The 108,911-nt window shown below is 68.6% G+C and carries 115 protein-coding genes and 2 tRNA genes (2 of these 117 running past the window's edge); 59 read left to right on the top strand and 58 right to left on the bottom strand.

Going from position 1 to position 108,911, the window contains the following annotated elements:
• Positions 1-1,005, top strand: the 3' portion of a protein-coding gene (locus IQ292_RS05135; protein WP_420853650.1) for a hypothetical protein. It extends 627 nt beyond the left edge of the window; 1,005 of the gene's 1,632 nt are visible here — the last part of the coding sequence; its start codon lies off the left edge, out of view; it ends in the stop codon at positions 1,003-1,005.
• Here the strand turns inward: IQ292_RS05135 and IQ292_RS05130 are convergent.
• From IQ292_RS05130 to IQ292_RS05115, 4 genes are all read right to left on the bottom strand, one after another.
• On the bottom strand, positions 986-2,122 hold the full coding sequence (locus IQ292_RS05130) for a GNAT family N-acetyltransferase (protein WP_203309223.1): 1,137 nt from the start codon (positions 2,120-2,122) through the stop codon (positions 986-988). The genes IQ292_RS05135 and IQ292_RS05130 overlap by 20 nt on opposite strands.
• Positions 2,123-2,230: 108 nt before the next feature.
• Positions 2,231-2,695, bottom strand: coding sequence for a RidA family protein (locus IQ292_RS05125; RefSeq protein WP_203309222.1), 465 nt, complete (start codon positions 2,693-2,695; stop codon positions 2,231-2,233).
• A gap of 169 nt (positions 2,696-2,864) precedes the next feature.
• Complete coding sequence (locus IQ292_RS05120; RefSeq protein WP_203309221.1) at positions 2,865-3,506, bottom strand: HAD family hydrolase; 642 nt, start codon at positions 3,504-3,506, stop codon at positions 2,865-2,867.
• Positions 3,506-3,778, bottom strand: coding sequence for a DUF3572 domain-containing protein (locus IQ292_RS05115; RefSeq protein WP_203309220.1), 273 nt, complete (start codon positions 3,776-3,778; stop codon positions 3,506-3,508). Before IQ292_RS05115 ends, IQ292_RS05120 begins: the two co-directional genes overlap by 1 nt.
• A 38-nt stretch (positions 3,779-3,816) precedes the next feature.
• Between IQ292_RS05115 and IQ292_RS05110 the strand changes: the two genes are divergently transcribed.
• Complete coding sequence (locus IQ292_RS05110) at positions 3,817-4,179, top strand: response regulator (RefSeq protein WP_203309219.1); 363 nt, start codon at positions 3,817-3,819, stop codon at positions 4,177-4,179.
• 35 nt (positions 4,180-4,214) lie between these two features.
• On the opposite strand, the gene IQ292_RS05105 is transcribed toward IQ292_RS05110, so the two are convergent.
• Both IQ292_RS05105 and rpmG read right to left on the bottom strand, forming a co-directional pair.
• Complete coding sequence (locus IQ292_RS05105) at positions 4,215-4,958, bottom strand: MauE/DoxX family redox-associated membrane protein (protein WP_203309218.1); 744 nt, start codon at positions 4,956-4,958, stop codon at positions 4,215-4,217.
• A 567-nt stretch (positions 4,959-5,525) separates the two neighbouring features.
• Positions 5,526-5,693: a 50S ribosomal protein L33 gene (gene rpmG / locus IQ292_RS05100; protein WP_007407030.1), complete on the bottom strand. Its 168-nt coding sequence runs from the start codon at positions 5,691-5,693 to the stop codon at positions 5,526-5,528.
• 194 nt (positions 5,694-5,887) lie between these two features.
• Here rpmG and IQ292_RS05095 point away from each other — a divergent pair, with 194 nt between their 5' ends.
• The 4 genes from IQ292_RS05095 (at position 5,888) to IQ292_RS05080 (ending at position 7,627) form a co-directional block, all read left to right on the top strand.
• On the top strand, positions 5,888-6,217 hold the full coding sequence (locus IQ292_RS05095; protein ID WP_203309217.1) for a hypothetical protein: 330 nt from the start codon (positions 5,888-5,890) through the stop codon (positions 6,215-6,217).
• Positions 6,218-6,224: 7 nt separating this feature from the next.
• A complete protein-coding gene (locus tag IQ292_RS05090) occupies positions 6,225-6,791 on the top strand; it encodes a TMEM165/GDT1 family protein (protein WP_203309216.1) in 567 nt (188 codons plus the stop codon).
• Between the two features lie 107 nt (positions 6,792-6,898).
• Positions 6,899-7,390 (top strand): Dps family protein, encoded by a 492-nt coding sequence (locus tag IQ292_RS05085; protein WP_203309215.1) that lies wholly within the window; start codon positions 6,899-6,901, stop codon positions 7,388-7,390.
• A gap of 51 nt (positions 7,391-7,441) precedes the next feature.
• Positions 7,442-7,627 (top strand): DUF1328 family protein, encoded by a 186-nt coding sequence (locus IQ292_RS05080; protein WP_203309214.1) that lies wholly within the window; start codon positions 7,442-7,444, stop codon positions 7,625-7,627.
• On the opposite strand, the gene IQ292_RS05075 is transcribed toward IQ292_RS05080, so the two are convergent.
• A complete protein-coding gene (locus IQ292_RS05075) occupies positions 7,608-8,480 on the bottom strand; it encodes a metallophosphoesterase (RefSeq protein WP_203309213.1) in 873 nt (290 codons plus the stop codon). The genes IQ292_RS05080 and IQ292_RS05075 overlap by 20 nt on opposite strands.
• Before the next feature lie 50 nt (positions 8,481-8,530).
• On the opposite strand from IQ292_RS05075, the gene IQ292_RS05070 reads away from it, so the two are divergent.
• Together IQ292_RS05070 and IQ292_RS05065 are read left to right on the top strand one after the other, a co-directional pair.
• The gene (locus IQ292_RS05070; protein WP_203309212.1) at positions 8,531-10,120 is read left to right on the top strand and encodes a cisplatin damage response ATP-dependent DNA ligase; all 1,590 of its coding nucleotides are present in this window, start codon (positions 8,531-8,533) and stop codon (positions 10,118-10,120) included.
• A gap of 68 nt (positions 10,121-10,188) precedes the next feature.
• Positions 10,189-10,815: a DUF5946 family protein gene (locus tag IQ292_RS05065; RefSeq protein WP_338057586.1), complete on the top strand. Its 627-nt coding sequence runs from the start codon at positions 10,189-10,191 to the stop codon at positions 10,813-10,815.
• 6 nt (positions 10,816-10,821) lie between these two features.
• On the opposite strand, the gene IQ292_RS05060 is transcribed toward IQ292_RS05065, so the two are convergent.
• Together IQ292_RS05060 and IQ292_RS17765 are read right to left on the bottom strand one after the other, a co-directional pair.
• The gene (locus IQ292_RS05060; RefSeq protein WP_203309210.1) at positions 10,822-11,619 is read right to left on the bottom strand and encodes a glutaminyl-peptide cyclotransferase; all 798 of its coding nucleotides are present in this window, start codon (positions 11,617-11,619) and stop codon (positions 10,822-10,824) included.
• 77 nt (positions 11,620-11,696) lie between these two features.
• Positions 11,697-12,521: a cold-shock protein gene (locus IQ292_RS17765; RefSeq protein WP_203309209.1), complete on the bottom strand. Its 825-nt coding sequence runs from the start codon at positions 12,519-12,521 to the stop codon at positions 11,697-11,699.
• A 298-nt stretch (positions 12,522-12,819) separates the two neighbouring features.
• Between IQ292_RS17765 and IQ292_RS05050 the strand changes: the two genes are divergently transcribed.
• The 5 genes from IQ292_RS05050 (at position 12,820) to rpoN (ending at position 17,182) form a co-directional block, all read left to right on the top strand.
• The gene (locus IQ292_RS05050; RefSeq protein ID WP_203309208.1) at positions 12,820-13,440 is read left to right on the top strand and encodes a ribonuclease D; all 621 of its coding nucleotides are present in this window, start codon (positions 12,820-12,822) and stop codon (positions 13,438-13,440) included.
• Positions 13,441-13,448: 8 nt separating this feature from the next.
• Entirely contained in the window at positions 13,449-14,087 is a 639-nt protein-coding gene (gene lptC / locus IQ292_RS05045) for an LPS export ABC transporter periplasmic protein LptC (protein WP_203309207.1), read from the top strand.
• A 6-nt stretch (positions 14,088-14,093) separates the two neighbouring features.
• Positions 14,094-14,642: an LptA/OstA family protein gene (locus IQ292_RS05040; RefSeq protein WP_203309206.1), complete on the top strand. Its 549-nt coding sequence runs from the start codon at positions 14,094-14,096 to the stop codon at positions 14,640-14,642.
• 163 nt (positions 14,643-14,805) lie between these two features.
• Positions 14,806-15,582: an LPS export ABC transporter ATP-binding protein gene (gene lptB / locus IQ292_RS05035; RefSeq protein ID WP_203309205.1), complete on the top strand. Its 777-nt coding sequence runs from the start codon at positions 14,806-14,808 to the stop codon at positions 15,580-15,582.
• Between the two features lie 124 nt (positions 15,583-15,706).
• Positions 15,707-17,182, top strand: a complete 1,476-nt coding sequence (rpoN, locus tag IQ292_RS05030; RefSeq protein ID WP_203309204.1) for an RNA polymerase factor sigma-54 — start codon at positions 15,707-15,709, stop codon at positions 17,180-17,182.
• A gap of 19 nt (positions 17,183-17,201) precedes the next feature.
• Here the strand turns inward: rpoN and IQ292_RS05025 are convergent, their stop codons facing one another.
• Together IQ292_RS05025 and IQ292_RS05020 are read right to left on the bottom strand one after the other, a co-directional pair.
• Positions 17,202-18,149, bottom strand: coding sequence for a bifunctional helix-turn-helix transcriptional regulator/GNAT family N-acetyltransferase (locus tag IQ292_RS05025; RefSeq protein ID WP_203309203.1), 948 nt, complete (start codon positions 18,147-18,149; stop codon positions 17,202-17,204).
• Between the two features lie 63 nt (positions 18,150-18,212).
• Positions 18,213-19,226, bottom strand: coding sequence for a ligase-associated DNA damage response exonuclease (locus IQ292_RS05020; RefSeq protein WP_203309202.1), 1,014 nt, complete (start codon positions 19,224-19,226; stop codon positions 18,213-18,215).
• A gap of 74 nt (positions 19,227-19,300) precedes the next feature.
• On the opposite strand from IQ292_RS05020, the gene IQ292_RS05015 reads away from it, so the two are divergent.
• From IQ292_RS05015 to IQ292_RS05000, 4 genes are all read left to right on the top strand, one after another.
• On the top strand, positions 19,301-19,483 hold the full coding sequence (locus IQ292_RS05015) for a hypothetical protein (RefSeq protein WP_203309201.1): 183 nt from the start codon (positions 19,301-19,303) through the stop codon (positions 19,481-19,483).
• 61 nt (positions 19,484-19,544) lie between these two features.
• Positions 19,545-21,959 (top strand): ligase-associated DNA damage response DEXH box helicase, encoded by a 2,415-nt coding sequence (locus IQ292_RS05010; protein ID WP_203309200.1) that lies wholly within the window; start codon positions 19,545-19,547, stop codon positions 21,957-21,959.
• Positions 21,960-22,122: 163 nt separating this feature from the next.
• Complete coding sequence (locus IQ292_RS05005) at positions 22,123-22,797, top strand: glutathione S-transferase family protein (protein WP_203309199.1); 675 nt, start codon at positions 22,123-22,125, stop codon at positions 22,795-22,797.
• Positions 22,784-23,131, top strand: coding sequence for a tRNA-binding protein (locus IQ292_RS05000; RefSeq protein WP_203309198.1), 348 nt, complete (start codon positions 22,784-22,786; stop codon positions 23,129-23,131). Before IQ292_RS05005 ends, IQ292_RS05000 begins: the two co-directional genes overlap by 14 nt.
• A 52-nt stretch (positions 23,132-23,183) precedes the next feature.
• On the opposite strand, the gene IQ292_RS04995 is transcribed toward IQ292_RS05000, so the two are convergent.
• Positions 23,184-23,621, bottom strand: coding sequence for a DUF1810 domain-containing protein (locus IQ292_RS04995; RefSeq protein WP_203309367.1), 438 nt, complete (start codon positions 23,619-23,621; stop codon positions 23,184-23,186).
• Positions 23,622-23,662: 41 nt separating this feature from the next.
• On the opposite strand from IQ292_RS04995, the gene IQ292_RS04990 reads away from it, so the two are divergent.
• Entirely contained in the window at positions 23,663-24,181 is a 519-nt protein-coding gene (locus IQ292_RS04990; protein ID WP_203309197.1) for a hypothetical protein, read from the top strand.
• Between the two features lie 7 nt (positions 24,182-24,188).
• Positions 24,189-24,809, top strand: a complete 621-nt coding sequence (locus tag IQ292_RS04985) for a YbhB/YbcL family Raf kinase inhibitor-like protein (RefSeq protein ID WP_203309196.1) — start codon at positions 24,189-24,191, stop codon at positions 24,807-24,809.
• Between the two features lie 453 nt (positions 24,810-25,262).
• Here IQ292_RS04985 and IQ292_RS04980 read toward each other — a convergent pair whose 3' ends face one another.
• Together IQ292_RS04980 and IQ292_RS04975 are read right to left on the bottom strand one after the other, a co-directional pair.
• Positions 25,263-26,312 (bottom strand): GGDEF domain-containing protein, encoded by a 1,050-nt coding sequence (locus IQ292_RS04980; RefSeq protein ID WP_238940797.1) that lies wholly within the window; start codon positions 26,310-26,312, stop codon positions 25,263-25,265.
• Between the two features lie 77 nt (positions 26,313-26,389).
• Complete coding sequence (locus IQ292_RS04975) at positions 26,390-26,926, bottom strand: peroxiredoxin (protein WP_203309194.1); 537 nt, start codon at positions 26,924-26,926, stop codon at positions 26,390-26,392.
• Positions 26,927-26,995: 69 nt separating this feature from the next.
• On the opposite strand from IQ292_RS04975, the gene IQ292_RS04970 reads away from it, so the two are divergent.
• A complete protein-coding gene (locus IQ292_RS04970; RefSeq protein WP_203309193.1) occupies positions 26,996-27,802 on the top strand; it encodes an inositol monophosphatase family protein in 807 nt (268 codons plus the stop codon).
• 43 nt (positions 27,803-27,845) lie between these two features.
• Here IQ292_RS04970 and IQ292_RS04965 read toward each other — a convergent pair whose 3' ends face one another.
• From IQ292_RS04965 to rpmI, 7 genes are all read right to left on the bottom strand, one after another.
• Positions 27,846-29,372, bottom strand: a complete 1,527-nt coding sequence (locus tag IQ292_RS04965) for a peptide chain release factor 3 (protein ID WP_203309192.1) — start codon at positions 29,370-29,372, stop codon at positions 27,846-27,848.
• 154 nt (positions 29,373-29,526) lie between these two features.
• Positions 29,527-30,408, bottom strand: a complete 882-nt coding sequence (locus tag IQ292_RS04960) for an aldose 1-epimerase family protein (RefSeq protein WP_203309191.1) — start codon at positions 30,406-30,408, stop codon at positions 29,527-29,529.
• A gap of 153 nt (positions 30,409-30,561) precedes the next feature.
• Entirely contained in the window at positions 30,562-32,928 is a 2,367-nt protein-coding gene (gene pheT / locus IQ292_RS04955) for a phenylalanine--tRNA ligase subunit beta (RefSeq protein WP_203309190.1), read from the bottom strand.
• Between the two features lie 142 nt (positions 32,929-33,070).
• Positions 33,071-34,207 (bottom strand): phenylalanine--tRNA ligase subunit alpha, encoded by a 1,137-nt coding sequence (pheS, locus tag IQ292_RS04950; protein ID WP_203309189.1) that lies wholly within the window; start codon positions 34,205-34,207, stop codon positions 33,071-33,073.
• A complete protein-coding gene (locus IQ292_RS04945) occupies positions 34,204-34,548 on the bottom strand; it encodes a GIY-YIG nuclease family protein (protein WP_420853649.1) in 345 nt (114 codons plus the stop codon). The genes pheS and IQ292_RS04945 overlap by 4 nt, the downstream gene beginning before the upstream one ends.
• A 218-nt stretch (positions 34,549-34,766) precedes the next feature.
• Complete coding sequence (rplT, locus tag IQ292_RS04940) at positions 34,767-35,138, bottom strand: 50S ribosomal protein L20 (protein WP_203309188.1); 372 nt, start codon at positions 35,136-35,138, stop codon at positions 34,767-34,769.
• An 11-nt stretch (positions 35,139-35,149) separates the two neighbouring features.
• The gene (gene rpmI / locus IQ292_RS04935; RefSeq protein WP_066489358.1) at positions 35,150-35,353 is read right to left on the bottom strand and encodes a 50S ribosomal protein L35; all 204 of its coding nucleotides are present in this window, start codon (positions 35,351-35,353) and stop codon (positions 35,150-35,152) included.
• Positions 35,354-35,519: 166 nt separating this feature from the next.
• Here rpmI and IQ292_RS04930 point away from each other — a divergent pair, with 166 nt between their 5' ends.
• Positions 35,520-37,625: an AsmA family protein gene (locus IQ292_RS04930; RefSeq protein WP_203309187.1), complete on the top strand. Its 2,106-nt coding sequence runs from the start codon at positions 35,520-35,522 to the stop codon at positions 37,623-37,625.
• A gap of 132 nt (positions 37,626-37,757) precedes the next feature.
• On the opposite strand, the gene IQ292_RS04925 is transcribed toward IQ292_RS04930, so the two are convergent.
• Together IQ292_RS04925 and IQ292_RS04920 are read right to left on the bottom strand one after the other, a co-directional pair.
• Positions 37,758-39,008 carry a spinster family MFS transporter gene (locus tag IQ292_RS04925; RefSeq protein ID WP_203309186.1) on the bottom strand — a complete coding sequence of 417 codons (1,251 nt, stop codon included), beginning with the start codon at positions 39,006-39,008 and terminating at the stop codon, positions 37,758-37,760.
• A gap of 89 nt (positions 39,009-39,097) precedes the next feature.
• Positions 39,098-41,524: a TonB-dependent receptor gene (locus IQ292_RS04920; protein ID WP_203309185.1), complete on the bottom strand. Its 2,427-nt coding sequence runs from the start codon at positions 41,522-41,524 to the stop codon at positions 39,098-39,100.
• Positions 41,525-41,669: 145 nt separating this feature from the next.
• On the opposite strand from IQ292_RS04920, the gene IQ292_RS04915 reads away from it, so the two are divergent.
• Complete coding sequence (locus tag IQ292_RS04915) at positions 41,670-42,317, top strand: TetR/AcrR family transcriptional regulator (protein WP_203309184.1); 648 nt, start codon at positions 41,670-41,672, stop codon at positions 42,315-42,317.
• Between the two features lie 51 nt (positions 42,318-42,368).
• Here the strand turns inward: IQ292_RS04915 and IQ292_RS04910 are convergent, their stop codons facing one another.
• The 6 genes from IQ292_RS04910 to IQ292_RS04885 form a co-directional block, all read right to left on the bottom strand.
• Positions 42,369-42,731: a MerR family transcriptional regulator gene (locus IQ292_RS04910; RefSeq protein ID WP_203309365.1), complete on the bottom strand. Its 363-nt coding sequence runs from the start codon at positions 42,729-42,731 to the stop codon at positions 42,369-42,371.
• 65 nt (positions 42,732-42,796) lie between these two features.
• Positions 42,797-43,096 (bottom strand): integration host factor subunit alpha, encoded by a 300-nt coding sequence (locus IQ292_RS04905; RefSeq protein WP_203309183.1) that lies wholly within the window; start codon positions 43,094-43,096, stop codon positions 42,797-42,799.
• A gap of 124 nt (positions 43,097-43,220) precedes the next feature.
• Positions 43,221-44,189 (bottom strand): beta-ketoacyl-ACP synthase III, encoded by a 969-nt coding sequence (locus IQ292_RS04900; protein ID WP_203309182.1) that lies wholly within the window; start codon positions 44,187-44,189, stop codon positions 43,221-43,223.
• 9 nt (positions 44,190-44,198) lie between these two features.
• Positions 44,199-45,227, bottom strand: a complete 1,029-nt coding sequence (plsX, locus tag IQ292_RS04895; RefSeq protein WP_203309181.1) for a phosphate acyltransferase PlsX — start codon at positions 45,225-45,227, stop codon at positions 44,199-44,201.
• A gap of 36 nt (positions 45,228-45,263) precedes the next feature.
• Entirely contained in the window at positions 45,264-45,443 is a 180-nt protein-coding gene (rpmF, locus tag IQ292_RS04890) for a 50S ribosomal protein L32 (RefSeq protein ID WP_198354171.1), read from the bottom strand.
• A 788-nt stretch (positions 45,444-46,231) separates the two neighbouring features.
• Positions 46,232-46,897 (bottom strand): MBL fold metallo-hydrolase, encoded by a 666-nt coding sequence (locus tag IQ292_RS04885; RefSeq protein ID WP_203309180.1) that lies wholly within the window; start codon positions 46,895-46,897, stop codon positions 46,232-46,234.
• Positions 46,898-46,976: 79 nt separating this feature from the next.
• Between IQ292_RS04885 and pabB the strand changes: the two genes are divergently transcribed.
• From pabB to msrA, 4 genes are all read left to right on the top strand, one after another.
• Complete coding sequence (gene pabB / locus IQ292_RS04880) at positions 46,977-48,749, top strand: aminodeoxychorismate synthase component I (protein WP_203309179.1); 1,773 nt, start codon at positions 46,977-46,979, stop codon at positions 48,747-48,749.
• Between the two features lie 36 nt (positions 48,750-48,785).
• Positions 48,786-49,985, top strand: coding sequence for a pyridoxal phosphate-dependent aminotransferase (locus IQ292_RS04875; protein ID WP_203309178.1), 1,200 nt, complete (start codon positions 48,786-48,788; stop codon positions 49,983-49,985).
• 177 nt (positions 49,986-50,162) lie between these two features.
• Positions 50,163-50,321, top strand: a complete 159-nt coding sequence (locus tag IQ292_RS04870; protein ID WP_203309381.1) for a hypothetical protein — start codon at positions 50,163-50,165, stop codon at positions 50,319-50,321.
• 57 nt (positions 50,322-50,378) lie between these two features.
• Positions 50,379-51,032 carry a peptide-methionine (S)-S-oxide reductase MsrA gene (msrA, locus tag IQ292_RS04865; RefSeq protein ID WP_203309177.1) on the top strand — a complete coding sequence of 218 codons (654 nt, stop codon included), beginning with the start codon at positions 50,379-50,381 and terminating at the stop codon, positions 51,030-51,032.
• A gap of 36 nt (positions 51,033-51,068) precedes the next feature.
• Here the strand turns inward: msrA and IQ292_RS04860 are convergent, their stop codons facing one another.
• Together IQ292_RS04860 and pdeM are read right to left on the bottom strand one after the other, a co-directional pair.
• Complete coding sequence (locus tag IQ292_RS04860; RefSeq protein ID WP_203309176.1) at positions 51,069-51,866, bottom strand: COG4705 family protein; 798 nt, start codon at positions 51,864-51,866, stop codon at positions 51,069-51,071.
• An 80-nt stretch (positions 51,867-51,946) separates the two neighbouring features.
• A complete protein-coding gene (pdeM, locus tag IQ292_RS04855; protein ID WP_203309175.1) occupies positions 51,947-52,609 on the bottom strand; it encodes a ligase-associated DNA damage response endonuclease PdeM in 663 nt (220 codons plus the stop codon).
• A gap of 139 nt (positions 52,610-52,748) precedes the next feature.
• Here pdeM and IQ292_RS04850 point away from each other — a divergent pair, with 139 nt between their 5' ends.
• On the top strand, positions 52,749-54,713 hold the full coding sequence (locus IQ292_RS04850) for a potassium transporter Kup (RefSeq protein ID WP_203309174.1): 1,965 nt from the start codon (positions 52,749-52,751) through the stop codon (positions 54,711-54,713).
• Between the two features lie 127 nt (positions 54,714-54,840).
• On the opposite strand, the gene IQ292_RS04845 is transcribed toward IQ292_RS04850, so the two are convergent.
• The 5 genes from IQ292_RS04845 to IQ292_RS04825 all read right to left on the bottom strand — a co-directional run bounded on the left by IQ292_RS04845 (position 54,841) and on the right by IQ292_RS04825 (position 64,365).
• On the bottom strand, positions 54,841-56,244 hold the full coding sequence (locus tag IQ292_RS04845; protein WP_203309173.1) for a M20/M25/M40 family metallo-hydrolase: 1,404 nt from the start codon (positions 56,242-56,244) through the stop codon (positions 54,841-54,843).
• A 179-nt stretch (positions 56,245-56,423) separates the two neighbouring features.
• A complete protein-coding gene (gene gltB / locus IQ292_RS04840; protein ID WP_203309364.1) occupies positions 56,424-60,938 on the bottom strand; it encodes a glutamate synthase large subunit in 4,515 nt (1,504 codons plus the stop codon).
• Between the two features lie 81 nt (positions 60,939-61,019).
• A complete protein-coding gene (locus IQ292_RS04835; RefSeq protein ID WP_203309172.1) occupies positions 61,020-62,453 on the bottom strand; it encodes an NAD(P)-dependent oxidoreductase in 1,434 nt (477 codons plus the stop codon).
• Positions 62,454-62,606: 153 nt separating this feature from the next.
• Positions 62,607-63,410, bottom strand: a complete 804-nt coding sequence (locus IQ292_RS04830) for an undecaprenyl-diphosphate phosphatase (protein ID WP_203309363.1) — start codon at positions 63,408-63,410, stop codon at positions 62,607-62,609.
• 22 nt (positions 63,411-63,432) lie between these two features.
• Positions 63,433-64,365, bottom strand: coding sequence for a complex I NDUFA9 subunit family protein (locus IQ292_RS04825; protein WP_203309171.1), 933 nt, complete (start codon positions 64,363-64,365; stop codon positions 63,433-63,435).
• A gap of 109 nt (positions 64,366-64,474) precedes the next feature.
• Here IQ292_RS04825 and IQ292_RS04820 point away from each other — a divergent pair.
• Together IQ292_RS04820 and IQ292_RS04815 are read left to right on the top strand one after the other, a co-directional pair.
• Positions 64,475-64,561 (top strand) — tRNA-Leu (locus IQ292_RS04820).
• 92 nt (positions 64,562-64,653) lie between these two features.
• The gene (locus IQ292_RS04815; protein WP_203309170.1) at positions 64,654-65,136 is read left to right on the top strand and encodes a Ros/MucR family transcriptional regulator; all 483 of its coding nucleotides are present in this window, start codon (positions 64,654-64,656) and stop codon (positions 65,134-65,136) included.
• 139 nt (positions 65,137-65,275) lie between these two features.
• On the opposite strand, the gene IQ292_RS04810 is transcribed toward IQ292_RS04815, so the two are convergent.
• The 13 genes from IQ292_RS04810 to IQ292_RS04750 form a co-directional block, all read right to left on the bottom strand.
• Positions 65,276-66,181 carry a flagellar motor protein MotB gene (locus tag IQ292_RS04810; protein WP_203309169.1) on the bottom strand — a complete coding sequence of 302 codons (906 nt, stop codon included), beginning with the start codon at positions 66,179-66,181 and terminating at the stop codon, positions 65,276-65,278.
• A gap of 57 nt (positions 66,182-66,238) precedes the next feature.
• A complete protein-coding gene (motA, locus tag IQ292_RS04805) occupies positions 66,239-67,102 on the bottom strand; it encodes a flagellar motor stator protein MotA (protein WP_203309168.1) in 864 nt (287 codons plus the stop codon).
• 249 nt (positions 67,103-67,351) lie between these two features.
• Entirely contained in the window at positions 67,352-68,248 is an 897-nt protein-coding gene (locus IQ292_RS04800; RefSeq protein WP_203309167.1) for a flagellin N-terminal helical domain-containing protein, read from the bottom strand.
• Positions 68,249-68,256: 8 nt separating this feature from the next.
• Positions 68,257-69,597, bottom strand: a complete 1,341-nt coding sequence (flgK, locus tag IQ292_RS04795) for a flagellar hook-associated protein FlgK (protein WP_203309166.1) — start codon at positions 69,595-69,597, stop codon at positions 68,257-68,259.
• Positions 69,594-69,956: a rod-binding protein gene (locus tag IQ292_RS04790; RefSeq protein ID WP_287980874.1), complete on the bottom strand. Its 363-nt coding sequence runs from the start codon at positions 69,954-69,956 to the stop codon at positions 69,594-69,596. Before IQ292_RS04790 ends, flgK begins: the two co-directional genes overlap by 4 nt.
• Complete coding sequence (locus IQ292_RS04785) at positions 69,953-71,053, bottom strand: flagellar basal body P-ring protein FlgI (RefSeq protein ID WP_203309165.1); 1,101 nt, start codon at positions 71,051-71,053, stop codon at positions 69,953-69,955. The genes IQ292_RS04790 and IQ292_RS04785 overlap by 4 nt, the downstream gene beginning before the upstream one ends.
• Before the next feature lie 59 nt (positions 71,054-71,112).
• Positions 71,113-71,844: a flagellar basal body L-ring protein FlgH gene (locus tag IQ292_RS04780; protein WP_203309164.1), complete on the bottom strand. Its 732-nt coding sequence runs from the start codon at positions 71,842-71,844 to the stop codon at positions 71,113-71,115.
• A 14-nt stretch (positions 71,845-71,858) separates the two neighbouring features.
• Positions 71,859-72,647 carry a flagellar basal-body rod protein FlgG gene (flgG, locus tag IQ292_RS04775; RefSeq protein WP_203309163.1) on the bottom strand — a complete coding sequence of 263 codons (789 nt, stop codon included), beginning with the start codon at positions 72,645-72,647 and terminating at the stop codon, positions 71,859-71,861.
• Between the two features lie 13 nt (positions 72,648-72,660).
• A complete protein-coding gene (locus IQ292_RS04770) occupies positions 72,661-73,413 on the bottom strand; it encodes a flagellar basal body rod protein FlgF (protein ID WP_203309162.1) in 753 nt (250 codons plus the stop codon).
• A gap of 29 nt (positions 73,414-73,442) precedes the next feature.
• Positions 73,443-74,762 carry a flagellar hook protein FlgE gene (locus IQ292_RS04765; RefSeq protein WP_203309161.1) on the bottom strand — a complete coding sequence of 440 codons (1,320 nt, stop codon included), beginning with the start codon at positions 74,760-74,762 and terminating at the stop codon, positions 73,443-73,445.
• A gap of 46 nt (positions 74,763-74,808) precedes the next feature.
• Entirely contained in the window at positions 74,809-75,516 is a 708-nt protein-coding gene (locus IQ292_RS04760; protein ID WP_203309160.1) for a flagellar hook capping FlgD N-terminal domain-containing protein, read from the bottom strand.
• Positions 75,517-75,518: 2 nt separating this feature from the next.
• Positions 75,519-75,929, bottom strand: a complete 411-nt coding sequence (flgC, locus tag IQ292_RS04755) for a flagellar basal body rod protein FlgC (RefSeq protein ID WP_203309159.1) — start codon at positions 75,927-75,929, stop codon at positions 75,519-75,521.
• Between the two features lie 3 nt (positions 75,930-75,932).
• The gene (locus IQ292_RS04750; RefSeq protein ID WP_203309361.1) at positions 75,933-76,280 is read right to left on the bottom strand and encodes a flagellar basal body rod protein FlgB; all 348 of its coding nucleotides are present in this window, start codon (positions 76,278-76,280) and stop codon (positions 75,933-75,935) included.
• Positions 76,281-76,544: 264 nt separating this feature from the next.
• Here IQ292_RS04750 and IQ292_RS04745 point away from each other — a divergent pair, with 264 nt between their 5' ends.
• From IQ292_RS04745 to IQ292_RS04710, 8 genes are all read left to right on the top strand, one after another.
• Positions 76,545-77,192, top strand: coding sequence for a motility protein A (locus IQ292_RS04745; RefSeq protein WP_203309158.1), 648 nt, complete (start codon positions 76,545-76,547; stop codon positions 77,190-77,192).
• Positions 77,189-77,701 (top strand): hypothetical protein, encoded by a 513-nt coding sequence (locus IQ292_RS04740; protein WP_238940795.1) that lies wholly within the window; start codon positions 77,189-77,191, stop codon positions 77,699-77,701. The genes IQ292_RS04745 and IQ292_RS04740 overlap by 4 nt, the downstream gene beginning before the upstream one ends.
• The gene (locus IQ292_RS04735; protein WP_203309157.1) at positions 77,698-78,204 is read left to right on the top strand and encodes a flagella basal body P-ring formation protein FlgA; all 507 of its coding nucleotides are present in this window, start codon (positions 77,698-77,700) and stop codon (positions 78,202-78,204) included. The genes IQ292_RS04740 and IQ292_RS04735 overlap by 4 nt, the downstream gene beginning before the upstream one ends.
• Before the next feature lie 93 nt (positions 78,205-78,297).
• Positions 78,298-78,621: a flagellar biosynthesis anti-sigma factor FlgM gene (flgM, locus tag IQ292_RS04730; protein ID WP_203309156.1), complete on the top strand. Its 324-nt coding sequence runs from the start codon at positions 78,298-78,300 to the stop codon at positions 78,619-78,621.
• Positions 78,608-78,922: a flagellar protein FlgN gene (locus tag IQ292_RS04725; protein ID WP_203309155.1), complete on the top strand. Its 315-nt coding sequence runs from the start codon at positions 78,608-78,610 to the stop codon at positions 78,920-78,922. Before flgM ends, IQ292_RS04725 begins: the two co-directional genes overlap by 14 nt.
• Positions 78,923-79,046: 124 nt before the next feature.
• The gene (locus tag IQ292_RS04720) at positions 79,047-79,901 is read left to right on the top strand and encodes a lytic transglycosylase domain-containing protein (RefSeq protein ID WP_203309154.1); all 855 of its coding nucleotides are present in this window, start codon (positions 79,047-79,049) and stop codon (positions 79,899-79,901) included.
• Between the two features lie 4 nt (positions 79,902-79,905).
• A complete protein-coding gene (flhA, locus tag IQ292_RS04715) occupies positions 79,906-81,978 on the top strand; it encodes a flagellar biosynthesis protein FlhA (RefSeq protein ID WP_203309153.1) in 2,073 nt (690 codons plus the stop codon).
• Positions 81,975-82,784: a sigma-70 family RNA polymerase sigma factor gene (locus IQ292_RS04710; protein WP_203309152.1), complete on the top strand. Its 810-nt coding sequence runs from the start codon at positions 81,975-81,977 to the stop codon at positions 82,782-82,784. Before flhA ends, IQ292_RS04710 begins: the two co-directional genes overlap by 4 nt.
• Positions 82,785-82,830: 46 nt before the next feature.
• Here the strand turns inward: IQ292_RS04710 and IQ292_RS04705 are convergent, their stop codons facing one another.
• Complete coding sequence (locus tag IQ292_RS04705; protein ID WP_203309151.1) at positions 82,831-83,439, bottom strand: NAD(P)-dependent oxidoreductase; 609 nt, start codon at positions 83,437-83,439, stop codon at positions 82,831-82,833.
• A 253-nt stretch (positions 83,440-83,692) separates the two neighbouring features.
• On the opposite strand from IQ292_RS04705, the gene IQ292_RS04700 reads away from it, so the two are divergent.
• On the top strand, positions 83,693-84,067 hold the full coding sequence (locus IQ292_RS04700) for a winged helix-turn-helix transcriptional regulator (RefSeq protein WP_203309359.1): 375 nt from the start codon (positions 83,693-83,695) through the stop codon (positions 84,065-84,067).
• 114 nt (positions 84,068-84,181) lie between these two features.
• Here IQ292_RS04700 and IQ292_RS04695 read toward each other — a convergent pair whose 3' ends face one another.
• Positions 84,182-85,078 (bottom strand): flagellin N-terminal helical domain-containing protein, encoded by an 897-nt coding sequence (locus IQ292_RS04695; RefSeq protein ID WP_203309150.1) that lies wholly within the window; start codon positions 85,076-85,078, stop codon positions 84,182-84,184.
• A 276-nt stretch (positions 85,079-85,354) separates the two neighbouring features.
• Here IQ292_RS04695 and IQ292_RS04690 point away from each other — a divergent pair, with 276 nt between their 5' ends.
• The 18 genes from IQ292_RS04690 (at position 85,355) to IQ292_RS04605 (ending at position 102,157) form a co-directional block, all read left to right on the top strand.
• Entirely contained in the window at positions 85,355-86,683 is a 1,329-nt protein-coding gene (locus IQ292_RS04690; protein WP_203309149.1) for a sigma-54 interaction domain-containing protein, read from the top strand.
• On the top strand, positions 86,680-87,051 hold the full coding sequence (gene fliE, locus IQ292_RS04685) for a flagellar hook-basal body complex protein FliE (RefSeq protein ID WP_203309148.1): 372 nt from the start codon (positions 86,680-86,682) through the stop codon (positions 87,049-87,051). The genes IQ292_RS04690 and fliE overlap by 4 nt, the downstream gene beginning before the upstream one ends.
• Before the next feature lie 6 nt (positions 87,052-87,057).
• Entirely contained in the window at positions 87,058-88,755 is a 1,698-nt protein-coding gene (gene fliF, locus IQ292_RS04680) for a flagellar basal-body MS-ring/collar protein FliF (protein ID WP_203309147.1), read from the top strand.
• Positions 88,752-89,762, top strand: a complete 1,011-nt coding sequence (gene fliG, locus IQ292_RS04675; RefSeq protein WP_203309146.1) for a flagellar motor switch protein FliG — start codon at positions 88,752-88,754, stop codon at positions 89,760-89,762. The genes fliF and fliG overlap by 4 nt, the downstream gene beginning before the upstream one ends.
• Positions 89,755-90,525, top strand: a complete 771-nt coding sequence (locus IQ292_RS04670) for a FliH/SctL family protein (RefSeq protein WP_203309145.1) — start codon at positions 89,755-89,757, stop codon at positions 90,523-90,525. The genes fliG and IQ292_RS04670 overlap by 8 nt, the downstream gene beginning before the upstream one ends.
• 11 nt (positions 90,526-90,536) lie before the next feature.
• Complete coding sequence (locus tag IQ292_RS04665) at positions 90,537-91,865, top strand: FliI/YscN family ATPase (protein ID WP_203309144.1); 1,329 nt, start codon at positions 90,537-90,539, stop codon at positions 91,863-91,865.
• On the top strand, positions 91,858-92,274 hold the full coding sequence (locus IQ292_RS04660) for a hypothetical protein (protein WP_203309143.1): 417 nt from the start codon (positions 91,858-91,860) through the stop codon (positions 92,272-92,274). The genes IQ292_RS04665 and IQ292_RS04660 overlap by 8 nt, the downstream gene beginning before the upstream one ends.
• A 72-nt stretch (positions 92,275-92,346) precedes the next feature.
• Positions 92,347-94,872 carry a flagellar hook-length control protein FliK gene (locus tag IQ292_RS04655; RefSeq protein WP_203309142.1) on the top strand — a complete coding sequence of 842 codons (2,526 nt, stop codon included), beginning with the start codon at positions 92,347-92,349 and terminating at the stop codon, positions 94,870-94,872.
• 34 nt (positions 94,873-94,906) lie between these two features.
• Positions 94,907-95,527 carry a flagellar basal body-associated FliL family protein gene (locus IQ292_RS04650; RefSeq protein ID WP_203309141.1) on the top strand — a complete coding sequence of 207 codons (621 nt, stop codon included), beginning with the start codon at positions 94,907-94,909 and terminating at the stop codon, positions 95,525-95,527.
• A gap of 4 nt (positions 95,528-95,531) precedes the next feature.
• On the top strand, positions 95,532-96,503 hold the full coding sequence (locus tag IQ292_RS04645; protein WP_203309140.1) for a flagellar motor switch protein FliM: 972 nt from the start codon (positions 95,532-95,534) through the stop codon (positions 96,501-96,503).
• On the top strand, positions 96,500-96,802 hold the full coding sequence (gene fliN / locus IQ292_RS04640; protein WP_203309139.1) for a flagellar motor switch protein FliN: 303 nt from the start codon (positions 96,500-96,502) through the stop codon (positions 96,800-96,802). The genes IQ292_RS04645 and fliN overlap by 4 nt, the downstream gene beginning before the upstream one ends.
• Positions 96,803-96,817: 15 nt before the next feature.
• The gene (locus tag IQ292_RS04635) at positions 96,818-97,081 is read left to right on the top strand and encodes a flagellar biosynthetic protein FliO (RefSeq protein WP_203309138.1); all 264 of its coding nucleotides are present in this window, start codon (positions 96,818-96,820) and stop codon (positions 97,079-97,081) included.
• Entirely contained in the window at positions 97,078-97,956 is an 879-nt protein-coding gene (gene fliP, locus IQ292_RS04630; RefSeq protein WP_203309137.1) for a flagellar type III secretion system pore protein FliP, read from the top strand. Before IQ292_RS04635 ends, fliP begins: the two co-directional genes overlap by 4 nt.
• 64 nt (positions 97,957-98,020) lie before the next feature.
• Positions 98,021-98,290 (top strand): flagellar biosynthesis protein FliQ, encoded by a 270-nt coding sequence (gene fliQ / locus IQ292_RS04625; RefSeq protein ID WP_203309136.1) that lies wholly within the window; start codon positions 98,021-98,023, stop codon positions 98,288-98,290.
• Between the two features lie 32 nt (positions 98,291-98,322).
• Complete coding sequence (gene fliR / locus IQ292_RS04620; protein ID WP_203309135.1) at positions 98,323-99,093, top strand: flagellar biosynthetic protein FliR; 771 nt, start codon at positions 98,323-98,325, stop codon at positions 99,091-99,093.
• The gene (gene flhB / locus IQ292_RS04615) at positions 99,093-100,211 is read left to right on the top strand and encodes a flagellar type III secretion system protein FlhB (RefSeq protein ID WP_203309134.1); all 1,119 of its coding nucleotides are present in this window, start codon (positions 99,093-99,095) and stop codon (positions 100,209-100,211) included. Before fliR ends, flhB begins: the two co-directional genes overlap by 1 nt.
• A gap of 48 nt (positions 100,212-100,259) precedes the next feature.
• A complete protein-coding gene (gene fliD / locus IQ292_RS04610) occupies positions 100,260-101,759 on the top strand; it encodes a flagellar filament capping protein FliD (RefSeq protein WP_203309133.1) in 1,500 nt (499 codons plus the stop codon).
• Positions 101,759-102,157 (top strand): flagellar export chaperone FliS, encoded by a 399-nt coding sequence (locus IQ292_RS04605; protein WP_203309132.1) that lies wholly within the window; start codon positions 101,759-101,761, stop codon positions 102,155-102,157. Before fliD ends, IQ292_RS04605 begins: the two co-directional genes overlap by 1 nt.
• 228 nt (positions 102,158-102,385) lie before the next feature.
• Here the strand turns inward: IQ292_RS04605 and IQ292_RS04600 are convergent, their stop codons facing one another.
• Genes IQ292_RS04600 through argH form a run of 5 tightly spaced genes read right to left on the bottom strand, consistent with a single transcriptional unit; the run spans position 102,386 to position 106,985 of the window.
• Positions 102,386-103,339, bottom strand: coding sequence for a CorA family divalent cation transporter (locus tag IQ292_RS04600; protein WP_203309131.1), 954 nt, complete (start codon positions 103,337-103,339; stop codon positions 102,386-102,388).
• Positions 103,336-104,091 carry a precorrin-2 dehydrogenase/sirohydrochlorin ferrochelatase family protein gene (locus IQ292_RS04595; protein ID WP_203309130.1) on the bottom strand — a complete coding sequence of 252 codons (756 nt, stop codon included), beginning with the start codon at positions 104,089-104,091 and terminating at the stop codon, positions 103,336-103,338. Before IQ292_RS04595 ends, IQ292_RS04600 begins: the two co-directional genes overlap by 4 nt.
• Entirely contained in the window at positions 104,088-105,362 is a 1,275-nt protein-coding gene (gene lysA / locus IQ292_RS04590; RefSeq protein WP_203309129.1) for a diaminopimelate decarboxylase, read from the bottom strand. The genes IQ292_RS04595 and lysA overlap by 4 nt, the downstream gene beginning before the upstream one ends.
• A gap of 16 nt (positions 105,363-105,378) precedes the next feature.
• On the bottom strand, positions 105,379-105,621 hold the full coding sequence (locus IQ292_RS04585) for a hypothetical protein (RefSeq protein WP_203309128.1): 243 nt from the start codon (positions 105,619-105,621) through the stop codon (positions 105,379-105,381).
• On the bottom strand, positions 105,618-106,985 hold the full coding sequence (gene argH / locus IQ292_RS04580) for an argininosuccinate lyase (RefSeq protein WP_203309358.1): 1,368 nt from the start codon (positions 106,983-106,985) through the stop codon (positions 105,618-105,620). The genes IQ292_RS04585 and argH overlap by 4 nt, the downstream gene beginning before the upstream one ends.
• Here argH and IQ292_RS04575 point away from each other — a divergent pair.
• Positions 106,912-107,604, top strand: a complete 693-nt coding sequence (locus tag IQ292_RS04575) for a TlpA family protein disulfide reductase (RefSeq protein ID WP_338057585.1) — start codon at positions 106,912-106,914, stop codon at positions 107,602-107,604. The two genes, argH and IQ292_RS04575, sit on opposite strands and share 74 nt — an antisense overlap.
• Positions 107,605-107,606: 2 nt before the next feature.
• On the opposite strand, the gene IQ292_RS04570 is transcribed toward IQ292_RS04575, so the two are convergent.
• A complete protein-coding gene (locus IQ292_RS04570) occupies positions 107,607-108,164 on the bottom strand; it encodes a hydrolase (RefSeq protein WP_203309126.1) in 558 nt (185 codons plus the stop codon).
• 71 nt (positions 108,165-108,235) lie between these two features.
• On the opposite strand from IQ292_RS04570, the gene IQ292_RS04565 reads away from it, so the two are divergent.
• Positions 108,236-108,312: transfer RNA gene (locus IQ292_RS04565), tRNA-Arg, on the top strand.
• A 30-nt stretch (positions 108,313-108,342) separates the two neighbouring features.
• Complete coding sequence (locus tag IQ292_RS04560) at positions 108,343-108,777, top strand: hypothetical protein (RefSeq protein ID WP_203309125.1); 435 nt, start codon at positions 108,343-108,345, stop codon at positions 108,775-108,777.
• A gap of 94 nt (positions 108,778-108,871) precedes the next feature.
• Here IQ292_RS04560 and IQ292_RS04555 read toward each other — a convergent pair whose 3' ends face one another.
• On the bottom strand, positions 108,872-108,911 hold the 3' portion of the coding sequence (locus IQ292_RS04555; protein ID WP_203309124.1) for a helix-turn-helix domain-containing protein. It continues 404 nt past the right edge of the window; the window shows 40 of its 444 coding nt (coding positions 405-444); its start codon lies off the right edge, out of view; the stop codon is at positions 108,872-108,874.

Here is a 108,911-nt window from a genome sequence, read left to right as displayed (position 1 = left end):
TGGGCGCGGGCGTTCGTTCGCGCGGGGCTGGGCTGCCTGCCGCTGTCGCTGCCCTTCCTGCTGATGGCCTTCTGGCGATCCGGCGACCATGTCACCGGCCAGACCACGGACTGGTTCAACTGGCAGGCGAAGATCAACTGGGTGACGATGGTGCTGCGCGATCGCTGGATGGCGTTCGACATCGTGTCCGTCACGATCCTCTTCGTCATCCTGCTGAAGGGGGTGCGCGATTCGCGGGTCGAATATTCGCGCAACCTCGGGCTGTCGGCGCTGTTCCTGCTCGCCGTCTATCTGCTGCTGCCGCGCATCGTCTTCGGCTCGGCCTATGCCGACATGCGGCTCGCGCCGTTCGTGCTGGCGATCGCGGTGATCGCGCTGCGGCCGAAGCGGGGCCTGTCGCTGCGCGGTGCCTCGACCTTCGCGGCGCTCGGCCTCGCCTTCTTCGGCGTGCGCGTCGCGGCGCAGACGGCAAGCTATGGGCTCTACGCGCAAAGCTACGACCGGACGCTCACGGCCCTCGACCACGTGCCGGTGGGCGCGCGCCTGGTGACGATGGTCGGCCGCCATTGCTATGACGACTGGACCTATTCGCGGTTCGAGCACATCCCCGGCATCGCGCTGGTCAGGCGGCATGCCTATGCCAACGACCAATGGTCGATGGCGGGCGCCCAGTTGCTGACCGTGCGCTACACCCCGGCCGGCCGCTTCGCGCACGATCCGTCGGAGATCGTCACCGACCGGCGCTGCCGCGGCGAATGGTGGCGGCCGCTGAAGCTCTCGCTCGCGATCCTGCCGCGCCAGGCCTTCGACTACGTCTGGCTGATCAACCCGTCCGACTATGGCCCGGAATTCGTCGCCGGCATGACCCCGATCTGGCGCGAGGGCCGCTCCGTGCTCTACCGCATCGACGACCGTCGCCAGCCGGCGATCCCGATCGATCCGGCCTGGCTGCCGCCGCGGCGCAGGCCGCTCGCCGCCCCCTCGCCTATTCTGCCGCGCGCCTGAACGGCGCCAGCTCCGCCAGATAGGCCTGGTCGCTCTCGACCGCGGCACGTTCGCGCACCAGGAAGTCGGACACGGCACGGCGAAAGCCCGCATCGGGGATGTAATGCGCCGACCAGGTCGGCACGGGGACATAGCCGCGCGCGAGCTTGTGCTCGCCCTGTGCCCCGGCCTCGACCGTGCGCAGGCCGCGCGCGATCGCGGCATCGATCGCCTGATAATAGCAGAGTTCGAAGTGGAGGAACGGCACCTCCTGCGTGCACCCCCAATATCGGCCGTAGAGCGTATCGGCGCCGATCAGGTTGAGCGCCCCGGCGATCGGCACGCCGTCACGCTCCGCGAGGATCAGCAGCACCTTGTCCCCCATCGTCGCGCCGAGCAGGTCGAAGAAGGCGCGGGTGAGATAGGGTTGCCCCCATTTGCGGCTGCCGGTGTCCTGATAGAAAGCCCAGAAGGCATCCCAATGCGCCGGCTGTATCGCCGCCCCGGAAAGATGGCGGATCGTCAGCCCCTGCACCGCCGCCGCACGTTCCTTGCGAATCGCCTTCCGCTTTCGGCTGGCGAGCGCATCGAGGAACTCGTCGAAGCTGGCGTAGCCCTGGTTCGCCCAATGGAACTGCGTTCCCTCGCGCACGAGCCAGCCCGCCTGTTCGAACAGCGGGATCTGATCGGGCGCGACGAAGGTGGCATGCGCGGACGACAGGTCGTGCCGGTCGGTGACCGCCTCCAGCGCGGCGATCAACGCCGGTGCCGCCGCCGGATCGCGCAGCAGCAGCCGAGGCCCCGGCACCGGGCTGAACGGCGCGGCGACCTGAAGCTTGGGGTAATAGCTACCGCCCGCGCGTTCCCACGCATCGGCCCAGGCATGGTCGAAGACATATTCGCCCTGGCTGTGCGCCTTGGCATAGGCCGGCGCGATCGCGGCGGGCAGACCGTCGGCGCCGTCGACGACGATCGGGATCGGCTGCCACCCCGAGCGCCCGCCGACGCTGCCCGAATCCTCGAGCGCGAAGAGGAAGGCATGGCTGACGAACGGATTGGCCGTGCCCGCGCAGGCATCCCATTGCGCAGCGGGAATGGAACGGACGCCGTCGGCGAGGCGCGCGACGAGGTCGGTCATGCGGCGAAGGGGCTCGGATTCATCGCGTGCCGATATAGGGTCGTGGGGAAGGCATTCCAGCGCTCCCCACGCTTTGACCGTCGCAGCACAACCCGCGACGCCCGAGCGTCACCCCAGCTGCACGATCGCGTCGATCTCGACTGCGGCACCAAGGGGCAGGACCGGCACGCCGACCGCGCTGCGCGCGTGGCGACCCTCGTCGCCGAACAGCGCGACCATCAGCTCCGACGCGCCGTTCGCGACCTTCGGCTGGTCGGTGAAGTCGGCATGCGAGTTGACGAAGACCCCCAGCTTCACGATCCGCTTCACGCGCGAAAGATCGCCGTTCAGATACTTCTTCAGCTGTGCGACGATCATCAGGCCGCAGGCCCGCGCCGCCGCCTGACCGTCCTCGAGCGAGACGCCGTCGCCCAGCCGGCCGGTGATCAGCTGCCCGTCCCTGAACGGCAGCTGCCCCGACAGATGCAGCATGCCGCCGGCCTCGACGATAGGGACGTAGGCGGCGACGGGCGCGGCGGCCTCCGGCAGCGAAAGGCCGAGTTCCTCGAGCTTGCGGGCGATACGGTCGGTCATCACGGGTCCTTTGCTAAAGTCTGATCCACGTGCGTGGAAGCGGTGCTGGCCCTCACCCCCACCCGACCGCCCACCCCGCATACACTGCGTGGCGGCCGGGTGGAGGTGAGGGCCGGCACCGCTCCAGCTTCGCTGGATCGCACACCAGATTGCTGCGCCCGTAGCGGGATCAGGCCTCGGCCGGCAAGACCGGCGCCGCCGGCACGCCCGCCGCGAAGCGCGCCGCGATCCAGTCGGCCGCCTCGCGCCAGTCGTCGATCCGCGCATGCGCATGTGGCGCTGGCGGCACGGCTGGCGCCATTGCCGGTTCCGCGATCAGGTGCAGGCGATGGACCTGCGGCGCATGCCGCGCGACCGATTCGTGGTGCACCGCCAGATCGTCGACGAAGACGGTGACGGGATCGCCATGCTCGGCCACCAGCCGCGCGACCGGATCGCCCTTGCCGCCTTGGTTGCATTCGACGCGATGGTCGATGCCGAACTGTGCGAGCTGGTCGATGCGGGCGGTACGGCAATCGTCGGTCAGATTGGTGAGGATGACGATCTGTGCCTGCTGCGACAGCCGCGCCAGTGCCTCGGCGGCATGCGGCACCAGCGTCTGCCGGTGCATCTCGCGGGGGAAGAAACCGCCGAGCAGCCCCCACATCTCCTCGCGGGTCGGGGCACTGCCGTCGGCGCGCCGCATGGAATTGGCGAAATCGGCACCATCGGGGGTGAAGGCGATGTCATGCGACTCGCGCAGCCACACGCCGAAATGCCGCACCATGTGCAAAAGCACCTCGTCGCAATCGCAGATCAGAAGCGGCTTCATCACGTCTCCAGCTGTTCGCGTGCGCGTACCAGCGCCGCCGGTGGCACGCCGATCGCCGCCGCGCAGGCGACGAGATCGGGCTCGTGCGATTCGAGGAAATTCAGCGTCGCGGCGAGGACCGCCGGATCGCCCGCCCGGCCGCGCAGGTCGTCGGGATCGAGGCCGGTGACGGCCAGCAGACGTCCCGCACGGTCGCCGTCGCCCAGCGTCCAGACCAAGGCCTGCAGCGCCAGCGTCGCGGGTTCGGGGATGTTTGTGTCGGACGCGCGCATTGCCTACACGGTGTTCAGTGGAAAGGACGGTGTGCGAGGTGGCAAAAAGGATTCTCGTTGTCGAGGACAACGAGCTGAACCTGAAGCTGTTCTGCGACCTGCTGCGCGCGCATCAGTTTGCCGCCGAGCCGGTGCGCGACGGGCGCGAGGCGGTGGCGCGCGCACGCGACTTCGCCCCCGACCTGATCGTCATGGACATCCAGATGCCGCACGTCACGGGTTACGAGCTGATCCTGGAACTCAAGGCGGACGAGGCGCTGCGCCAAATCCCCGTCATGGCGGTGACCGCCTATGCCGGCCGCGACGACGAGGATCGCATCCGCGCCGCGGGTGCCGCCGCCTATGTCTCCAAACCCATCAGCCTGATGCGCTTCATGGATGCGGTGAACGCGCTTCTCTGATGGTCCTGCCGCGCCGGCCGGCGCCCGCCGAGCCATCAGCGCACCAGCATCCATATCGCCATCGCCACCATCATCAGATTCTCGGTCAGCGACAGCGCGCCGAGCGGCACGTTGCTGTCGCCGCCGACGCAGGCGCATTTGAGGTCGCGACCGTCGACATAGACCGCCTTGATCACGGACACCGCGCCGATGCCGCCGATCACCAGCGCCACCGGCACCGACAGCCAGCGCGCCGCCCCCGCGATCATCAGCACGCCCGCCAGCCCCTCCAGATAGGGGTAGAGATAGGCATAGGGCACCCATCGGCGCGCGAGCAGGTCGTAGTTGAGGAACATGGTCGAGAACCGCTCGACATCCTGCAGCTTGAGCAGCGCGAGCACCGCCATGCTGAACGAAACGAACCATTCGCCGGCCCGCATCGTACACGGCGTCCCGAAGGCGGCGGTGCTGGCGGCGAGCGCCATCAGCGCCGTCATCACGAAGACGACGACGACCGGCCGATAGGTCGTCGCCTTCGGATCGGCCACCCGCTTGCCGAAGAACCGCCGCAGATCGTCGAAGCCGCCGACCCGCGCGCCGTCGATGAACACCTGCGGCGTGGTCCGGACATCGTGCGCGGCCTTGAACGCGTCGGTTTCCGCCCGCGTCGTCAACCAATGGTCCTCGACCGCGAAGCCCCGCCGCCGGAGCAAGTCGAGTGCCTTGAGGCCGAACGGACAGACATGCCCGGGCATCACCATCCTGTAGAGGACGGCACTCGGGCGTGAGGCTCGTGACATGGATCGGCTCCTGGCGACGCTGGCACCGACCATGTGGGAGGCGGCCCCGCCGCTGCCAACAGCGGTCGGGCACGATCGGACATCGGCGACGACCAGCCCAAAAACCAAGGGCGGCGGCCTCGATCGAAGCCGCCGCCCCCAGCCCGTAGTGACGCGATACAGGGCGACCGGACGTTCCGGCCGCCGCAGCCCTCTTTGCCCGCAAAAGATGAACGCAACCTGTCCGCAACCGCACCGAATTAAGGCAAAGCGCACTTCATGCGGCGCCCGCGTCCGGGTCGCGCGCCTCCGGCCAGAGTCTGATTCACGTGCGTGGAAGTGGTGCCGGCTTTCACCCCACCGGCCGCTCATCCAGGATACGCTGTGTAGCCGGCCGGGCGGGGGTGGGGCCGGTACCGCGCTGATCCAGCTTTGCTGGATCGCACCCTAGCCGGAAGCAGACGGCGCGTAACGCGCCTGCGGCCCGCATGGTCGACATCACGACGAAAGCCGCCGGCACCAACACGGCACCGGCGGCTTTCGTCGATCCGACACGTCGGCGAGGGCGGTGGACCGCCCGCGACGCGCTTACTTGATCTTGGCTTCCTTGAACTCGACGTGCTTGCGCACGACGGGATCATACTTGTTGAAGCTCAGCTTCTCGGTCTTGGTGCGCGGGTTCTTCTTCGTGACGTAGAAGAAGCCGGTGTCGGCGGAGCTGACGAGCTTGATCTTGACGGTAGTCGGCTTGGCCATGGCCTGTATTCCTGAAAACGCATAAGAGCGGCGGCACGGACGCCACCGCTCGATCAGCCGCGGCGCATGGCGGATAGCGGCGCCAAAGTCAACCGCGGCGACACGCGGCGACAAGGGCACGGTCGCTTAACCATGAGGTTACTACCGTCGTGCGACCATGCACCCACAAGGATAGACGAAGCAGGGGGTGGATCATGGCAGGCACTATGGAGGCGTCGCATCTCGCCGCGGTCAGGGCGGATCTCGCGGCGCGAATCGCGGCGCTCGACGATCGGGCATCGCGCAGCGCGGCATGCGAACTGGCGCGTGACGTGGACGCGATCCGGCTGATCGCGCATCGCAACGGTCTGGCCCCGGCGGTGACGGTCGCGCATTTCCTCGATTCGGCGCTCGCGCGCGGCGAACATGGCGCGCTGGTGCATGGCTGGCTGGCCATCCTCGGCGATGCGGTCGCGTGCGAGCGACAGGACCTCGCCGCCTGCGACGCCTTTGCCGCAGCCTGCTCGGTCCGCCTGGCGCACTGATCGGCGCATGGACGCATTGATGGCGGCGCTGCTCGCGGCGGCCCTCGGCCAGATCGGCGACCGGCCCGCACGACTCGCGGCGATCCTTGCCGACCGCCACGCACGCGCCGGCGCCGTCATCGTCGCGAGCCTGGTGGCGCTGGCTGTCGCGTCGGGCATAGCCGCGACGCTTGGCGCGCTGCTCGCCCCGAGGCTGACGCCGGAGGCGCGTGCGCTGTTCGTGGCGCTCGCGCTGGCACTGCAGGGTGCCGGGATGCTGTTCGTCGCCAAGGCGCCCGACCGGCTCGAACGGTGGCGGCTCGGCGCCTTCGGCACCAGCCTGGCCGGACTGTTCATCCTCGCCTTCGGCGACGGCGTCCAGTTCGTCATCCTCGCGCTGGCGGCGCGCGCAGGCGAGCCGCTGTTTGCGACGATCGGCGCCACCATCGGCGGGGTCGTGCCGCTTGCCGCCGCCGCGACACTCGGCGAGGCGGCGTGGCAGGCGCTGCCGCAGCAGTTGTTCCGCCGCATCGCCGCCGTGGCCTTCCTGGGCGCCGCGGCCTGGCTGGCACTCAGCGCGCTTCGCCTGATCTGACGCGTCGATCAGACAGGACGGGAATTCTCCCTCGACCCAAAGGGAGCCATCGGGCCATCGGATCGTTGCCGCAACGATTTTAAAACCCCAGTCTCGGGAGACCCTTGATGGCCGATACCGATCCGGCGCTGCGCACGCCGACCGACCTCAGCAACACGCGATCCGTCGCCGACGCGCTCAATACCGCGCTCGCCGATTGTTTCGCGCTCTACCTGAAGACCAAGAATTTCCACTGGCACGTCTCGGGCCCGCATTTCCGCGACTATCACCTGCTGCTCGACGATCAGGCGGCGCAGATCCTCGGCGTCACCGACGCGATCGCCGAGCGGGTTCGCAAGATCGGCAACACGACCCTGCGGTCGATCGGCGACATCAGCCGCCGTCAGACGATCGCCGACAACGACAAGGATTTCGTCGACGCGCACGCGATGCTCGCGGAATTGCGCGACGACAATCTGAAGCTGGTCGAGGCGTTCCGCGCGGTGAAGGACGCCGCCGAGGATGCGAAGGACAATGCCACCAGCGGCATCGTCGACGAATGGACCGACCAGGCGGAAGAGCGCGCCTGGTTCCTGTTCGAGGCGAGCCGCAAGGGCTGATCCGCCGGAACATGGCGGCCTCCCACCGGTTCACCCGGCCAGGAGGCTGCCATGCTGAAGCTTGCGCTCATTTTCCTCGTCGTCGGCGTGCTACTGGGCGTGCTTGGGTTCGGCGGGATCGGTGGTGCGTTCATCGGGATCGCAAAGATCCTGTTCTTCATCGCGCTCGCGCTGTTCCTGATCTTCCTCGTCCTGGGCCTGATCGCCGGCAAGACGGTCAGCGACGCGATCGACTGACCCCGCCGCCGACGGTAATCAGCCACCAGTCGGGCGGCGCTCCGAGGCGGATCGGCGCGGTGCCGCCACCGACCCCCGCGGTCACGATGACCGTCCGCCCCGGATCCTCGATCCGCCCGCATCGATACCGCGGATCGTACAGCCGCTGGCCGTTGGTCGGGCTGATTGTGATCGCGCCCCGCCCCGTCGGCCACACGACCTGGCCGCAATGCGTGTGGCCCGCCAGCAGAAGCGGCGCCTGCCCCGCGGGGAGGCGCGGGATCACGTCCGGCGAATGCGTGACCGCGACCATCGCACCTGTGCCCGTGCCGGCAAAGGCGCGCGCGACGTCGTCGTGCCCGCTATACGCATCGTCGATGCCCACGATCGTCACCGGTCCGGCCCTGACGCTCTGATTGGCCAGCGTCGCAATGCCCGCCGCGCGCAGCGCGTGCCGGACGTGGTCCGCGCCCGTCCAATGATCGTGGTTGCCGAGCACCGCATACCGCCCGATCCGCGCGCGCAGCTTCGACAGCGGCACGGTCAGGCGCGCTGCCAGGCCCGCCCCGCCGGCCGCGTCATGGCCGATGACGAAATCCCCCGCGAGCAGGACCAGATCGGGACGGCGGCCATTCACCTGGTCGACGATCCGCGCCAGCCTGTGCGCGTCCATCGCGCGATTGCCGATATGGATGTCGCTGATCAGGGCGACGGTGAGCGGCGGCGCGCCCGCGGGCCAGTGCGGCAGCGCGACGCGGGTCGTCCGCACGATCGGGTCGGCGACGATCTCGCGCGCGCCGATACCGCCCAACAGCGCGAGCGACAGCGCCCCCGCCAGCAACGTCGCCCAGACCGTCCGCCTCCGCCATCCCATCGAGGCGACGATAGCGGGAGCGCTTGGCCACGCCTATGCGTTCAATGGCCATGCACGCCTTCGCCGCGCTCCTCGACTCTCTCATCTACACGCGCGGCCGCAACGCGAAGCTCAAGCTCATCGTCGACTATCTCCACACGACGCCCGATCCCGATCGCGGCTGGGCGATGGCCGCGCTGACCGGGGATCTCGACATTCCGGGTATCAAGCCCGCCGTCGTGCGGGCGCTGATCGAGGCGCGGGTCGACCCCGTGCTGTTCCGCATGAGCCGCGACTATGTCGGCGACACCGCGGAGACGGTGGCCCTGCTCTGGCCCGCCCCCGTACCCGCCCCCGCCGGGCCACCGCTGACGGTGGCGACGGTGGTCGAGACGCTGCTCCACCTCTCGCGCTCGGACGCGCCCGCCGCGCTCGCCGGCATGCTCGACCGGCTCGATGCGGAGGAGCGGTTCGCACTGCTCAAGATGGCGACCGGCGCCTTGCGCATCGGCGTCTCCGCGCGCCTCGCCAAGACCGCGCTCGCCCAGGCCTTCGACCTGGACGTCGATGCGGTGGAGGAGGTGTGGCACGGCCTCGCGCCCCCCTATGAGCCCCTGTTCGCCTGGGCTGCGGGCGGCGCGCAGCCAACCGCCGCGGACGTGCCCGTGTTCCGCCCCTTCATGCTCGCGCACGGGCTCGAGGATGCGCAGGTCGACCTCGCCGATTATGCGGCGGAATGGAAATGGGACGGCATCCGCGTCCAGATCGTCCACACCGCCGGCCAGACGCGCCTCTACAGCCGCACCGGCGACGACGTCACCGCCAGCTTCCCCGACGTCGCGGCGGCCTTCTCCACCCCCGGCGCGGTCGACGGCGAACTGCTCGTCAAGGGCGAGGCGCAGGGCGGCACGCTGGAGGATGGCGGCGGCGCGGCGAGCTTCAACGCGCTGCAGCAGCGACTCGGGCGCAAGCAGGTGTCGGCGAAGATGCTCGCCGACTATCCCGCCTTCGTCCGCCTCTACGACATATTGTTCGACGGCGCGGAGGATCTGCGGCCACTGCCCTGGACCGAGCGCCGGGCGCGGCTGGAGGCGTTCGTCCCGCGCCTCGACCCCGATCGCTTCGACATCAGCCAGATCATCGCCGCCGACAGCTTCACCGCGCTGGAGGCGATCCGCGCCGGCGCGCGCGACGCGGCGATCGAGGGCGTGATGCTCAAGCGGCGCGACAGTCCCTATGTCGGCGGCCGCCGCGCCGGCCTGTGGTACAAATGGAAACGCGATCCGCTCACCGCCGATTGCGTGATGATGTACGCGCAGCGCGGCAACGGCCGCCGCTCCTCCTATTACAGCGACTATACCTTCGGCTGCTGGACCGAGGAGGGCGAGCTGCTGCCCGTCGGCAAGGCCTATTCGGGGATCACCGACGAGGAACTGCGGATGCTCGACAGCTTCGTCCGCCGACACACGGTGCAGCGCTTCGGCCCGGTGCGGGAGGTGGAGAAGACGCTCGTGCTGGAGATAGCGTTCGATTCGATCCACGCCTCCAGCCGGCACAAGTCCGGCGTCGCCATGCGCTTCCCGAGGATCGCCCGCATTCGCACGGACAAGCCGGCGGCGGAGGCGGACCGGGTGGAAACACTGCGGCGGCTGGTGACGTAGGACGACATCGGATCGCCCCCGCTTTCAAAGGACTTGAAGCGTGCGCGGCACCCCCAGGATGGCACAGGATGCCGCTTCCGCTGAATTGCCCGATCGGCCAGCCAATCCTAGGTCCACGGCGCGGTCGCGGAGCGCCCGCCGCGCGTGTATACCGCACGAAGAACACGGCGTTGCGACGGGAAAGGCCAGGCATGCCCGACGTTGGCGAGGAGCCCTGCTTCGGTTGCGGCGGACGTTTTCCAGCCAAGTCCGGGCCGAAGCACAGCTATATGCTGTCGACCCCCGGTTGCTGGGCTTCCTACGGTCGCCTGCTCGCGCGTGAATACGAGAATCCGGCCTTGTTCGGGGCCGTTCACAGGCTGACCGTCGACGCTTTCGCGTTGCAGCATCCCGGTGATGCCAACGACCGCCGCGCGGTACAGTCTGTATGGGTACATTATGCCGCCTTGCGGCTCGCTTTCGAACACGGGCGTGCGCACACCGAAATCACGCGAATCATGCAGACGCTGGCGCGGGCCACGTTCGCTCCCTTGCCGGAAGCGCCGAAGGGGTTCGATATGACCCACGCCGACGTGATCGCGGCAGCGGAAACACTGCACGCCTCGATGGTTCGGGACTGGGCGCGGTGCGCCTATGCCGCATGGGCGGCCCTGAGCCGTCCGACCGACATGCTGCTCGAACGGCTCGGCGTATAGCTGGCGCTACCCCGCCGCAGGTTCCAGCTTCACCTCGAAGATCGTCGGCCACAGCTTGCCCGTGATGAACAGCCGACGGCCCTTCTCGTCCCAGGCGATGCCGTTCGGCACGGCTTCCGGATCGGTCGCCTTCACTTCCGCGACGATGGGCCGGAGATCGACGACCGCGTCGACCTTGCCGCTGGTGGGGTCGATCCGCACGATCCAGGGCGTGCGCCATACGTTGGCGAGGATCCGGCCGTCGACGACCTCCAGCTCGTTGAGCTGGTCGACCGGCTTGCCCCGGATCGTCACCGCCAGCCGGCCGGTCACGCGCATCGTCGCCGGATCGAAGCGCTTCAGCGTCGCGCTGCCGTCGGATTCGATCAGGCTCTTGCCCTCGTTCGCGAGGCCCCAGCCCTCTCCCGGGAAACGCGCGGTGCCGATCGGGCGGAGCGTCTTGCGGTCCCAGCGGTGTGCGACACCGTCGTGCCAGGTGAGGCTGATCAGCTGGTCGCCCCAGCGGGCGAGCCCCTCGCCGAATTGCGCGGGCGGGATGGTCGCACGGGCCAGCACCTTGCCGTCGGCGAGCCGTACGCGCCGTACCTCCGATTCGCCTTCACGACCGACGCTTTCATAGAAGCCGCCGTCGGCGAAGATCAGCCCTTCGGTAAAGGCGCGCGTATCGTGCGGGTATCGCGCGACGACATGCGCGGCCAGCAGCGGGACGGGTGCGTCGGCGGCAGGCGGCGCGGCTTGCGGCACCGGCGCGGCGGCACCGGCAAGCAGCACGGGAAGTGCGGACAGGATCGACCAGATACGCATTGGCAGGCCCCCAGAACACGAACGGCCCGCCCGGACAATCCGGACGGGCCGCCGTCATCACATCAGGATCGGTTCGATCAGCTCGCCGAGGACAGGTTGACCGCAGCGTACTTGCCGCGACGATCCACCTCGATCTCGAACTGCAGACGGTCGCCCTCGTTCAGCGTCGGCATGCCGGCGCGCTCGACGGCCGAAATGTGGACAAACGCGTCAGGCTGGCCGTCATCGCGCTGAATGAAGCCGAAGCCCTTCATCGCGTTGAAGAACTTGACGGTGCCGGTCGCCTTCTCGCCGGTCAGCTGGCGCTGCGGGCCACCCGCGCCGCCGCGCGGACCGCGGTCGCCGCCGCCGAAGCCACCCTCGCGCGGTTCGCGCGGCGCGCGCTCCTGCACGGGCATCGGCTCGCCGTCGATCTTGAGCTCGGTCGCCGAAATGCGGCCGCCACGGTCGACGAGCGTGAAGCCGAGCGGCTGACCCTCGGCGAGACCGGACAGGCCGGCCTGCTCGACGGCCGAGATGTGGACGAACACGTCCTCGCCGCCGTCGTCGCGAACGACGAAGCCGAAGCCCTTCTGCGCATTGAAGAACTTGACGACGCCGGTGCCCTCGCCGACGACCTGCGGGGGCATGCCGCGGCCGCCGCCGAAGCCGCCACCACCGCCGCCGCCGCCGCCGAAGCCGCCACCGCCGCCGCGGTAACCACCGCCGCCGCCGCCGAAGCCGCCACCGCCGAAGCCGCCGCGGTCGCCACCACCGAAGCCGCCGCCGCCGAAGCCGCCACGGTCACCGCCGCCGAAACCACCGCCACCGAAGCCGCCGCCGAAATCGTCGCCACCGAAGCTGTCGCGCTTGTCGCGACCACGTCCGCCACGATTGCCGCGGCCACCCTTGTCGTAACTCATAAACCTGTTCGTCTTCCCGGTTCGCCCGCATCCGATCCTGTCGAAGAACCCGTGCGCCGGACGACGAACGCGAGCCTTCGGGCGCGAAACCTTTTGCGCCATGCCCGAACCCATAGCGCACAAAGCAAGCCCCTGCGAACAAATTCGTCGCGTCCGGGGTGCGTTTGGTGTCAATACTTGCGCGGGCGTGGCCGGAACGGCACAGCCTGGGATAATCTTGCCGCTTTCCCTATCGATCGCAACGCGCGCACGCCTCGCCCATTGAGCCGGCTGGCCGCACGGCGTAGGGGCGATTCGCATGACCGTTTACTTCCACGAGGAAGACCTCCCCGCCGACGTCTTCGCCCCCGGTGCCGCGATCGCGGTCGACAGCGAGACCATGGGTCTCATCACGCCGCGCGACCGCCTGTGCGTCGTCCAGCTGTCCGACGGCGGCGGCGACGAGCATCTCGTCCGCTTCGCGCCGGGCAGCGATTATGCCGCGCCCAACCTGAAGGCGGTGCTCGCCGACCCCGCCCGGCTCAAGCTGTTCCATTATGGCCGCTTCGACGTCGCGGCGATCCAATATTATCTCGGCATCCTGGCCGCACCCGTCTGGGACACGAAGATCGCGTCGCGCCTGGTGCGTACCTACACCGACCGCCATGGCCTGAAGGAGCTGGTGCGCGAGCTGCTGGGGCAGGATCTGTCGAAGCAGCAACAGTCGTCCGACTGGGGCGGCCCCGAGCTGAGCGATGCGCAAAAGGATTATGCGGCCAGCGACGTGCGCTTCCTTCACCGGCTGAAGGACGAACTGGAGCGGCGGCTGGTCCGCGAGAACCGGATGGCGCTCGCCCAATCCTGCTTCGACTTCCTGCCGACCCGGGCGGCGCTCGATCTCGCCGGCTGGCCGGAGATCGATATCTTCGCTCACGCGTAATAGCCGCCATGTCCGACGTCGCCATCCGCGCCCGTACCGCCCGCCAGCGCTGGGCCGCCCCCGGCAGCCGTCACGACCGGCTGATCCGGGTGCTCGGCACCAGCCTGCCGATCGCGATCGGGGTGCTGGCGGCGTTTCTCGTGATGGCACCGCTGACCGCGGGGAGCGAGGTGTCGTTCGTGCTCGACAAGAACAAGGTCGAGGTCGCGCACGAGCGGATGAAGCTCCAGGCGGCGAGCTATCGCGGCCTCGACGACAAGGGGCAGGCGTTCCGTCTCGACGCCGGCTCCGCGGTCCAGCAGTCCTCGTCGGTGCCGATCGTGCAGATCAACCGCATGGCCGCCGACCTGCAGCTGGCCGATGGCCCCGCCACCCTGCGCGCCGACAAGGGCAATTACGACCTCAACAGCGAACAGCTGCGCGTCCAGGGTCCGATCGCGGTGCGTGCGCCGAACGGCTACAGCCTCGACACCACCGACGCGGTGGTCGACCTCAAGTCGAAGACGGTGGAGAGCGATCGGCCGGTGACGGGCACGCTGAGCAACGGCCGCTTCCGCGCCGACAGCCTGCGCGCCAATCTGGATGATCGGCGCGTGCGGCTGGACGGCAATGTGCGCTTGCGGTTCTCGCCCGCAGGGGCGAAATAGCGCGCCATGCGATTTTCCGCCCAGATCCCGCTGTTGCTCCTCGCCGTCGCCACGCCGCTGGCGGCGCAGCAGCGTCACAACTCGGACGCCCCGGTCAACGTATCCGCCGACAGCGCGGAACTGCAGGACAAGCAGCACCGCAGCGTGCTGTCGGGCCACGTCGTGATCCAGCAGGCGGAAATGACGCTGAACGCCGCGCGCGTGACGCTGGCGCTGACGGGCGAAGTCGTCGGCGGCAACCCGCAGATTTCGCGCGTCGACGCGGCTGGCGGCGTCTTGGTCCGCCGGCCGGGGCAGACCGCGCGCAGCCAATATGCGATCTACGACCTCAACCGCCGCGTGATCACGATGATCGGTGCGGTGACGCTGACGCAGGGCGGCAATACCGTCAACGGCGGCCGGCTGACGATCAACCTCGACACGGGTCGCGCGGTGATGGATGGATCGTCGGTTGCGGGCGGCACGGCGTCCGGCAGCGGGGGCGACACGGGCGGCGTCGTGACGCAGGGCGGCGGACGCGTCACCGGCACCTTCTCGGTGCCGAAGCGCAACTGAGCGGCGATCGATCGGAATGCCGCCGCGTTTCGTCCGCATCGGCACACGCGGGGGCTTTCCTCCCGACGCTTAACGGGTCATGACGGCCACCGACGCGTCAGGGCATGCACGAATCCTGCCAAGCGATCGGCATGCGCGGTAAAGCGACGAGGATGTAAGGACGATGGACGCCGTTTCCGACCTTCACGCCGCCGGGGCGATCCACGAGGCACCGACGTCGCGCGGCCTTCAGGTCGTGTCGATCGCCAAATCCTACGACAAGCGCGTCGTGCTCACCGACGTGTCGGTCAGCGTCGACCGCGGCGAGGTGATCGGCCTGCTCGGACCGAACGGCGCCGGCAAGACGACCTGCTTCTATTCGGTGATGGGGCTGGTGAAGCCCGATTCGGGCCGCATCATGCTCGACGGGGAGGATATCACCCGCCTGCCGATGTATCGCCGCGCGATCCTGGGCCTCGGCTATCTGCCGCAGGAGACGAGCATCTTCCGCGGCATGTCGATCGAGAAGAACATCTCCTCCGTCCTCGAGCTCGCGGAGCCCGACCCGGCGGAGCGCACGCGCAAGCTCGACCGGCTGCTCGACGAATTCGGCCTCACCCGCCTGCGCGCCGCGCCGGCGATGGCGCTGTCGGGCGGTGAGCGGCGGCGGGCGGAGATCGCGCGCGCGCTGGCGGCGGAACCGTCGATCATGCTGCTCGACGAGCCGTTCGCGGGCATCGACCCGATCTCGATCGCCGACATCCGCGACCTGGTGAAGGACCTGAAGCGCCGCGACATCGGCGTGCTGATCACCGACCACAACGTCCGCGAGACGCTCGACATCGTCGATCGCGCCTACATCATCTATGACGGGCGGGTGCTGTTCACCGGCAGCCCCGAGGAACTCGTCGCCGACGCCAATGTGCGCCGCCTGTACCTGGGCGAGGGTTTCTCGCTCTAGTCATGCGCGAAGGGCGGTACCCCTTCCCCTCTCCGGTCGGCAGAGGGACCAGCCGCCAGGAGGCGCGGGGCCATGCCGGGCGCGGCGCGATGTCCTTCGGGCCCAACCCGATGCCGGGCATGCCATGAGCCTCGCGCCACGCCTCGACCTGCGCCAGTCGCAGTCGCTGGTGATGACGCCGCAGCTGCAGCAGGCGATCAAGCTGCTGGCGCTGTCCAACCTCGAGATCGAGGCGTTCATCGCCGAGGAGATCGAGAAGAATCCGCTGCTCGAGGCGCCGCAGACCGACGAGATCGTGCGCCCCGAACGGCCCGAGGCGGAAGAGCCGGCGGGCGCCGACGCACTGGTCACCGGGGCGGCGGCGGCCGACCCGCTCGACGTCGACTATGCCACCGAAAGTCACCAGCAGGACAGCGTGGCGGACGGGGGCGGCGGCTTCGACGGCGCGCTGTCCATGAACGGCGGCAGCGGGGGCGGTCTCGGTGGCGAGGACGCTCCCGATCTCGACAGCTTCGCTGCCGCCGACATCAGCCTTGCCGACCATCTCCTCGCGCAGGCGGGGGCGGTGGTCGACGCCGCCGACTGGTTCATCGCGCAGCATCTGATCGACCAGCTCGACGAGGCCGGCTATCTCACGGTGCCGCTGCTCGACGTCGCGAACCGGCTTGGCACGCCCCGCGCCCGGGTCGAGCGCGTGCTCGCGCAGATCCAGTCGCTCGATCCGACCGGCGTCGGCGCGCGCGACCTGGCGGAATGTATCGCGCTCCAGGCGAAGGAGGCGGACCGTTACGACCCGTGCATGGCGCGGCTGATCGACAATCTCGACCTGCTCGCGCGCGGCGAGATCGCGCGGCTCAAGCGCATGTGCGGCGTCGACGACGAGGACATGGCGGACATGATTCGCGAGCTGCGGAGCTACGATCCCAAGCCCGGATGCCGTTTCGGCGGCGAGCCCGCGCCCGCGGTGACTCCGGACCTCTTCGTGCAGAAGACGAGGAACGGCTGGGGCATCGAACTCAACGCCGCGACGCTGCCGCGCGTGCTGGTCAACCGGCGCTATTACCACGAGCTGGCCCATGGCCCGCAGGACAAGGCGTCCAAGGCGTGGCTGACCGACGCGCTCGCTTCGGCCAATTGGCTGATCAAGGCGCTCGATCAGCGCCAGCGCACGATCATCAAGGTCGCGGCCGAAATCGTGAAGCAGCAGGAGGCGTTCTTCCTGCACGGCGTCGCGCATCTCCGGCCGCTGACGCTCGCCAAGGTCGCCGAGGCGATCGAGATGCATGAATCGACCGTCAGCCGCGTCACCAGCAACAAATATCTGAGCTGCGCGCGCGGCGTCTTCGAACTCAAGTACTTCTTCACCAGCGCGATCCAGGCGGCGGACGGCGGCGATGCCGTGTCGGCGGAGGCGGTGAAGAGCGCGATCCGCGCGCTGATCGCGAACGAGGGCGCGAAGATCCTGTCCGACGACACGCTGGTCGAGCTGCTCCAGGCCAAGGGCTTCGACATCGCCCGCCGCACCGTGGCGAAATATCGCGAGGCGATGGGCATCGGCAGCTCCGTCCAGCGCCGCCGTGCCAAGGCACTCGGAGGCTGACCCCGCCTCGCGGGCTGGCTCATGCCGGAAAGCGGTATCGCATCGCGACGTCGCAGCGGACATAACGTGCCCCGTGATCGCGCATGATGTCGGCATCGTGCGCAAACCCGACTTTCTCGTACAAGTGGATCGCCGGCGCGCAGCGCGCATTGGTCAGTAGGTACAAGGTTTCGGCGCCCATTTCCCTGGCCCGCGCGATCATCGCGCGCAGCAGGAACTCGCCCGCCTTGCGGCCGCGCGCCTCGGGCAGCACGCCCATCTTGGTCAATTCGAAGCGCCCCTCGCCGGTCTTTTGCAGAGCGCACGCCCCGACGACGCCCAGCCCCTCCGCCGCGACGAATCGGATGTCGCCGCCCGGCGCGATGATGCGCGCCCGCGGATTCTCCAGCACCTCGCGATCGGTCGGCTCGAGCGTGAACATCGTCTCGATCCATTGCGCGTTGATATCGTGGAAGGCCGGCGCGAGATCGTCGGAGAACGGCAGCACCGTCAGCGACGGCGCGCGTTCGTCGAGCGAGGCGGCGTCGAGTCCGCGCTCCAGCCGCGCCAGCAGCGCAAGCAGCGATGGAGCGCCGTCGCCGCACACTTCCGCGACCGCCGCCTCGACCCGTGGCCAGATGGTCGCCGCGGACTGCGCCAGCACCGCCTGCGCCTGTTCGGTGAGCGCGACCGTCTTGTGTCGTTGGTCGCGATGGATTCGGGTCGTCGCGACCAGGCCGAGGTCGGCAAGCCGCGCGACGCTGCGTGTCACGGCGGGCTGGCTGAGCCCCAGCGCCTGTGCCATCGCCCCGATGGTCATCGGCCCCTCGCGGGCCAGCGTCACGAGCAACGGATAATGGCTGGGCTGGAGCGGCAGTCCCGCCTGCTCGATAATCCGGGCGACGTCGGCCTGCATCCGTTCGCCCAGCCGTCGCATACGACTGCCGAGAAACAGCAGCCCGCGCTCGCTGATGACATCCCCCGCCATTCCCGGCTCTCCCGACAGTTACATGCACGGGCATATAAGCGTGCATATTTCCCTGCAAGCCGCTTAGTCGTCCTCGTCCTCGAACCCCACCAGCGCCAGTGCGCGCGCCTTCATCTGGCGCTGCTCGCACCAATGGACCAGCGCCTCCTCGCGACCGTGCGTCACCCAGACCTCGCGGGGCGCGATCTCGGTCAGCGTTTGAGTCAGTTCGTCCCAGTCGGCGTGGTCCGACAGGATCAGCGGCAGCTCGACGTTCTTCTGTCGCGCGCGCTGCCGCACCCGCATCCAGCCGCTCGCCATCGCGGTGATCGGGTCGGGCAACCGCCGCGACCAGCGGTCGTTGAGCGCGCCGGGCGGGCACATCACGACATGGCCTGCCATGTCCGCCTTCTTCGCATCGGCCACGGGGCGCAATTCGCCTAGGCGAACGCCGTGTTCGGCATAGAGGTCGCACAGGCGCTGCAACGCTCCATGCAGGTAAATCGGCGCCTCATGCCCACGTGCGCGCAGCTCGGCGATGACGCGCTGCGCCTTGCCCAGCGCATAGGCACCGACCAGCACGCAGCGGTCAGGATTGGCGTGCAAGCGCTCCAGCAGCTTGTCGATCTCGTCGCCGGTATCGGGGTGGCGAAACACGGGCAGCGCGAAGGTCGCCTCGGTCACGAACACATCGCACGCCACCGGCTGGAAGGGCGTGCAGGTCGGATCCGGCCGACGCTTGTAATCGCCCGATACGACGACGCGCTCGCCGCGATGGTCCAGCACGATCTGCGCGGAGCCGAGCACATGGCCCGCCGGCACGAAGCCGACATCGACTTCGCCGCCCTTTCCGTCGGACAGTCGGATCGTCTCGCCATACGCGACCGGCGCACCCGCCTGCGGGCCGTAGCGCGCCTCCATGATCGCCAGCGTTTCCGGCGTCGCCCAGACGATGCCGTGGCCGCCGCGGGCGTGATCGGCATGGCCATGCGTCACCAAGGCGCGCGCGCTCGGTTCCGACGGATCGATCCACGCATCCGCCGGCCGCACGTAGATCCCGTGCGGATGGGGTTCGAGCCAGTCTCCGAGCCGTGCCATGCCCGCTTCTACGCGCAAGCGGATCGATTCGCCGCATCGCCTCGTTGAGCCCGCTCGGTTTCGGGAGAGTGCAAATGGCCGACAATCCCTCCGACGGGCTCTGGGCCTTCGTCGTGATCGGCGGCTTCGTCATCCTGGGTCTAGCGATCGCCTTCGCCAAGTTTCGCAATCGCGCCAGTGCCGCCGACAAAGGACGTACCGAACAGGCGACACGCGACGTCTATGCCGCGGAAGAGGCGGATCGGCGGCGATCCTGAGCCGATCGTGCCAGGGGCTGACCGGCTGACGACCTGGGTGCGGCTTCCTACATAGGCCGGGATGCTCGACCCCATCCTTCCCGCGCCGCTCGCCGGCTGGTTTGCCGACAGGGGCTGGCGGCCGCGGCGGCACCAGCTCGACATGCTGCGCGAAGGGCGAGCCGGGCGTCATGCGCTGCTCGTCGCGACCACCGGTGCCGGCAAGACGCTCGCGGGTTTCCTGCCGACGCTCGCCGAGTTGATCGATCATCCGCGCGAGGGGCTGCACACGCTCTACGTCTCGCCGTTGAAGGCGCTCGCCGTCGACATCCAGCGCAACCTCGTCACGCCGATCGACGAGATGGGCCTCGACATCCGCGTCGAGACCCGCACCGGGGATACGCCGTCCGACCGCAAGGCACGCCAGCGCGTGAGGCCGCCGCAGATCCTGCTGACGACGCCCGAATCGCTGTCGCTGCTGCTCAGCTATCCCGACGCGGCGACGATGTTCGAGGGACTGCGGACGATCGTCGTCGACGAGGTCCATGCCTTCGCCACGGGCAAGAGAGGCGATCTGCTGTCGTTGTGCATGGCGCGGCTGCAACGGCTTGCGCCCGGCTGCCGCCGCGTCGCCCTGTCGGCCACGGTCGCCGATCCCGACGCCTACCGTGCCTGGCTGGCACCCGACGGCGACATCGACCAGGTTTCCCTGGTTCACGGCGAGCCGGGCGCCGACCCGAACATCGCGATCCTCCTGCCCGAGGGGCGCGTGCCATGGAGCGGCCATTCGGGGCGCTATGCCGCAAGCCAGGTGATGACGGAGATCGCGGCGCATCGCACCACGATCGTCTTCTGCAACACGCGCAGTCTCGCCGAGCTGATCTTCCAGGACCTTTGGAAGGAGAATGCCGACAGTCTGCCGATCGGCGTCCATCATGGCAGCCTCTCGCTCGAAGCGCGCCGAAAGGTGGAAGGCGCGATGGCGTCGGGCCGGCTTCGTGCGCTGGTCGCCACCGCCAGCCTCGATCTGGGCGTCGACTGGGGCGATGTCGACTGCGTGATCCAGATGGGGGCTCCCAAGGGATCGAGCCGTCTGCTCCAGCGCATCGGCCGCGCCAACCACCGGCTCGACGAATCGTCCGAAGCGATCCTCGTCCCCGGCAACCGTTTCGAATATCTGGAGGCGCGGGCCGCGCTGGATGCCGTGGAGGAGGGTGCGCTCGACGCCGATCCCTTTCGACCCGGCGCCCTCGACGTGCTTGCGCAGCACGTCATGGCCTGTGCCTGCGCCGCGCCCTTCCGCCGCGACGCGCTGCTCGACGAGGTTCGCGGGGCAACCCCCTATTCGGCGCTGCCCGACGAGACGTTCGACCGCGTGCTCGGCTTCATTCGCGACGGTGGTTATTCGCTCAAGGCCTATGATCGGTTCAAGCGGCTGACGGAGGAGGCGGACGGCACCTGGCGCGTCAGCCATCCTCGGTTCGTCCAGCAACATCGACTCAACGCGGGCATCATCGTCGAGGCGACGATGCTGACCGTGCGCTTCAAGAACGGCCGCAGCCTGGGCAAGGTCGAGGAGGGCTTCGCCGCGACGCTGACACCGGGGGACACGTTCTTCTTCGCCGGTCTCAGCCTGGAGGTGGAGCGGATCGATACGGAGGATCTCGTCGTCCGCGCATCGTCGCGGCCCGCGCGCATCCCAACCTATGGCGGTGCTCGCATGCCGCTCTCGACGAATCTAGCGGATCGGGTTCGCGCGTTCCTTGCCGAACCTGACGAATGGGCGCGTTTTCCCGACGATGTCCGCGAATGGCTGGAGGTGCAGGCGCGCCGGTCCGCGCTCCCCCGTCCGGGCCAGCTGCTCGTCGAAACCTTCCCGCGCGAGGGGCGACACTATATGGTCGCCTACAGTTTCGAAGGCTGGAACGCTCACCAGTCGCTCGGCATGCTGGTAACGCGGCGGATGGAGGCGCAGGGGCTCAAGCCGCTCGGCTTCGTCGCCAACGACTATGCGATCGCGACCTACGGGCTCGAACCGGTCACCGATCCGGCGGCATTGTTCAGCCCCGACATCCTCGAGCATGAATTCGTCGAATGGGTGGAGCGCAGCCATCTGCTCAAGCGTGCCTTCCGCGAGGTCGCCGTGATCGGCGGCCTCGTCGAGCGGCAGCATCCCGGCAAGCGCAAGACCGGGCGGCAGGTGACCTTTTCCACGGACCTCATCTACGACGTGCTGCGTAAGTACGAGCCGACCCATCTGCTGCTGCAGGCGGCGTGGGAGGATGCGCGCGCGAGAATGACCGACGTCGGACGCCTCGCGGATCTGCTCGATCGCGCCGCCGACACGATGCTGCACGTCGACCGTGACCGCGTGACGCCGCTTGCGGTCCCGGTCCTGACGCTGATCGGGCGCGAGCGGGTGGCGACGAACAGCGCCGACGATGCGCTGCTCGTCGAGGCGGAAGCGCTGGCCGCCGAAGCGATGCGGATGGATTGAGACGCCTCCGTCATGTCCGCAACGGCGGGAATCTAGAGGCGCCGACGCCGCGGCGCCATCGATACGTCAGCGTCTCTAGATCCCCCCCTTGCGCGGGATGACGAAGAAAGGGGCAAGCAAACCCTTCACCTTCCCCGCCCGCATCGCCTAAGGGACATGAACCATGTGGCAGCTCTACCAATTCCCCCTATGCCCCTTCAGCCGCAAGGTGCGGCTGCTGCTCGGCGAGAAGGGCGTCGGCTACGAGCTCGTGCGCGAATCGCCCTGGGAACGGCGCGACGAGTTCATGGACATGAACCCCGCCGGGCAGACGCCGGTCATGGTCGATGCCGGTCGCCCGGGCGCGCCGCTGATCGATTCGATGGCGATCTGCGAATATTTCGAGGAAACCGTCGACAAGGCGGCAACGATAAACGGCACCGCCGCCAACCGCGCCGAGATCCGCCGGCTGGTTGCCTGGTTCGACACGCATTTCTACCGTGACGTGACCGGGCCGCTGCTCCACGAACGCGTCGTGAAGCGGCTGGCACACCGCGCGGCGCCGGATGCCAAGGGGCTGCGCGAGGCGATGAAGGCCGCGGTCAGCCATCTCGACTATACCGACTATCTGCTCGACCATCGCAACTGGCTCGGTGGCGCGACGTTGAGCCTCGCCGACCTTGCCGCCGCGGCGCAGATCTCGGTCGCGGACTATCTCGGCGGCATCGACTGGAAGGGGCATGAGCAGACCGCGCGCTGGTATCGCGGGCTGAAGAGCCGCCCCTCCTTCCGCCCGCTGCTGTCGGAGCGGATGGAAATGATCGGACCGCCGGCCCATTACGACAATGTCGATTTCTGAGCCGATCGCCTTCGCCGACTTCGAGCGGGTCGATATCCGCGTCGGCACGATCGTCGCGGCCGAACCCTTTCCGGAAGCCCGCAAGCCCGCGATCAAGCTGCGCATCGATTTCGGTGCGGAATTGGGCGTGAGGAAATCCTCCGCCCAGATCACCGACCATTACACGCCCGACGCGCTGATCGGCCGGCAGGTCGCCGCGGTCGTCAATTTCCCGCCACGCCAGATCGGACCGTTCATGTCGGAGGTGCTGACGCTGGGCTTTCCCGATGCCGACGGCAAGGTCGTGCTGATCGGTCCCGGCCTGGCGGTCCCGAACGGCGGTCGCTTGTTCTGATCATCGCCCGCATTCGTCCTCTAACGATCGCGACCGGGACATCCCCTCCCCATCAGGCTCGGGACGGTTCGTCCGCCGCCAGCAGGTTCAGCGTCGCCGGGTCGCCCATGCCGTCGTAGAATCGCGTGAGTACCGCCAGAAATGGCGCGGGGTCGTCCGCCACGGCTGCGAACAAGGTTATCGACGACCGCAGCTTGATCGCATCGATCCCGCCGAAAATGGCTTCGGCCGAAGCCCCGGCGGCTGTCGCGGCGCGTGTCGCCTCGATCAGTCTGGGTCCCAGCACCGGATGCGTGAGATAGGCGCGCGCCGCTTCTGCCGACGAAATCGCATAGAAGCGCGCGGTCTCGCTCCGCCCCAGCCCCGCGAGCTGCGGGAAGATGAACCACATCCAATGGCTGGTCTTGCGCCCGCGCCGCAGCTCGCCGAGCGCGGCGGCGTAGGTCGAGGCCTGTGCCGCGAGGAAACGGTCGGGATCGAAGCCGGTCATCATCGAGGCAACCGCCGGAGCGGCTGCTGCGTTCCAACGACATGACCCGCCTGCGCCCCGCCCTCGCGCTCCCGTTGCTTCTCGTGGTCGCCGCCTGCGGCAGCCGCGACAAGGCCGCCGCCAACAATACCGTCGCGCCAGCGGGTTTCGTGCCGCCGCCGATGCAAAAGGCAAAGCCGTTGCCGGGACAGGAACAGCGACCGCCGCTCGGCGACTATGTCGGCAAATATCCGACCGATGCGGTATCCGGCATCGCGTTCTTCGACCGCACCGAGGTCGCGCAGGCACTTGTCGACGCCGTCGGAGACGAAGCCTTGCGCCACCGCATCGTGGCGCGCGATTCGGTGACGGTGCCCATCTTCCGCCTGCCCGATGGCCGGATCGCCGCGCACGGTTGCACAGCCCACGATTGCGGCGACCAGAACTGGACCTTCATCATCCAGCCGGACGGCAATCGCGGCGAGGCGTGCTGGCATGACGCGGACAAGGCGCGGGATGCGAGCTTCTGGTATGCCGGCAGCACCGCGATGCGGCGGCCCGGCGATTGTCCGCAGGGCTGAGGCACCGATGCTCGAACACATCCCGCATTGGCTGGGCAAGGCGCTGTCGGGGCTCCGGGCGGGCGCCGACAAGCTCGTCATCGCACGGCCCGAACTGGGCGGCGGCTATCCGGCGCTCACCCTCTCCAGTCCCGCGTTCGCCGACGGCGGACGCCTGCCGCCGCGGTTCACCGCCGACGGCGAGGGTATATCGCCGCCGCTGACCTGGGGAGAAGTCCCGGCTGGGACGGCCAGCCTCGTGCTGATCGTGGAGGATGCCGACGCCCCGACGCCACAGCCGCTCGTCCATGCGGTCGTCTGGCACCTTCCCGCCGATGCGGGACGGCTGGCGGAAGGAGCGATCGTCGCCGACGGCGGCGGAGAGGCCGCACGCGACGTCGGACGCAACAGCTATTTCGCGGAGGGCTGGCTGCCACCCGATCCGCCGACCGGGCACGGCGCACATCGCTATGCCTTCCAGCTCTTCGCGCTGGATGCGGACGCGGGCGATCCTGGCGAAATGCCTGGCCGCAGCGCGGTGGTAACCGCCATGGCGGGGCATGTGTTGGCGGCGGGGGTGCTGATCGGTACCTACGATCGCGGCGAGGAGGCTCCCGTGGGGCCGTCAGGCGCGGCGGCGATCGCTTGAGGCGGCGGACCGGCCCGGCATCATGCCGGGCCCGGTGTCGCCAGACGGGCGTCAGGCCCGGTGGTTAAGCGAAGTGGACGCCGCCCTGGCTGGCGATGACGAGGACGGTGGTCGCGAACGACGCGACGGCGATGAACAGGCTGCGATACATCGTGTCTCTCCCAGGCATGGGTGCGATCAGGCGATCGGCAGGACGGGGACGGCGGCGCTGACCGCCAGTGCGGCAAAGGCGACGGCGACGATCATCGAGACGGCGGTGCGCTGGGCGGCTTCGAAACGGAGGAACATGGTGGCAATCCCTTTATGTGGCCCGCGGTCCATTCCGCGGTGACGCATTGGGCTTTGCAGCCAGCGTGCCAGATTTGCTAAACCCCTGTTTTTGCCGGCTTTTCGATCGTAACGAACGAACGTTTAGCGTATCACGCCAACCTTGCCTGGGAAATCACGCCATTGTCAGGCGGCACATACCCTGTCGCGACCTTCCGCCTTGGCGGTGTAGAGCAAGCGGTCCGCCCGATCGAAGGCGGCGGCGCTGTCTTCGCCGAACTGCACCGCGGTAACGCCGATCGACATCGTCACCGAGCCGAGCGGCTGATCGCTCTCGCGTATGCGGAAGCGCTTCGCCGCCATCATCGCACGGACGCTGTCGAGATGATCCGCCGCCTGCGCCAGCGTCATGCCGCGCAACAGGATCGCGAATTCCTCGCCGCCGTGCCGCACGACCAGCTGGCCCGCGCACTCTTCGACGAGCAACCGCCCGACGGCGCACAGGACGCGATCGCCGACCGGATGGCCATGGATGTCGTTGATCCGCTTGAACCGATCGATATCCGCGACGGCCAGGCAATAGGGCCCGTCATGCTCGGGCCGGGTCACGAACGACTCTTCGAACGCGCGGCGGTTGGGCAGGCCGGTCAGCGCATCGCGTCGTGCGGTGTCGTTCGCCTCGTCAAGCTTGGCGCGCAGCGCCTCCGCCTCGCGCGTCGCGGAGGCAAGCCGCGCCTCCGCATCGCGAACCCGGGCGAGCATCGTGCCGGTGATGCGCGCGATCGCTTCCAGTCCTACCGCATGCCCGACCTGGGGCGCGGCGATCGCGGCAGCGCTTTCGGCGAGGTCGCGGCCGAATCCCCGCGTTTCATTCTGCATCGCCTGCATCATCGTCGTGAAATCGGCGACCTGGGCCTGGGTTTCCGCGACGAGACGAGCAGCGTTTTCTTCCAGCGCATCCGCGTGGCTGATATCCGGTTGCCGGGTCTGAACGGCTTCCGCGGCGGCGGATGCGCCCAGCGAAACCTTGCCGCCCAGCGACTCGATGTCGCCGCGCTGCAGCCGGAATCCGCCGTCGGTGAGCCGTCGCACGGCCTGGGCGATCACGCCGTCGGGTTCGGTGACGATGGAATAGGCGAAACTGTAATGGGAGGGCTCCGGACTCAGCCCCTGCTCGGACAGGAAAGCGCCAATGCGGGCGAACACGTCGCCCTCACCGCCCTTTCTCGCCGTCATGGGTCCGCGCATGCCTGTCCCCCGGATAGATAGGCAGAGCGCTTACCCGCCATTGGTTATCATCACGTGAAATCCGGTCAGCGCGGGCGGCGCAATTTCTCGACCGCCGCGAGCGTCAGCGCGACGTGACGCGACGGATCGAGGTCGTCATGAACGAAAGCGACCCGGCCATCCTGACCGATGACATAGCTCGTCCGCGACGTCAGGGCGCGGCCGGCCGGGCCGTTCTTGAGCGCCACGTCATACCCCTGCACCACCTTCGGCCCGGCGCTCGCCACCGCGAACTGACCCGCACATTTCTCGCTCGAGAAGCGCTGCAGCGTCGGCACATCGTCCGCCGACATGCCGATCACCATCGCCCCAGCCTTCTTGAAGGCGGGAATGGCCTCGGCAAAAGCGTGCGCTTCGGCGTTGCAGCCGCCGGTGAACGCCGCCGGGAAGAAATAGAGGACCACCGGGCCCTTCTTCAGCGCTTCGGCGAGATGGACGGGAATGACCTTGCCGGCCATGGCGCCACGCGTCGTGAAATCGGGTGCGGCGGCGCCGACGGTCAGCGCAGCGGTGGCCGGGGCGGCGACCAGCGCAATCGCCAAGGCGGCAGAAAACAGGCGCATGGACACGATCCTTTCCTTTGACGACGCGCAGCCTAGCGCGATCCGGCTGGGCGCGATAGGCACGGTCGGATGCCGGTATCTTCCGCCGATCTTGCCCTTGCCCAGCGCCTCGCGGATGCCGCCGGCGCGGTCATCCGCCCGTATTTCCGCCGTGACTTCGGTGGCGAGACCAAGGCCGATCACAGCCCCGTCACCCGTGCCGACCGCGAAGCCGAGGCCGCGATGCGGCGTTTGCTCGACGCGGAGGCCCCGGGCGACGGCATCGTCGGCGAGGAATATGGCGACAAGCCGGGCGTCACCGGGCGACAGTGGGTGCTCGATCCGATCGACGGCACGCGCAGCTTCACTGTCGGTCGTGCGATCTTCGGCACGTTGATCGCCCTGGTCGAGGACGGATGGCCCGTGCTCGGCATCATCGACCAGCCGGTGCAGCGCGAACGCTGGGTCGGCGTCGCAGGCCGGCCGACCCTGTTCAACGGTCAGGCCGCGCGTACCCGTCCGTGCGCGCAGCTGGAGGGCGCGATCGTCGCCACGACCAGCCCGCACCTCTTCGCCGATGGCGACGTGCCGCATTACATGGCGCTCGTCGCCGCCGCTTCGGGCGGCCGCGCGCGACAGGGTCCCGTTTATGGCGGCGACTGTTACAATTACGGGCTGCTCGCCAGCGGCCATCTGGACATCGTCGCGGAAAGCGGCCTGCAGCTCTACGATTTCGCCGCGCTGGTGCCGGTGGTCGAGGGCGCCGGCGGGCGGATGTGCGACTGGAACGGAGAGCCGCTGACCGCGTCGAGCGACGGCCATGTGCTCGCCATCGGCGATCCCGCGCGCACCGACGACGTGCTGGAGGCATTGCGCGCGACGCATCACGACCATTGATCGGCGCGACGCGCGCGCGACGCCAAAACGGCCGATCGACGCCCTATCGCTCGCGCGTCGCGAGGAAGCGCACCTTGGGATAACGGTCGGCGACATAGCCGACCTCCCACGCGCTCTTGGCGAGAAAGACGGGGTTGCCGTCGCGATCCTTGGCCATGGCCGAGCGGTTGAGATCCATGAACGCCTTGAGGTCGGCCGGATCGTCCGCCGCGATCCAGCGTGCGGTGTCATAGGGCGCGGGCTCCAGCCCGGCCGCCACCTTATACTCCGCCTCCAGCCGGCTCAGCAGCACGTCGAGCTGCAACTGCCCGACGACGCCGATGATCCAGTTGCTGCCGATCTCCGGATAGAAGACCTGGGTGACGCCCTCTTCGGCCATGTCGTCCAAGGCCTTGCGCAGCTGCTTGGTCTTGGTCGGATCCTTGAGCGCGACGCGGCGCAGGATCTCGGGCGCGAAATTGGGCAAGCCGGTGAAGCGTACGTCCGCCTTCTCGCTGAGCGTGTCCCCCACCCGCAACGTGCCGTGATTGGGAATGCCGATGATGTCGCCCGGAAAGGCTTCGTCCGCCACTTCCCGGTTCTGCGCGAAGAACAGGATCGGCGAATGGACCGCGATCGGCTTGCCATGGCCCGTCGGCGTCAGCTTCATGCCGCGCTTGAAGGTTCCCGAGCACAGCCGCATGAACGCGATGCGGTCGCGATGATTGGGGTCCATGTTCGCCTGGACCTTGAAGACGAACCCCGTCACTTCGCCATTCTCGGGGCTGACCGGCGCGGGCTCGGCGGGCTGCGCGCGTGGCGGCGGGGCATGTTCGGCGAGTGCGGCGATCAGTTCGGCGGGCCCGAAATCCTTGAGTGCCGAACCGAAGAAGACCGGGGTCAGGTCGCCATGGCGATAGGCGGCGGCGTCGAAGGCAGGATAGCCGATCTGCGCCAGTTCGATCTCCTCCGCGATATCGTCGGGAAGCGCGGGGTCCTCTTCGACCTTGCCCTGGAACGTGCGGCTGTCGCCTTCGGGACGGGTGATCCGCTTCGTGGCGAGGTCGAGGATGCCCTGGAACGTGCCGCCCATGCCGACCGGCCAGGTCATGGGAGATACGTCGAGCGCCAGCATGTCGGCGATCTCGTCGAGCAGCTCGAAGACCGGCCGTCCCTCGCGGTCGACCTTGTTGACGAAGGTGATGATCGGCACCGATCGCAGCCGGCAGACCTCGAACAATTTGCGCGTCTGCGGCTCGATGCCCTTGGCGGCGTCGATCACCATGATCGCCGAATCGACCGCGGTCAGCGTGCGATAGGTATCCTCCGAGAAATCCTCGTGCCCCGGCGTGTCGAGCAGGTTGAAGGTGATGCCGTCATGCTCGAACGTCATCACCGACGAGGTGACGGAGATTCCGCGCTGCTGTTCGATCTTCATCCAGTCCGATCGCGCGCGCCGGTTCGCACCCCGCGCCTTGACCTCGCCGGCGAGATGGATGGCGCCGCCGAAATAGAGCAGTTTCTCGGTCAGCGTCGTCTTGCCCGCATCGGGGTGGGAAATGATCGCGAAGGTGCGGCGGGGGGATGTCATCACTGGGTCCGGTCAGAAGGCGTCATCCCCGCGCGGGCGGGGATCCAGATACTCAGGCGTTCGGGCAGGAGTCGCTGGGGTTGCGTCGATGGAGTCCCGCCTACGCGGGAATGACGAAAATGGGAATTGCCGCGTTGCGCGACCAGCCCCGCGCTTATGCGGTCAGCGTCACACGCATGCGGATACTCTTCGTGTCGCCCGGCGCAATCTCGAAGACGCCGGGCTTGTCGCGGAAGTCGCCGGTGAAACCCTCCGGATCGGCGATGCCGTGCCAGGGCTCGACGCAGACATAGGCGGCGCCCGGCTTGGTCCAGATGCCGAGTTTCGGCGTGTCGGGGAAGGCGATGTCGAGCTGCGGGCCATCGCTCGCGCCGTAGGTCACGCGCTGCGAGCGGATATGATCCCAGACGAGCGCATCGTCGGTAAACAGGTCGTCGCGCAGGACGAGCGTACGACCTTCGAGTGGCGAAGGCCGCGTGGCAGCCGCGATCAGGCCATCCGGCGCGATCTCGCGCAGCGGATCGGGCTCTTCGCGTTCGAAGACGATGCGATGATCGGCGCGGCCCCGGCCATACGGCAGCGGCCAGGCGAACGCGGGGTGGAAGCCGAAGCTGGCCGGCATCGGTCCTGCGTTGCGGTTGGTGATCCGCGCCTCGACCGACAGCGTCGTATTCTCAACCGAGAAGGCGATTTCGAGCCGGAAGCCGAAGGGATAGGCGGCGCGCGTCTGCTCGCTATCCTCGAGCGCGAAGACCGCGCGACTGTCGGATAGTTCCGCAACGTCGAATAGCGAGTGGCGCGCGAAGCCGTGCTTGGGCATCGGATAGGTCGTGCCGTCCAGCCGGATCTGCAGGCCGTTGGTGACGCCGATCACCGGGAACAGGATCGGCGCGCGGCCAGTCCAGAAGGCGGGATCGGCGTTGGTCATCAGCTCGCGCCCCTCGCCGTCCTCGAGGTGCGAGAGTTCCGCGCCGAAGGGGTTGATCGCGGCGGTGAGCTGGTGCGAGCGGATGCGGATCATCTGGCGGTCGGTCATGATGCGGCGTGTAACGCATGTGCCGGCCAAAATCCTCCCCTGCCTTCGCAGAGGAGGCGGTGGAGGGGCAGCCAAGCAGAGCCAGCGCCCGTGGCTGCCCCTACATCATTCGGCTGCGCCGAACGGTCCCCCTCCCCGCCCAGCGAGGAGGATCTAGGCGCGCAGCATCGCGCCCTGTTTGGCGGCCGCGGCGACGATCTTGTCGCCGATGGCCTTCAAGGCCTCGTCGGTGAAGCTCTTGTCGGTCGGTTGCAGCACCACCTCGACCGCCACGGACTTCATGCCCGGTTCGACACCGGTGCCGGTGAAGACGTCGAAGACGCGCGCGCCGGTGATCGCTGCCTTGTCCGCACCCCGGACGCTGCGCACCAGCGCATCCGCCGAGAGCGACGCGGGGACGAGGAAGGCGAAGTCTCGGCGCACCGCCTGCAACGCGGGCGGCGCAAAGGCGGGCCGCATGAAACCGCCGCCGCCGCGCTTCGCAGGCAAGGCATCGAGGTAGAGTTCGACCGCGGCGACCGAGCCATCCAGGTCGAACGCCTTGAGCAGCGCCGGGTGCAGCATGCCGAAGCGCGCGAGGATCGTCTTCGGGCCAAGGCGCAACGTTCCCGACTGCCCGGGGTGCCAGGCATCGCCGGCCTCGCCCATGACCTGCAGATTGTCGACCGGCGCGCCGGCGGCGGCGAGCAGCGCGACCGCCTCCGCCTTGGCGTCATAGGCGTCGAAGACCGCCGCCTTTCCCGCCTTCCAGCCGCGTTCGCGCGCGTTGCCGGCAAGCACGACGCCGAGCGTGGGATGCTCGCCGTCCGCGAGATAGCGGCGGCCGACCTCGAACAGGCGCACCTGCGCGGCGCCGCGCGCGACATTGCGGCGGGTCGCCGAAAGCAGGCCCGGCAGCAGCGAGGGCCGCATGACCTTGAGGTCCTCGCTGATCGGATTGGCCAGGGTGAAGGCGCCGCCGCCGAAGGGTGCGGCCTCGGCTTCGGAAACGAAGCTCCACGTCACCGCCTCGTCGAGGCCGCGCGCGGCGGCAGCGCGGCGGACGCGGCGTTCCAGCTTCTGCTGCGGGGTGGCGGTCGGCTTCGCCACGCCGGGAACGCGCGGCAGCGGGACCGGCGCGACCTTGTCGATCCCCTCGATCCGGATCACCTCCTCGACCAGGTCGGCGGGGCCGTCGATATCGCGGCGCCAGGTCGGCGGCGTCACCTGCCAGTCGGTGGTTACGGTGAAGCCGAGCGACGCGAGGATGGCGCGCTGACGCTCCGCAGGGATGCCGAGGCCGCCCAGCGTCTCCGCCAGATCGGGATCATAGGCGTAGCTGCGCATCGCCAGCGGCGGCTGGCCGGCCCGCGTCACGGCGCTGGCGGTGCCGCCGCAATATTCGAGCACGAGGAAGGTCGCGATGGCGAGGCCATCGTCGAGGAACGCGGGATCGACGCCACGCTCGAACCGCTGCCGCGCGTCGCTGGTCAGCGCCAGCGCCTGACCGGTGCGCGCGATCGCGTCGGGCGCGAAATAGGCGCATTCGATGATTACGTCGGTCGTCCCCTCCGACACGCCCGAATGCGCACCGCCCATGATGCCGCCGATATCGTGCACCGCGACATCGTCGGCGATGACGGTCATCCCCTCGCTGAGCGCGTAGGTCTTGCCGTTCAGCGCCTCGACGGTTTCGCCGGCGCGGGCATGGCGCGCGACGAGGCCGCCCGACAGCTTCGCCCGGTCGTAGACGTGCAAGGGGCGGCCGAGGTCGACGGTCAGGTAATTGGTGATGTCGACCAGTGTCGAGATCGGCTTCTGTCCGATCGCGGTCAGCCGGCGACGCATCCATTCCGGCGACTCGCCGTTGGCAAGGCCGCGAACCTCCTGCGCGTAGAAGGCGGGACAGCCGGCAGCATCCTCGATGCGTATGTCGGGGCCGGGGCCTTCGCCGGGGACGGACGGGACGGTCGGGGGCACGAGCGTCCCGAGCCCGGTGGCGGCGAGGTCCCGCGCGATGCCGTGGACGCCCATGCAATCCTGGCGATTGGGGGTGATCGACACGTCGATGACGGGATCGTTCAACCCCGCATAGTCGGGGAAGGGCGTGCCGACCGGCGCATCGCCCGGCAGCTCGATGATGCCGTCATGCCCCTCGCCCACCTGGAGCTCGCGGGCGGAGCACATCATGCCGTTCGATTCGACGCCGCGAATCGCCGCGACCTTGAGCGTCACGTCGAGTCCGGGGACATAGGCACCGGGCGCGCCGAATACCCCGACCAGACCGGCACGCGCATTCGGGGCGCCGCAGACGACCTGCATGGGGCCGTCACCCGCGTCGACGGAGAGGACCTGGAGCTTGTCCGCCTGCGGATGGCGCTCGGCCGACAGGATGCGCGCGACACGGAAGCTCGCCAGCGCCGCGCCGGGATTGTCGACGCCCTCGACCTCCAGCCCGATGCGGGTCAGGCCGTCGAGGATCTCCTCGAGGCTCGCGTCGGTGGTCAGGTGATCCTTGAGCCAGGAAAGGGTGAACTTCATGTCCGGTACCTTCGTCATCCCGGCGAACGCCGGGACCCATGGGTGCGGGCGGCTGATGGTAGCCGCCCCGTGTCCTCACCCCCCGCGCCGTGTCCGTGGGTCCCGGCTATTGCCGGGATGACGGAGGGGATGGGTGTTCGTGTCAGGCCGCGACGCCGACGCCGCCCGACAGCGTCGGCACGTCCAGCGCGGCGAAGCCATAATGCTTCAGCCAGCGGATATCGCCGTCGAAGAAGGGGCGAAGGTCGTCCATGCCGTATTTGAGCATGGCGAGCCGGTCGATGCCGCAGCCGAAGGCGAAGCCCTGCCATTCGTCGGGGTCGAGGCCGCAGGCGGCGATGACCTTGGGGTGGACCATGCCGCTGCCGAGCACCTCCATCCAGCCGCCGCCCCCCTCTCGTCCGGGGTGGCCGCCGATGACGCGCTTGCCCTTCTCGATCGTATAGCCGACATCGACCTCCGCCGACGGTTCGGTGAAGGGAAAATAGCTGGGGCGCAGGCGCAGCACGATATCGTCGCGCTCGAAGAACGCCTTCAGGAAGGTCTCCAGCGTCCATTTGAGGTGGCCGAGCGTGATGCCCTTGTCGATCACCAGCCCCTCGACCTGGTGGAACATCGGCGTGTGCGTCGCATCCGAGTCGGACCGGTAGGTGCGGCCCGGCGCGATGATGCGGATCGGCGGCTTCTGCTCCAGCATCGTGCGGATCTGCACCGGCGAGGTATGCGTGCGCAGCAGCGAGAAGGTGGCACGCTCGTCGAACGTCCCGGCCGCCTTCGCCTCCTGTCCCTGGGTCAGGTAGAAGGTGTCGTGCATCGCACGCGCCGGATGCGTCTCCGGAATGTTGAGCGCGGAGAAATTATGCCAGTCGGTCTCGATCTCCGGCCCCTGGGCGACGGCGAAACCGAGGTCGGCGAAGATCTCCGCCAGTTCGTCCATCACCTGGCTGACCGGATGGACGGTCCCGGCGAGCGGCGCGTCGGCGGGTAGCGTCATGTCGAGCGTCTCGGCGGCGAGGCGCGCATCGAGCGCCGCCTTCTCCAGCGCCGCCTTGCGCGCCGCGATCGCGTCGCCGACCGATTCGCGCAGGGCGTGGATGCGGGGACCCTGTAGCTGACGCTCCTCGGGGCTCATCTTGCCGAGCGTCTTGAGCAGCTGGGTGACGCTTCCGTTCTTTCCCAGGGCGTCGATGCGCAGGGATTCGAGAAGCTCCAGGCTGGACGCTTCCGCAATCTGCGGCAGGTAGGACCTGATATGGCTGAGGTCGTCGGTATCGGTCACTTCATCACTCCCGGACGGGGGCTATCAGGCAAAGGCGGAAGGCCCAACCCGATCGCGAGATCGTCCCAATGCTCGTTGTGCGCTTCGATCAGGTCGATCTTCCACGCCCGCCGCCATTCCTTCAGCCGCTTCTCGCGTGCGATCGCGGCCTCCATCGTGTCGTGGACCTCGTACCAGACGAGGCGCTTGACGCCGTATCGGCGAGTGAAGCCCGGGATCAAGTCTTCTCGATGCTGATGGATGCGTTGGATGAGGTTCGAGGTCACGCCGATGTACAGCGTCCCATGGCGGCGGCTGGCGACAAGGTAGACGCAGGGACAGAAGTCGATACGGACCATCATCCTGTTCCCTCAATCGTCATCCCGGCATACGCCGGGACCCATGGAAACGGTTGGCCGACATTTGCGTGCTGCCTTTGACCGAGTCGGGTCCATGGCTCCCGGCATGCGCCGGGATGACGAGGGGGCGTACAGCTGGCCACCTTGACGCGCCGCCAAACCAAAACGGGCGCCGGTGTTGCCACCGGCGCCCGCTGATCGGTCGCGTCGCGAGGGAGCGGTTAGGCCGCCTGCTCCTGCGGCAGCGCCGCCTTCGCCTGCGCGATGATGGCGCTGAACGCCTCACCCTCGTGCATGGCGATGTCGGCCAGGACCTTCCGGTCCAGCTCGATGCCCGCCAGCTTCAGCCCGTGCATGAACTGCGAATAGGTCAGGCCTTCGGCCCGGACGCCGGCGTTGATGCGCTGGATCCACAGGCCGCGGAACGTGCGCTTCTTCACCTTGCGGTCGCGATAGGCGTACTGGCCGGCCTTCTCCACCGCCTGACGGGCGATGCGGATGGTGTTCTTGCGACGGCCGTAATAGCCCTTCGCCTGATCCAAAATCCTCTTGTGCTTGGCCTTGGTCGTCGTGCCGCGCTTCACTCGTGCCATTGTTCAGCTCCTCAGTTCAGGCCGTACGGCGCCCAGGCCTTCACCGTCGCGGTGTCGGCCTTCGACAGCACCGTGGTGCCGCGGTTCTGGCGGATGTACTTGCCGTTGTGGCTGATCAGGCGGTGGCGCTTGCCGGCGACGCCGTGCTTCAGCTTGCCGGTGGCGGTGAGCTTGAAGCGCTTCTTGACGCCGCTCTTGGTCTTGAGCTTGGGCATTTTGGTCCTTTCGCATGAGAGCGTCGCTTGAACAGCCGCGGCAGCCCTTGATGGCCGGGCCGTTCGTCCACGCAACGCTCGGGAAGCTGGGCCCCTTAGACGCGTCGCACGGCAAAAGCAACCGATGCGGAACCGGAACGACGCGCAGACGCTTGGATGCGTTGCGATGGACCAGCCTCTTCCCGCCGCGGCGCCCGCCGACACGCCGCCGCGCCGCGCCCGCGGGTGGCGCATCGCCCGCGACGTCGCCCTGGCCATCGTCGGCCTGGTCTTCGCCTTGTGGCTGATCCTGTTCCTGACCAAGGGCCGGTTCCTGAAGCATCCGTTCGAGACGCTCGTCGGCAAACTGACGCATCGCGAGGTGCGGGTGTCGGGCGACTTCCAGCTCTATTTCGCGCCGCTGGAGATCAAGTTCGCGGCGCAAGGTTTCAGCATCCGCAATCCGGACTGGGCCAGCCGACCCTATCTGTTCCGCGCCGACGACCTCGATTCGCGGATCGCGCCGCTATCGCTGCTGTTCGGTCGCCGGCGCTTCTACTGGCTGGACCTGACCAACGGCGCGGTGGACCTCGAGTGGCTGCCCGACCATGCCACCAACACCTGGACGTTCAGCGACAAGAAGGGCGGCAAGCCGCTGGCCTTTCCGGTCATCGACCGCGCGACCGTCGTCGGCACGACCGTACGCTATCGCGACCCGCGGCTGCGCCTGCTCGCCGACATGCGGATCGATCCGATCCGCTCGACCGATGCGCGGATCGGCGACGCGGTGGGGCTGACGGGCAATGGCCTGATCCGCGGCACGCCCTTCACGATGGACGCGCGCCTTCTGTCGCCGAACCAGACGGTGGCGCGCGGCGCGAACCGTCTGGAGCTGAATGCGCGGGCGGCCGGCAACGTCGTCGACGTGACCGGGACGCTGCCCAGCCTCGCCGCCTTCGAGGGCGTGCCGCTGCAGACGCACGCTCGCGGCCGCGACCTGTCGGATCTGCTCGCGATCATCGGCGTCGCGATCCCCCATACGCGCACCTACCGCCTGAAGGCGCAGCTGGTGCAGCAGGGGCGCGACTATCGCTTCACGCACCTGTCGGGCACGTTCGGCGACAGCGACGTCGCGGGCAGGCTGACCGTTACCAACGGCGACCGGCTGCACCTCGATTCGACGCTGGCGACGCGGACGCTCGACATCGTCGATGCCGCACCCTTCATCGGCTACAATCCCGACATCGTCGCGACGCGGGGCGCGGAGGCCGCCGCCGCCGCGACCGGCGCCGCGCCGCAGCGGCTCCTGCCCGATGCGGCGCTGCCGGTGGCGACGATGCGGCGGTTCGACGCCGACCTGAAATGGACGATCCGTGCCGTCCGGTCGCGGCGCGTGCCGATCAGCGACGTCGACCTGACGCTGGCGCTCAAGGACGGGCGCCTGGCGCTGTCGCCGATGGCGTTCGCGATGGCGCGCGGCAACGTCGCCGCCGATGTCGTGTTCGACACGCGCCGCCGACCGGCGGCGGACAGCTACGATATCCGGCTCGCGCCGACGCCTCTGGGGCGGCTGCTCGCGGGCTGGGGCGTGGCCGAAGCGGGCACGACGGGTGTCATCAAGGGCCACATCCAGCTGGCGGGTCGTGGCGACACGGTCCACGATTCGCTGGCCAGCGCGCGCGGGCGTATCGCCTTCGTGCTGCCGGCAGGATCGATGTGGACGCGCAACGCGCAGCTGTCCGAGCTCGACATCGGCGTTTTCATCCAGAAGATGTTCCAGAAGGAGCTGAAGGAGCCGGTGCGGATCAACTGCGGGCTGATCGGCTTTACGGTCCGCGACGGGGTGGCGGCGGCGGACCCGATCCTGATCGACACCACCAAGAACGTCGTTACCGGGCGTGGCGGGTTCAGCTTCCGCAACGAGACGGTCGACCTGGCGATCCGCGCCGACGGCAAGCAATTCAGCCTGTTCTCCGGCCAGTCCCCCGTCGGCATCGGCGGCACGTTCGCGCATCCGTCGCTCGCGGTGATCAGTCCGCAGCTGTTGGCGCGCGCGGGCGCCGGGCTGGGGCTGGCGGTGGCGGCGACGCCGTTGGCGGGCATATTGGCCTTCGTCGACGTCGGCGACGCCAAGGCGGCGGCCTGTGGCCCGGTGCTTGCCGGCGCGGATGCCCGCGCCCAGCGCACGACCAAGGGCAAGCCACGCGAGGACGTCGGCACGGGCACCACGGCGAAGAGCGGCGACGGCGGCACGACCAAGGCGCAGCGCAAGAAGTTCCTGGGAATCTTCTGACGGACGCCGCCTTTAGCCTGTGCGGCCGGGGCGGAACGGAGGAGCCTCACGCCTCCCCGGCCGGTCCTTCGAGAGTTCGATCCACGTGCGTGGAAGCGGTACCGCGCCGATCCAGCTTAGCGGAATCGCACATTAGTCGACCCAGTCGCGGCGCAGCGCCTTGACCGCCCCCAGCATCAGCGCCGCCGCGACGAGGTAGAAGCCCAGCGCATAGAAGGTGGCGAAGCGCAGGGCGTCGACGCCATAGGCCGCCTTCATCGCGTCCGACAGCCGTCCCATCAGCCACGATCCCAGCCCGAGGCCGATCAGATTGTTGATGAACAGGAAGCTTGCCGAGGCGGTCGCGCGCATGGGCGCGGGCACCAGATGCTGGACCGCCGTGGTGACCGGCCCCAGCCACAGGATGTTGAGGCCGTTGGGCACGACGAACAGGAACCAGGCGAGCACCGGCGAGGGGCTCATGAGCGCCGCGCCGAACAGGGGCGCCGTCAGCACCCAGGCGATGGCCGGCAGCCTCGCATAGGCGCCGCGATCGCGCGCGCCGAGCCGGTCTGCCAACCACCCTCCGCCGAAGACGCCGATCGTGCCGCCGACGAGCAGCAGGGACGCGACATAGTGCGACGTCCCCAGCAGCGTGAACCCGAAGCTGCGGATCAGCACCGAGGGGATCCAGAACGCCAGGCCATAGCCGCACATGGAGCTGAATGCGGCGGCGAAGGCCATCAGCCAGAAGCTCCGCTTGCCCGCGAGCAGTCGGAACACCGCCACGACGCGGACATGCTCGCCCGCCGCGCTCGCGGGGCGCGGCGGATCCTTGACGACGAGCCGAAAGACGGGAGCAAGCACCACGCCCGCCAGCCCGACGACGATGAACGCCCAGCGCCAGTCGACGAGGCTGGCGATCACGCCGCCCAGCAGGGCGCCGCCCGCGAGGCCGATCGGGATCCCGAGCGAGTAGATCGCCAGCGCCCGCGCGCGGCGCTCGGGCGGAAAATAGTCGGCGATCATCGCATAGGAGGGCGCGACGCCCCCCGCTTCCCCGACGCCGACGCCGAGGCGAAAGGCGAACAATTGCCAGAAGCCCGTCGCAAGACCGCACAGCGCGGTGAAGCCGCTCCACACCGCCAGGCTGCCCGTGACGACCCAGCTTCGGCTGGTCCGGTCCGCGACGAGCGCCAGCGGAATGGCGAGCGTCGAATAGAGCAAGGCGAAGGCGATGCCGCCGAGCGCACCGAGCTGGGTATCGCTCAGCTTCAGATCGGCCTTGATCGGCTGCGCCAGGATCCCGAGGATCTGCCTGTCGAGGAAATTGAATGTGTAGATGAGCAAGAGCATCGCCAGCACGAGCATCGGGTAGCGGGGACGGGTGGTCGTGCCGGTCATGATACCCTCTTCTCGATCATCCTCACCCTTTCGTCACTGCGCGAGGCGGTGGAAAGGGTGAGGGCATCGGATCGCCGCGAGGCGCGACATCAGAAGCGCGCGGTGAAGGTGCCGAAGATCTGGCGCGGGGTGCCGTAGAAGGCCGTGGCGATCCCCTCGCGCCCCAGGGTCGGGACATAGCCCGTGCCGTTGGTGATCGGCTGGTTGGCGGCGTTGAGCGGCGTGCCGGCGATGTCGGTCTTGATATACTGATAGCCGCTCGTCTTGTACCGTTTGTCCGTCAGGTTGCGACCATAGACGCCGATCGAATAGCGCCGCTCCGCGCCGAAGGCATAGGTCAGGCCGGCATCCCACAGGGTATAGCCAGGCTGATCGAGGAAGGGGCTCGCGGTTTCGAACTGGTGGGTCAGGCTGCGATAGGAAATCGTGGTATTGGCGGTGAACAGGCCGTCACCGACTGGAACCGTTCCCGACGCCGTGCCCGATGCGGTCCACTTGGGCGTGTTCTGGAAGACGCGGACATTCGCGATGTCGACGCCGGTCGGGCCGATGAAGCGGCGATAGCGCGCGTCGAGATAGCCCATCGTTCCGGCAAGGTTGAACGACGATCCCGCACCGGCGAAGTCGCGCGCCAGCACGGCGTTCGTCTCCAGCTCGATGCCCTTTATCCGCGCTTTCGCCGCATTGGTGGTGATGCCGACGAAGGTGGTGATGCCGTTCACCACCGACGCCGCCGATCCGGGCACCTGCACGTCGGTATAATCGGCGTAGAAGCCGTCGAGCGCCCAGGTCAGTCGCCGGTCGAAGGCCGCGCCCTTCCAGCCGATCTCGTAGCTCGTCACCGACTCGGGGCGGAACAGCAGATAGTTATAGATATCCTGGTACGTGCGCCCGGCCGCCGGATTGCTGATCGGCGCCGACGCCCCCGAGCCGCGGGGATCGAAGCCGCCGCCCTTGAAGCCTTCCGAATAGGAAATGTAGAGCAGGTGATCCTCGCTCGGCTTGAAGTTCAGCGAGGCGCGCGGCGTGAAGCGCTTGAAATTCGCCTTGCCGCGGAAGTTGGTCAGCGGCGCGCCGAGCACGACCGCATTGCCGCCGAAATCGCTCGAAAGGCCGCCGATCTTGTTCGCCTTGAAGACGAAGGCCTGGCGTTCGTCCCAGGTATAGCGGCCGCCCAGCGACAGGCTGATCTGCGGCGTGAAATCATAGGTGAAGTCGCCATAGACCGAGGATGTCTCGGTGCGGACGTCGCCCGCCGTATTGGCGTTAAGCGTCGGCAGGCCGAGCAGCGCGCCTTGCTGGAACAGCAGGACGTCGAACACCGTCGAGGCCTTGGCGCCCAGGTAATAATAGCCCACCAGGCCGTTCAGCTTGTCGGAACTGTAGAGAAGCTGGAATTCCTGACTGGTCTGCTCGTTGCGATAGACCGCGGGCACATCGACATCGACCGCGGGCAAGGCGTCGAAATCGATCGGCGTATAGGACGTGTCGGCACGATAGGCGCTGATGCTGCGCAGCGTCAGCTGGTCGGTCAGCTTGGCGTTGACGCTCATCGACAGGCCGCCCGCCTCGATGTTCTGGCGCGGCGTGTTGAGTCCGGCCTGCGTGTCGAAGACGTTCGACAGCACCGGCGTGCCCGAAAACAGCCCGGGGATCAGGCGGTGGCCGTTGCGCGGATTGCTCTTGTCATGCGTGTAGTCGCCGGTGATCCGCACGAACAGGCGCGTGTCCGGGCTTTCGAACTCGACCGTGCCGCGCGCAGCCCAGATGTCCTTGTTGTAATTGTCGATGTTGAGGTTCGTATTGCGCCCGAAGCCGTCGCGGCTGAGCCGTGCGCCGGCCACGCCGACCTTGAGCATGTCGCCGATCGGCGTCGACAGCGCGACCACCGCGTCCGCCTGGTTGTAGCTGCCATAGCTTCCCTTGACGCGCACCTCGGGCGTATCGGGCAGCCGCTTGGTGACATATTTTACCGCGCCGCCGATCGTGTTGCGGCCGTAGAGCGTCCCCTGTGGCCCGCGCAGCACTTCGATGCGATCGACGTCGTAGATGTCGAGCACCGCGGCCTGCGGCCGGTTGAGATAGACGTCGTCCAGATAGATGCCGATGCCCGCTTCGAAGCCCGGCACCGGATCCTGCTGCCCGACGCCGCGGATGAACGCGGCGAGCGTCGAGTTGGAGCCCCGCGCGACCTTCAGCGTGGTGTTGGGTGTCGTGTTCTGAATGTCGGTAAGGTCGATCGCGCCGGTCTTGGCCAGTTTGTCCGCGGTGAAGGCGGTGACGGCGATCGGCACCGACAGCAGCGTTTCCGCGCGGCGGCGCGCGGTGACCACGATATCGCCATTGTCCTGCGCCGAATCGGCAGCGGTGGCCGGCTCCGTTTCGGCGGCGGCGGCGCCCTGTCGAACGTCCTGTGCGGAATCCGCAGGAGCGACCTGCGCCAGCGCCGGCGAGACGGCCAACGCCGCGAGCCCAGCGCCCAGCATGAGTGTCGTGGACGTACGAAGCGCCTTCATAGCCTATCCCCTCCTGTCGGCGCCGCGACCCTCGTCGCGCCCGGTTGATCCGGGTTGTACGCCGTTGCAGGAGCACTATACTGAAACCTGAACCATGTTTCAACTTATGATGAGTGCATGGGTTCGTAGGGGTGGAGGGGATGCGATGACGCAGCAGGGCGGGGAAGCGATCGGCGCGCCGACCGACAAGACGCCGCGCACCGATCGCGGCCGGCGGACGCTACGCACACTGCTCGATGCGGCGGCGGTGGAGTTCGGGGAACGCGGCTTTCACGATGCGTCGATCAGCGCGATCACGCGGCGCGCCGGCGTCGCGCTGGGCACTTTCTACACGTATTTCGATTCGAAGGATGCGGTGTTCCGCGCGCTGGTGCGCGACATGTCGGACCAGGTGCGCGATCATGTCGCACCAATGGTCCGGGCCGCGCCGGACGGGCTCGCGGCGGAGCGGGCGGGCCTGGTGCAGTTCATCCGCTTCGTTCGCGCCCACAAGGAGATCTATCGGATCATCGACGAATCCGAGTTCGTAGATCCCGCCAGCTTCCGCGACCATTATGCGACGACCGCGGAGCGGATCGCGCAGCGGTTGCGCGCGGCGGCGACGCGGGGGGAGGTACGCGGCGACGTGAACGACGTCCACGCCTGGGCGGTCATGGGGATGAACGTGTTCCTGGGCCTGCGGTACGGCGTCTGGGACGAGGACCGAACCGCCGAAGCCGTCGCGGATGCGGCGGCGTCGCTGCTGCGCGATGGCCTGGCGCCGCGCGACGGACGCGGCAAACCCGATGCGTGAGGCCCGCGCCGCGCGCGGAACACCTGCTGCGCCCGGCGGTGTGCTCTGCGGTCAGCCCGTCGGTTCGTCCGCGTCGAGCGCGTCGGCCAGTCCGTCGCGTATCGATCGCAGCGCCTCCACCGTATCGGCGGGCGTCCGCGCGCGGCGCCCCTCGTTCGCGAGCAATTGCTGCACGCCGCGCATCGTATAGCCTTCGCGGTTGAGCAGCGCGTCGATACGGCGGACGAGTGCCACGTCCTCCGGCCGATAGTAGCGGCGGTTACCGGCCCGCGTTACCGGCCGCAGCTGGGGAAACCGCCCTTCCCAATAGCGGAGGATGTGATGCGGCACGCCCGTGTCCGCCGCCACCTCGCCGATCGTGCGGAATGCGCCGCTCGCCTTGGTAACCTCCGGCTTGCCTCCCTGCGATGCGATCCGCCGCGATCCGGCCTGTTCCGATCCGGCTCGGTCTGACCCGGCCACGTCCGAGGCGATCCGCCTCAGCCGGCGTTGACGATGCGGTCGCGCATCATCTGGCTGGCGCGGAAGGTCAGGACCCGGCGCGGCGCGATCGGCACCTCCACCCCGGTCTTCGGATTGCGACCAACGCGCTCACCCTTGTCGCGCAGCACGAAGGTGCCGAATCCGGAGATCTTGACGTTCTCCCCTCGCCCCAGCGCTTCGCACATCTCGACCAGTATCTGCTCGACCAGCTTGGCCGAATCCGCGCGCGACAGACCTATCTGCCTGTGCAGTGCCTCGGCCAGATCGGCCCGCGTCAGCGTTCCCGCCGTTGTCATCAACACTTCCAGCCCCCGCCTTCTGCAGTTCGTCCATGTGGTGCCGTGCTTACAACACCAAAAACGTGTCCGAAAGGGACTTTGTTTGCCTGAGGGTACCGCGCTGGCATGGATTTGATCAACATCAATAGCGAAGGACGGCGGCGCCCCAGGTAAAACCCCCGCCCATCGCCTCCAGCACGACGATCTGTCCCGCTTTGATACGGCCGTCGCGCGTCGCGACGTCGAGCGCGAGGGGGACGGAGGCGGCGGAGGTGTTGGCGTGCCGATCCACCGTCACCACCACCTTCTCCGGCGGCAGGCCCAGCTTGCGGCTGGTCGCGTCGAGGATGCGCGCGTTCGCCTGATGCGGCACGACCCAGTCGACGTCGGCGGCGGTCAGGCCGGCGAGGCCGAGCACCTCGTCCATCACCGCGGCGAGGTTGACGACGGCGTGACGAAAAACCTCGCGCCCCTTCATCCGCAGTTTGCCCACGGTGCCCGTCGTCGACGGTCCGCCGTCGACATAGAGCAGTCCGTTGTGCCGCCCGTCGGCGTGCAGCCGGGTCGCCAAGATGCCGCGGCCGTCGCCCTCGGCGCTGTCCTGCGCCTCGAGGACGATCGCGCCGGCACCATCGCCGAACAGCACGGCGGTGGTCCGGTCCTCCCAATCGAGGATGCGGCTAAAGGTTTCGGCGCCGATCACCAGCGCGCGGCGCTGCACGCCCGAGCGGAGCATCGCATCGGCGACCTGCACCGCATAGAGAAAGCCGGAGCAGACCGCGGCGACGTCGAAGGCGACGCAATCGTCGATGCCGAGCATCGCCTGCACCTTGGTCGCGGTGGCGGGGAAGGTCTGATCCGGCGTCGCCGTCGCCAGCACGATCAGGTCGATGTCCTGCGCCACCCTGCCCGCCGCGGCGAGCGCGGCGCGTGCGGCATCGGCGGCGAGCGTCGCGGTCGTCTCGTCCGGCCCCGCGATGTGCCGCATGCGGATACCCGTCCGCTCGACGATCCATTCGTCGCTGGTGTCGATCTGCTGCGCGAGGTCGTGGTTGGAGACTTGGCGGGCCGGAAGCGCGGAGCCGGTGCCGAGGAGGACCGAACGGATCATGACGCTTCCTTACGCGGCTTTTTCGAAATTACCGAGGTCGTCGGCGATGCGCCGCGTCAGGTCGGCCCGGACCATCTTGGCCGCATTGCCGATCGCGGTGGCGACGCCCAGCTCGTTCGCGCCACCGTGGCTTTTCACGACGATCCCGCCCAGGCCGAGGAAGACCGCGCCGTTGTGATTGTTGGGGTCGAGGTGGTCGCGCAGCAATTCGGTCGCCGGGCGCGAGATCAGAAAGCCGATCTTCGACCGCGCCGAGCTGCGGAACGCGCGCTTGAGCAGGTCGCCGACGAAGCGGGCGGTCCCCTCGGCGGTCTTCAGCGCGATGTTGCCGGCGAAGCCGTCGCAGACGATGACGTCGTGATGACCGCGAGCCAGCCGGTCCCCCTCGACGAACCCGGTGAAGGTCAAGGGCAAGTGGTTGGCGCCCCGCAGGATCGCGGCGGCGTCGCGGATCTCGTCGGTGCCCTTCTGGTCCTCGCTGCCGATGTTGAGCAACGCGACGCGGGGCGATTCGAGGTCGAGGATGGTGCGCGCATAGGCGGCGCCCATCACCGCGAACTGGACGAGATTGCGCGCGTCGCACTCGGTGTTCGCCCCGAGGTCGAGCATGATCACGTCATTGTCGCCAAGCGTGGGCAGCGGCGCGGCGAGCGCGGGACGATCGATGCCCGGCAGCGTGCGCAGCGCCAGCTTCGCCATCGCCATCAGCGCACCGGTATTGCCGGCGGACACCGCGGCACCGGCCCGACCCTGCTTCACGAGATCGATCGCGACGCCCATCGACGTCGTCCTGGCGCGGCGGATCGCCTGGCTGGGCTTTTCGCTGGAGCCGATCTGATCGGCGGCGTGGACGATCTCGCTCGCCTGGCGAAGGTTCGGATGTTCCTTCAGCCCCTCGGCGATGGCGGACTCGTCCCCGACCAGCAGGAACCGCATGCCCTCGTGGCGGCGGCGCGCGCGGGCGACGCCGGCCAGCATCACCGCCAGCCCCTCGTCGCCGCCCATCGCATCGACGGCGATCCAGGATTGGTCGGGCATGATGTTCAGCGCTTGTCCAGAGGTGAGGTGGAGGGCTTAGCCCTCGACCGAGACGATCTCGCGACCGTTATAGTGACCGCAGGCGGTGCACAGATTGTGGGGACGCTTCAGCTCGCCGCAGTTCGGGCATTCCTGGAACGATTCGATCGACAGCGAATCGTGGCCACGACGCATGCCGCGCTTCGAGGGAGAGGTCTTTCGCTTGGGGACGGCCATTGCGGCACCTTGTTCTTGATCAAATGACGAACCGATACGCACGACCGGCGCCGCCCGCACGACCCGCGCTCGCCGCCGGTCGCTGGGCGCCGCCGTACAGCCGGGCGCATCGCGAAGCGCGGGCCTATAGCGAATTCGCCGATTGTTGCAAGCTTTGCCCGCCGGCAACCGGCAGACCCCCCGGAAAATTGCATTCGCCTATCCCACCGGATTGCCCGACGGTCTCACCCGCCCGCGCGTTCGGGGAGGATTCGCCGGGCAAGCTCCGACCCCCCGTTGTGAAAAGTCACAAAGGTCGCGCTGTTCGCGAGTCATACGCCCGGAGCGCGACGACGATAAGAAACAGCGCGCCGCGTCGAGCCAATCGCATGACCATAGCCGATTCGGACCGTGTAGGAAAGGCCGAGTCGGTTCTTTTCGGCGCCTCCCGTTCCGGCTCCAGAGCCTAAGCCAGGCTTTTCTTGGCCAGGTTTCTATTGCGACCCGCCGGGGGACGTGCGTCGTCTATAGCGTCGTCCCCCCAGTCTCGTGAAAAGCCGCTGCGTTGCCGATGAGGAGCACAGGGCGAACGATGATCTGCGTGCCGCAGGTTCCCGGCCCCCTTGACCACCATCGACAGCTGCCCCCGACTGCCGGACGCGGGTGCGGTTGGCAGTCCCACACACGACCATGCCAGCTGACGCAGTGCGGAAGCCCGCCGCTGCGACGTTGGGGAACGACCGTCGCTCGGCGCGTCGATCAGACCCGGGGAAGGAGGCCAGCCGGGGAGAGGGATATGGCCGCTGCGCCTACTCCACCGCGAGCGCGCGGTCGCTGACGAACATGTTGTGCGCACGTTCGTGCGCAAAGGTGCTGGGATTGCCGTGGCCGGGGATGAAGGCGGTGTCGTCGCCCAGCGGCCACAACTTGGTGACGATCGATTCGATCAGCTGCTGGTGGTTGCCGCCGGCGAGGTCGCTGCGCCCGACAGAGCCCTGGAACAGGACGTCGCCGACCTGCGCGAACCTCGACGGCGCGTGGTGGAAGATGACGTGGCCGAGCGTATGGCCCGGCGTCTCGTAGACATCGAGCGTCAGGTTGCCGACGGTGACGGTGTCGCCGTCGACCAGCCAGCGGTCGGGCTCGAACACCTCGCCGCGGATGCCATAGGTACGGCCGTCCTCGTCGAGCCGCGCGAGCCAGAAGCGGTCCGCCTCGTGCGGCCCCTCGATCGGCACGCCGAGATCGCGCGCAAGCGCCTTCGCCTCTCCGGCATGATCGATATGACCGTGGGTGAGCAGGATCTTCTCGACGGTGATGCCCGCCTGGCCGATCGCCGCCTTGATCCGCGGCAGGTCGCCGCCGGGATCGACGACCGCCGCCTTCATCGTCTCCGTGCACCAGATCAACGTGCAATTCTGCTGGATCGGCGTGACGGGGACGATCGCGGCGCGAAGGGGGGAAGGCTGGTTCATCGCCGCAGGAGATAGGCCGCGCATCGGGTCGCGGCAATCGCGGCTTGCGCGAAGTCGCGTCGCCTGCGCATCTGGGCCGATGACCGCCGCTCCGTTCGTGCTGCTCGACGATGCCCGCCCCGGCGGCGCGGCGCGCCTGTACCGCGACCCGGTCGCGATCGTCTCGGCTAAGGACACGGCGGCGGTGGCACCCGCGCTGGCGCGGTTGCGGGCGGCACGGGCGCAGGGGCTGCATGCGGCGGGATATCTGACCTATGAAGCCGGCGCCGCGCTGATGCCGCGCGCGCCGCAGCGCGACGCAGTCGACGGCGGCGATGCGCCGCTGCTGTGGTTCGGACTGTTCGCGGCGTGGCAGGCGGTGGACGCGGCGGCCTGGCTGCCCGATCCGGCGGGCGCCTATGCCGGTCCGCCCGTGCCGCGGATCGGCCGCGACGCCTATGACGCGGCGCTGGCACGCGTGCTCGACTGGATCGCGGCGGGCGATATATACCAGGCGAACCTGACGCTGCGCGCCGACGTGCCGGTCGCGGGCGATCCGCTGGCGCTCTACGCCCGGCTGCGTGCCCGGTCCGCGGCGGGCCATGGCGCGGTGGTGGCGACGGGCGCACGGACGATCGTGTCGCTGTCGCCCGAAATGTTCTTCGCGCTGGACGGCGACCGTCTGACCTGCCGCCCGATGAAGGGCACGGCCGCGCGCGGCGATACGGCGCTTGCGGACGCGGAGGCGGCGGACCGGCTGGCCCGGGACGAAAAGCAGCGCGCCGAGAACCTGATGATCGTCGACCTGATGCGCAACGACCTGTCGCGCGTCGCAGTGCCGGGCAGCGTCGCGGTGCCGACGCTGTTCGCGGTCGAAACCTATCCGACGATTCACCAGATGACCTCGACCGTCACCGCGACGCTGGCACCCGGGCGCGACGCCGTCGACGTGCTCGAGGCGCTGTTTCCCTGCGGTTCGATCACCGGCGCGCCCAAGCTGCGCAGCATGGACGTGATCGCCGCGGTCGAGACGGAAGCGCGCGGCGTCTATACCGGGAGCATCGGGCGGATCGATGCCGGCGGGGACGCGGCATTCAACGTCGCGATCCGGACGCTGGAGGTCGCCGACGGCGCCGCCGCAGCGACGCTGGGCCTTGGATCGGGCATCGTCGCCGACAGCCGCGCGGACGCGGAATGGGCGGAATGCCTCGCCAAGGGTGCCTTCGTCACGGCCGGGCAGCGCCCGGTCGACCTGATCGAGACGATGGCGTTCGACCCGGAAGACGGCATCGCGCTGCTGGAGCGGCATCTGGCGCGACTGAAGACGAGCGCGTCGGCGCTGGGCTTCGCATTCGACCGCCACGCCGCACGCAACGAACTGCAGGCGGCGACCTTCCGGTTGCGCCAACCGGCGAAGGTGCGGCTGCTGCTCGCCCGGGACGGCGCGCTCGCAATTGAGGTAGCTCCCCTTCCCGCGCCGCGGACGTCGCCGATACGCGTCGCCGTCGTACCCCTGCCCGTCGCGCCGCACGACTATCGGTTGCGCCACAAGACGAGCGACCGCGGCTTCTACGACGCCGCGCGGCGTGCGGCGGGAACGGACGAGGTCGTGTTCGCGAGCGAGGGGGTGCTGACGGAGGGAAGCTTCACCTCGCTGTTCGTGCCGCGCGACGACGGCCTGCTGCTGACCCCGCCATCATCCCGCGGCCTGCTGCCCGGCATATTGCGCGCCGAATTGATCGAAACGGGCGTGGCGATCGAGCAGGATGTGTCAATCGACTTGCTCCCTGCGCAATTTTTTGTCGGAAACGCGGTGCGCGGCCTGATTCCGGCGGTTCTCGCGGTTGCGGAAAACGGCACCGGGTCGCTATAGGGCGCGCGCGCTCTTTCCAGCTCGAAAGTCCCTGTCATGAAGCCCTCTGCCGCGCTTGGTCGCATCAGCCCCTCGCCCACGCTCGCGATCACCAGCCGCGTGCTCGAGCTGAAGCGGGCCGGTGTCGACGTCATCGGCCTTGGCGCGGGCGAGCCTGACTTCGATACGCCCGACTTCGTCAAGGAGGCCGCCATCCAGGCGATCCGCGACGGCAAGACGAAATACACCAACGTCGACGGCACGATCGAGCTGAAGCAGGCCATCGTCGCGAAGTTCGCGCGCGACAACCACCTGACCTACACGCCCGACCAGGTGACGGTGAACGTCGGCGGCAAGCACACCTTGTTCAACGCGATCGTCGCCACGGTGGATGCCGGTGACGAGGTAGTGGTGCCCGCGCCTTACTGGGTGAGCTATCCGGACGTCGTCCAGTTCGCGGGCGGCACGCCGGTGATCGCGATCGCCGGGCCCGAGACAAACTACAAGCTGACCCCCGAGGCGCTGGACGCCGCGATCACGGAACGCACCAAATGGGTGATCCTGAACTCGCCGTCGAACCCGACCGGTGCGGCCTACACGGTCGACGAGCTGAAGGCGCTGGGCGAGGTGCTGGCGCGGCATCCGCACGTGTGGATCTTCGCGGACGATATGTACGAGCATATCGTCTATGACGGCTTCCGCTTCGCGACGATCGCCGAGGTTTGCCCCGAGCTGTACGACCGGACGCTGACGGTGAACGGCTGCTCCAAGGCCTATGCGATGACGGGCTGGCGCATCGGGTTCGCCGCCGGCGCGGCATGGCTGATCAAGGCGATCGCCAAGCTGCAGTCGCAGTCGACCAGCAATCCCTGTTCGATCGCGCAGGCGGCCGCCGTCGCCGCGCTGACCGGACCGCAGGATTTCCTCAAGGAGCGCGCGCAGGCGTTCCAGGCGCGGCGCGACCTCGTCGTCGGCATGCTCAATGCGATCGACGGCATGACCTGCCCCACGCCGGAGGGCGCCTTCTACGTCTATCCGTCGTTCGCGCCGCTCATCGGCAAGACGACGCCGGGCGGACGTCTGATCGCGAGCGACGAGGACTTCGTCGGCTACCTCCTCGACGATGCCAAGGTCGCGGCGGTGCAGGGCGCCGCGTTCGGCCTGTCGCCGGCGATGCGGATCAGCTATGCGACGTCGGACGATCTGCTGCGCGAGGCCTGCACGCGCATCCAGGCGGCCTGCGCCGCCCTGCGCTAGGCCCCCGCGCGCACATCATTAACATAGATCGCTGCACGATGAACGGCGCGCCCACGCGTCGTTCATCGGTGCGTTTCCATAAACGCGATTGAGATCAACATGCCGCGCGACCATGTCGCACGGTGAAGGCCGGGCCAGCGACGACACCGCGCCCCGGTGACGTAGAGGTGACAGACGATGTCCAAGACCATGCAGAAGCTGGTGAAGTCCGATTTCTTCTGGCGGTTCGTCGGCGGCTTCGCGATCGGTGCCGTCGGCGTGGTGACGCTGCAGCCGGCAAGCGCCCAGCACCAGTCGCAACCCGCGCCGGCCGCCGCCGTCCACCCAGTGCGATAACGCACGATGCGCGTCGCGGCCTCTGGTAAATCGGCGGTCGCCGCCCATCTTGACGCCATGCTCAAGACGCTCCTGCCCGTGGCTGCCGCAGGCGGCCTGCTCCTCGCCTCCGCCGGCTTCGCGCATGCCGAGCGCGCCGTGCCGATCCCCGCGGCACGCGTCGACGTGCCGGCGACGCCTGGCACGCAGACCGCGGTCCTCGCCGGCGGCTGCTTCTGGGGAATGGAGGCGGTGTTCGAGCGCGTGAAAGGCGTGAAGACCGTGACCGCGGGCTATGCCGGCGGGACGCGTGGCGACGCGAGCTATCCGCAGGTCTCGACCGAGACGACGCGCCACGCCGAGGCGGTGCGGATCGTCTTCGATCCGCGCGAGGTCAGCTATGCGACACTGCTGCGCGTCTATTTCTCGATCGCGCACGATCCGACGCAGCTCAATCGCCAGGGGCCGGACAGCGGGCCGAGCTACCGCTCCGCGATCTTCCCGCAGGATGCGCGGCAGGCGGCGGTGGCCCGCGCCTATATCGCGCAGCTGGGCCAGGCGAAGAGCTTCGGCAAGCCAATCGTCACGCGGATCGAGCAGGGCGCCTTCTACCCGGCCGAGGCCTATCACCAGAACTTCTACGACCGTAACCCGAACCACCCCTATATCGTCGCCTGGGACAAGCCGAAGGTCGCGGCGTTCAAGGCGGGCTTCCCCACGCTGGCACGCTGATGTGCGGTCCAGCGATGCTGGATCGGGGCGGCGCGGTCAGCGCCCGGGATGATCGCCGGCGCGCTGCGGCGTGATCAGGATGAGCGCGACGATCGCCGCCGACAGCAATGCCGTCGCGAGCGGGCGGCTGAGGTCCAGGCCGCCCCGCGCGATCGGCTTGTCTAGGAAATCGCCGACCGTCGCGCCTAGCGGCCGGGTCAGGATGAACGCCGCCCAGAACAGCAGCACCCGCGACACGCGCGTGGCGACGTAGAGCAGCGCCAGCACCGCCAGCGCAGCGCCGAACAGCAAGGCGGCACCGGCATAGCCGAGCGTCCCGTCCGCCACCCAGTCGCCCAGCGCGGTGCCCAGCGTCTGCGAAAAGGTGATGGTCACCCAGTAGAAGACCTCCGCCCGCGCCGTCGCGATCCGCTCGACGTTCACCGAACCGAGCGCGCGATGCCAGCTGAACAGCGAAAGCAGCACGAGCGCGAGCAGCAGCAGCGACCCGCCGGGATAGCCCAGGCCGAGCGACCGCGTCGCGAAATCGGCAAGCGTCGTGCCGGCGGTCGTCGAGGCGATGATCGTCGCCCAGTACAGCCAGGGATGGAACCGCCGCGCGCGGATCTGCAACCCGGCGAGGCCGATCAGCAGCACGCCGAAGATCGCGGAGCCGACCAGATAGCCGTTGACGCCGCCCTCGCCGGCAGCGGGCGTCGTTTCGCCCAGCCAGCTCATGCTGACCGCGTCGCCGCCGGTCTCGCCGAGCGTCGTCGCCAGGATCTTGATGATCCAGAAGGTCAGCGTCACGGCCGGCACCTTTCGGGGTATCGGTCGTGCATGGTCGGTCGTCATAGCCTTCTTACCCCTGGACATGCCGCGGCAGGATGCCCCGATTCGGGGGAGAGCGGCAAGCCGTCCGCGAAGGGCGGCGCTCAGGCCGCGATCGGGAAGCGCAGCAAGCGGTCGTCGACCGGCACCAGCGCCTCCGCGCCGCGACCCACGGCCGCGGTGAGCGCGGGATGGTCGACGTCGAGGCCGCCGGTCAGCGCGCCGAAGGCGGGCAGGACGATCTTGCGCGCGGTCGCGACGAAGCAGCGGCGCGCGACCTGCTTGCCGCGCACCCGCAGGCGCAGCTTGGGATGGAAATGGCCCGAGAGTTCGGGGCGCGGCTCGTCCGGCGCCGCTTCGTGGCGCAGGACCAGGCCCTCGACCATCGCCTCCTCGACGACGTCGCCGCCACAGCGATCGACGAGCACGGGATCGTGGTTGCCGGTGATCCAGGTCCAGGCGAGCCGCGCCGTCAGGTCGCGCAACAGCGCCTGCGCGGCAGCCGGCAGCCGCTCGCACCCGGCCGAGTCGTGGAAACTGTCGCCCAGGCACCACAATTCGACTGCGCCCGTCGCCGCGACGAGACGCGCGAGCTCGGTCAGCGTGGCGATCGAATCATAGGGCGGCAGCATCTGGCCGCGCATGGCGAACCAGCTCGCCTTCTCGAAATGCAGGTCCGCGACGAGCAGCGCGCGTCGCGCCGGCCACCACAGGGCGCCGTCGCGAAGCGCGGCGAGATCATGACCGCCGAACGAAAAGGGAACCATTCCGCCGCCTTGCCGTCATGACTCCGGCAAATCAAGCGCTTGAAGTGGCCGATGCGAATAGACTTGCCTTGTCATGGATTAGGCGTAAAGCGCGCCGTCCTTCGCAAGGGGCGCTCTTTACAGGGGTAAGTCGCGCGCCATGTCCACGCTCGCCGGTCCACCGACCGTTCAACAACCAACGTCGCACGACCTATCGTCGTCGCACCATCCGCATCCCGCGCTGCCCGGCCTGATCCTGGGCGCGATCGGCGTGGTGTTCGGCGACATCGGCACCAGCCCGCTCTACGCGTTCCGCGAGGCGCTGGGCCAGACCGCCGCCGACGGCATCGACCCGTCCGAGATCCTGGGCGTGCTCAGCCTCGCGCTGTGGACGCTGACGCTGATCGTCACGATCAAATACGTGCTGTTCCTGATGCGGGCGGACAATCACGGCGAGGGCGGCGTGCTCGCGCTCGCGGCGCTTGCCCGGCGGGCGATCGGCGTGCGGTCGCGCATCGCAATCGTGCTGGGCGCGATCGGCGCGTCCCTCTTCTACGGCGACGCGATCATCACGCCGTCGCTGTCGGTGCTGTCGGCGATGGAGGGGCTGCGCACCATACCGAGCGCGGCGCACATCTTCGACGAGGGCACGATACGCGCGCTGACGATCGTCATCCTGATCGCGCTGTTCTTCATCCAATCGCGCGGCACGGCGATGGTCGCGACGCTGTTCGGCCCAATCTGCGTCGTGTGGTTCGTCGTGATCGGGGGGCTTGGCATCTGGCATATCGCCGACGAGCTCTCGATCTTCCGCGTGCTGTGGCCGAGCTATGGCATCCACTTCCTCGCGACGCACGGCACGGTCGGCCTGTTCGTGCTGGGCGCGGTGTTCCTGACGGTGACGGGCGCGGAGGCGCTGACCGCCGACATGGGGCATTTCGGCAAGCGTCCGATCCGCCTCGCCTGGCTGTTCCTCGTCTTCCCCGCGCTGATGCTCAACTACCTCGGCCAGGGCGCCTTCGCTTTGTCGAAGCTGGAGGCGGCGCAGGCCGCGGGCAAGACGTTCACCAATCAGGACTGGTTCTACCTGATGGCGCCGGAAAGCGTGCGCGGGCCGCTGGTCGTGCTCGCCGGCCTCGCCACCGTCATCGCGAGCCAGGCGGTGATCACGGGCGCCTTCTCGCTGACACAGCAGGCGGTGCAGCTCGGCCTGCTGCCGCGCATGCGCCTGCGCCAGACGTCCGCGGATTTCGCGGGGCAGATCTATCTGCCCGCGATCAACTGGATGCTGCTGGCCGGCGTGCTGGTGCTGATCCTGCAGTTCAAGACCTCGTCGGACATGGCCGCCGCCTATGGCATCGCGGTCACCGGCACGATGGTGGTGACGACGCTGCTGGGCTATCTGGTCGCGCGCCACGTCTGGGGCTGGCGCCGGCCGCTGGCGCTCGCCGCCATCCTGCCGTTCCTGCTGCTCGACACGATCTTCTTCGGCGCCAACATCCTGCGCGTGATCGAGGGCGGCTGGGTGCCGCTCGCGATCGCGGCGGCGATCGGCTTCCTGATCTACACCTGGGTACGCGGCAAGGGCATCGTGCGCGCGTTCGAGGCGCGGCAGAGCATCCCCCTCGCCGATCTCGCCGCAGCGCTGGCGAAGCGGCCGCCCGAGCGCGTGCCGGGCACCGCCGTGTTCCTGACCGGCAATCCGGAAGCCGCACCCGGTGCGCTGCTCCACAACCTCAAGCACAACAAGGTGCTGCACGCGCGCAACCTGGTGGTCAGCATCCGCACCGCGGACCGGCCGGTGGTCGACGCCGAACACCGCGCCAGGGTCGAGCGGCTCGACGACAATTTCGAAGTGGTCGTGCTGACCTATGGCTTCATGGAGAGCCCGGACGTGCCGGCGGACCTGGGTGTCGGCGCCCGCACCGAGGTGCAGGGGCTGGATGCGATGAAGACGAGCTTCTTCATCGGCCGCAACACGCTGAAGCCGGAAGCGGACCAGGGAATGCCGCTGTGGCAGGACCGCGTGTTCATGTTCCTGCAGCGCAACGCCAGCGACCCGACCGAATTCCTGCGCATCCCGCCGGGCAAGGTGCTGGAGCTGGGCGAGCAGGTGACGGTTTAGTCTGCGATCCAGCAAGGCTGGATCTGCGCGGTACCGGTCCTCACCCTTCCCACCGCCTTCTGCGGCAGGCCCCTTCCCTCTCCGGGCGGGAGGGGGAGCAGCCGGCGAAGGGTGAGGGTGCCCCCCCTTACCCCGCGTAGGTCTTGACCAGATCGTACAGATAGTCGCGGCCTTCGTAGAGCGACTTGACCCCGATCCTCTCGTTGAGGCCGTGGATGCCGCCGCCGTCCTTCTCGATGAACATGCCGGGCACGCCATAGACGGGGATGCCGATCGCCTCGAAGAAGATGCCGTCGGTCGCGCCCGTCGACATCAGCGGCACGACGGGGGTGCCGGGGAAGTATTTCGCGGCGAGCGTGGTCGCCGGCCCGACGATCTTCGGGTCGAGCGTCGGCGGGATCGCGGTGGGACGGACGGGCTGGTTCGCCGTCACCTTGACCTTGGCGCCCGCCAATTTCTGTAGCGTCGCCAGCGTGCCGTCGACCGTCTCGCCCGGGAAGATGCGGCAGTTGATGTTGGCGGTGGCGCGCTGCGGCAGCGCGTTTTCGGCATGGCCGGCACTCAGCAGCGTCGCGACGCAGGTGGTGCGCAGCGTCGAGTGGAAGGTCTTGTCCCGGCTGACGATCGCGTCGGCCGCCTTGTCATTGGGGTTGGCGAGAAGACGGGTGATCGCCGCGCCCGTCTCGCCGCCCGCCTGCTTCGCCGCGGCGGTAAAGAAGGCGCGCGTGGTATCGGTGAAGCGGATGGGGAATTCATAGCCCTGCACCGCCTTCACCGCGTCCGCGAGTTCGTAGATCGCGTTGTCGGGCACCGGCTGCGAGCTGTGGCCGCCGGGATTGGTGGCGAGGAAGGTGTAGTTCTGCGCGGCCTTCTCGCCGACCTGGATCGCCAGGACCTCGCGCTTGCCGTCGGCGGTCAGGCGGCCGCCGCCGCCCTCGTTGAGCGCGAATTCGGCGGCGATCAGGTCCGGTTTGGTCTTCGCCAGCCATTCGGCGCCGTTGAAGGCATAGGTCGTCTCCTCGCCGCAGGTCAGCGCCAGCTTGATCGTCCGGCGCGGCGGCTTGCCCGCCTGCTTCAGCCGGATCATCGTATCCGCCCACACCGCCGCCATCGCCTTGTCGTCGACGGTACCCCGGCCGTAATAATAGCCGCCTTCCTCGATCAGCTTGAACGGGTCGCGTACCCAGTCCTCGCGCTTGGCCGCGACGACGTCGATATGGCCGAGCAGCAGCATCGGCTTGGCGGCCGGGTCGCTGCCCCGCAGCACCGCGACGACACCGCCGTCCTGCGGATGATCTGGGGTGGAAAACAGCGTGACGTCGCCATCGGCATAGCCGGCCGCCTTCAGGCGCGTCGCGATCTGCGTCGCCGCCTGGGTGCAGCTGCCGACGCCCACCACGGTATTGGTCTCCACGAGCTGCTTGTAGAGATCGAAGAAGGCGCGCTGGTCCGGCCGGGTCTGCGCCGGGGCGGCGGTGGCCGTGGCGAGCGCGACCGCCGCGGTGGCAAGGCCGGTGATGGTACGCGTCATGAATGCCCCTCTCGTTTCATTTCAAGCGAGTAGAGCGCGAAAGGAGACCAGGCGCAACAGGCGCGCCGCCCCCCTGCGGGAGGCGCCGGGGGTGGGCGCGTCCTCGCGTGACGGCGATCGCATGGCGGACGTGTCCGTTATCTCCGGACCGACCCCCTCCCGCTAACGGGAGGGGGAAATCACTCCGCGGCGACCGCCTCCGGGCTGTCGTCGAGCGGATGCGTCTGGCGGGACAGCATCTCCTTCGGCACGACCTGCCAGAAGCGACCGAGCGCCTGGTCCCAGTCGGCGAGCAGGCCCTTCGACCAGCGGCTGTCGGTCGCCGCGGCGTGGCGCTCGACGAGCGCGCGCAGCACGGCTTCCCAATGCGCGGACGCCAGCCGCTGCCAGACGATGTTTTCGGGGTTGGCGCGGCGTTCGAAGCTGTCGTCGGCGTCGTAGACGAAGGCCATGCCGCCCGTCATGCCGGCACCGAAGTTGGCGCCGACCTGACCCAGCACCACCGCGACGCCGCCGGTCATATATTCGCAGCCGTTGGCACCGCAGCCTTCGACCACCACGGTCGCGCCCGAACTGCGCACGGCGAACCGCTCGCCCGCCTGTCCCGCCGCCAGCAACGTGCCCGACGTCGCGCCGTAGAGGACGGTGTTGCCGACGATCGTATTGTCCTGGCTGGCGAGCGGCGAGGATACCGCGGGGCGGACGATGATCGTGCCGCCTGACAGGCCCTTGCCGACATAGTCGTTGGCGTCGCCGAACACCTCCAGCGTGACGCCCTTGCACAGGAACGCGCCGAGCGACTGGCCGGCCGAGCCGCGCAGGCGGACCGTGACATGGCCATCGGCGAGCGTCGCCATGCCGAACCGGCGCGTGATCTCGCTCGACAGGCGCGTGCCGACCGCGCGGTGGGTGTTGCGCACCGAATAGGTCAGCTGCATCTTCTCGCCGCGCGCGAACACCGGGGCGGCATCCTTGATGATCTGCGCATCCAGGCTGTCGGGCACGTCGTTGCGGAAGGTCGACAGGCTGAAGCGCCGTTCCGCATCGGTCGCATCGACCTTGGCGAGGATCGGGTTCAAGTCGAGGTCGTCGAGATGCTCTGCGCCGCGGCTTACCTGACGGAGCAGTTCGGTGCGGCCGATCACCTCGTCCAGGCTGCGGCAGCCCAGGCGGGCGAGGATGTCGCGCACCTCCTCGGCGATGAAGGTCATCAGGTTGATGACCTTTTCCGGCGTGCCGGTGAACTTGGCGCGCAGCCGCTCGTCCTGCACGCAGACGCCAACCGGGCAGGTGTTCGAATGGCACTGGCGCACCATGATGCAGCCCATGGCGACGAGGCTGAGCGTGCCGATGCCGAATTCCTCCGCGCCCAGGATCGCGGCGATGACGATGTCGCGCCCGGTCTTGAGCCCGCCGTCGGCGCGCAGCCTGACCCGGCCGCGCAGACCGTTCAGCGTCAGCACCTGGTTCACTTCGCTGAGCCCCATTTCCCAGGGCGTGCCCGCATATTTGATGCTGGTCTGCGGACTGGCGCCGGTGCCGCCGACGTGACCGGAGACGAGGATGACGTCGGCATGCGCCTTGGCGACGCCCGCCGCGACCGTGCCGATGCCCGCCGAGCTGACCAGCTTGACCCCGACACGCGCGCGCGGGTTGATCTGCTTCAGGTCGTAGATCAGCTGCGCCAGATCCTCGATCGAATAGATGTCGTGGTGCGGCGGCGGGCTGATCAGCGTCACGCCCGGGGTCGCATGGCGCAGCTTGGCGATGAATTCGGTCACCTTGAAACCGGGCAGCTGCCCGCCCTCGCCGGGCTTTGCCCCCTGCGCGACCTTGATCTCGATCTCCTCGCAGGCGCCGAGATATTCGGCGGTGACGCCGAAGCGACCGGAGGCGACCTGCTTGATCGTCGAATTGGCGTTGTCGCCATTGGCATAAGGCGTGAAGCGGCTGACGTCCTCGCCACCCTCGCCCGACACCGCCTTGGCACCGATGCGGTTCATCGCGATCGCCAGCGTCTCGTGCGCCTCCGGCGACAGCGCGCCCAGCGACATGCCCGGCGTGACGAAGCGCTTGCGGATTTCCGTGATCGCCTCGACCTGGTCGACGGGCACGCCCTCCGCCGGGAAATTGAACTGGAGGAGGTCGCGCAGATAGACCGGCGGCAGGTCGGCGACTCCGCGGCTGAACTGGAGATAGCTGGTATAGCTGTCGGTCGCGACCGCCGTCTGGAGCAGATGCATCAGCTGCGCCGAATAGGCATGCGTCTCGCCGGTATGACGCTGGCGATAGAAGCCGCCGATCGGCAGCTTCGCGATCCCCTCGTCCCAGGCCAGCTCGTGCCGGACGATCGCGCTGTGGTGCAGCGAGGCATAGCCCTCGCCCGAGATCTTGGCGGGCATGCCGGGGAACAGGTCGTTGACGAGCGCACGGCTGAGGCCGACCGCCTCGAAATTATAGCCGCCGCGATAGCTGGAGATCACCGCGATCCCCATCTTCGACATGATCTTGAGCAGGCCCTCCTCGATCGCGACGCGATGGCGGGCGAGGCAGGCGTCGAGGCCGAGATCGCCGAACAGGCCGCGCGCCTGGCGGTCGACAATCGCGGCTTCCGCCAGATAGGCGTTCACCGTCGTCGCGCCGACGCCGATCAGCACCGCATAGTAATGCGTGTCGAGGCATTCGGCCGAGCGCACGTTGATCGAGGCGTAGGACCTGAGGCCCTTGCGGACGAGATGCGTATGCACCGCGGCGACGGCGAGCACGCCCGCGATCGCGACGCGGCCTTCGGAGACATGCTCGTCGGTCAGGAACAGCTCGCTCTTGCCCTGGCGCACCGCCTGTTCCGCCTCGTTGCGGATGCGCTGGATCGCGGCGCGCAGCTTTTCCGGGCCACCGTCCGCGTCGAAGGTGCAGTCGATTTCGCTCGCGCTGCTGCCGAAATGCGCGCGCAACCGAGCCCAGTCGTGCCCGGTCAGCACCGGCGAATCGAGCACCAGCACGCGTTCGCGGCGATCCTCCGTGTCGAGGATGTTGGCCAGATTGCCGAAGCGCGTCTTGAGCGACATGACGTAACGCTCGCGCAGCGAGTCGATCGGCGGGTTGGTGACCTGGCTGAAGTTCTGGCGGAAGAACTGGCTGATGAGCCGCGGCTTGTCGCTGATCACCGCGAGCGGCGTGTCGTCGCCCATCGAGCCGACCGCTTCCTTCGCCGAATCGACCATGGGCGACAGGATCAGCTCCATGTCCTCCAGCGTCAGGCCGGCGGCGACCTGGCGGCGGGTGAGGTCGGCGCGATCGTAGCGGACGGTGGCGTCCGGTACCTCCGGCAGGTCGCGCATCGCGTGGAATTCGCCGATCATCGCGGCATAGTCATGCTCGGCGGCGATCCGGTCCTTGACCTCGCGGTCGTTGAGGACGCGCCCCTCGTCGAGGTCGACCGCGATCATCTGGCCAGGCCCCAGCCGCCCCTTGGCGACGATCGTCGATTCCGGAACGACGACCATGCCGCTTTCCGATCCGACGATCAGCAGGCCATCGGCGGTCTGCGTGTAGCGCAGCGGGCGCAGCGCGTTGCGATCGACGCCGCCGACCGCCCAGCGCCCGTCGGTCATCGCCAGCGCGGCGGGGCCGTCCCACGGCTCCATCACCGAGGCGAGATAGTTGTACATCGCGGCGTGCGGCGCGGGCAGGTCGGCCGACATCGCCTCGGGCAGCAGCATGATCTTCGCGGTCGGCGCGTCGCGCCCCGAGCGGCAGATCGTCTCGAACACCGCGTCGAGCGCCGCGGTGTCGCTGGCGCCGGCGGGGATCACCGGCTTGATATCCTCCGAATTGTCGCCGAACGCCGTCGCCGCCATCCGAATCTCGTGGCTGAGCATCCAGTTCTTGTTGCCGCGGATCGTGTTGATCTCGCCGTTGTGCGCGAGGCAGCGGAACGGCTGCGCGAGCCACCATTGCGGGAAGGTGTTGGTCGAATAGCGCTGGTGAAAGATCGCGACGCGCGATTCGAACCGCTGGTCCTGCAGGTCGGGGTAGAAGACCGACAGGCTCTCCGCGAGGAACAGGCCCTTGTAGACGATCGAGCGGCAGCTGAGCGAACAGACGTAGAAGCCCTGGATCTGCGCGGCGATGACGCGCTTCTCGATCCGGCGGCGGATGAGATACAGATTCTTCTCGAACTCGGCCGCCGACATCTCGTCGGGCATCGGCCCGGCGATCATGATCTGCTCGATCTCGGGACGCGTCGCCTGCGCCTTTATGCCGATGACGGAGACGTCGACCGGGACCTGACGCCAACCGTAGATGGTGTAGCCCGCCTCGATGATCGCGCTTTCGACGATCGTGCGGCAACTCTCCTGCGCGCCTAGGTCGGTGCGCGGCAGGAAGATCATGCCGACCGCGAGCCGGTTGGGCAGCACCTTGTGGCCGGAGGCGACGACGGCATCGTCGAAGAAGCGGTGCGGCAGGTCGATGTGAAGACCCGCTCCGTCGCCGGTCTTGCCGTCGGCATCGACCGCGCCGCGGTGCCACACCGCCTTCAGCGCGTCGATCGCCGACTGGACGACGCGGCGCGACGCGCGCCCGTCGGTCGCGGCGACGAGGCCGACGCCGCAGGCATCGCCCTCGTAATCCGGACGGTACATGCCATGGTCGGCGAGATACCGGCGCTGATCTGTCGTGGGATCGGTCATGGGGGCGGTCACGGCATCAGTCATGGGATCGGTCCATCGTCGGGCCGCCGCGGGCGGCCGGTATCGGTGTCGAAGCGTGAATCAGGCGGCGACCTTCGCGCGCCTGGCGCTGGCCTTCAGCCACTTGTGCATCGCGCTCGCGACGTCGCGGCCGTCGCGGATCGCCCAGACGACGAGGCTGGCGCCGCGCACGATGTCGCCCGCCGCAAAGACCCCATCGAGGCTGGTCATCAGCGTCTTGCCGTCGACCAGCACGGTGCCCCAACGCGACACGCCGAGTTCGGGCGCGCCGAACAGGCCGGGCAGATCCTCCGCGTCGAAGCCGAGCGCCTTGATCACAAGGTCGGCGTGCACCGTGAAGTCGCCCGACGGATCGGCTTCCGGCGCGCGCCGTCCGCTGGCGTCGGGCGCGCCCAGCCGCATGCGTCGCGCCCGCACGGTTCCGTCGGCGTCGAAGGCCGCGGGGGCGGAAAGCCAGACGAACTCCGCGCCCTCCTCCTCCGCATTGGCCACTTCGCGCTGGCTGCCCGGCATGTTGGCGCGATCGCGGCGATACAGGCACTTCACGGACGCGGCGCCCTGGCGGATCGCGGTGCGCACGCAGTCCATCGCGGTATCGCCGCCCCCGATGACCACGACATGCTTGCCCTGCGCGTCGAGCGCGCCGCCGTCGAAGGCCGGCACCGCATCGCCGAAGCCCTTGCGATTGGAGGCGATCAGATAGTCGAGCGCGGCCACGACACGCCCGTCGTCACCCTGGCCCAGGTCGAGATCGCGCGCGCGATAGACGCCGGTGGCGATCAGCACCGCGTCGTGCCGTCGGCGCAGCTCGTCGAGGCTCGCCTGCTCGCCGACGGAAAAGCCGGTGTGGAAGACGATGCCGCCGGCCGCGAGCCGCTCGACGCGGCGCATCACGACCGGCTTCTCCAGCTTGAAGCCGGGGATGCCATAGGTCAGCAGCCCGCCGGCGCGATCGTGCCGATCGTAGACATGGACGTCATAGCCGTGACCGCGCAGATATTCCGCCGCGGTGAGGCCCGCGGGCCCCGCGCCGATGACGGCGACCGACTGGCCGCGCGCCGGACCCGGCACGAGCGGCTCGACCCAGCCCTGTTCCCAGGCGGTGTCGGTGATGAACTTCTCGACCGAACCGATCGTGACGGCGCCGTGTCCGGAGAATTCGATGACGCAATTGCCCTCGCACAGCCGGTCCTGCGGACAGATGCGGCCGCAGATCTCGGGCATGGTCGAGGTCGCGTTGCTCAGCTCATAGGCCTCGCGCAGCCGGCCCTCAGCGGTCAGGCGGAGCCAGTCGGGGATGTGGTTGTGCAGGGGACAGTGCACCGAGCAATAGGGCACGCCGCATTGCGAGCAGCGGCCCGCCTGTTCCTCGGCCGCCGGCACGGCATAGCGCGCTGCGATCTCGCGGAAATCGTCCGCCCGCGCCTCCGCCTCGCGCTTCTCGGGATATTTTTGTTCCCGTCCGACGAACTTCAGCATCGATTCGTGCGCCATGGAGCCTCCTGACCGTGCCGCTACGCACGATCGGGGGCCATGTCACGTACAAAATGCTCGATAGGGAAGTCTAAGTTACCTATTTTCTCGACTTCAAGGCCCCTAAGGCCAGCCGCCAATATAAATACCGAGAAAATACATATCGATCCGGTACTATCTAATCTGGAGCGCGATCAGCGCGACGACGCCGACGATGATCCGGTACCAGGCGAAGGGCGCGAAACCGTGCCGCGTGATGACCGCCATGAACCAGCGGATCACCAGCATCGCGACGATGAACGACACCACGAAACCGACCGCGATCGCCAGCCATTCGCCCTGCGCCAGCGTCGCGCCCGACTTGAGCAGGTCGTAGCCGCTGGCGGCGAGCATCGTCGGTATGGCGAGGAAGAAGGAGAATTCCGCCGCCGCCTGGCGATCCACCCCCAGCGTCAGCGCGCCCATGATCGTCGCGCCCGATCGACTGACGCCCGGGATCATCGCGAGGCACTGCATGAAGCCGATGCCGAGCGCGGTCGTGGCGGGCATCGTCTCCACCGATTCGACACGCGCGCGCTTCGCCATCCGCTCGATCGCCAGGATCGCGACGCCGCCGACGATCAGCGCGACCGCGACGACGGTCGGCTTCTCCAGCAGGGCCTTGACCGCCTTGTAGACGACGAAGCCGATCGCCATCGCGGGCAGGAAGCCGAGGACGACGTTGCGCACGAAGGCGATCGACCGGCGCTCCGCCGCGAACAGGCCGACCGCGACGCCCCAGAAGCGGCGCCAGTAGAGGACGATGACCGCAAGGATCGCACCCAGCTGGATGACGATGTCGAACGTCGCCGTGCCCTGGTTCTGCACGCCGAGCAGCGTGCCGGCGAGGATGAGATGGCCGGTCGAGGAGACGGGCAGGAATTCCGTGACCCCCTCGACGATGCCGAGGAGGATGGCGGTGAGGAGGTCCATGGTGATGTCCTAGCCGAGGAGGGGCGTGTCAGGCGTGATAAAGCGTTTCGGCGCGGCGGCCGAACCGCCCCTTGCGACGGAAGCGGACAAGCCAGTCGGGCGCGACGGTGGCGAGCGGCGTCGCCTCGATGCCCAGTGCCGCGAGGCCCGGCGCGTCCGGCGCGACGACATTGTCGCGCTGAAGCATCTGCCATTGGTCGGTGGTGATGGGCGCGAGCGGCAGGCGGGCGAGCAGCGCCCCCGCCGCATCGGGCAGCTCGACGATCGACGGCTTGCGGCCGAGCGTGGTGGCGAGCCAGCGGATGATCTCGCCCATGCTCATCACGTCGGGACCGCCGAGCTCGAAGGTTCGGCCGGCATGCTCCGGCGCCAGCGCCGCGGCGAAGGCATCGCCGACGTCGGCGGCGAACACCGGCTGGAACTTCACCGGCGCGCGCAGCACCGGCACGACCGGGAACGCCTCGATCATCCCCGCGAAGCGGTTGAGGAACTGGTCCTCGCGGCCGAAGACGATCGAGGGACGGATGATCGCGGCACGCGGGAAGGCGGCGCGCACCGCCTCCTCGCCGCGACTCTTGGTGCTGCCATAGGCCGAGCGCGCGGCGGGATCGGCGCCGATCGCCGACATGTGCACCAGCGCCTCGACTCCCGCGCCCGCCGCCGCCTCGGCGACGTTGCGGGCACCGGTAACGTGGATCGCCTCGAACGCCCCCTCGAGAACGCCGACGAGGTTGATCACCGCGTCCGCCCCCGCGACGGCGCGATGCACCGTATCGGCCCGCGTCACGTCGGCCGCGACGAACTGCATCTGGCCCAGGCCACCCAGCGGCTTCAGGAACCAGGCCCGCCGCGGATCGCGCTCCGCGACGCGGACGCGCGCGCCGGCGCGCAGCAGCGCCTGCACGACGTAGCGGCCGACGAACCCGCCGCCACCGAACACGGTTACCAGTTTGTCGTTCATGATCGGCCCTTCTCGCCGGAATGGGAAAATTCGCTACGCCGCCCTTGCCCCGCGAAAGTCGTGTTGACAAGGCGCCGCCGCGCCCCCTAAAGGCCGCCGCCTACCCCGTGCCCAGATGGCGGAATTGGTAGACGCACCAGCTTCAGGTGCTGGCGATCGCAAGGTCGTGGAGGTTCGAGTCCTCTTCTGGGCACCATTTTTCCCCCATTTCGATCAATACCGCCATAGTTATGGCTTGACGTGATATTTCGCGTGCCTACGGCTGCTCTTTGGTCAAAGGAGCAAACTATGACTGACGAAACCACTGGTCTGAACGCCGTCGAGCTAGCAACCGAATTGACGATTGCTTGGCTTGGCAATCCCAACACTCGTACCAGCGCCGACGAGGTGCCGGCTTTCCTCGGCAAGATGCACGACACCGTGCGCGGACTGCTTGGCGCGACGGACACCGCGCCGGAAGCACCGGTCGCCACCGAGTATACGCCCGCCGTGTCGGTGCGGAAATCCTTGGCCTCCAAGGACTACATCATCTCGATGATCGACGGTAAGCCGTACAAGACATTGCGCCGCCACCTCGCGACGCATGGCCTGTCGCCCGAGGAGTATCGCGAGCGTTACGGCCTGAAGTCGGATTACCCGATGGTGTCGGAGAATTACTCCGAAAGCCGCCGCGCGATGGCGAAGAAGATCGGTCTCGGCCGCAAGCCCGGCCAGCGTCCTGGCGAAGGCGCCGCGCGCCGCGGCCGCAAGGCGGCTGACGCCGAGGCCTGAGGCGACCGCTTCTGCCGACGAAAAGGGGGCCTTCCCGTGCGGGAAAGGCCCCCTTTTTCATGCCGGCTCCCGCCGAGGCGCCGTTCCGCCGCACCCCGTCGCCCGACCCGGCCGGAGGATCGGGCTTTCGCGCTCGCCATTACTGGCCGAAGACGCCCTTGCGATACAACAAGGTGATGGCGACGCGGCGATTGCGCGCGTCATAGGGATCGCCGGCGATGATCGGCTCGCGGTCCGCGACGCCTTCGATCCGCTCGAACCGCTGTTCGGGAATCCCGCCCAGCGCCAGCCGCCGACGCGTCGCCTCGGCCCTGCCGGATGCCAGCATCCAGTTGTTCATCGCGCGCGGATCGCCGTAGGGTACGCTGTCGGTATGGCCGCGGATCATGATCGTGTTGGGCGTTCCGGCGATCGACTTGGCGATCATGCCGATGAGGTCCGACGCCTTGGCGTCGAGAACCGTCGTGCCCATCGCGAACATCGAATAGTCGGCATCGTCGACCAGGTCGATGCGCAGCCCGTCCTGCGTCGGAACGAAGCGGATATGGCTTGCAAGCTTGGCGAGACTTTCCGAACTCTTCAGCGCCGCCTCGATCTGGCGCTTGATCGCCTCGAACGCCTTGAGATCCTCCGCCCTGGCATCGCGGTTGCGCAGCGATCCCTTCTCGCCGGTGCCGCTGCGTGCTCCCCCCGACGCCGCTACCGGGATACCGATCGAGGCGATCGGTGCCGCCGCCGCCTTCGGCCCCAACTTGTTGTTGCTGAGGATCGATTCGCCGCCCAGGACGCCGCTGCCCCCAAGGCCCAGCACCTTCTTGTCGATCAGCGTGGGCGCGAAATAATCGGCGATGCCCTTGCGCTGCTTCTCGGTCGTCGCGCCGAGCAGCCAGAGCAACAGGAAGAACGCCATCATCGCGGTGACGAAGTCCGCATAGGCAACCTTCCACGCACCGCCGTGATGGCCGCCGCCGGCTTCGCCGACGATCTTCTTGACGATGATGATCTTGGGCGGCTGATTGTTGCCGTGCGGGGCTGCGCGCGCCATTCTATCGTATTCCTTGCGGCCCGTCGGCGGCTGCCGACTTCAGATTGACGCCACGCATCACTTGCCGCGCAGTCCGTCGAACACTTCGGCGAAGCCGGGCTGGTTCTTGTGCGCGATGCCGCTGCGCGCCGCCTCGATGACGAGCGGCTGCGGATGGCCGTGGAGCGAGGCGATGATGATCTGCTTCACGACATGGTAGATCGCGGCGTCGGCGTGGATCACCTGCTTCAGCCGGCTGGCGAGCGGATTGACGATGCCATAGGCGAGCAGCACGCCCATGAACGTGCCGACCAGCGCCGAGCCGATCATGCCGCCGAGGATCGCGGGCGGCTTGTCGATCGAGCCCATCGTCTTCACGATGCCGAGCACCGCCGCGACGATGCCGAGCGCGGGCAGCGAATCGGCGAGCGTGGTCAGCGTATGCTCCGGCCCCTCGACCTCGTGGTGGTGGGTCTTGATCGAATGGTCCATCACCTCCTCGACCGCATGGACGTCGAGTGTGCCCGACGACACGACGACGAGGCGCAGCGTATCGGCGATCAGCGCGACCAGGGTATGATCGGCAAGCAGCCGCGGATATTCGGAGAAGACGGCGGAGGACTTGGGATCCTCGACATGCGGCTCGAGCGCGATCGGGCCATCCATGCGCAGCATCTTCATCAGCTTGCTGACCAGGAAGATGACGTCGAGATAATCCTGCTTCTTGTACTTGGGCCCCTTGAACACCTTCGCGAGGCCGCCGCCCATCGCCTTGAGCTCGGCGCCCGAGTTGCCGATGATCAAGGCACCGGCGGCGGCGCCACCGATGATGAGCATCTCGTGCGGGATCGCTTCGAACACGGGGCCGAGGGCACCGCCGGTGATGGCGAAGCCGCCGAACACCATGCCGAGAAGAACGACGAGACCAATTGCTGGGAACACTGTGGGCTACCCCCGGAAAGGCGATGCCGGCGGCCCTGCCGGCTGTACTCAATCCCGGTTAACCGCATTTCCTAGATAAACGGTTACCAACCCCGCCCAATGCGGCGGACGGTGTGGGATAGGCGAAACTGCCTGGACGTCGGCGCGGCCCGTGGCCGGTCGCGGGGCCCGACGCGATGTCGCCCCCGCGTCCGCGCCGCGGCATTCGCTCCCTGGAGGCGGCAGACGTAGCCCGCCGCCCCGCGGCACTTACTTCAGATAGTCGAACAGCGAGAGATTGGAGAGCTTGCTGAAGCTCGCCTGCGTCGCCGACAGCGCGGTCATCATCTGCTGCAGCTCGACGATCGCCTGCGTGGTGTCGACCGACTCGAGTTTCTGGCGCAGGTCGGCGCGGTCGGTGTTCGCCGTGGTCAGCAGCTGCTGCTGCAGGTCGACGCGCGCGCCGCGCGCACCGACCGAGGCCTGGACGTTCGCGACCTGGTCGATCCCCGCCTTGAGATCGGTGAGCGCGCCGGACACGGTGTCGGACACGTCGCCGCCCGCCTGCAGCGCGCTGGCGAGGTTGCTCAGCACCGACAGCGTGTCCTTGCCGTTCGCCATCTTGAACAAGCGCGTGGCGCTTTCGGTCGCCTGCACCGTCTGGCCGTCCGCGATCGGAACTTCCGACACGTTGGTCGTGGCATAGGCATAGCTGCCATCGGCATTGGCGGTCACCGCCTGCGTGCCGCCCGGCGTGCCGAACAGCGGCTGGCCGCGGACGTTGGTGGAATTGGCCAGCCCGACGATCGCGTCGACGATCGATTTCAGCTCGACGCCGATCGACTGGCGCGAGGCGTCGGTCTGCGTGCCGTTGCCCGCCTGCGTCGCCAGCTCGGTCGCGCGGGTCAGCTGCGTGTTGATCTGCGAGATCACGCTGCTTGCCTGATCGAGCAGCGACCCCGCCATGGTCAGGTTGGTGCCGTAGACGGCGGCGTCGGCATCCTTGCGATCCAGTTCCGCGATCTGCGAGGCGGCGTTGGGATCGTCCGACGCCTGCTGGATCTTCTTGCCGGTCGCGATCTGCGTCTGCAGGACCGAGGCGCGTTGGTTCATCTGCGACATGCGGGTGGCCGCGGTATCGTAGAACAGGCTGGTGGATATCTGCATCGCGCGCCCTACCGGATGTCGAGGATGGATTGCATGGTTTCGCGCGCGACCTGGATGATGCGGCTCGAGGCCGAATAGGCCTGCTGGAACCGCATCAGGTCGATCGCTTCCGAGTCGAGATTGACGCCGCTCGCGCTCGACAGCGCGGTCTGCGCGCCGTCGCGGATCGAGGTTTGCGCGTCCGCGATCGTCATCTTCTGCTTATAGGCGGTCGCATTGTCGGTGATCTGCGACGCCAGGGCCGTCTCGAAACCCTTGGACTGACGCAAAGCCTCCAGATTGGTGAGGTTGCTCGAATCGCGCGAACCGCCGCCCGGCGACGCCGCGGCGATCTGGCTGCCGCTGGTCAGTGCGACGCTGATATCGGTCGGGGACGTACCGACGGTGAACATCGCCGTGCCGGTCGCGCCCGTCTGGTCCTGGCCGGCGGCCTGATTGTCGTTGACGGTCTTCACGAAATCCGCGGCGATGCCGTTCAGCTGGTCGCGGTTGGCCGCGACCCGCTGCGCGCCGTCGATGATTCCCGCCATCGTCCCGCCGCTCGGCGACATCGCCGTCTCGACGCCGTTGACGGTGTAGGAGAAGCTCGCCTGGCCGTTGGCGTCGCGCGCATAGGCGACGGTCCCGACCTGATCGCCCTTGACCAGCGGCACACCGGTAGCGCCCGTCAGCGTCAGCGTCGTACGGCCGATCGAGTCGAAGGTCGCGGTCACGTCGGCCAGACCGCTGACCTGCGCCAGTATCTGGTCGCGCTGATCCATCAGCTGGGCCGCGGCGGTACTGCCCGGCGCGGCGCGCCCCAAGCCGTCGTTGATGCCGGCGAGCGAGGCAGAAAGAGAGGACATGTCGACCGCCGCCTGCCGTCCGGCGGTATCGAGATCTGCGTCAACCTGGTCGAACGCCTTGCCGGTCGCGGTGAAGGCCGTGGCGGCGGAGCCGGCGGCGCTCAGCATGCTGGTCCGCAACGCGCTGGAGCTGGGTTCGGCCGCGAGCGCCTGGGACGCGGCGAAGAAGGACGTGACCCGCGCGGTCAGCGCGTTGCCGGTCAGCGCGCCGTCGACGCGATCCAGCCAGCTCGCGCCGCTCGTCGTGCGGCTGAGATCGGACGTGGAGGCGCGCAGCGAGGCGGCGGCGTAATTGTCACCGGCGCGCACGATGCCGGTGAGCACCACCCCGTTGCCGGCGCCATATTGATTGACCGAGCCGCTGCCGCCCGGCACCTCGTTCATGCGAACGGTCCGACGGGTATAGCCCGCCGCCCCCACGTTGGCGATGTTCTCGCCCACGGTGGCTAGCGCCGTCTGATAGGCGCGGACGCCGGAGGCGCCGATGCTGAGCAGGTCGCTCATGATGCCGGCGGATCTGCCACGGATGTGTTAACATCCGCTTGCGGCTTCAGGTCGGGCTGGGCCTTGGCGAGGAACGCGGTCATCGCCTTGCCGATGCCGATCGGCGCATGCTCCGCCATCGACTGCGCGAGGCGCTGGTCCTGCATGTCGGTGAAAGTGTCGATCGCCTTGGAATCGAACAGCGGTTCGGCGAGGTGCGTCTGGCGCATGCTCTTCAGCATCATGCCGGTGAACACCGCCTCGAACCGCTCGCCCGCCTTCTTGAGGTTGTCCGCGCTCTTCAGGCGCGACGTATCGGTTGAAAGGCCGCCCGCGGTCGACTGGATCGCGCCGGACGACGGGGGGACGATGCCGGTCACAGGACGATCAGCTCCGCCTTGAGGCTGCCCGCTTCCTTCAGCGCCTCGAGGATCGCGACGAGGTCGGCGGGCGACGCGCCGATCGCGTTCACCGCCTTCACCACATCGGCGAGCTTCGGGCCGGGATTGAGCAGGAACATCGGCTTCTTCTCCTCCTCGACCGCGATGTTGGAGCGTTGCTGCACCGCGGTCTGGCCCTGGCTGAACGGCGCGGGCTGGCTGATCTTCTGGTTCTCGTCGATGCGCACGGTCAACTTGCCGTGCGTCACCGCGGCAGGACCGACCCTGACCGCAGAGGATATAACGACCGTTCCGGTGCGCGCATTTACGATTACTTTTGCCGGGGGCTCGGCCGCGGCCACATCGAGGTTCTCGATCGTCGACATCAAGGTCGCGCGCACGTCCGCACCGGGAGGGGCGCGCACCGCGACCGACACCGCGTCGATCGCTTGGGCGGTGCCGAATCCGAGCGTCTTGTTGATCGCCGCGGCGACGTTCTGCGCGGTGGTGAAATCGGCGCGCTGCAGGTTGAAGGTGAGCGTCGGGGCGGTGTCGAAGCCGGTCGCGACCGCACGTTCGACCGTCGCGCCCTCCGGAATGCGGCCGGTGGAGGGCACGTTGACGACGATACGCGATCCGTCAGCACCCTCCGCGCCGAGGCCGCCCACCGCCAGATTGCCCTGCGCCATCGCATAGATCTGGCCGTCCGCGCCGAGCAGCGGCGTCAGCACCAGGCTGCCGCCGCGCAGCGACTTGGCCTTGCCCATCGAGGCGACGGTGATGTCGAGCCGCTGGCCGGGCTTGGCGAAGGGCGGCAGATCGGCGGTCACCATCACCACCGCGGCGTTCTTCATTCCCGGATTCGCGCCGGGCGGCAGCTGCAGGCCGAACCGCGAGGCGACGGCCTTCAGCGACTGGACGGTATATTCGAGATTGTCGTCGCCCGTGCCGGGCAGGCCGACGACGACGCCATAGCCGGTCAGCTGGTTGGAACGGATACCCTGGAACCCGCCGAGATCCTTGATCCGGTCGGCATGGGCCGGGCTCGCCGCAAGCAGCAGCGTGGCAAGGCCGAAGAAAAGCGCGCGAATGGTCATGGGCGTGATCCTGCCGTCCGCATGGTTACCGAACCGCTAACCATGGGCGCGAAAAAGCATCAGAAGGGGCTGATGACGGAGAAGAAGCGGCTCAGCCAACCCTGGCGGCTGGCGCGGGCGACATCGCCCTTGCCCGTATAGGCGATCTGCGCATCCGCGACGCGCGTCGACAGCACCCGATTGTCGGCGTCGATGTCGGCGACCCGGACCAGGCCCTTGATCCGCACATATTCGTCGCCGCGGTTCAGCGTGACGCGCTTCTGCCCCTGCACCATCATCGTGCCATTGGGGTAGACCTGCGACACGGTGACGGAGATTTCGCCGGACAGCGAATTCGCCTGGTCCGCGGCGCCCTTGCCGTCGAAGCTGCGCGCGCCGCTGGCGGAGGCGTCGCTGTTCTTGAACAGATTGAGCAGGCCCGTGGTCGGCGGCGTGATGCTGCCGGACCCCGAGGAATCGAGTTTCGAGCTCGCGGACTTGGAGGCGGCGGTGCGCTCCACCAGGACGATGGTGAGCGGATCGCCGACCTTGCGCGCGCGCCAGCCCTCGTACAGCGCGGCATAGCCGTCGCCCGCCTGAAAGATCGCGCCATTGGCGGGTGCTGCCACCGGCGCCGCCAGCGGCGCGCGCGTGACGCTGAAATCCTCCGGCGGCGCCTTCTTTCCGAAGATGCCGGCATGCGCCTCGGTCGGCGACAGCGCCGCGATGACAAGCAGGCCCGATGCCGCGGCGAGCGCGATTTCGACCCAATGGGTACCGAAGCGGAAAGGCGTGGGAGCGCGGGATGCCATGATATGCGTACCGATCAGACGTTCTGGTTGACGTATTTGAGCATGTCGTCGGTCGCCGAGATCATCTTCGAGTTGACCTCATAGGCGCGCTGGGTCTCGATCATGTCGACCAGCTCCTCGACGACGTTGACGTTGGACGCTTCCAGCGTGCCCTGGCGAACGTTGCCGCGGCCGTCCTGCCCGGGGATGCCCATGTTGGGCGCCCCCGACGAGGCGGTCTCGCGCAGATAGTTGTCGCCCGTGGACTGGAGGCCGGTCGGATTGGGAAAGCTCGCGACCTGGATCTGCCCGAGGTTGCTGCCGGTCGTCTGGCCGGGCAGCTGCGCGGTGACGGTGCCGTCGGTGCCGATCGTGATCCCCGTGGCGTTGGGCGGGATCGTGATGCCGGGCTGGACCTGATAGCCTTCGGACGTGACCAGCAGGCCTTCCGGGCTGCGCGAGAAATTGCCCGCACGCGTGTAGCCGAGCTGCCCGCCGGGCATCTGGATCTGGAAATAACCGTCGCCGTCGAGCGCGAGGTCGAGGCTGTTGCCGGTCTGTTGCAGCGATCCCTGCGTATCGATCCGCGCCGTGCCCTGGATCCGCACGCCGGTGCCGAGATTGAGGCCGGTGGCATATTTGGTGTCGGCGGTCGACTGGGCGCCCGGCGCGGTGATCGTCTGATAGGCGAGCGTCTCGAACGCCGCGCGATCCTTCTTGAATCCCGTCGTCGAGACGTTGGCGAGATTGTTCGAGATGACGCGCATGCGCGTGTCCTGGGCGTCGAGCCCGGTACGCGCGATATGCATGGCTGCGGATGACATGCTCTTTTATCCCTTAGCTCGGCAGACGCATCACGGAGGTGCTGCTCTCGTCCATGTCCTTGGCCGATTTCATGATGTTGGCCTGAACCTCGTAGCTGCGCTGGTTCTCGATCATGTCGACCAGCGCCTGCGTCATGTTGACGTTGGAGCCTTCCAGCGCCCCGCCCTGCACTCTGGCGTCGAGGTTGGCGGGAAGCGTGCCGCCACCGCGCACGCGCAACAGGTTGTCGAGGCCCTTGACGGTGTCGGCGCCCTTGGTGCTGACCAGCTTCAGCCGGTCGAGCACCTGCGGGTTCTTCGGATCGCCGCCCTGCGGCACGATCGTGATCGTGCCGTCGCCGGCGATCGTCAGGCTGTCGTGCGGCGGCACGGTGATCGGGCCGCTCTGCCCCTGGACGATATAGCCGTCGCCCGTCTGGAGCACGCCCGAGGGCGCGACTTCCAGATCGCCGCGGCGGGTATAGGCCTCGCTGCCGTCCGCCGCCTGCACCGCGAGCCAGTCGCTGTTGCCGGAGACCGCGACGTCGAGCGGACGGCCGGTCGACTGGATCGCGCCGGGGGTGCGATCCGCGTCGGTGACCTCCTCGCTGGTCGGCATGCGCGCCTCCAGCGTCGAACCGCCGCCCTTGAGCAGGATGCGGTCGAAGACGACGCGGTCGGCGCGAAAGCCGGTCGTGGACGCGTTCGCCATGTTGTTGGCGATGGCCGCCTGCGCCGCCATGTGCGCCTTGAGGCCCGTCGCCGCCGTATAGACCAGCTTGTCCATCTAGATGCCCTTCGCGCCGCCGCCGTCGATCAGCTGCGGATGTTGAAGATGGTCTGCGAGACCTGGCTGGCGGTATCGAGCGCCTTGGCGTTCGCCTGGAAGTTGCGCTGCGCCGCGATCAGGTTGACCAGCTCTTCGGTGATGTCGACGTTCGACCCCTCGATCGTCCCCGACATCAGCGAACCGAAGCCGTCGGCGCTCGCCGAACCCAGCTTCGCCGCGCCCGACACGCCCGTCGCCGCCCAATAGCTGTTGCCGATCTGGCGAAGACCGGTCGGCGTCGAGAAGCTCGACAGCGCGACCTTGCCCAGCGGCACGATGTCGCCGTTCGAGAAGCTGGCCTGGATCAGGCCGGCGTCGGTAACGGTGACGCCGGACAGCTGGCCGACGGGAACGCCGTCCTGCGTCTTCGAATTGACCGAGAAGGCCGAAGGCAGCTGCGTCGAATTGGCGAGGTTGAGCGTGACGCTCTGCGCCGCCGCGCCCGAGGTGGGGACGAACTGGTCGTAGGAAATCGACTTGGCGTTGGCATCGCCGTTGACCGAAGCGAGCGCGCCCTTGCTGTCGAAGGTCAGCGTGACGGGCGCGGGCTTGCCGTTCGCGTCCATCTGGTTGTTCACCGACAGCTGCTGGTCGCCGACGAAGCTGTACACCGACCAGGTGCCCAGCGTCGGCGGGGTGGCCGCCGCATTCGCATCCGCCGTGCGGATGTAATAGCTGGTCATCGTCTGCGGGTTGCCGTTGGCATCGTAGATGCGCGTCGCGACCGAGTTGTTATAGGTCGTCGGGTCGGTGCGGACGAACGGCTTCTGCGCCGTCGGCGTCTTCACCGTCGAGGTGGCGGACAGCTGCACCGCGGTCGAGACGTTGGCCGTGCCCTTCGGCGTGCCGCTGGTCTGCTGGATCTGCAGCTGCGTCAGGCCCGACTGGCTGGTCGAGGTGACGTTGCCGTCGCTGTCGACCGGATAGACCAGCAGGTAGGATCCCTGCGCGTCGACGACGTTGTTGTTCGAATCGACCGAGAAGCTGCCGTTGCGGGTATAGGCGAGTGCGTCGCTGACGCCGGTCGTGCGCAGCGTGAAGAAGCCTTCGCCGACCAAGGCCAGGTCGAGCGCGTTCGACGTGGTGGTGAGGTTGCCTTCCTTGAACTGCTGCGCCGAACCCTTCACGACGACGCCCGAGCCGACCATCTTGCGCGGATCCGTGGAGACGCTGGACGCGATGATGTCGGCGAATTCGGTGCGGCTCTTCTTGAAGCCGGTCGTCGAGACGTTCGCGAGATTGTGCGAAATGGTGGCCATGTCGGTCTGCGACGCCTGGAGGCCGGACAGCGAGGTATAGAAGGACATCGGAAGCTACTCCTGAGAAAGACGGGGAAAGGGGTGCGAAGAGGGATCAGGTGGCGGAGCGGACGTCGGCGGGCTTGACGTTGCCGACGCCCACGACCTTCAGCGTCGGCGTGCCGCTCGACGGCAGCGATACCGACTGGACCGGGGCCCAGACGAGGCTTCGGCTGGAGATGTCCGTGTTGGCGTTGGCGGCGGCGACGCTGACCGTGAACGGGCCGTTGGTGACGGCGTTGCCGTCCTCGTCCTTGCCGTCCCAGCTCCACTCGGCGCTGCCCGCCTTGGTCGCGCCGAGCTGCAGCTGACGGACGGTGCCGCCGTTCGCATCGGCGATCGAGACGGTAACCTGGGTCGCATCCTTGTCGAGTTCGACCGCACCGTCGAGCGAACCGTCGGAGCGCGGATAGGCCGTGGTGCCCGGCACGAGCACGGTCTTGCCCACGTAGCTCATCGCGTCGGCGGCGCTCGATCCCCCCAGCTTGGTGGCGATGCCGCTCAACGTCGAGTTCATCTGGCTGATGCCGGCGACCGACGAGAATTGCGCCATCTGGGCGACCATCTGCGTATTGTCGACCGGGTTGAACGGATCCTGGTTCTTCAGCTGCGCGGTCATCAGCGCGAGGAAGTCGGACTGGTCGAGCGTCGTCTTGGTCCCCGTGGAAGAGACTTTGGGCGCAGTCTGCGACGCGGTGGTGGCGATGCCCATCGCGGCATAGTTCGGCTGCGTACTCGACGTCGTATTGGTGATATCTGCCATGATCAGCGGCCCAGCTTGAGGGTATCGATGGTGAGCTGCTTCGCAGTGTTCATCACCTCGACGTTGTTCTGGTACGAGCGCGCGGTCTCCATCATGTCGACCAGCTCGCGGCTTTCATCGACGGCGGCCTCGTAGATATTGCCGTCCTTGTCGGCCAAGGGATTGGCTGGGTCGTACCGCTTGGTCGGCGCTTCGCCGGCCGTCACGATCTTCTCGACGTCGACGGTCGCGAGCCCGCTCGCCGCGTCGAAGCTGGTGCGGAACACCGGCTTCATCGTCTTGTAGGCGGCGTCCGCGGAACCGGCGATGCCGCCGGCATTGGCGAGGTTCGACGCGGTCGTGTTCATGCGCAAAAGCTGCGCGCTCATCGCGCGCCCGGCGACCTGGAACACCGACATGGGATTGTCCGCCATGCCTTATTCTCCCTTCAGCGCGCGGGTGATCTGGCTGATGCGGCCGTTCAGGAACGACAGCGTCGTCTGGTACTGGACCGCATTCTCGGCGAAGGCGGTCTGCTCCTGATTGAGTTCGACCGTGTTGCCGTCCATCGAGGTCTGCAGCGGGACGCGATATTTGGTCGCCGCCGTGATGCCCTGGGCGCCGGCGTCGTTCTCGACCGACGCGAGCGCCGACTGGAAATCGATGTCGCGCGCCTTGAAGCCGGGGGTCGAGGCATTGGCGATGTTCGACGCGAGCACGCCCATGCGCTGCGAGCGCACCTCGAGGGCGGCCCCGTGAATTCCGAACAAGCTGTCTGCGGCCATTGGCCTCTTGCCTCCCGCGCCCCATTGCGCTGCCGCCATGCCAAGCAACAGGCGTGCCAATTTCGATCGGACGAGGCGCGAAGCCGCGCAAAATTGGAAAAGGCAGTGGATATGCCGGGCGTCGGCAAATGAAGCGGCAAGCCCTTGCCGGTCGGCGGCAAGTCTTGCCGGGTCGCGGCAAGCGCCCTCGCCGCCGCCGCCGCGGTCACGCGGTTTCCACGGCACCCGCGTGAACTGGCCCGGCCCTTGCATCACGGCGGGATCATGACGATCGCCCAGTTCCTCGATCCGACCGCTTTCGCCATCGTCGGCGGCGGCACGCTGCTCGCGACGATGCTGCGCGCGCCGGGGCGCGACCTGATCCGCGCGCTGAGCGCGCTGCGCGTGCTGGCGCGACGTCCGTTCCGTGCGGACCCCCTGCTCGATCAGATCGCGGCGCAGGATCGGATCGCCCGGCGGCACGGCGTGATGGCGCTGGACCGTTCGGTGATCAAGGACGTGGATGTCGCCGTCGCAATCGCGGCCATCGTCGACGGGGCGATCCCGCGCGATGTCGAGGCGCGGTTGCGGCAGGCACGCGCCGCGCGGATCGAGCGCCACAGTGCCGCCGCCGATGTCTGGTCCGGTGCCGCCGAGGCCGCGCCCGCCATGGGCATGGTCGGCACGCTGATCGGCCTTGCCGCGATGTTCGCGCACCTGTCCGATCCGCATGCGATCGGCGCAGCGATGGGAATCGCGCTGCTGGCGACGCTGTACGGCGCGCTGCTCGCCAATCTGGTGCTGATGCCGATATGCCACCGGTTGCGTGTGGCGGGACGGGTCGAGGCATCCGAGCGGGCGCGCCTCGAGCCGCCGCTCATGGCCCTCGCGCTGCGCGAGACGCCCCGCCACCATATGCAGAGCGCGGCATGATCGATCCCGCCGCCCCGACCTGGCCCGAGCCAGCGCCGGCCAAGCCGTTGTGGCTGGTGACGCTGGCCGACCTGGCGCTGCTGCTCGTCGGTTTCTTCGTGCTGCTGCAGGCCAGCGATCACCCGCGCGTGGTCGCCGAGGCGCTGCGCGCGCAGTTCGGCGGCGAACGTGCCGCACCGGCGCCGGTGATGGCGTCCGGCATGCTCGACTTCGCCCCCGGCGCGGCGACGCTGCCAGAGGATCCGGCGGCGCTCGTCGCCTGGGCACGCGAGGCGACGCGCGATCCGCGGATCGCGCTGACCGTGACGGGTTCGGTCGACGGCAGCCGCGCCGATGTCGATCCCTCGACCGGCAGCGGCGCGATCCTCGCGGCCGATCGTGCCCGGGCCCTCGCCGCCGTGCTGGCGCCGGTGTCGCCGCGCATCACCATCACATCTTCCACCACACCCGGCCGTCGTGCGGCCATCGTCACGCTCGCCTTCGCCGGCGAGCGCAAGGAAATGCCATGATCGCCTTGTTTCTGCTCGCCGGCGCCGCCATCGGCGCGTTCCAGGATACCAGCGGCCTTGATCGCGCGGTCGCGGCGTTCACCAGCCGGCCAATCGGCGCCGAGGGCGGGGCCCGTACCGCGATCGATTCCCGCCTGCGCCTCGCCGCCTGCCCGACCGTGTCGCTGTCGTGGCGCACGGACGCGCATGACGCGGTGGTGGTGTCGTGCGCCGGACCCGACTGGCGAATCTTCGTGCCCGTCATCCGTCCCGCCGACGCACCGCCGCCGACAACGCGCGCCGCGGTGCTGCCGACGGCAAAGGCGGAGCCCGTCATCCGCCGCGGCGATCCGGTGGTGATCGAGGCGGGGTCGCCCGGCTTCTCGATCAGCCGTGAAGGCGTCGCCATCGGCGATGCCGCGCCGGGCGCCCGGTTCATGGTTCGCGTCGACGATGCGAAGACGCCGGTCCAGGCGATCGCCATCGCCGGCGGCCGCGCCACCCTGCCCGGCTGGGACGAATGACCGGGCCGCTGCGCCCCGGCCACAAATATCTGCTAAACTCCCGTCGCGATCGGCCGTTTATCCCCTTGTCGGAAACCTCGGACAGGTGCGGACATGGTGGAATCAATCGGCTCATCGCCGCTGAACGGAAGTGGAAACGTCTCGCGCGTCACCGCGCCTTCGGCCGTGCCGTCGCCCCAGGCCGTGGCCGCGCAGCCCAGCCCGACCCAGGCCAATCCGGCACTGCTCGCGGCGAGCGCGGGCGCGCAGCTGAGCGGTCTTGCCAAGGCCCTCGCCTCCGAGGCGCCGATCGACTCCGACCGGGTCCAGGAGATCCGCAAGGCGATCCAGAACGGCTCCTTCCCCATCCTGCCGGCGACCATCGCCGACCGGCTCATCGCCCTCAAGCTGAACTGGGACGGCAATGAAAAGGCGTGAGGCCCTGATCCGCGTCATCGACGCGCTGCATGCCGAGATCGACGCGCTGAAGAGCAACGACGTCGGCGCGCTCGAGCGTGCCACCGCCGAAAAGCTGGCGGGGATCGAGGAAATCGCCGCACTGGGTACCGGCCCCGCCGGCCCCGAAATCCGCGAGCTGGCGGAAGAGGCGAACCGTCTCAACGAGACGTGCCGCATCTACGTCAACCTGATGGCGGCAAATGTTCGCCGCCGCCTGCAAATCCTGTCCGGCGACGCCGGCAGCGGCGGCCGCAACCGGGTGTTCCAGGCCTACGCCTGAGCCCCCCTGCCCCCGTCCCCCGACGCAGATCGGCGGGCGACAGGCGCGACGGGAAAAGCGTTAACCCAATTTGGCACGGCTCTTGCTGGAACATCACTCGATAACAGGGGTGTGTTCCGACGCAATGACCGTCAATCCGATTTCTGCCGGACGAGTCCAATCGGCGATCGCGCTTGCGAGCAGCAAGACGGGCGTCGATTTCGACTATCTGCTCGGCCAGGCCAAGATCGAAAGCGGGCTGAATGCCGGCGCGCGCGCGGGCACCTCGTCCGCCAGCGGCCTGTATCAGTTCGTCGAGCAGAGCTGGCTGGCGGTGATGAAGAAGCACGGCGGCGAGCACGGCATGGCATGGGCGGCGAACAGCATCGGCCAGACCGCGGGCGGCCGCTACACCGTTTCCGACAGCGCGACGCGCCAGGCGATCCTCGCGCTGCGCAACGACCCCACCGCCGCCTCGCTGATGGCGGCGGAACATGCATCGGACAACAAGAGCGAACTGGAAGGTACGCTGGGCCGCAGCGCCAATGGCACCGACCTGTACATGGCGCATTTCCTGGGGATCGGCGGCGCGAAGAAATTCCTGTCGGCCATGGCGGCCAGCCCCGGCGCCTCTGCCGCCGCCTTGTTTCCGGCCGCCGCGAACAGCAATCGCAGCATCTTCTACGCCTCGAACGGCCAGCCCCGTTCGCTGTCCGCGATCTACCAGCGGTTCACCGACAAGCTGAACGCGGCGAGCGACAGCGTCAGCGAGACGCGCGCCGCCAACCTGGCCTTTGCCGCGCAGTCGCTGAAGATGGATGGCGACGCCACCGTCGTCACCGGGGGCAACGAAAGCGCGACCGACGCGCTCGACTGGGCGAAGCAGGCAATGGCCCGCTTCGGCGCGGGCAACACCGCCGACGCGGCGCAGAGCCTGCTGCGTCCGACGCCGAACACCGCGCGGCTCGCCTATATGATGCTCGCGAGCCTGGGGAACTGACGGCATGAACAAGCTTCTCGCCGGCGGCCGCGGCGCCGCGCTGCCCCTCGCCATCCTGCTGCTCGTGCTGGTGATGGTCGTCCCCATCCCCAAGCAGCTGCTCGACGTCTTCTTCGTCGCCAACATCGCGATCAGCCTTGCCGTGCTGATGGTATCGCTCAACGCGCAGAAGCCGCTCGACTTCAGCGCCTTTCCGACCGTGCTGCTGTTCGCGACGCTGTTCCGCCTCGGCCTCAACGTCGCCTCGACCCGCATCGTGCTGGTCCATGGGCACGAGGGCGAGAGCGCGGCGGGCCATGTCATCGAGGCGTTCGGCACCTTCCTGATCGGCGGCGACTATGTCGTCGGCATCTTCGTCTTCGCGATCCTGATGATCATCAACCTGATCGTCGTGACCAAGGGCGCGGGCCGCGTATCGGAAGTCTCCGCGCGATTCACCCTCGACGCGCTGCCCGGCAAGCAGATGGCGATCGACGCCGACCTCAACGCCGGCCTGATCACGCCCGACCAGGCGAAGGCGCGCCGCGTCGAGGTCGCCACCGAGGCGGATTTCTACGGCTCGATGGACGGTTCGTCCAAGTTCGTGAAGGGCGACGCCGTCGCCGCGATGCTCATCCTTGCCGCCAATATCATCGGCGGCCTGATCCTCGGCCCGGTCAGCCACGGCATGGGGCTGGCCGATGCGGCGAAGACCTATATCCTGCTCGCGATCGGCGACGCGCTCGTCGCGCAGCTGCCGGCGCTGATGCTCTCCATCGCCGCCGCCGCGATCGTGACGCGCGTCAATTCGGAGCACGATCTCGCCGGCCAGATCGGCAGCCAGTTCGGCTCGTCGCGGACGTGGATCCCCGTCGCGGTCATCCTGGCGCTCCTCGGCATCCTTCCCGGCATGCCGCATATCGTCATCCTCGGCGCGGCGGCGATCGCCGGCTTCACCGCCTGGAAGCTCCGCCAGATCGAGAAACGGCCGAAGCCGATCCCGGTCGAGGCGCCCGCCGAACCCGTCGATCCGTCGAAGATCGGCTGGGACGAGGTCACCGACGGCATGCAGGTCAACCTCGACATCGGCTATGGCCTGGTGCCGCTGGTCGACGAGCGCCGCGGCGCGCCGCTGATGGGCCGCATCACCGGCGTGCGCCGCCAGCTGTCGAAGGACCTCGGCTTCGTCGTGCCGCAATGCCGGGTACGCGACGACATCAACCTCGCGCCCTTCACCTATCGCATCCTGGTCAACGGCGTCGTCGTCGGCGAAGACCAGGTGAGCCCGGACGAGATGCTCGCGCTCGACACGGGCCAGGCCTATGGCCAGCTCGACGGCAAGAAGGCGAAGGATCCGACCTTCGGTCTCGACGCGACGTGGATCCCGGCGGGCGACGCCGATGCGGCAACGGGCGCGGGCTATCTGGTGGTCGATGCGGGCACAGTGATGGCGACGCATCTCAACCATCTGCTCGGCCAGAACGCGTCCGACCTCCTCGGTCCCGACGAGGTGCAGTCGCTGCTCGACGGACTGAAGGAGCGCGCGGCACAGCTAGTCGCGTCGCTGACACCCAACCCGCTGCCGCTCACCACGCTGACGCAGGTGCTGAAGGGCCTGCTCGCGGAGAACATCCCGCTCAAGGAATTCCGCCGGATCGCGCAGGCGATCTCCGTCGCCGCGACGCGAGCCGCCGACGCGGAGGACATCATCGAGCTGATCCGGCCCGAACTCGGACCGCTGATCATCCAGAAACTGTGCGGGGTGCGCGAACCGTTGCGTGTGATGACGCTGGAAGGGCAGCTGGAAGGGCTGCTCGGCCAGGCTGCGCGCGCGGATCAATCGCGCCGCCACGTCATCGAACCCGATCTCGGTCGTCGCATCGTCGATGCGCTGCAGCAGGCGGCGCAGCCGCTGATCGCCGAGGCCAAGCCGTTCGCCCTCGTCGTCCAGCCCGCGATCCGCCTCGCGATCCGCAAGCTGGTGCGCACCGTGCTGCCCGACACGCCGGTGCTGTCGTTCTTCGAAGTTCCGGAGGAAAAAGCCGTGGAAGTCGTCGCCGTGATCGGTGCTCCCCAGCAACAGGCGCTGGCGGCATGAGCATGGAACCGATGAGCCAGTCGTTCCGCGACGCACAGCCCGCGCCCGCGGGCAGCATTCCCGCGGTGCCCGGCCCGATGCCGGCAGGACTTGCCCCGCCGCTGACCTATTCGCCGCGCCGGCGACCGGAAGCGGAGAAGGAGGCGCTGATCCGCCAGTATCTGCCGCTGGTCCGCCGGATCGCCTGGCATGTGCACGGGTCGATGAGCACGATCGTCGATGTCGAGGATCTGGTACAGATCGGCCTGGTCGCGCTGGTCGAGGCGATCGGTCAGGCGGCCGAGCAGGGCGGGCAGTTCCGCGCCTATCTGCAGACCCGGTTGCGCGGCGCGATGATCGACGAATTGCGTAGGCAGGCGACCGCGACGCGTGGCGCGATGCGCCGGCGGCGCCAGTATCAGGAGGCGGTTGCCGCGCTGACGCAGGCCACCGGGCAGCCGCCGTCCGAGGCCGCGGTCGCAGCACAGCTCGGCATCTCGGTCGAACGGTTGCGCGCCGATTACGCGACGGCGGACACGTTACGCCTCGAGTCGATCGACGACGTCTATCAGGATGATCTGCCCTGGTTCGCCGACGATTCGCCCGACGCCTTCGCGCAGCTGGCGGAGAGCGACCTGCGCGATGCGCTGATCGCCGCGATCGCCGCGCTGCCCGAGCGCGAGGCGATGGTCATCCAGCTCTATTATGTCGAGGAACTCAACCTCGAGGAAATCGGGCAGGTGCTGGGCGTCGGATCGGCACGCGTCTGCCAGATCAAGGCGGCGGCCCATGCCAAGCTGAAGAAGGCGCTCGCCCGCAAGGTGTAGGGTCCGGCAAGGCGGCCTGGCGGAGGCCGGCCGCCCCCTGGCGCGATCAATAGCCGACGGTGAAGCGCGCGCGCACGTGCGCCGGGCGCTCGATCTCATCGGCCATGGCGATCGCGAAATCGGCGAAACTGATGCTGCTGCCGCCGGCGTGGCTCAGCAACGTGTCGCGTCCCAGCCGGAACACGCCGGTGCGCGGGCCCTCGAAGAACAGCGCCGATGGCGACAGGAACGTCCAGTCGAGATCGTCTGTTGCGCGGAGCGCGTCCAGGAAAGCGGCGCCGCTTTCCGATTCGGCCCGATACTCCGACGGGAAATCCGGAGAATCGAGCAGACGCACGCCCGGCGCGACCTCGAGGCTGCCGGCGCCGCCGACGACGAGGTAGCGCTTGACGCCGGAAGCGCGCACCGCGTCGATCAACGTCGCGGCCGGTAGGGCGACGAACAGCACCGCACTGACAACGGCATCATGGCCGGCGAGGCGGGCCGCAAGCGCCGCGGAATCGGCCGCGTCGACCGCGACCGGCGTGACGCCCTCGATACCGTCAAGCGGCTCCGGCTTGCGTGCGAGCGCCGTGACCCGGTGGCCGCGCCGCGCGAGCTCCCGAACGATTTCCGATCCAGCGCGTCCGGTAGCGCCGACGACAGCGATATTCATGGTCGAACATCCCAAGGTGGTTTCCAATGGAAACCAGGTAGCGATGAAGCTATGCGGTGAAAAGAAGGCACCGCCGATCCACCAGGTGACGCTTAGGAAACCCGTCATGTCCGCCGCATCCGGGCCGATCGCGCCCCCAGCTCCAGCCCCCGCTTCCGGCTTCGCCCTTGCCACGCCGCCACAGGCGCATCCGCGCGCGGCGGCCGCCGCCCCGCCCGATCCCGCCGCGCCGCGAGCCGGGACGGTCGCGACCATGCCGTCCGGCGATGCTCGCGATCCGCACTGTCCGACCCGGCAGGTGCTCGATCGCATCGGTGACAAATGGGCGGTGCTGATCCTGCTGCACCTTGCCGACGGCCCACGCCGGTTCAACGCGCTGCGCCACACGATCGGCGGCATTTCGCAGAAGATGCTGTCGCAGGTGCTCAAGAGCCTGGAGCGCGACGGGCTGGTCGCGCGCACCGTCTATCCGACGACGCCCGTCGCGGTGGACTATGCGCTGACCGGCCTGGGCGAGGGCCTGATCGACAGGCTGCGCCCGGTCATCGGCTGGGCCGAGGCCAATGTCGGCGCGATCATGGCAGCGCGCGCCGCTTTCGGCGCAGAGGGTGTGCCGCCCCCCGCCTGACGCGCGAAAACCCCGGTGGCGAACCACCGGGGTTTCCTTGCCCGCTCTCCTTGGGGGAAGAGCCGGTCCGTCGGCGCCGGAACCCTTGGGGGGCGGTGCCGGCGCCGCGCCGGATTACTGGAGCAGCTTGAGCACGCCCTGCTGCGACTGGTTGGCCTGCGCCAGCATCGCGGTCGACGCCTGGCTGAGGATCTGTGCCTTGGCGAGCGCGGTCGTCTCGGTCGAGAAATCCGCGTCTTCGATGCGGCTCTTCGCATCCGTCAGGTTGGTCGCGTTGGTGGTCAGGTTGTTGACGACCGACTGCAGACGGTTCTGCGAGGCGCCGAGGCTGGCACGGGCGGTGCTGACGGTGGTCAGCGCCGAGTCGATCGTGGCGAGCGACGAATTGGTCGCGGTCGTCAGATCGACCGAGGTCGCCGCGGTGATCGTCGTGTCGGTCGTCAGCTTGGTGATCGACAGGTCGACCGCGTCGGTGCTGTTCGCGCCCGCCTGGATGCGGAAGGTGCTGGCAGTCGGCGTCGGCGTCGGGGTCGGGGTCGGGGTCGGGGTCGGCGTCGGCGTCGGCGTGGGAGCCGGGGTCGGAGCGGTCACCGAACCATCGAACAGCTTGTTGCCGTTGAACTGCGTGTTGGCGAGCGTCGACGTGATCTGCGTCTGGAGCGCGGACGCTTCCTGCTGCAGGTTCGCCTTGTCGCTGGCGCTGTAGGTGCCGCTGGTCGCCTGCACCGCCAGTTCGCGGATGCGCTGCAGCATGTTGCTGACTTCGCCCAGCGCGCCTTCCGCCGTCTGCGCCAGGCTGATGCCGTCGTTGGCGTTGCGGATGCCCTGGTTCATGCCGCGGATCTGGGCCGACATGGTGTTGCTGATCGCGACGCCGGCCGCGTCGTCCTTGGCGGAGTTGATGCGCTTGCCGGTCGACAGGCGCTCCATCGAGGTCTGCAGCGCGCTGCTGGCCGTGGCGTTGGCGTTGGTCGCACGCAGCGACGCGATATTCGTGCCGATGACAGTCATGTGAGGTCTCCTTTGCTACGGCCTTCCCGCCGCCCCCTTCAGCGGAGGGCCGAGCCGTCAAAGGGGATAACGGCCGTGCAAATCGGGGTTTTAGGAGAAAAATCGCGGCATCGTCCTGCCGCCGGCATCGTCATCGCCCCCCATAGAAAGACCACGCGCGCGCGCGCATCGCGCCGCCGGCACGCGCGCCCGGAAATATTTTGCCGGGCCGGCTGCCGCTTTAACGGGGCATTTACCACTACTGCCGCATCTAGGCTGCATCCTTGGGGGATAGCCATGCGTTCGATTTTTCCTTCCGCCGCCGTGTCGGGGCGCCGTTACGCACTCGTGTCGAGCCTGCGGGCACAGGGTTTCACGATCGGCAGCACCGATTCGGCCCGTCCGGCGGCGTCGGACATGTTCCTGATCGCCGACGGCGAGGTGCCGCCGGCGCCGGCGCGGACGGTCGTGCTGGGCGAGGACGGGCAATATGTCGTTCCCTCGACCGACGGCAATCCGGCGCGAATCGCCTTCGGGCCGAACGACACCGCGGTCGGCAACGGCTTCGTCCGCGCGCTGCTCGCCGGGCCCGACACCCCCACGGCCGCCGATCCCGAAAGCCTGGCGCTGCTGGCGCTGGCCGAACGCGTCGCCCAGGCCGACATCACGGTGCTGATCAACGGACCGACCGGCACCGGCAAGGAAGTGCTGGCGCGCGCGATCCACAACAAATCCCCCCGCCGCAACGGCCCGTTCGTCGCGATCAACTGCGCGGCCTTGCCCGAGACGATGCTGGAAGCGCTGCTGTTCGGCCATCAGAAGGGCGCGTTCACCGGCGCGTCGAGCGGCGGCGAAGGCTTCTTCCGCGCGGCCGACGGCGGCACCATCCTGCTCGACGAGATCGCCGAAATGCCGCTCCAGCTGCAGGCCAAGCTGCTGCGCGTGCTGCAGGAGCGCGAGGTCGTGCCGATCGGCGCCAGCCAGCCGGAGGCGGTCGACGTGCGGGTCATCGCCTGCGCGAACCGCGACCTGCAGGGCGAAGTGGCCGCCGGCCGCTTCCGTGCCGACCTCTACTACCGCCTCTCGGTCTTTCCGCTCGCCACCAAGCCGCTCGCCGAACGGCAGCAGGACATTCCCGCGCTCGTCGCGACGATGATCCTGCGCCACGCCGGCACGCGCCAGATCGTGCCCTGGCCGACGCGCGAGGCGATCGAGACGCTGGTCAACCACGAATGGCCGGGCAACGTCCGCGAGCTCGAGAATGTCATCCAGCGCGCGCTGCTGTTCGCCGGCGGCGACACGATCGACGCCAGCCACATCGTCTTCGACCGCCCGATCAGCTTCACCTTCCACCAGACGCAGCCCGCGCAGGTCGTGCAGCTGCGCCCGCCTGTCGCGGCCGCTCCGGCCGAAGCCGCGACGCACGGCGCGGTCACGCTGGGCAACGTCGTTCAGATGAGCGAATTCCAGGCGATCCGCGAAACGCTCGCCGCCTGCGGCGGCAGCCGGATCGAGACGGCGCGCCGCCTCGGCATCTCCGAGCGCACCCTGCGCTACCGCCTCGCCAAGGCGCGCGAGCAGGGCGAGGATCTCGCCCGCCCCGCTAGCGTCGCGGTGTCCGCATGAGCGGCGTGTCCGGCGTCGGCGGCGCGATGGGCGTCGACCGGGTGATGGCGCTGCGCGCGCAGATCCTCGAACGCAATCAGGCGCTCGCCCGCGCCGGTTCGGGCGCCGGTGTCGACGGCGCGCAGGCGACCGGCGGCGCGGCCAAGCCGGCCAGCTTCGCCGACTCGCTGCAGGACGCGCTGAAAAGCGTCAACGAGGGCCAGAACAAGGCCAATGCGCTGTCCGAAAGCTACGAGCGCGGCGAGACCGTCGACATCGCGAAGGTGATGCTCGCCCGTCAGCAGGCATCCGTCGGCTTCGAGGCGACGCTGCAGGTCCGTAACAAATTGCTGTCCGCCTACAAGGACATCATGAGCATGCCGGTGTAACGCGCGATGAGCACTGCCCTCACCACCACCACGCCATCGGCGAACGCTCTGCCCGAGAAGTTCGCCAACCCCTTCCTCCAGATCAAGGGCGTGCTGGCACAGCCCGCGGTGCGCCGCAGTCTGCCGATGGCGATGCTCGTCGGCCTGATCGCCGCGGCCGCGCTCGCCTGGATGACGCTGTCGACGCCGACGCAGAAGACGCTGTTCACCAATCTGACCGATGCCGACAAGCAGGCGGTCACCAGCGCGCTCACCCAGGCGGGGATCAACAGCCGGATAGACGACGGCACGGGTGCGCTGACGGTCGACGAGGACAAGTATAGCAAGGCGCGGATGCTGCTCGCCGGCCAGGGCCTGCCAAAGGCGGCGCCGGGCGGCTATGCGATCCTCGACCAGCTGCCGATGGGCGTGAGCCGCGCGGTCGAAGGCGAACGCCTGCGCCAGGCGCGCGAGACCGAGATCGCCCGCTCGATCGAGGAGATCGACGCGGTCGCCGAGGCACGCGTCCACCTCGCCATGCCGGAATCGTCGGTGTTCGTCCGCGACAACGCCAGCCCGTCCGCCTCCGTCATCATCAAGCTGCAGGGCGGCCGCGCGCTCAGCGACGCGCAGGTCCAGTCGATCATCAACCTCGTCGCCTCTTCGGTGCCGGGGATGAAGCCGGAAAGCGTTTCCGTGGTCGACCAGATGGGCGCGCTGCTGTCCAAGCCCGGCGGAGCCGGGGCGACCAGCGACAGCGACAAGCGGCTCGAGGTGCAGCGCCAGACGGAATCCAAGGTCCGCCAGCAGCTGACGCAGCTGCTCACGCCGCTCGTCGGCGTGGGCAATTTCACCGCGGAGGTGCAGGCCGACATCAACCTGGACGAGACCCAGGCGACGCGCGAAAGCTACGACAAGCAGGGCGCGCTGCGGGCCGAGACCGGCAACTGGACCGGCAATCAGGCGCCCTCGCCGGCGACGCCAGGCGGCATTCCCGGCGCGCTCAGCAACACGCCGCCGCCGGCCAGCCAGCTGTCGACGCCGCAGCCCGCGAACGGCGCGAGCGGCCAGCCCGCGACACCGGATCCGGCGCCGACCCCCGGCGGCCCAGCGCCCAATCCGAACAAGCAGACCGACAGTTTTCAGCGCGCCTATGACCTCGGCAAGGAAGTGTCCGTGACGCGCAACGCTCCGGGGACGGTCAAGCGCCTGTCGGTCGCCGTGCTGCTCCGCGATCCGGCCACCGGCAAGCGCAGCGCGATGGAGATCGGCCAGATCACCGATCTCGTGAAGAGCGCGGTGGGCTATGATCAGGGTCGGCAGGATCAGGTGACCGTGATCAGCCGCAAGTTCGCCGACCCGGGCGACGTCGCGACATCCAAATGGTACGACAATGCCTGGCTGCCGGTGCTGGCGCGCAACGCGACCGCGATCGTCATCGCCCTGCTCGTCCTGCTGCTCGGCGTGCGTCCGCTTGCCAAGGGCCTGATGAAGAAGCGCGAGGAAGCCACGCCGGGCGCGCTGCCGATGGGTGCGGCGGATGGTGACACGGCCGCGGCGCTCGCCGCGGAGGGGATCACCGTGCATCACCCCGTCGGGCTTGAGCGGCTCGCGGAAAGCCAGAACATCGACGACCGGATCGGCGCGGTGCGCGGCTTCACGCGTGACAATCCCGCCCGCGCCGCCCTCGCGTTGCGCGACATGATGAAGGCGGATGCGAAATGAGCGACGTCGCAACCGCCCCGCGCAACTTCACCGGCGTCGAACGCGCCGCCGTGCTGATGATGCTCGTCGACGAGGAGGAAGCCGCGGCCATGCTCCAGAAGCTCGATCCCGAAGAGGTCCGCGAGCTGGGCGCCGCGATGCTCAACGTCGCCGACGTTTCCGAGGAAGAGATGGCGAACGTCCTCGACGACTTTACCGGCAAGGCGCGCGATCGCACCGGCATCTCGTTCGATCCCCGCCCCAAGGTGGAGGCGGTGATGACGCGCGCGCTCGGCGACGAGAAGGCAGGCAGCATCCTTGCCCGGATCACGCCGCCCGACGCGGCCTGCGGCCTGGAGATTCTGAGCTGGCTCGATGCCCCGGAGATCGCGGCGATGATCGAGAAGGAGCATCCCCAGATCGCCGCGGTGGTGATCGCCAACCTTGATCCGGCGGTCGGCGGCAAGGTGCTGGAACAATTGCCCGAAGGATCGCAGCCCGACATCCTGCACCGCATCGCCAAGCTCGGCCCGGTCAACCCGGACGCGATCGACACGCTGAAGACGCTACTCGCCAACCGGCGCGGCGGCGGCGGAGCCGGACTGACGCTGGGCGGCACGCGCGAGGCCGCGAAGATCCTGCAGGGCGCGCGCAAGGCCACCGAGCAGCGCGTCATGCCCAAGCTGTTCAAGATCGACAAGGATCTCGCCAAGGCGATCGAGGAGGCGATGTTCGTCTTCGACAATCTGCTCGACATGGACGACAAGAATCTCGGCACGCTCATCCGCAATGTCGACGGCGACGTCCTGTCGCGCGCGCTCAAGGGCGTGGACGAGGCGGCACGCGAGCGCTTCCTGGGCTGCATGTCGGCGCGCGCCGCCGACGGCATCCGCGACGAGATGGAAGCGCGCGGCCCGATGAAGCTCGCCGAGGTGCTCGACGCGCAGAAGGTGATGATCGCCATCGCACGCAACCTGGCCAAGGACGGCACGATCATGATGGGCGGCGGAGACGACGATTATGTCTGACGCCTTCGCCTCCGGCGCCCGCCCGTCGTCGCCCGCCAGCTTCGTCGCCGGCTTCGCGGTGCGGCACGACACGCCGCCGCACCTGCTCGCCGCCGCGCTGTCGCCGACGCCGGGCTTCACGCCGCGCGACATGTGGGACCGTATCGCGCGCGAGATGGCGGACGATTCGCCGGTCAGGCCGAAGCATTTCAGCCCCGCAGACGGCGGCGGCACGGGGCGGGCGACCGAAGGCTGGGACCCGCTCGACGCATCCGCCGAACCGACGCCGTTCATCGACCCGGTCGAGACCGCGCATGCGGCCGGCTATGCCGAGGGGCTGGCGGCCGCCGCCGCTGCTGCACGCGAAAGCGGCGACCGGGACAAGGCGCTGCTCGTCGAGCTTGCCGCCGCGCTCGCCAATGGCCATCAGCTCGACCGCGAGCGCATCGCCCGCCAGCTCCGGCAGACGGTGATGCTGCTGGTGACGCGACTGGTCGGCGAGACCGGCGTCGCCGCGGAGGTGCTCACCCGTCGGATAGAGGCCGCCGCCGACCTGCTTGCCGATGCGAGCGAATCGGCGATGCTGCGCCTCAACCCCGCCGACGTGGCGCTGGTGGAGGGCAATTTGCCCAAGTCGATCTTCGCGATCGGCGACGCGGCGGTGGCACGCGGCAGCTTCGTGCTCGAAAGCGCCTCCACCCTCGTGGAGGATGGTCCGGAACTCTGGCTCGAGCAGCTCGCCGAAGCGATCGACCGCGTCCCCGTTCCCCCCACCGCAGCCTGAACCGCAGATCGATGCTCAACCGCTTCACGGCCGACTATCTCGACACGCTCGGCATCGCCGACTTCCGTCCTGCACCAAAGGTATCGGGCCGCCTCGCCTCCTATGACGGCCTGCTGATGGAGGCGGTCGGCCTGTCGCTGCCGGTCGGCACGGTCTGCGAGATCGGCGGACACGGCGACAGCAAGGTCGAGGCGGAGGTGATCGGCTTTCGCGGCGGTCGCACGCTGCTGATGAACCTCGGCGGCCCCGCGCCGCTGCTGCCCAAGGCGCCCGTACGCCCGATCGGCCCTCCCGGCGAGGCGGAGGTCGGCGCGGCGCTGCTCGGTCGCGTCGTCGACGGTGCCGGTCGGCCGATCGACGGCCTGGGTCCGATCCGCGGCGCCGGGCGCTGGCCGTTGGCGGGCAAGTTGCAGTCGCCGCTCGATCGCGGTCGGGTTCTGGAGCCGCTCGACGTCGGCGTGCGCGCGATCAACGGCCTGCTGACGATCGGCCAGGGCCAGCGCGTCGGCATCATGGCCGGGTCGGGCGTCGGCAAGTCCGTGCTGCTCGGGATGATGGTCAAGGCCGCCAAGGCCGACGTCATCGTGATCGGCCTGATCGGCGAGCGCAGCCGCGAAGTCGCCGACTTCCTAGAGACCAAGGTGGCCGGGGCCGCGCGTGCGCGGTCCGTGGTGGTCGCCGTGCCCGCGAACCACTCGCCCGTGCTGCGCATCCGCGGCGCGCTGCGCGCCACCGCGATCGCCGAGGCGTTCCGCGCCGAAGGCAAGAAGGTCCTGCTGATCATGGACAGCCTGACGCGCGTCGCGCACGCCGGGCGCGAGATCGGATTGGCGCTGGGCGAACCGGCCAGCGCGCGCGGCTATCCGCCGTCCGCGATCGCGATGCTGCCCAACCTGATCGAACGTGCGGGCACCGACGTGACCACGGGCGGATCGATCACCGCCATCTATACCGTGCTCGCCGATGGCGACGACGGCAACGACCCCGTCGTCGATTCGGCTCGGTCGATCCTGGACGGGCATATCGTGTTGAACCGCCACCTCGCCGAGCGCGGCGTCTACCCGGCGATCGACATCGGCCCCTCCGTCAGCCGCGTGATGACCGACATCGCCCATGCCGACCATTTGCGCGCCGCGCGCGTGCTGCGCCGCCACCTGGCGACCTACGAGGAGAATCGCGACCTGGTGCTGATGGGCGCCTATCGCGCCGGCGCCGATGCCGCGATCGACGCGGCGATCGCCTGCCACCCGGTGGTGATGGAGTATATCAAGCAGGCGGCCGACGAGACGGTATCGCTCGACGACGCCGTCGCGGAGCTGACGGGCGTATTCGGTGCCTAACGCCAAGAAGCTGCGTCGCATCCATCGGGTGCGCACGCTCCAGCTGAATCTGGTCCGCGCCGAAGAGGTGCGCGCGCACGAAAAGCATCACAGCGAGACGCAGCTCGCCGGTCGCATCCAGGCGCTCGCCGACGCCGTCGCGCCGGTGACGAGCCAGACCGGCGGGGCCGCGATGCTGGCACAGGCGCATTTCCGCGAGCGGCTGCACCAGTCGGCCAGTGCCGCACAGGCGCGCGTCGAGATGGCCGGCCACCATGTCGCACGCGCGGCAGAGGCGACCCGCGGCGCGAAGCGCGATCAGACCGCCGTCGAAAAGCTGCTCGACCGCGCGCGGGTCGCCGCGCTCGGCAAGGAGATGCGCGCGCTGGAGGAGGCACCGCCCCCGCCGCGGCGCTGGCAGCCGGATTAAAACGGCACGTTTCTTGCTGATGATCGGATCGAGAGCCGGCTTGCCGGTGCCCCAGCCGATACGAGCGCTATCATGATCCAGCCTGCCGCCGCCTTGCGAACGACCGCCCCCGGCCTTGCCGTGGCCGGCGCCGCACCGGGCGACGGCGCGGCTTTCGGGCTGTCGATGCTGGCGATCGGCGCGGATCTGGTTCCCGCCACCGCGCCGGCCGCCGAGCCGGCAGCCGGCACGCCGACCGTGTCCGGCAAGGCCTTGCCGGTTTTGCCGACGATTGCCGGTGGCGTCGATCCGGCGCTCGACTGGCTTGCGGCGGTCCATCTTCCCGTGCCCGCCCCCATGGCCCCCGCCGACATGCCAGTGCCGCCCGCGCCGTCGCCGGCGGGCGCCGCCGCGCCGACGACCACGGCACGACTGACGGCCGCGGCGCCGATCAGCGCGCCATCGGCACCCGCGATCGATACGGGCGCGCCGGGGCTGCCGTCGCGCCCTGCCGTGCCATTGGCGGCGATCCGGTCGACCGCCTCCGCCGCCGCCATGGTGACGGCGGCGTTGGCATCTCCGCTCGACGCGAACGCCGCAAGCGACACCGACGCGATCCAGGAACCACGACCGGCGCCGCGCCAGGAGATCAAGGCGGACCTGCCGATGCGAATCGCGCAGCGCAAGGCCCTTCCGCCTCGCACCTCCGGCGGACCGGCGTCGTCCGAGCCAGCGGCGGACGAGAGCGACGTGACGGCCGAGAGCGTATCCGATCGCGGCGATCCCGTTCCGGACCCGCCGCCCGCTGCCGCCGAACCGTCCCGTCCGCCGTCGTCGGAGCCCGATACCGGCACGACGACCGCCCCCGTGACACCGCGCGCCGCGTCCCGGCAGGCGGCCGTGACGCCCAACGGCGAAGCCGGTCGCTCCCGGCGTGGCGGACCGGCAGCACAGCCGCCTGCCGGCCTCCCCGATACCCCGTCGCGGCAAGCGGCCCCGAAGGCGGGTGCCGAAGCGGGACACATATTGTCCGAGGCGATCCAGCCTGATCCGGCCGCGACACCCATCGCGCCGGTACCGCCATCGCCCGCCGCCCTCGCGCCCCGCGCGGCCGACCCTGCCGCTTCTGCAGCGCGCGGAGACGTGGCGGTGCCGAACGGGGCAGGACGCGCGTCCACCCCGCTCGCCGCCGCATCGCCCGTCGATCGCCCCGCGGCGACGGCAGGATCCGGCAACGCCGCGCGCGCCGAGGCGGCAGCCGACAAGGAGGTCCAAGGGGGCGGCCGCGACGCGTCGGACCTGCGGACGACCGTCGACGCAACCGCCCCCGCTGCCGCGTCGGTCGCCGTACCGTCCGCACCCTCGATCGATATGGCGACGCCCGACATGGCCCCACCGGAGGCGGCACGCGGTACCGCCGCACTGGTACAGGAGAACGTGGCGCAGGGCAGCGCGACTAACCACCCGACATCGCAGCCGACACCGACATCCGCCGCGACGCCGGCCACCGCACCGCCCGCGACAGCGACGACCACGGTTCCCGCCGCGAATCCGTCCGTCCCCGGTATCATGCCAAGCCCGGCGACATCCGCTGCCGTCCGCGGAAAGCCACCAGCCTCGCCGCGTCGCGGCGATAGCGTCATCGATGCGCAGCGAGCCACACCCGTGGCAGCGCCGTCGACCGGCGTGCCCGCCCAGGTGACGACGGCTGCCAAGGCTGCGATGCCGGCACCCGCGCCGCTGGCCGCGCAGGCCGACACGCCGCCGACCGCCCGTGCCGCACCCGCTGGCACGAGCCCCGCCGCATCCGTCGACAGCAGCATCGCCGCAGAGGCCAGCGCACCGTCCGCGGGCAGCACGACGGAGCCTCGACGGGCGATGTTCACCCGCGAAGTCGCCGGTCCGCCGGCCCAGGCGGTCGCGCTCGCGCCCAGTGCCGCGCCCGCTGCACGGCCCTCCGCGGGGGTCACCGCGCCGGCGGCCCAGGTCTTCGGCGCCGCCATCCATGCGGCGCAGAGACAGGAAGACGGGCCGGCGGCGCTACCTGCCGCGATCGCCACGCCGCTCGCCACGCCTGTCCAGCAGGCCACCGCGCCGATCGCCGCGGATGCGCGACCGACACTCGACATGCGCCAGGAGCGCTGGCCGAACGCGATGATCGACCATATCGAGACGCTGCGTGACGCGGCGGATGCCTCCAGCACCCGGATCCGGCTCGTCCCCGACGCGCTCGGCACGATCGACATCGCGCTGCGCAAGGACGGCGACACGCTCCACGTCCATTTCGCCGCGGATCAGGCGTCGACGCGCGCGCTGCTGCAGGATGCGCAGCCCCAGCTCGTCCAGGCGGCCGAGCAGCGTGGCATCCGGCTCAGCGAAACGCAGGTCACCGCCGGCGGCAACGCGGCCGGCGGTCAGACCGACGATCGCCCGCGGGGACAGCCGGAGCAGCCGCGCGGATCGGCGGAGCCGACGCGCGGTTCCGCCATGCAGTCCGGCGAAGGCCAGCAGCAATCCCGCCAGCAGGCGCGGCGGACCCCCGACGCGCCCCTGCCCAACCGCACACCGCGCGACCGCGGTTCCGATGAGGCGGAGGCCGGCAGTGGCCGCCTCGCCTGATTCCCCTCCCCATTTCCCGAAGGACTGACCCACGATGAGCGACAAGCCCGAAGCCGATGCGCCCAAGAAAAAGGGCGGCAAGAAGAAGATGCTGGTGATGATCCTTGGCGTGCTCGTCCTCCTCGGCGGGGGCGTCGGTGCCGGTGTCTATGCCAGCAGCAGCGGCCTGATCGGCGGACACGGGGCCGCCAAGGCGGAGGACAATGGCCCCAAGCTCGTCCCCAAGTCGGAGCAGAAGCGGCCCAAGGAGGGCGGCGAAGGCGGTCATGGTGGCGGTGAGAGCGGCGGCAGCGCGAGCGGCGGCAAGCATCCGCCGTCGGGCGGAGGCGGCGACCGTTATGCCTCCAATTATTTCACGATGGATCCTTCTTTCACGTCGAACCTCAAGGATTCGGTGCACATCGTCCAGATCGGGCTCGCCGTCTCGACGCCCTATGACGACACCGTGATCGAGAATCTGAAGACCAACGACATCGCGGTCCGCTCCGCGGTGCTGCTCACGCTCGGGGATACGCCGGAAGACCAGATCTTCACCAGCGAGGGCAAGCAGCAGCTGCAGGGTCGCCTGGCCAAGGCGATCAATGCGGTTCTCGAGCAAAAGGAGGGATTCGGCGGGATCAGTAACGTTTACTTTACCAGTTTCGTTGTTCAGTGACGGCATGGTTAACGCCGAAGCAACCACGGATCGACGCACGCGGGATCGCGCCCCCGCCGCGCATGCGGCGGTGCTCGGCATGGCCAAGCTCAATCCGTTCGGTGACCTCCACACGCTGCAGCATCTCTCGGCACGTTTCGCCCGGTCGCTGCGCGGCATGTTCGAGCCGATGCTGCGCCGCGAGGCGCGCACCTGGGCAGAGCCGCTCGTCGTGCAGCGTTTCGCCGATTACCGCGCGGAACGGCCGGAGGGACTGACCGCCTGGCTGCCGCTCGCGATGGTGCCGCCCGGCGGCACCGGCCTTTGCGTCCTCGACGGCGTGTTCGTGCTCGAGCTGCTCGACCTGTTCTTTGGCGGTACGGGCGCCGCACCGGCGGTGATCCCCGCCGAATTCTCCCCTGCGGGAGAGGCCATGGTCGGCCGGCTCGGCGAAATGCTCGCGGCGCCGTTGCGGGCCGCCTGGGAACCGCTCGCCCGTATCGAGTTCACGCCGGGCCGTGTCGAGATCTCGCCCGCGATGCTCGCGATCGACGCGGAAGACGCGATGATCGTCACCCGCTTCGGCCTTGCGGTCGGCGAGGCGAAGCCGGTGTTCATCGACATCCTCTATCCCGTCACCGCACTGAAGCCGCACGCACCGACGCTGACCGGCAAGGTGCTGGCAAAGGTGGAAGCCGATCCCGCATGGCGTACGCAGCTGACGCGCGCGGCGATGGGCGTACGCTTCCCGATCCGCTCGGTGCTCGCCGAACCCGTCGTCCCGCTGTCGCGGCTGATGAACCTCAAGGAAGGCGACATCATCCCGATCAGCTTCGGCCCCGAAGTGCCGGTGATGGTCGGCTCCGACCTGCTCGGCCGCGGCACCGTCGGCACCGCCAACGGCCATGCCGCCGTCCGGCTCACCCAGATCGCGCATCTCGACGTCGGCACCGACCCGAGCGCCGCACACGACCTCGATCAAGGACAGGATCAATGAACGACATGACCGGCGGATTTCCCGTCGATGCCGCCGTGGCCGCGAATTTCCGGCTGCTGCAGGACGTCGACGTGAAGCTGACCGTCGAGATCGGCTCGACGCAGCTGACGCTCCGCGAACTGCTCGCGCTGGGTGAATCGAGCGTCATCGAGCTCGATCGGCAGGCGAACGAGCTGCTCGACGTGTTCGTCAACGGCACGCTGATCGGTCGCGGCGAGGTGGTCACGGTCGGCGACCGCTTCGGCGTGCGCATGACCGAGCTGGTTTCCCCCGACAAGACCGCGCCCGCGCGCGGCTGAGGCAGGCTTTCTTCGATGCTCTGGTCCTATATCCTCAAGCTCGTCATCATGCTGCCGCTGGTCTGCGGCCTGATGATCGGCTGCCTCTATCTCTGGCGCCGTCTCGAATCGCGCATGCCGGGCAAGCCGTCGACGCGCCTGATCGCCGTGCGCGAGACCATGATGATTTCGCCGGGCCTGCGGCTCGCGGTCCTCGACTTCGAGGGCAAGCGCCTGCTCGTGTCGGTCGGACGCGGCGGCGTGACCCTGGTCGACAAGTCCGAGGGGCCGCACGCGTGAGCGTCACCGTTACCCGTCGCGGCACCGGCCCGGCGCTGTTCCAGCAACCGACGGCGAAGCGCCGGACCGCGACGCCCGCCAAGTGGCTGTGGGTCGCGCTCGCATTGCTCGTCGCCATCCTGATCGCCGCCCCCGCCTTCGCGCAGGGCGCGCCTGCCGCCCCCGCGCCTGGCGTCGGCGACGCGGTCGACCGCGCGCTCGGCCAGCTCAGCAGCGGCGCGGGCGGCGGCAACAGCCAGTCGGCGCCGCTGTCGCTGTCGCTCCAGGTCCTGATCATCATGGGCCTGCTGACCATCCTGCCGGGCATCCTGCTGATGATGACCAGCTTCACGCGGATCGTCATCGTGCTCGCTGTCCTGCGCCAGGCGCTGGGCCTGCAGCAGACGCCGCCCAACCAGGTGCTGATCGGCCTTGCGCTCTTCCTTTCCCTGTTCGTGATGGCGCCGACAATCAGCCAGATGAATAGCCAGGCGATCCAGCCTTATGCGGCGGGACAGCTCGCCGGCACGCAGATGATCGAACGCGCCGGCGCGCCGCTGCACGACTTCATGACCAAGCAGACGCGGGTCAAGGACGTGACGCTGTTCGCGCAGATGGCAAAGAGCGGCCCCTATGCGAGCCCGAAGGAGATTCCCTATGCGGTGCTGCTGCCGGCGTTCGTCACCAGCGAGCTGAAGACCGCCTTCCAGATCGGCTTCCTCGTCTTCCTGCCCTTCATCGTCATCGACCTGATCGTCGCGACGGTCCTGATGGCGCTCGGCATGGCGATGCTGTCGCCGACGATCATCTCGCTGCCGTTCAAGCTGCTCTTGTTCGTCCTCGTCGACGGCTGGGCGCTGACGATGGGCAGCCTCGCCAATTCCTTCGCCACCTAAGGGCGATCGCAATTCCGCCGCCGTTCGGACGAACGGGATCGAGACGCTTCGGGATCATGGAACGATGGACGCCGATTACTTCCTGACGCTCGCCAACCAGACGATGTGGGTGCTCGCCCTGGCGAGCGCGCCGATCCTGATCCCGGCGCTCCTGGCCGGCCTCATCCTAGGCATGATCCAGGCGGCGACGTCGATCAACGAACAGACGCTCACCTTCGTCCCCAAGCTGCTCGTCGTCGCGGTCTCGATCCTGATCTTCGGCAGCCTGATTCTCGGCCTGCTCAGTGACTTCACGATCGGCATGTTCGAGCGCATCCCGGACCTGGTGAAGTGACGCGCGGCATGCGCGCCCTCGCAGGCTGAGCCATGCTGGGCTTCGGCCTCTCGATCGAGCCCCAGCTCTGGGCGCTCGTCTTCGTGATGATCCGCATCGGCGCGGCGTTCGTCGTCGCGCCCGTGTTCGGCGCGGTCTCGATCCCGCTACCCGTCCGGGTCTCGCTGTCGGGCGCGATCGGCATCTTCGTGCTCGCCGTGCACCCGGTCACGCCGCCGGCGCAGATCTTCGCCGTGGCGACCTTCCTCGCCGTCGCGGCGGAGGCGCTCGTCGGCCTCGCCATCGGCTTCGTGCTCCAGATCGCCTTCTCAGCCCCGCTCGTCGCCGCGGAGATCATCGGCGGATCGATGGGCCTCGGCTTCGCCAACACGATCGACCCGCAGAACGGCCGCAGCACGCCCGCGCTCGGCCAGTTCTTCAGCGTCATGCTGACGTTGCTGTTCCTGTCGGTCGACGGCCACCTGGTCCTCGTCGAGCTGCTCGTCAAAAGCTATCAGACGATGCCGCCGGGGACGTGGCTTGCGCCTGACCGGCTGAAGCAGATCGCGCTGTTCGGCGGCTATGCCTTTCTCGCGGGAATGCTGCTCGCGCTGCCCGTCGGCTTCCTGCTGCTCTGCCTCAACCTCGTCGTCGGGATGGTCAGCCGTGCCGCGCCTGCGCTCAACCTCTTCTCGGTCGGCCTGCCCGCCAGCCTGGCGGTCGGCGTGATCGCGCTCGCCGTCGCCTTCCCGGCGATGGGCGACTATATGCTCGTCATCATCCGCGAGGCGCTCGCCGCCACGCAAGGGCTGGTGGAGGGCTGATGTCGGAGGAGAAGACAGAAGCCCCAACCCAGCGCCGCAGGCAAAAGGCGGCGGAGGACGGCGATCTCGTCCAATCCAGGGACCTGGCGACCGCGCTGGTCGTGATGGCGGGCGTCGGCTGGCTGATCTTCTTCGGTCCGCAATTGCTCGGCGCGTGCAAGGCGGTGATGGCGGCGAGCTTCCGCTTCGATCGCGGCGACGTCGAGGATTTCTCGCCCTGGCGGCCGCTTGCCGAAGCGGGCTGGAAACTGCTGCCCTCGCTCGCCGCGCTCGCGATCATCTCCGTGCTCGCGACGGTCGCGAGTTCGGCCGGTCTCGGCTCGCTGAGCTTCCATGGCAAGAAGCTCGCGCCGCAGGCGAGCCGCATCAATCCCGCCTCGGGTCTCAAGCGCATCTTCGGGATGAACGGCTGGATCGAGCTCGGCAAGTCGTTGCTCAAGATGATCCTGCTCGGCTCCATCGGCGGCTATATGCTGTGGAAGTCGAGCCGAGCGACGCTGGGCCTGTCCTCATCCGACCTCGGCACCGCGCTGGGCGAGCTGGGCGGCACCTTCACCGGCATCATGATCGCCATGGCGATGGGCCTGGTCGCGATCGCGCTGTTCGACGTGCCGATCCAGATCCTGCAGCTGCTGCGCAAGCTGCGCATGACCAAGCAGGAGATCAAGGACGAGCACAAGGAGACGGAGGGCAATCCGGAGGCGAAGGGCCACATCCGCGCGATGCAGCGCCAGATGGCGACGCGCGGCGTGCGCAAGGCGGTCAGCGAGGCGCATGTCGTCCTGACCAACCCGACGCATTTCGCCGTCGCGCTGCGCTACGATCGCGGCAAGGATCAGGTGCCGGTCGTCGTCGCCAAGGGCCGCGGCGTCACCGCGCTCGCGATCCGCGAGGTCGCCGCGGAGGCGCGCGTGCCGGTGCTCGAATATCCGATGCTCGCCCGCGCCGTCTATTATACCGCCAAGGAGGGACAGGAGGTCCGCGACGACCTGTATACCGCGATCGCGACGGTGCTCGCCTTCGTCTTCAACCTCAACGCCGCGGCGGGGGGCAGCCAGCCGCCGATCGAGGTGCCGGAGAGCGCCCGGTTCGACGAGAACGGCGTCAAAATTCGTTAAAACCACGGCACCATCGGCCGTTTACCAGGGTGAAGGCGGGAGTTCGCGATGACCACCACGACCAGCACCACGAGCACCCCGACCCCCACGCCGACGCCGACGCAGACGGCGCAGAGCATCACGCAGAATGCGGCGCAGGCGCTGCTGACCTCGCTCAATTCCGGATCGGGGATCGACACGGCGACGCTGATCCCGTCGCTGGTCCAGGCGCAGTTCGCGGTCAAGACCGCCGCGCTGACCGCGAAGAACGACGCGCTGACGGCCCAGATCTCCGCGGTGTCCGACCTGAAGAGCACGATGACGACGCTGTCGACCGTGATGACGTCGCTCGCCACCGGCGGGACGGTCCAGACCCAGCCGACCAGTTCGAGCACCGGCGTGCTGAACGCCACTGCCCTGCCCGGCGCGACGATCGGGGCGCTGTCTTCCCGGATCACCGTCAACGCGCTTGCCACCGCGCAGGGTGCGCGCACCACGAGCGCGATTGCCGACCGTAGCGCGCCGATCGGGTCCGGCACGTTCACGCTCACGCTGGGCACCGCAACCTATTCCTCCGACGGCACCCAAATGACCGGTTTCTCCGCCGGCAGCGGCACGCCCGTCTCGATTTCGGTCACCAACGCCAGCCTCGACGGCATCGCGGCGGCGATCAACGGCGCCAAGGCCGGCGTCACCGCCAGCGTGGTCGCGGACAGCGACGGCAAGGCCTATCTCTCGCTCAAGGGATCGACCGGCGCGGCGCAGGCCTTCACGCTGTCGGCCTCGTCGGATCCGTCGGGCAATCTTGCCCAGTTCAACGTCGGGACGGGGGCGCCGACGACGTTGACCGGCACCGCCGGCAATGCTTCGCTCACCGTCGATGGCATCACCGTTCAGCGTGCAACCAATTCGATCAGCGACCTGGTCAGCGGCGTGAAGCTCGACCTCGCGGGCACCGGCACGACAACATTGGGCAGCCAGCGACCGACGACCGCGCTGAGCGATGCGGTGAACAACTTCGTCAGTTACTACAACGAGATCTATGGTCAGCTGAATACCGACCTCGATCCCGTCAACGGCAAGCTGAAGGGGGATCCCGCCGCATCCGCGATGATGCGTACGCTGCAACAGCTGACGACCAAATCGATCGTACCGGGCGCGACGGGCAGCACACCCGCAACACTCGCACAGATCGGCGTCGCGACCAACAAGGATGGCACGCTGACCGTCAATTCGACGGTGCTGCAACAGGCGCTCGCCAACGCGCCCGATGCGGTCGAGGCGATGTTCGCGCCGACCGCCAGCAACGCGATCGGACTGCAATCCTCGATCGCGCAGATGTCCTTCGCAGCAGCAAGCACGACCACGGGTCTCGGCGCGTCCACCAACACCTATACGCTGGCGCAGAAGGACGTCGCGGATCAGCAGGACGACCTGTCGCGTCAGTCCGACGCGATGACGCAGCGTCTCACCCAGCAGTTCGCCAGCATGAATGCACGCGTGTCCGCCTACAAAGCGACGCAGACGTTCATGGATAACCAGATCAAGGCGTGGAACAAGAGCAACTGATGGCCTACGCGACCGCTCTCGCCGGCAATCCCTATGCCACCTATCGCCAGATCGACGTCGTCGGCCGGACCGCGGAGGCGCAGGGGCCGGGGCTTGTCCAGCTGTTGTACGAAGAACTTGTCGCCGCGCTGCGCGCCGCCGCTTGGGCGGTGGAGAACGGCCGCCTGACGGTGAAGAGCGAGCGCGTGACGCGCGCGACGGCGATCCTGTTCGCGCTCGAAGCCGGATTGGATTTTGAAAAGGGCGGGGACGTATCCGTCACCCTGTCGCGCTTCTACGGCGGCATCCGCAAGGCGATCGTCGACGCGTCGATCGGCACCGACCCGGCGCCGTTCCGCGCGGCGGCGGAAAGCCTGTCCGAAATCGCCGAGGCGTGGCGCATCGCCCGCGCCGCCTGATACGAGGCCCTCGCCCACGTCCCGTCGCCCGTTTTAGGTCGGGCGACGTCTTCACCCCCGATCGACGTGACCGCCGGCTCTTCGCCGGCCCCTAGTCTTCGATCCAGCAAGGCTGGATCGGGGCGGTTCCGGCCCTCGCCCCCACCCGGCCGCCCATCCAGAATACGCTGCGTGGGCGGCCGGGTGGGGGTGAGGGCCGGAACCGCAACCACGCACGTGGGTCATACTCTATCGCTGGAACCAGTGCCGCTGGACGAAATAGATCGTCACGCCGGCCGCGATCAGCGCGCAGACACCGGTGATCGCGTCGAACGCCCAGGGTTCATGCTGGTAAGGCAGATTGTCGACGTTCATGCCGTACAGGCCAGTGATGAAGGTCAGCGGCAGGAAGATCATCGCGACGATGGAGATGATCAGCGAACGATGATCGATCTGTTCGCTGCGCAGGTCGGTCAGCGCCTCGTGCGTCAGCGCGGCGCGCTCGCGGATCGCCTCCAATTCCTCCGCCATGCGCGCGGCGCGGTCCGCCGCGGCGGCGAGATGTCGGCGGTCGTCTTGGTGCAACCAGTCGCCCGGCAGTGCCGCCAATGTCTCAAGCGCGGTCCTTTGCGGACTGAGGAAGCGTCGATAGCCGATGGCGGCGACGCGCACCTGCGTGACCGTGCGGCGCAGTTCGAAGATGCGCGCCGCGTCCAGGTCTGCCTCGCACGAGTCCAGTCGGTCGCCAAGTTCGGCGACCTCTGGATCGAGGTCGGCGGTGATCGCGGTGGCGAAGGCCGCGATGAGGTCACCCGGATCGGCGATCTTCCCCGCCTCGACCTCCTTGCGGACCGCACCGACCGCAACCAGCGGCTTGCGCGTCACGGAATAGACGTGGCCTCTGACGGCCCAGATGCGGACCGACGCCAGCAGGTCGGTGGTGTCGAGCTCCTCGGACGATCGGCCGCGGAGATTGAGGAAGGCGCCTTCGTCGACCGCCTCGCACCGCGGCCGCGTCTCCTGTGCGGTCAGGGCATCGACGATATATTCCGGCAGTCGCGCGCGCTCGCGCAGCCATAGCTGCGCATGGTCCGCGGTCGTCGACAGATGCATCCAGACGAGGTCGGCACCGTCGCCCAAAGCATCCTTGAACGAAATCTCCTCCGCCCGCCCGCCTTTGATACGATAACCGAAGCCGCTCATGCCCGCACAATCCGCACCGTCAGTCCCTCTGCCGCCTCGGCCGGGGCCAAGAGTCGTTCCGCGTCCGCCCGCGCGCGGATCAGTATCGCTGCGGGCACGTCGGCATCGTGGATCACCCGATCCGCCTGTGCCAACGCACGGGCATCGCGAAGGGTCAGATCGTCGGGATCGTCGGAGCGCAGGCGGATCGTCACCGCCTGCGTCGATTGCACCGACGCCCCCGCGAGATAGGCGTCGACCGCAGCGGCATCGCCCGGTCCCAGCGGATCGAGCGGCTGTCCCTCCGCCATCCCGCGCGCGAGCAGGCGTCGGCGTTCGCCCATATCGGGGATGCGCCGCCGCAACGACCCGCGCGCCGCGAACAGCCGCTCCGCCAAAGCACCCATTGTAGCCGGCAGCAGCGCCTCGAGCCGTTGGCGCAAGGCGGCGGCGAGACCCGCGGAAACGCCGCCAGTCCCGATCGCGACGATCACGGGATCGCGATCGACGATGGCGGGCAAGGTGAAATCGCACAGATCCGGCCGGTCGACCGCATTCACCAATATGCCGCGCGCGCGCAACCGCGCGACCGCCGCATCGGGTTCGGGCAGGGCGACGATCGCCAGCACCGCCGCTTCGCCCGCTTCCCCGACGATCATCGCGCCGGCACGCGCGAGCAGACGTCGCTTCGCCTCGGCCGCCTCCCCCTCCCCGATCAGGATGACGGGGCGCCCCGCCAGCCGGACGAACAGCGGCAGGCTGTGCAGGCTCATCCGCCGGCCTTGGGCTGCAGCCAGTCGGGAACCCGCTCCGCCGCCAGGATCGTCTCGGCCGCGATCCGGTCTGCGACCACGGCATAGCGATCGCCGTCGACCAGTACTTCGGGCACCAAAGGCCGACTGTTATAGGTCGACGCCATCGTCGCGCCATAGGCGCCGGCGGTACGCAATACCGCGAGATCGCCGCCCTTCACCGCGTCGATGTCCCGTGCCAGCGCGAAGGTGTCGCCGGTTTCGCACACGGGCCCGGCGATGTTCGCGGTCATCCGCGCCCCGCCCGGCGCCACCGCGGCGAAATCGTGCCACGCATCATAGAGCGCGACGCGGGCAAGGTCGTTCATCGCCGCGTCGACGATGACATAGGGGTGCTCGACGCCGGGTTTCACCCAGATCACCTCGGTCAGCAGCACGCCGGCGTTGCCCGCGATGACGCGGCCGGGCTCGAACATCAGTTCGACGTCCCATCCCGCCGTCGCCCTGGCGACCATGGCGCCATACTCTGCCGGGCTCGGCAGGACCTCGCCCGCCTTGTACGGTACGCCCAGGCCGCCGCCCAGATCGACGTGCGTAATGGCGTGTCCCGCGCGGCGCAGTTCCGCGACGAGCGTACCGATACGGGCATAGGCCTCTTCCAGCCGCGACAAATCGGACAGCTGGCTGCCGATGTGACAGGCCACCCCACGGAGGTCGAGCCCGTCCAGCGCGGCGAGGCGCGCGAACATCGCCGCCGCCTGATCGATCGGCACGCCGAACTTGTTCTCGCGCCGCCCGGTCGAGATCTTGGCGTGCGTGCCCGCGTCGACGTCGGGATTGACGCGCAGGGTCGCGGGCGCCCGCTTGCCCGCCGCCGCCGCGAGCCGGGCGAGGACCACGCCCTCCTCCTCCAGCTCCAGGTTGAACTGGCCGATGCCTTCGTCGAGCCCCTTTTGAAGCTCGGCACGCGTCTTGCCGACGCCGGAGAAGACGATGTCCTTCGCCGGGATGCCCGCCGCCAGGGCGCGCGCCATCTCGCCGCCGGACACGACGTCGGCGCCATAGCCTTCGTCCGCCAGCACGCGCAGCACCGCCAGATTCGGGTTCGCCTTGATCGCATAGGCCAGGTGGACGCGCGGCAAGTCCTTCAGTCCGTCGCGAAACGCACGCGCGTGACGGCGGAAGGTCGCGGTCGAATAGACGTAGACGGGCGTCCCCACCTCTGCCGCGATCCGGGGCAGCGGCACGTCCTCGCAATGCAGGATGCCGTCACGATAGGCGAAATGGTCCATGGCTGATCCGGGTCGTTCAGGTCGGGGGCAAGTCGAATTCATCCGAGCGCCGCTCGTCGGACTGACGCAGCAGTTCGTCGCTGCGTTGCGGACGCTGCTGCGTCGTCGGCGTCAGCAATTGTTTGGGCGTGGGCGTCGCGGTCGCACCCTCGGGTGCCACGGGCAGCGGCCGCCCCGGCGGCGGCTCGAGGTCCGACACCGCGCCGCAACCCGCCAGGCCGAGTGCGGCCGCCACGGTCAGGATCGTCCGACGGTTCATCGCATCGTCTCCCGCGCGGCCGCGATCGCGGCGCGTACGTTGGCGGGCGCGGTGCCGCCGAAGCTGGTCCGGCTGGCGACCGAGGCGTCGACCGACAGCACGTCGTACAGAGCCTCGTTCACCCGCGCGTCGATTGCCTGGAATTCGGCGAAGGGCAGCTCGTCCAGCCGCACGCCCAACTCCTCCGCCCGCTTGACGGCGCGGCCGGTGACGTGATGCGCCTCGCGGAACGGCAGGCCCGCCTCGCGCACCAGCCAGTCGGCGAAATCGGTCGCGGTCGCAAAGCCGCTTTCCGCCAGCGCGCGCATGCGATCGGTGCGGAAGGTGGCGCTCTCCACCATCCCCGTCATCGCCGCGATCGACAGGCCGAGGAGGTCGTGGCACTCGAAGACGGGCGGCTTGTCGTCCTGCATGTCCTTCGAATAAGCGAGCGGCAGCCCCTTCATCGTCACCATCAGGCTGGTCATGCAGCCCATGATGCGGCCGGCATGACCGCGCACCAGTTCGGCGGCATCTGGATTGCGCTTTTGCGGCATGATCGAGCTGCCGGTCGACCATTGGTCGCTCAACGCGACGAAACCGAACGGCTGCGACGCCCAGAGAACGAATTCCTCCGCTAGGCGCGACAGGTGCAGCGCGCATTGCACGGCCGCGGTCAGGTAATCGATCGCGAAGTCCCGGTCGCTGACCGCGTCCAGGCTGTTGCGCGTCGGTCCGTCGAAGCCGAGCGCCGCCGCCGTCGCCGCGCGATCGAGCGGAAAGCCGGTGCCGGCCAGTGCCGCACTGCCGAGCGGGCAGAGGTTCATCCGCGCACGCGCGTCGCGGAAACGCGAAACGTCGCGGGAGGCCATCTCGACATAGGCCATCAGGTGATGGCCCAGGGTCACCGGCTGCGCCGACTGCAGGTGCGTGAAGCCGGGCATGACGCTGGCGGCATGCTCCTCCGCGCGCGTCAGCAACGCCACGCGGAGCGCGTCGAGCGCCACCAGCGTCTGATCGATCGCGTCGCGCACCCACAAGCGAAAGTCGGTCGCGACCTGGTCGTTGCGGCTGCGCGCGGTGTGCAGGCGACCCGCGACCGGGCCGATGGCCTCGGCCAGCCGCGCTTCCGTCTGCATGTGGATATCCTCGAGCGCGAGGTCCTCCGCAACGCCGTGCGCCGCATAGTCCGCGGCGACGCGGTCGAGCCCGGCATCGATCGTCGCGGCATCGTGTGCCGACACGATCCCCTGTTGCGCCAGCATCGCGACGTGCGCTTTCGATCCGGCGATGTCCTGGCGCCACATGCGCTTGTCGAACGGGATCGAGGCGTTAATCTCGCGCATCACCGCGGCCGGGCCTTCGGCGAACCGTCCGCCCCACATCGAATTGGAACCGCTCATGTCCCCGTCACCTTTTGCGCGCGTCGCGATGGTTGGTCTCCTGGCGCTCGCCATCGGCGGTTGCGATAGGCAAAGCGCGGGAAACGCACAAGGCGACGCGACCGCGATCAACGCGAGCGCGCCGTCGCCCGACGAGGCGGCACCTGCGGCCGGTGCGGCCGCCGCCGCAACCGGCATCGATCGCAGCCATAGCGGCGAAGCGGCACCGACCGCTTCGTTCACCGGTCCCGACGGAAAGCAGACCAGCCTCGCCGCGTTCCGCGGCAGACCGGTCCTGGTGAACCTGTGGGCGACATGGTGTGGCCCCTGCGTCGCCGAGCTGCCCACGCTCGGCAAACTGGCGGGTTCCGGCACGGTCCGCGTCGCGGCGATCAGTCAAGACATGCAGGCGACCGACAAGGTGCCGGCATTCCTGCAAGCGCACGGCGGCGCGGCGCTGACGCCCTATGTGGACAAGGCGATGGCGCTCTCGCTCGGCTATGGCGCCAATCTGCCGATGACGGTGCTGTTCGATGCCACTGGCAAGGAGGTGTGGCGCTGGCGCGGCGGCAACGACTGGACGGGCGCCGCTGCCAAAGCGCTGATCGCCGAGGCGAAATAACCTCAGGCCAGTGTGATCGCGTCGCTTTCGACGAGGCGGGCGATCTGCGGCAGGATGTGGCGCACGGCGAATTCGTGAAGCTCGGTCGAACGCGAGGTGCAGGCATCCTCGACGACCACGACGTCGTAGGAAAGCTCCCACGCGCTGCGGACCGTCGATTCGACACCGAAGTTGGTCGCGATGCCCGCCACCACGACCGTCCGCACACCGCGTCGCCGCAACTGGAGATCGAGATCGGTGCCGGTGAACGCACCCCAATGGTGCTTGAGGACGACGATGTCGCCATCCTGCCGGACGCCGTCAACGAAGTCGGCGAAACCTGCCGGCGTACCCTCCTTGGGCAGGCGGGGCGCATCGACGTCGAGGCTGGGCGCTTCCGCCGCGGTGAAGCCGACATGGACGAGCACGACCGGCGCTCCCCCCTTCCGGAACCGCTCCGCGAGTGCGGTCGCGGTCGCCACGACCGCCTCGCCGGACCTTGGCCCTTTGTCGCCGGGTACGATACCTTTTTGAAGGTCGATGAGGACAAGCGCGGTGGAGCGGGGATCATAGCTGGGCATGCCGGCGAGAACCGCCGGACGGGCAAGGGGTTGCGTCCTCCAGGCGAATCGCCTAGGCGCGCCGCTTCCAAGCGCCCGTAGCTCAGCTGGATAGAGCATCAGACTACGAATCTGAGGGTCGGACGTTCGAATCGTTCCGGGCGCGCCATTCACTTTTTCCGAGTGCGGGAACCGCGCAGTGGCGGACAAGAGCTGGGGTGTCGATTCGACCCCGGGGTTTCACATCCGAAGCAGCGAAGACGGCGCCACTAGCCGGGCGCGGCACCGCGCCGAGCGCGCGCGCGAACGCGAGGCCGCGCTCGCCGAACGTCTGGCGAACCGATCCGCCGAACGCGCGGCCGCTGCCGAAGCACGGGAGGCGGACCGCGTCGAACGGCGGGACGCTGCGGATCGGCGCGCGATGATCGATCCCCATGCGGCGCCCGCGCGCCCGCGCGGCTCGGGACGCAAGGACGTCGTGCGCGAGCAACGTGATACGCGCGGCTACACGACGATCGTGGACGACGAGCGCATCCGCGTCCTGTTCAAGCGGGGAGCGTCGGTCGCCGGACTTGCGGCCGCATTCGGCATCGACGCCGAAGCCGTCGCAGCCATCCTTGCGAATGATGCCTGATGGGCGATCCAGCACGGTTGGACGGGTGAGGGCCGTCGCCGCTTCAATGTAAATCCATCAGACCCGAGCAGATTCTACGCTCGTACGGAGGATGTCAGTCCGGCAGCATGCGTTCGACCAGCGCGACACCCTCG

Source organism: Sphingomonas beigongshangi, from assembly GCF_016820445.1.
GTDB lineage: Bacteria > Pseudomonadota > Alphaproteobacteria > Sphingomonadales > Sphingomonadaceae > Sphingomonas > Sphingomonas beigongshangi.
This window is presented reverse-complemented; position numbering and strand designations above follow the sequence as displayed.

What these genes read in the sequence shown, in the direction of transcription:
- IQ292_RS04750 (WP_203309361.1), bottom strand. Translation starts at nt 76,280, where the DNA reads ATGGCCGCAGACAGCTTGTTCGGAATTCACGGGGCCGCCCTCGAGGTG.
- IQ292_RS04645 (WP_203309140.1), top strand. Translation starts at nt 95,532, where the DNA reads ATGGTTAACGCCGAAGCAACCACGGATCGACGCACGCGGGATCGCGCC.
- plsX (WP_203309181.1), bottom strand. Translation starts at nt 45,227, where the DNA reads ATGCCCGACCAATCCTGGATCGCCGTCGATGCGATGGGCGGCGACGAG.
- IQ292_RS04980 (WP_238940797.1), bottom strand. Translation starts at nt 26,312, where the DNA reads ATGACGGCGAGAAAGGGCGGTGAGGGCGACGTGTTCGCCCGCATTGGC.
- rplT (WP_203309188.1), bottom strand. Translation starts at nt 35,138, where the DNA reads ATGGCACGAGTGAAGCGCGGCACGACGACCAAGGCCAAGCACAAGAGG.
- IQ292_RS04665 (WP_203309144.1), top strand. Translation starts at nt 90,537, where the DNA reads ATGCTCAACCGCTTCACGGCCGACTATCTCGACACGCTCGGCATCGCC.
- IQ292_RS04990 (WP_203309197.1), top strand. Translation starts at nt 23,663, where the DNA reads ATGACCCGCCTGCGCCCCGCCCTCGCGCTCCCGTTGCTTCTCGTGGTC.
- fliF (WP_203309147.1), top strand. Translation starts at nt 87,058, where the DNA reads ATGAGCACTGCCCTCACCACCACCACGCCATCGGCGAACGCTCTGCCC.
- IQ292_RS04710 (WP_203309152.1), top strand. Translation starts at nt 81,975, where the DNA reads ATGAGCATGGAACCGATGAGCCAGTCGTTCCGCGACGCACAGCCCGCG.
- IQ292_RS04985 (WP_203309196.1), top strand. Translation starts at nt 24,189, where the DNA reads ATGCTCGAACACATCCCGCATTGGCTGGGCAAGGCGCTGTCGGGGCTC.
- IQ292_RS05105 (WP_203309218.1), bottom strand. Translation starts at nt 4,958, where the DNA reads ATGTCACGAGCCTCACGCCCGAGTGCCGTCCTCTACAGGATGGTGATG.
- IQ292_RS05095 (WP_203309217.1), top strand. Translation starts at nt 5,888, where the DNA reads ATGGCAGGCACTATGGAGGCGTCGCATCTCGCCGCGGTCAGGGCGGAT.
- rpoN (WP_203309204.1), top strand. Translation starts at nt 15,707, where the DNA reads ATGAGCCTCGCGCCACGCCTCGACCTGCGCCAGTCGCAGTCGCTGGTG.
- pheT (WP_203309190.1), bottom strand. Translation starts at nt 32,928, where the DNA reads ATGAAGTTCACCCTTTCCTGGCTCAAGGATCACCTGACCACCGACGCG.
- IQ292_RS04605 (WP_203309132.1), top strand. Translation starts at nt 101,759, where the DNA reads ATGGCCTACGCGACCGCTCTCGCCGGCAATCCCTATGCCACCTATCGC.
- IQ292_RS04740 (WP_238940795.1), top strand. Translation starts at nt 77,189, where the DNA reads ATGATCGATCCCGCCGCCCCGACCTGGCCCGAGCCAGCGCCGGCCAAG.
- IQ292_RS04900 (WP_203309182.1), bottom strand. Translation starts at nt 44,189, where the DNA reads ATGATCCGTTCGGTCCTCCTCGGCACCGGCTCCGCGCTTCCGGCCCGC.
- IQ292_RS05020 (WP_203309202.1), bottom strand. Translation starts at nt 19,226, where the DNA reads ATGGCACGGCTCGGAGACTGGCTCGAACCCCATCCGCACGGGATCTAC.
- fliN (WP_203309139.1), top strand. Translation starts at nt 96,500, where the DNA reads ATGAACGACATGACCGGCGGATTTCCCGTCGATGCCGCCGTGGCCGCG.
- IQ292_RS04760 (WP_203309160.1), bottom strand. Translation starts at nt 75,516, where the DNA reads ATGGCAGATATCACCAATACGACGTCGAGTACGCAGCCGAACTATGCC.
- flgC (WP_203309159.1), bottom strand. Translation starts at nt 75,929, where the DNA reads ATGGCGGACAATCCCATGTCGGTGTTCCAGGTCGCCGGGCGCGCGATG.
- IQ292_RS05125 (WP_203309222.1), bottom strand. Translation starts at nt 2,695, where the DNA reads ATGACCGACCGTATCGCCCGCAAGCTCGAGGAACTCGGCCTTTCGCTG.
- IQ292_RS04995 (WP_203309367.1), bottom strand. Translation starts at nt 23,621, where the DNA reads ATGACCGGCTTCGATCCCGACCGTTTCCTCGCGGCACAGGCCTCGACC.
- IQ292_RS04745 (WP_203309158.1), top strand. Translation starts at nt 76,545, where the DNA reads ATGACGATCGCCCAGTTCCTCGATCCGACCGCTTTCGCCATCGTCGGC.
- IQ292_RS04915 (WP_203309184.1), top strand. Translation starts at nt 41,670, where the DNA reads ATGACGCAGCAGGGCGGGGAAGCGATCGGCGCGCCGACCGACAAGACG.
- flhA (WP_203309153.1), top strand. Translation starts at nt 79,906, where the DNA reads ATGAACAAGCTTCTCGCCGGCGGCCGCGGCGCCGCGCTGCCCCTCGCC.
- pdeM (WP_203309175.1), bottom strand. Translation starts at nt 52,609, where the DNA reads ATGGTTCCCTTTTCGTTCGGCGGTCATGATCTCGCCGCGCTTCGCGAC.
- rpmF (WP_198354171.1), bottom strand. Translation starts at nt 45,443, where the DNA reads ATGGCCGTCCCCAAGCGAAAGACCTCTCCCTCGAAGCGCGGCATGCGT.
- IQ292_RS05075 (WP_203309213.1), bottom strand. Translation starts at nt 8,480, where the DNA reads ATGGGATGGCGGAGGCGGACGGTCTGGGCGACGTTGCTGGCGGGGGCG.
- IQ292_RS05050 (WP_203309208.1), top strand. Translation starts at nt 12,820, where the DNA reads ATGACCGTTTACTTCCACGAGGAAGACCTCCCCGCCGACGTCTTCGCC.
- IQ292_RS04690 (WP_203309149.1), top strand. Translation starts at nt 85,355, where the DNA reads ATGCGTTCGATTTTTCCTTCCGCCGCCGTGTCGGGGCGCCGTTACGCA.
- IQ292_RS04735 (WP_203309157.1), top strand. Translation starts at nt 77,698, where the DNA reads ATGATCGCCTTGTTTCTGCTCGCCGGCGCCGCCATCGGCGCGTTCCAG.
- IQ292_RS04765 (WP_203309161.1), bottom strand. Translation starts at nt 74,762, where the DNA reads ATGTCCTTCTATACCTCGCTGTCCGGCCTCCAGGCGTCGCAGACCGAC.
- IQ292_RS04870 (WP_203309381.1), top strand. Translation starts at nt 50,163, where the DNA reads ATGTCCAAGACCATGCAGAAGCTGGTGAAGTCCGATTTCTTCTGGCGG.
- IQ292_RS05130 (WP_203309223.1), bottom strand. Translation starts at nt 2,122, where the DNA reads ATGACCGACCTCGTCGCGCGCCTCGCCGACGGCGTCCGTTCCATTCCC.
- IQ292_RS04965 (WP_203309192.1), bottom strand. Translation starts at nt 29,372, where the DNA reads ATGACATCCCCCCGCCGCACCTTCGCGATCATTTCCCACCCCGATGCG.
- IQ292_RS04705 (WP_203309151.1), bottom strand. Translation starts at nt 83,439, where the DNA reads ATGAATATCGCTGTCGTCGGCGCTACCGGACGCGCTGGATCGGAAATC.
- fliG (WP_203309146.1), top strand. Translation starts at nt 88,752, where the DNA reads ATGAGCGACGTCGCAACCGCCCCGCGCAACTTCACCGGCGTCGAACGC.
- IQ292_RS17765 (WP_203309209.1), bottom strand. Translation starts at nt 12,521, where the DNA reads ATGAGTTACGACAAGGGTGGCCGCGGCAATCGTGGCGGACGTGGTCGC.
- IQ292_RS04885 (WP_203309180.1), bottom strand. Translation starts at nt 46,897, where the DNA reads ATGAACCAGCCTTCCCCCCTTCGCGCCGCGATCGTCCCCGTCACGCCG.
- IQ292_RS04725 (WP_203309155.1), top strand. Translation starts at nt 78,608, where the DNA reads ATGAAAAGGCGTGAGGCCCTGATCCGCGTCATCGACGCGCTGCATGCC.
- IQ292_RS05015 (WP_203309201.1), top strand. Translation starts at nt 19,301, where the DNA reads ATGGCCGACAATCCCTCCGACGGGCTCTGGGCCTTCGTCGTGATCGGC.
- IQ292_RS05115 (WP_203309220.1), bottom strand. Translation starts at nt 3,778, where the DNA reads ATGCGCGCGTCCGACACAAACATCCCCGAACCCGCGACGCTGGCGCTG.
- IQ292_RS04860 (WP_203309176.1), bottom strand. Translation starts at nt 51,866, where the DNA reads ATGACGACCGACCATGCACGACCGATACCCCGAAAGGTGCCGGCCGTG.
- IQ292_RS05010 (WP_203309200.1), top strand. Translation starts at nt 19,545, where the DNA reads ATGCTCGACCCCATCCTTCCCGCGCCGCTCGCCGGCTGGTTTGCCGAC.
- IQ292_RS04920 (WP_203309185.1), bottom strand. Translation starts at nt 41,524, where the DNA reads ATGAAGGCGCTTCGTACGTCCACGACACTCATGCTGGGCGCTGGGCTC.
- IQ292_RS05000 (WP_203309198.1), top strand. Translation starts at nt 22,784, where the DNA reads ATGTCGATTTCTGAGCCGATCGCCTTCGCCGACTTCGAGCGGGTCGAT.
- rpmG (WP_007407030.1), bottom strand. Translation starts at nt 5,693, where the DNA reads ATGGCCAAGCCGACTACCGTCAAGATCAAGCTCGTCAGCTCCGCCGAC.
- flgM (WP_203309156.1), top strand. Translation starts at nt 78,298, where the DNA reads ATGGTGGAATCAATCGGCTCATCGCCGCTGAACGGAAGTGGAAACGTC.
- IQ292_RS04975 (WP_203309194.1), bottom strand. Translation starts at nt 26,926, where the DNA reads ATGCGCCTGTTTTCTGCCGCCTTGGCGATTGCGCTGGTCGCCGCCCCG.
- flgK (WP_203309166.1), bottom strand. Translation starts at nt 69,597, where the DNA reads ATGAGCGACCTGCTCAGCATCGGCGCCTCCGGCGTCCGCGCCTATCAG.
- gltB (WP_203309364.1), bottom strand. Translation starts at nt 60,938, where the DNA reads ATGACCGATCCCACGACAGATCAGCGCCGGTATCTCGCCGACCATGGC.
- IQ292_RS04720 (WP_203309154.1), top strand. Translation starts at nt 79,047, where the DNA reads ATGACCGTCAATCCGATTTCTGCCGGACGAGTCCAATCGGCGATCGCG.
- flhB (WP_203309134.1), top strand. Translation starts at nt 99,093, where the DNA reads ATGTCGGAGGAGAAGACAGAAGCCCCAACCCAGCGCCGCAGGCAAAAG.
- lysA (WP_203309129.1), bottom strand. Translation starts at nt 105,362, where the DNA reads ATGGACCATTTCGCCTATCGTGACGGCATCCTGCATTGCGAGGACGTG.
- fliR (WP_203309135.1), top strand. Translation starts at nt 98,323, where the DNA reads ATGCTGGGCTTCGGCCTCTCGATCGAGCCCCAGCTCTGGGCGCTCGTC.
- IQ292_RS05025 (WP_203309203.1), bottom strand. Translation starts at nt 18,149, where the DNA reads ATGGCGGGGGATGTCATCAGCGAGCGCGGGCTGCTGTTTCTCGGCAGT.
- rpmI (WP_066489358.1), bottom strand. Translation starts at nt 35,353, where the DNA reads ATGCCCAAGCTCAAGACCAAGAGCGGCGTCAAGAAGCGCTTCAAGCTC.
- IQ292_RS05065 (WP_338057586.1), top strand. Translation starts at nt 10,189, where the DNA reads ATGCCGCTTCCGCTGAATTGCCCGATCGGCCAGCCAATCCTAGGTCCA.
- msrA (WP_203309177.1), top strand. Translation starts at nt 50,379, where the DNA reads ATGCTCAAGACGCTCCTGCCCGTGGCTGCCGCAGGCGGCCTGCTCCTC.
- IQ292_RS04670 (WP_203309145.1), top strand. Translation starts at nt 89,755, where the DNA reads ATGTCTGACGCCTTCGCCTCCGGCGCCCGCCCGTCGTCGCCCGCCAGC.
- IQ292_RS04570 (WP_203309126.1), bottom strand. Translation starts at nt 108,164, where the DNA reads ATGCCCAGCTATGATCCCCGCTCCACCGCGCTTGTCCTCATCGACCTT.
- IQ292_RS05005 (WP_203309199.1), top strand. Translation starts at nt 22,123, where the DNA reads ATGTGGCAGCTCTACCAATTCCCCCTATGCCCCTTCAGCCGCAAGGTG.
- IQ292_RS04585 (WP_203309128.1), bottom strand. Translation starts at nt 105,621, where the DNA reads ATGAACCGTCGGACGATCCTGACCGTGGCGGCCGCACTCGGCCTGGCG.
- IQ292_RS04850 (WP_203309174.1), top strand. Translation starts at nt 52,749, where the DNA reads ATGTCCACGCTCGCCGGTCCACCGACCGTTCAACAACCAACGTCGCAC.
- IQ292_RS04780 (WP_203309164.1), bottom strand. Translation starts at nt 71,844, where the DNA reads ATGGCATCCCGCGCTCCCACGCCTTTCCGCTTCGGTACCCATTGGGTC.
- IQ292_RS05060 (WP_203309210.1), bottom strand. Translation starts at nt 11,619, where the DNA reads ATGCGTATCTGGTCGATCCTGTCCGCACTTCCCGTGCTGCTTGCCGGT.
- fliE (WP_203309148.1), top strand. Translation starts at nt 86,680, where the DNA reads ATGAGCGGCGTGTCCGGCGTCGGCGGCGCGATGGGCGTCGACCGGGTG.
- IQ292_RS04785 (WP_203309165.1), bottom strand. Translation starts at nt 71,053, where the DNA reads ATGACCATTCGCGCGCTTTTCTTCGGCCTTGCCACGCTGCTGCTTGCG.
- fliD (WP_203309133.1), top strand. Translation starts at nt 100,260, where the DNA reads ATGACCACCACGACCAGCACCACGAGCACCCCGACCCCCACGCCGACG.
- IQ292_RS05090 (WP_203309216.1), top strand. Translation starts at nt 6,225, where the DNA reads ATGGACGCATTGATGGCGGCGCTGCTCGCGGCGGCCCTCGGCCAGATC.
- IQ292_RS05080 (WP_203309214.1), top strand. Translation starts at nt 7,442, where the DNA reads ATGCTGAAGCTTGCGCTCATTTTCCTCGTCGTCGGCGTGCTACTGGGC.
- lptB (WP_203309205.1), top strand. Translation starts at nt 14,806, where the DNA reads ATGGACGCCGTTTCCGACCTTCACGCCGCCGGGGCGATCCACGAGGCA.
- IQ292_RS04945 (WP_420853649.1), bottom strand. Translation starts at nt 34,548, where the DNA reads ATGATGGTCCGTATCGACTTCTGTCCCTGCGTCTACCTTGTCGCCAGC.
- IQ292_RS04700 (WP_203309359.1), top strand. Translation starts at nt 83,693, where the DNA reads ATGCCGTCCGGCGATGCTCGCGATCCGCACTGTCCGACCCGGCAGGTG.
- IQ292_RS05085 (WP_203309215.1), top strand. Translation starts at nt 6,899, where the DNA reads ATGGCCGATACCGATCCGGCGCTGCGCACGCCGACCGACCTCAGCAAC.
- IQ292_RS04600 (WP_203309131.1), bottom strand. Translation starts at nt 103,339, where the DNA reads ATGAGCGGCTTCGGTTATCGTATCAAAGGCGGGCGGGCGGAGGAGATT.
- IQ292_RS05070 (WP_203309212.1), top strand. Translation starts at nt 8,531, where the DNA reads ATGCACGCCTTCGCCGCGCTCCTCGACTCTCTCATCTACACGCGCGGC.
- fliQ (WP_203309136.1), top strand. Translation starts at nt 98,021, where the DNA reads ATGGACGCCGATTACTTCCTGACGCTCGCCAACCAGACGATGTGGGTG.
- IQ292_RS04655 (WP_203309142.1), top strand. Translation starts at nt 92,347, where the DNA reads ATGATCCAGCCTGCCGCCGCCTTGCGAACGACCGCCCCCGGCCTTGCC.
- IQ292_RS04800 (WP_203309167.1), bottom strand. Translation starts at nt 68,248, where the DNA reads ATGCAGATATCCACCAGCCTGTTCTACGATACCGCGGCCACCCGCATG.
- IQ292_RS04810 (WP_203309169.1), bottom strand. Translation starts at nt 66,181, where the DNA reads ATGGCGCGCGCAGCCCCGCACGGCAACAATCAGCCGCCCAAGATCATC.
- IQ292_RS04875 (WP_203309178.1), top strand. Translation starts at nt 48,786, where the DNA reads ATGAAGCCCTCTGCCGCGCTTGGTCGCATCAGCCCCTCGCCCACGCTC.
- IQ292_RS05120 (WP_203309221.1), bottom strand. Translation starts at nt 3,506, where the DNA reads ATGAAGCCGCTTCTGATCTGCGATTGCGACGAGGTGCTTTTGCACATG.
- IQ292_RS04835 (WP_203309172.1), bottom strand. Translation starts at nt 62,453, where the DNA reads ATGGCGCACGAATCGATGCTGAAGTTCGTCGGACGGGAACAAAAATAT.
- IQ292_RS04695 (WP_203309150.1), bottom strand. Translation starts at nt 85,078, where the DNA reads ATGACTGTCATCGGCACGAATATCGCGTCGCTGCGTGCGACCAACGCC.
- IQ292_RS04770 (WP_203309162.1), bottom strand. Translation starts at nt 73,413, where the DNA reads ATGGACAAGCTGGTCTATACGGCGGCGACGGGCCTCAAGGCGCACATG.
- lptC (WP_203309207.1), top strand. Translation starts at nt 13,449, where the DNA reads ATGTCCGACGTCGCCATCCGCGCCCGTACCGCCCGCCAGCGCTGGGCC.
- IQ292_RS04905 (WP_203309183.1), bottom strand. Translation starts at nt 43,096, where the DNA reads ATGACAACGGCGGGAACGCTGACGCGGGCCGATCTGGCCGAGGCACTG.
- pabB (WP_203309179.1), top strand. Translation starts at nt 46,977, where the DNA reads ATGACCGCCGCTCCGTTCGTGCTGCTCGACGATGCCCGCCCCGGCGGC.
- IQ292_RS04930 (WP_203309187.1), top strand. Translation starts at nt 35,520, where the DNA reads ATGGACCAGCCTCTTCCCGCCGCGGCGCCCGCCGACACGCCGCCGCGC.
- IQ292_RS04845 (WP_203309173.1), bottom strand. Translation starts at nt 56,244, where the DNA reads ATGACGCGTACCATCACCGGCCTTGCCACCGCGGCGGTCGCGCTCGCC.
- IQ292_RS04960 (WP_203309191.1), bottom strand. Translation starts at nt 30,408, where the DNA reads ATGACCGACCGCCAGATGATCCGCATCCGCTCGCACCAGCTCACCGCC.
- IQ292_RS04815 (WP_203309170.1), top strand. Translation starts at nt 64,654, where the DNA reads ATGACTGACGAAACCACTGGTCTGAACGCCGTCGAGCTAGCAACCGAA.
- IQ292_RS04635 (WP_203309138.1), top strand. Translation starts at nt 96,818, where the DNA reads ATGCTCTGGTCCTATATCCTCAAGCTCGTCATCATGCTGCCGCTGGTC.
- IQ292_RS04825 (WP_203309171.1), bottom strand. Translation starts at nt 64,365, where the DNA reads ATGAACGACAAACTGGTAACCGTGTTCGGTGGCGGCGGGTTCGTCGGC.
- IQ292_RS04925 (WP_203309186.1), bottom strand. Translation starts at nt 39,008, where the DNA reads ATGACCGGCACGACCACCCGTCCCCGCTACCCGATGCTCGTGCTGGCG.
- IQ292_RS04970 (WP_203309193.1), top strand. Translation starts at nt 26,996, where the DNA reads ATGCCGGTATCTTCCGCCGATCTTGCCCTTGCCCAGCGCCTCGCGGAT.
- IQ292_RS04595 (WP_203309130.1), bottom strand. Translation starts at nt 104,091, where the DNA reads ATGAGCCTGCACAGCCTGCCGCTGTTCGTCCGGCTGGCGGGGCGCCCC.
- flgG (WP_203309163.1), bottom strand. Translation starts at nt 72,647, where the DNA reads ATGTCATCCGCAGCCATGCATATCGCGCGTACCGGGCTCGACGCCCAG.
- IQ292_RS04650 (WP_203309141.1), top strand. Translation starts at nt 94,907, where the DNA reads ATGAGCGACAAGCCCGAAGCCGATGCGCCCAAGAAAAAGGGCGGCAAG.
- IQ292_RS05040 (WP_203309206.1), top strand. Translation starts at nt 14,094, where the DNA reads ATGCGATTTTCCGCCCAGATCCCGCTGTTGCTCCTCGCCGTCGCCACG.
- argH (WP_203309358.1), bottom strand. Translation starts at nt 106,985, where the DNA reads ATGTGGGGCGGACGGTTCGCCGAAGGCCCGGCCGCGGTGATGCGCGAG.